Genomic DNA, 115,343 nt, shown 5'->3' with positions numbered 1-115,343 from the left:
GCTGCAGATTGGCGAGGATGCCCTCGAAGCGGTGCGTCTTGGTCACCGAGCGCCCCCGCGTGCCGGGGTAGTGGAAGCGGATGCGCTCCTCGCCGCTTCCGTACAGCAGAAGTTGCTGCTGGGCTTCGGGCAGATCGCCGAAGGGCGTTTCGAGGTCGATGTCGGCGTGCTCGGCCAGGCTCTTGAGCAGCGCCCAGTAGTAGGGGTTGCGCCTATCCCAGCCGCGGATGGCGCCGCCGGCCAGTGACAGATCGGGGTGGGCGACCACGCGTTCCGGGTCAAAGACCTGCTGCTGGCCGAGGCCATCGCACTCCTCGCAGGCGCCGTGCGGGGCGTTGAAGGAGAACAGGCGGGGTTCGAGTTCGGACAGCGCGTAACCGCAGTGCGGACACGCCATGCGCGAGGAGAAGGTCTGCTCCTCGCCCTCGTGCTTGTAGGGCACCACATGGGCCAGCCCGTCGGATACCTTCAAGGCGGTTTCGAAAGATTCGGCCAGGCGCTGACGCAGGTCTTCGCGCACCTTGAAGCGGTCGACCACGATATCGATATCGTGCTTGATCTTGCGGTTGAGCGGCGGGATTTCGTCCAGCTCGTAGATGGTGCCGTCGACGCGGGCACGGACAAAGCCCTGCGCGCGCATGCCGTTGAAGACATCCAGATGCTCGCCCTTGCGGCCGCGGATCACCGGCGCGCAGAGCAGCCAGGCCGAGCCTTCTTCCATGTTCAGCACGCTGTCGACCATCTGCGAGACTTCCATGGCCTCCAGCGCGACATCGTGGTCGGGGCAGCGCGGTGTGCCCACCCGCGCGAACAGCAGGCGCAGATAATCCTGCACCTCGGTCACCGTGCCGACGGTCGACCGCGGATTGTGCGAGGTCGATTTCTGTTCAATGGAGATCGCCGGCGACAGGCCTTCGATCGAGTCCACATCCGGCTTCTGCATCATGGACAGGAACTGGCGCGCGTAGGCCGACAGCGACTCGACATAGCGCCGCTGCCCCTCGGCATAGAGCGTGTCGAAGGCCAGACTGGACTTGCCGGAGCCCGACAGGCCGGTTATCACCGTCAGCTTGTCGCGCGGAATATCGACGGCGATATTCTTGAGATTGTGCGTACGTGCGCCTCGGATGCGGATGACGTCCATGGCTTGATCGGTCGATGCAGGGCAATCCACTAATATAAGCCCCAGCGCAAGTCACAGCTGAGTCGTAGACCCTGCGCTTCAATTTCCATCAAGCGTTTCGCCCATGACCCCAACCGAGTGGCGCGCCACCCTCGGGCTTTCCGCTGTATACGCCCTCCGCATGTTCGGCCTGTTCATGGTGCTGCCCGCCTTTGCGCCTTACGCCGCCGAACTGGATGGAGGGCAATTTGCGCTGCTGGTCGGGCTGGCGCTGGGCATCTACGGCCTGACGCAGGCGGTCTGCCAGATTCCCTTCGGCATGGCGTCCGACCGCTTCGGGCGCAAGCCGGTGATCGTGGTGGGCATGCTGATTTTCGCCGCGGGATCGGTGGTCGCCGGCATGGCCGACAGCATGGCAGGGCTCATCGCCGGTCGCGCGCTGCAGGGGGCCGGCGCCATCTCGGCGGCCGCTGCCGCGCTGGTGGCCGACATCACCCGTCCCCAGGTGCGCACGATGGCGATGGCCATTCTTGGTGCCGGCATGGGGGCGTCCTTCATTCTGGCGCTGGTGGCGGGCCCGCCGGTCTCCGGCCTGATCGGCGTCGACGGCATCCTGGTGGCCGCAGGCTGGTTCAGTCTGGCGGCTATCGCAGTCGTGATCTGGGTGGTTCCGGCCGCACCCAAGGGGCCAGCGGCGTCGGCGGCGCTCGGCCCGGTGCTGCGTGACCGCACGCTGTGGCAGCTCAACGCGGGCATCTTCCTGCTGCATGCGCTGCTGACCTCCAGCTTCGTACTCTTCCCCCGTCTGTTCGAGGCGGCCTTTGATCTTGCGGTGGCGGGGCAGTGGCGGATCTACCTGCCGGTGATGCTCGGCTCGCTGGCCATCGTCCTGCCGCTGATTCGCTGGGCCGATACCCGCGACCGGGTGCGCGAGGTCTTTGTGGCGGCCGTCTTTGCCCTGCTCGCAGCCTGCCTGCTGCTCGCCGGTGGGAGTCACAGCCTGACCCTGCTGATCGTCGGTGTGCTGCTCTACTTCGCCGGCTTCAACTATCTGGAAGGCGCGCTGCCTTCGCTGGTGTCACGGCTGGCGCCGGAGGCCAGCCGTGGCGCGGCGCTGGGGTTGTATGCCACGGCACAGTTCCTTGGTGCCTTCTGTGGCGGCCTGCTCGGCGGCCTCGCCGCCGGTGCCGAGGCGCATGGCGCGGGCTTCTGGCTGCTGGCTGTCATACCATTGCTGTGGTGTACCTTCGCGTACCGGCTGCGTACCGAGCGGCCGGCGGCAACCGTCTAGGGAGTGAGAAATGGCACGCGGCATCAATAAAGTGATTCTGGTCGGCAATCTGGGACAGGATCCCGAGGTGCGCTACACCGCCAACGGCACGGCGGTGGCCAACCTTCGCATTGCCACCACCGAGAGCTGGCGCGACAAGCAAAGCGGCGAGCAGCGCGAGAACACCGAATGGCACACCGTCGTGCTGTTCGGCAAGACCGCGGAGATTGCCAGCCAGTATCTCAAGAAGGGGCGGCAGGTCTTCATCGAAGGCAAGCTCCAGACCCGCAAGTGGCAGGACAAGTCGGGCAACGACCGCTACAGCACCGAGGTCGTTGCCAACGACATGCAGATGCTCGGCGGTGGCGGCCCCGGCGGCGGTAGCGCGGACTTCGACGGTGGCGGTGGGGGTGGCGGCATGAGCCGCGGCGGCGGCCAGTCCCAGCCAGCGCCGCAGCGCGAACCCGCGCCGCAGAGCTTCGAGGACGACGATATTCCCTTCTGAGCGTCCGGCTAGCCTTTGCCGGCTTCTGTCGCGGCGAGCTGCGCGCGTGCGACCGCCACGGCGGTCATATTGACCAGCCCGCGCACACTGACCGACTGCGGCAGGATGTGCGCGGGGCGCGCAGAGCCAATGAGAATGGGGCCGATGGCGATGCCCTTGCCGATGGTTTTGAGCAGCTGATACGAGATATTCGCGGCATCCAGCCCCGGCATGATGAACAGATTCGCATTTCCCTCAAGCGTCGAGAAGGGGAACTCGCGGTGGCGCTTGTCCTCGTTGAGCGCCATGTCGGCGTGCATCTCGCCGTCCATGTTGAGTTCCGGCGCGCGTTTCCGGATCAGGTCGCGCGCGGCACGCATCTTGCGCGGTGAGCCTTCGGCCCTGGTGCCGAAATTGGAGTAGGACAGCAGGGCGACGCGTGGCTCGTGACCGAAGCGGCGCACCTCTTCCGCCGCCAGCAGGGTCATTTCAGCAATGGCTTCGGGGTCCGGTTCCGGGGAGATATGCGTATCGCAGAAGAAGTAGGTGCCCTGCGGCAGGATCAGGGTGGTGAGGGCCGACAGCGCCGATACCCCAGGCGCACGGCCGATGATCTGGCGCACGTGCCGAAGATGGTGGTGGAAGCGACCGACGCGGCCACACAGCATGGCATCGCCCATGTCGCGCTTCAGCGCCAGCGCCGCCAGGGCCGTCTGGCTGCCCTTGACCACGGCGCGCGCCTCGTCGCGCGAAACCCCGTCCCGCGCCATATGGCGATGGTAGTCGTCGGTCAGCAGGTCGAGCACTTCCGGATCGTCCGGATCGATGATTGTGACGTCGGCTTCGGGACGGATGCGTAGCCCGAGTGACTGGATGCCGTCCTCAATGGCCTCGCGCCGGCCGACCAGGACCGGCTGGGCAAGGCCGTCGTCCACCACCTGCTGCACCGCCATGAGCACGCGCGAACGGTGGCCCTCGGCGTAGATTACGCGCTTGGGCGCGGCGCGGGCGGCCTCGAAGACCGGGCGCATGATCATGCCCGAGCGGAAGACGAAGGCGTGCAGGCGGGCGTGGTAGGCGTCGAAATCCTCAATCGGCCGGCTGGCCACGCCGCTGTCCATGGCCGCCTTGGCCACCGCCGGCGCCACTACCGTGATCAGGCGGGTATCGAAGGGCTTGGGGATCAGATAATCCGGGCCGAAGCGCAGGCTCTCACTGCTGTAGGCGTTGCGCACGCGCTCCTCGGCCGAGCGGCGGGCCAATTCGGCGATGGCGTGCACGCAGGCGACCTTCATCTCCTCATTGATGGTGCGGGCGCCGACGTCCAGCGCACCGCGGAACATGAAGGGGAAGCACAGGACGTTGTTGACCTGGTTCGGGTAGTCGGAGCGGCCGGTGGCGAGAATGGCGTCGGGGCGTACGGCGCGCGCCTCATCCGGCAATATCTCCGGCGTGGGGTTGGCCAGCGCCATGATGATCGGGCGCTTGGCCATCTTTTCGACCGTGTGCGGCTTGAGTACGCCGCCGGCGGACAGGCCCAGAAAGACGTCCGCCCCCTTGATGACGTCGTCGAGCGTGCGGTGCTTGCTGGCCTGGGCGAAGGTGGCCTTGAATTCGTCCATCAGAGCCGTGCGGCCCTCATAGACCAGGCCTTCGACGTCGCAGACCCAGATGTTCTCGCGCGGCAGGCCCAGCGAGACCAGCATGTTCAGGCAGGACAGCGCGGCCGCGCCGGCGCCGGCGGTGACCACCTTGATCTTGCGGATGTCCTTGCGCGCGATGGTGAGCCCGTTGACGATGGCGGCGCCGACGACGATGGCGGTGCCGTGCTGGTCGTCATGGAAGACCGGGATGTTCATGCGGCTGCGCAGTTCGCGTTCGACGATGAAACAGTCCGGTGCCTTGATGTCCTCGAGGTTGATGCCGCCGAAGGTGGGTTCCAGCGGAGCGATGATCTCGATCAGCCGCTCCGGATCGGTCTCCTTGATTTCAATGTCGAAGACATCGATGCCGGCAAACTGCTTGAACAGCACCGCCTTGCCTTCCATCACCGGCTTGGAGGCCGCCGGGCCGATGCTGCCCAGTCCGAGTACCGCGGTGCCGTTGGTGATGACGCCCACCAGATTGCCGCGCGCCGTGTAGTCCCAGGTGGCACTTTCGTCGGCTGCGATGGCCTCGCAGGCGTAGGCGACGCCAGGGGAGTAGGCCAGGGCCAGGTCGGCCTGCGTCGCCATGGGCTTGAGCGCCCGGATTTCCAGCTTTCCCGGCTGCGGATTCCGGTGGTATGCCAGGGCCGCAGCCCGCATGTCCTCGCTCATGCACCCATCCCCCCTGTCCTGGTCACGGTGCCCGCATGCCTGTGGCGGGCATTCCGGCCGGCAGAGTAACGGAAGTCGCAGCCGCGGCGGCAGGGGGTGCACAAGGATGGGGCGTGTGCCTGAACGACCACCGCTTGCACCATCAGGGCGGTCCGCTTTCGGGGGTTGGGTCCGCTGCTTCGGCGACGTGCGCGTGGATCATCTCGCGCAGCAGTTGGGTCATGCGCGCCACCGTGGGCGAGGCTTCGTCGCGACGGTGGATGAGCACCATGCGCGCGCGCGGGGCGTCGCCGGCAATGGGGCGGTAGGTCACGCCCTCGGAGTGGATCTGCCGCATCGAGGCCGGCACCAGCGACACGCCCAGGCCCGCCGCCACCAGGTTGACGATGGACGTGACCTGCGAGGTTTCCTGACCAATGCGCGGACTGAAGCCGCAACGCCGGCAGCAGGCGATGATCTCGTCGTAGAGGCCGGCGCCGACGCTGCGCGGAAAGAGCACAAAGCTTTCGCCGGCCAGCGCCCACAGCGACAGGCTTTCGAAGGCGGCCAGCGGATGGCCGTGGGGCAGCGCGATCAGATTCGCTTCGTCGAACAGGGCCGAGGCTTCCAGTGCCTCGTGCTGACCCAGCGGCGGGCGCACAAAGGCGATATCGATCTGCTCGCGCAGTACGGCGTCCACCAGCTCGGGGGTGCTGTGCTCTTCCAGCGACAGGCGTACATCGCTGTAGCGCTGGCCGAAGGCGCGGATAGCCTGGGGCACGAAGGGATGGAAGGGCGCGGAATTGATCATGCCAATGCGCAGTCGCCCGGCATCGCCGCGCGCCACGCGTTGGGCGCGCTCCACCGCGGCTTCGGCGGCGCTGACCACCTGTCGCGCATCCTCATAGAAGCTTTCGCCGACGGCGGTCAGGGCCACGCCCCGCGGCAGCCGTTCGAACAGCGGCGCTCCCAGTTCGCGCTCCAGCGCCTTGATCTGCTGCGACAGGGGCGGCTGACCGATGCCAAGCCGCTCGGCGGCGCGGGTGAAGTGGCGCGCGTCGGCCACCGCGAGGAAGTAGCGCAGGTGTCGTAATTCCATATCTAGAAAGTATGGCAAACGCTGCAATCATATATTGGACATATAGAAAGAGCAGCATCTAGAGTGCGGGTTCGGCACGTCGCAAGGCAGCGGGGAGACAGCGTGGAGCACAACAAAGACATCGATCCCATCGAAACCCAGGAGTGGATCGAATCCCTCAACTCTGTGTTGCAGCAGGAGGGACCGGAACGCGCGCACTATCTGCTCGAAACGCTGATCGAACGCGCGCGACGATCGGGTGCCTTCATTCCCTTCTCGCCCAATACGGCCTACATCAACACCATCCCGCCCGACCGGGAGCAGCGGGCCGAGGCCGACCATGCGCTGGAGTGGAAGATCCGCTCGATCATTCGCTGGAACGCCATCGCCATGGTGGTCAATTCCAACCGCGAGCACGCCGGCGTGGGCGGCCATATCGCCAGCTTTGCCTCGGCGGCGACGCTGTACGACGTCGGCTTCAACCATTTCTTCAAGGGACCGGACCATGACGATGGTGCCGACCTGCTCTACATCCAGGGTCATGTCACCCCGGGCATCTACGCGCGTGCCTATCTCGAGGGGCGACTGAGCGAGGAACAGATCACCAACTTCCGCTACGAGTCGGAAGGCAAGGGTGTGTCGTCCTATCCGCATCCCTGGCTGATGCCGGATTTCTGGCAGTTCGCGACGGTGTCCATGGGTCTGGGGCCGATCACCTCGATCTACCAGGCACGCTTCATGAAGTATCTGGAGAACCGCGGCCTCGCCAAGACCAACGGCCGCAAGGTGTGGTGTTTCTGCGGCGATGGCGAGATGGACGAACCGGAGTCGCTGGGCGCCATCGACATTGCCGCCCGCGAGAAGCTCGACAACCTGATCTTCGTCGTCAACTGCAATCTGCAGCGGCTGGATGGTCCGGTGCGCGGCAACGGCAAGATCATCCAGGAGCTGGAGGGCGTCTTCCGCGGCGCGGGCTGGAACGTCATCAAGGTCATCTGGGGCTCGGCCTGGGATGCGCTGCTGGCGCGCGATGCCAGCGGCAAGCTGCTCGAGCTGATGACCGAAACGGTGGACGGCGAGTATCAGTCCTTCAAGGCGCGTGGCGGCAAGTACACGCGCGATCACTTCTTCGGCAAGTATCCGGAGACGGCGCGTCTGGTCGAGGCCATGTCGGACGAGGACATCGCCCGCCTCAACCGCGGCGGCCACGACCCGCACAAGATCTACGCTGCCTACCACCGCGCGGTCAGCAACCCCGACGGCCGGCCAACGGTGATTCTGGCCAAGACGGTCAAGGGTTATGGCATGGGCGAGGCCGGCGAAGGCCAGAACATCACCCATCAGCAGAAGAAGATGGGCGAGGAGGCGCTCAAGGCCTTCCGCGACCGTTTCCAGATTCCGATCAGCGACGAACAGATCGCGCACACGCCTTTCTACCATCCCGGTGAGGATTCGGAAGAGATCAAGTATCTGAAGGCCCGCCGCGAGGCCCTTGGCGGTTATCTGCCCCAGCGGCGGGTGGAAGCGCCGGCCCTGGAAATTCCGCCGTTGTCGACCTTCCAGCGTCAGCTCGATGGCAGCGGCGAGCGCGAAGTGTCGACCACCATGGCCTTCGTGCAGTTTCTCCAGGCGCTGCTGCGCGACAAGCAGGTGGGCAAGCATGTGGTGCCGATCATCCCCGACGAGGCGCGCACCTTTGGCATGGAAGGCATGTTCCGCAGCCTGGGTATCTATTCCGTGGTCGGCCAGAAGTACCAACCCGAGGATGCCGATTCGCTGGCCTTCTACAAGGAGGACATCAAGGGGCAGATTCTTGAGGAAGGCATCACCGAGGCCGGTGCCATGTCCTCCTTCATCGCCGCCGCGACCAGCTACGCCAATCACGGCGTGCCCATGCTGCCTTTCTACATCTTCTACTCGATGTTCGGCTTCCAGCGTATCGGCGATCTCTGCTGGGCTGCCGGCGACATGCGCGCGCGCGGCTTCCTGCTGGGCGCCACGGCCGGACGCACCACGCTGAACGGCGAAGGGCTGCAGCATGAGGATGGTCACAGCCATGTGCTCTTCGGCGTGGTGCCCAACTGCCGCAGCTACGACCCGGCCTATGCCTACGAGCTGGCCGTCATCCTGCGCCACGGCATGCAGGAGATGTATGGCGAGGGCCGCGACGTGTATTACTACATCACCCTCTACAACGAGAACTACGCGCACCCGCCAATGCCCGAAGGCGTGGAAGAGGGCATCATCCGCGGCATCTACCACCTGCGCGGCGCCAAGAAGGCGAGCAAGAAGCACGTGCAGTTGATGGGCAGCGGCACCATCCTGCGCGAGGTCGAAGCGGCCGCGGAACTGCTCGCCGAGGAATTCGGTGTGACCTCCGATGTGTGGAGCGTGACCAGTTTCACGGAGCTGGCGCGCGACGGCCAGGACGTCGACCGCGACAACGCCCTGCATCCCGAACGCAAGCCCAAGTCCTGCTACGTGCAGCAGGTGCTCGATGGTCACCCCGGGCCGGTGGTGGCGGCCACCGACCACGTGCGCGCCTATGTCGAGCAGATTCGGCCCTTCGTGGACCGCAACCTGTGTGCGCTGGGCACGGACGGCTACGGGCGCTCGGATACGCGCAACCGATTGCGCGATTACTTCGAAATGGACCGGCGCTGGATCACGGTGCGCGCCCTCAAGGCCTTGGCGGACGAAGGCGCCATTCCCAAGACCAAGGTCACCCAGGCGATGCGCATCTTTGGCATCAAGAGTGACAAGTCCAACCCGAGGTTGAACTGATGGCGGGCGCAAAGACGGTTGCCGTACCGGACATCGGCGATTTCAAGGACGTGCCGGTTATCGAGATCCTGGTCGCCGTGGGCGAGCAGGTGGAGGCCGATCAGCCCCTGATCGTGCTCGAATCGGACAAGTCCACCATGGAGGTGCCGGCACCGGAGGCGGGCACCATCGAATCCCTGGCGCTGAAGGTGGGCGATGCCGTCACCGAAGGCGACACCATCTGCACCCTCGCGCCGGCCGAGGCCGCGTCTGAGGCGGCCCAGGCCGAGGCGGCGCCCGAGCCCGAGCCCGAGCCAGAACCGCAACCTGAGCCAGCCCCGGCAGCGGAACCTGCGGCTGCAGTACCCGCGCCGGCACCGGCGGCGGCCGGCGACGAGGGCGCGCAGGCGAGCGAGACCGTTGCCGTCCCTGACATCGGCGATTTCAAGGATGTACCGGTGATCGAGGTCCTGGTGGCCGCAGGGGACACCGTCGAGGCGGATCAGCCGCTGATCGTGCTCGAATCGGACAAATCCACCATGGAAGTGCCGTCGCCGCGCGCCGGTACGGTGGCGTCGCTGGCCGTGAAGGTGGGCGATACCGTGTCCGAAGGGGATGCCATCTGCGTGCTGGAGGGCGCCGGCGGGCTGGCAGCGGTCCCGGCGGCGGCGCCTGCTGCGGACCAAGAAACGGCGGCGCAGCCTGCATCGGCCCCGCCGAAACCCGAACCGGCATCGGAGGAGCGCCCCGCTTCGGATGCGGCGCCCGATAACCAGGGGCAGGGGCCGCGCATGCAGCCGCAAGGCGACAGCGCGCTACTCCCACACGCCAGCCCGGCCGTCCGCCGCTTCGCGCGCGAGCTGGGCGTGGATCTGCAGCAGGTCAGCGGTAGCGGGGCCAAGGGCCGCATCCTGCGCGAGGACGTGCAGCACTTCGTCAAGGGCCGGCTGGCCGAGGCGCCGGCCGCGGCTCCTGCCACGGCGGCCGGTGGGGGCGGTGGTCTGCCCACGCAGCCGGAGGTCGACTTCAGTCGCTTTGGCGCTGTGGAAAGGCGCGATCTGGCGCGCATCCGGCGCATCAGCGCGAACAATTTGCACCGCAACTGGTTGCTGATTCCGCATGTCACGCAGACGGATCAGGCGGACATCACGGATCTGGAAGCCTTCCGCAAGCAGGAAAGCACCGCCGAACAGAAGCTGACCCTGCTGCCCTTCATGATCAAGGCGGTGGCCAGTGCGCTGCGTCAGTTTCCGGAGTTCAACAGCTCCCTGAGCGCCGACGGTCAGCAATTGATCCTCAAGCAGTACTGCCATATCGGCTTCGCCGCCGACACGCCCAATGGCCTGCTGGTGCCAGTGGTGCGCGATGTCTGGGACAAATCCGTGCGCAGCCTGGGTGCGGAGTGCGCCGAACTGGCCGCCAAGGCGCGCGATGGCAAGCTCAAGCCGGACGAGATGCAGGGCGGCTGCTTCTCGATCTCGAGCCTGGGGGGCATTGGCGGCAGTCACTTCACGCCCATCATCAATGCGCCGGAAGTGGCCATCCTGGGCGTATCCAAGGCATCGATGCAGCCCGTGTGGGATGGCGCGCAGTTCCAGGCCCGGCTGATGTGCCCACTGTCGCTGTCCTATGACCATCGCGTCATCGACGGTGCTGCCGCGGCGCGCTTCATCGTGCATCTCAAGGGCTTGTTGGAGGATATGCGCCGCGCGCTGTTATGACGCATGGGTGGCGGTAGTGCGAGCATGGGTCGCTGCCTCGGAGATGCTGCAGCTTGTGCCTGCGCAGCCGGAATCTCGGCTACTCTGAAGCTTGGCACTGCTTCGGAGCGCATCGTCATGGACTGGACGCGGTGGGACTTCCTTCCGGCAGTCGGGCTGCTCGCGGTTGCAAGCCTGGCTCTTGCCGACGACAGCGTGCCGCAGGGCGTGCACGACATCGCCTTGCACGCCAGCGACGGCACGCAGGTGGTGATTGGCCGCGTCGACTTTCAAACGGATGGCGATACGCCCCGCTTTGCACTCCACATCGACCGGTCGGTCTTCACCGACTACTTCCTTTCGATGCGTGAGTTCAAGTGCCTCAAGGGCGAAAACGAACTGCAGTGCCGCGTGCCGTATCCCTATGCCAGTCCGAATCACTTGCTGGACGGCGATCCGGTCTGGCTGGAGCACCAGCTGCTGTTCTTCTACAAGCCGCCCGATGACTTCGGTGCCAATCTGCGCAATGGCTTGATCTATTCGCTGGAACGCACCGCCGACGGCTACGAGGGCACGCCGACCATCGTCGATCTGGATGTGATTGCCGGACCGCCTGACAATCCTGACGACCCCCCCTTTCCCGACGCGCTGCGCTTCGAGGGCAATCCGGACGATCGCTGGTTTTCAAAACTCCGCATCGAGAAGCGCGCCGACTAGCACGTCCCGATCTCGTATTCGGCTGTCGGTCCGGTCCGGCTGACAGCGGCGCCCGCCACGCCCGCAAGCCATTACACTGCCTCCCTCGGAACCGCCAGGGAGTCACAGCCCATGTCCGTCAAGCGTTCGTACGTCGCGTTGATGATGAATGTCGTCAGCCGCGGTCTGATCGCGGCATCGCGCAGCGATGAAGAAACTCGTCGCGAATTCTCCGGTTTCCGGCCGGGCTATCGCTTTGCGATGACGGTCTATCCCTCGGGACCCGGTTTCGTATTGCGGGTCGGCGAGGGGGGGTATGTCGAACCGGACTCTGCCAACGCGGAGGAAGCCGATCTGGTGATCCGTTTCAAGCACATCGAGCACGCCTTTCTGGTGCTCTCCTTCCAGGAAGGCACCGCGCGCGCCTTTGCCAATGACCGCATGGTGGCCGACGGCAATGTCTCGGATGCGATCCGGCTCGTACGCTGTCTCAACCGGATGGAAAAGCTGATCCTGCCCAAGCTGGTGGCGACGCGCGCGGTGAAGGATTACGGAAAGGTGCCGATGGTCAGCAAGCTCTTGCGCGGCAGTCGCATCTACGGCCGCGTCGCAGCCAGTTTCGTCACGGGGAAATAAACGCAATGAGCAAGTCCTATTACGAGTTCTTCTGTCCAGTGAAGACCATCGCCGGTCATCAGGCGCTGGAACATGTGCCCTACGAACTTTCCGCTCTAGGCGCCAAGCGCCCGATGATCATTACCGATGCCGGCGTGCGCAAGGCGGGTCTGCTGGCGCCGGTGGAACAGGCTTTTGCCGAGGCTGGCACCGAGATCCTGGCGGTCTTCGATGATGTGCCGCCGGATTCCAGTCTGGAGACCGTACGCTCGGCTGCTGCGCTCTATCGCGACAACGACTGTGACGCGATCCTCGCCATCGGCGGTGGCTCGGTGATCGATACCAGCAAGGCGGCCAATATTCTGGTCACGCTGGGCGGCGATGAACTGGTGAAGTACTCCGGTGCGCACAATCTGCCGCATGCGCTGAATCCGCTGTTCGTGGTGCCGACCACCTCCGGCACCGGCTCGGAAGTCACCATGGTGGCGGTGGTCTCGGACAACGAGCGCGGCGTCAAGGTGCCCTTCACCTCCTATTTCCTGATGCCGAACGCCGCCGTGCTCGATCCGCGCATGACGCTGACTCTGCCTCCGCACATCACCGCGATGACCGGCATGGACGCGATGACGCACGCGGTCGAGGCCTATACCTGCATGGCAGCCAACCCGCTCAGCGATGCCTATGCCACCGCCGCCATCCGCAAGATCAGCGCCAACCTGCTGAAGGCATTGGAGACGCCGAAGGACCCTACCGTACGCCTGGAACTGGCGCAGGCCTCGACCATGGCCGGCATCGCCTTCTCGAATTCGATGGTGGGGCTGGTGCACGCACTCGGCCATTCTCTGGGCGCGGTCTGCCATCTTCCGCACGGGCTGTGCATGAATCTCTTCCTGCCCTATGCGCTGGAGTACAACCGCGACGTCAATGGCGAGCGCATCGGCGAGCTGTTGTTGCCGCTGGCGGGGGCGGAGGTCTATGCCGCTACCCCGGCCGGCCAGCGCACGGACAAGGTCATCCGGCATATCCGCGATCTACGTGATCAGCTCTACGAGCGTGCCGGTCTGGCCCGCACCTTGCGCGAGACCGGCAAGGTGCAGCGCAGTCAGCTGGAGGAGATCGCCACCCTCGCCATTGACGACGGATCGATCATCTTCAACCCCAAGGAAGCCGATCGCGACCAGCTCATGACCCTTCTCGAGCGCGCCTGGGGCTGAGCGGAGGTAACTACCATTCGGTAGCTTTTCTTGCACGCCGCGACACGGTTGTGTTTCGCTGAAAGCCTTCGCTGACGCGAGGCGTGCGGAATCCGGGCCGCCGGCCGAGCAGCGGCGGCATCCATACGGGCGTCTCGTACGTAGCGCAAAGAAGTGGGTGGAGACAGGCGGCTTCGCTTGCTCCAATCCCGGCTTCGCACACGAGTACAAGGGAGATTCCGGATGGAAAGCAGAAGAACAGGGACGCTGCGGCGGCGCGGTATGCAGTCGGCACTGCTGATGGGCGGTGTGTTGCTCGCCGGCCAGGCAATGGCTACCGACTACGTGGTCACCAATCTCGACGACGACGTCGCAACGGGCGACGGCATTACGCTGCGCGAGGCGGTCGAGGCTGCCCGCACCAACAGTGCCGTGGGTGACGCCCCGGCCGGCGAGGAAGACGGCGACACCATCGGCTTCGATCCGGGACTGCTGGACGTCAACGCGACGGTCACCCTCGATCCAGCGCAGGGGCCGCTGCGCATCAATGATGATCTCCTCATCGATGGTTCCGCCGATCTGCCGCCGATTACGGTCAGCATCGACGCCAACGGCATTCAGGCCTTCGTCATCGACGCAGCCGGTGGAGTCGGCAGCGCGCAGGCCGTATCCATCGCCAATCTCTCCGTGACCAACGGCAGCAGCGCGGACAACGGCGGCGCCATCGTGGTCAGTGCTGGCTCCAGCGTGTCGCTGGACGCGGTCGACATCAACAACAGCGTCGCCAACGGCATGGCGGCCAACCAGGGTGGTGGCGCGATCTACAACGCCGGCAATCTGACCATCAACGGCGGCGAGATCAGCAGCAATAGCGCGCCCATGGGTTCGGGTAGCGGCGGCGCCATCTTCAATGACGAAGGCGGAACGCTGGCGGTCACTGGGACGCTGTTCAACAACAACAGCGCGCAGCGTGCGGGCGGTGCCATCGAGGCGCGGGCCAACTCGACCACAACGCTTGATGACGTCACGCTCAACGCCAACGCCACCGGACCGATGCCCGGCAACGGGGGTGGTCTGCACATCACCGGCGCGGGTGACGCCACCATCACGGGCGGCGAGGTTTCCGACAACACCGCTGCGGCGGAAGGTGGCGGCCTGTGGAACGGCTTCGGAACGATGCAGATTACCGGCACGACCATTTCGGGCAATAGCGCCAGCGGTGACGATGCTGCCAACGGCGGCGGCGGCGTCTTCAATAATGAAGGCACTGTCACGATTACCGGCGCGACCATCAGCGCCAACAGCGCCGACGGCGACGCCGGCAGCGGTGGCGGCATCCTCAACAAGGGTTCCGATGTGCGCACCGGCTCCGTCACCGTCACCGACACTGCCATCACCGGCAACAGCTCCAATCGCGCGGGTGGGGGCATTGAGACCACAGGCGCGACCAGCACCACATTGAGCAATGTCACGCTGTCCGGCAACAGCACTGGCGATGCACCCGGAAACGGCGGCGGTCTGCATATTTCCGGCAGCGGCAACGTGAGCATCACGGGCGGCACCATCGATGGCAATACGGCTGCGCGCGAAGGTGGCGGCCTGTGGAATGGCGCAGGCCTGATGAGCGTGGACGGCACCGTCATCACCAACAACGAGGCGGCTGGTGCGGCCGCCGACGATGGCGGTGGCGGAATCTTCAACAACACCGGCCGGGTTGAGCTGAACGCGGTCACGATCTCGGGCAACAGCGCTACGGGCGCCGCCGGGAGCGGTGGCGGCATCTTCAACCTGGGGCCGGATTCGGCCATGCCCGATCGCGGCGTCGTGGTGGTCAGCGGCGGCGAAATCTCCGGCAACAGCGCGATTCGCGCCGGCGGCGGCATCGAGGCCACGCCTAACACCACCACCGACCTCTCCGGCGGGCTTGTGCTGAGCAACAATACCGCCGGGGCTGCTCCCGGCAACGGCGGCGGCATGCACATTACGGGCGCCGGCGACGCCAGCCTCAGCAATGTGACGGTGTCCGGCAACACGGCCTCCGCCGAGGGCGGCGGTCTGTGGAACGGCGCCGGCACGATGACGGTAGCCAACAGCAGCATTGCCAACAATATTGCCGAGGGCGCGGACGCGGATCAGGGCGGTGGCGGCCTGTTCAACCTGGCCGGTGCACTGCGCGTGACCGACTCGATGGTCACGGGCAACCGCGCTACCGGTGCCGCCGGCAGCGGCGGCGGCATTCTGAACACGGGCAGTGAGCTCACGGTGACCGGCGGTACGGTGAGCGACAACACTGCAGTGCGTGCCGGTGGCGGCATCGAGGACAACAACAGCGGTGGCGCCAGCAGCATCACGCTGACCCGGCTCAGCATGCAGGGCAACAGTGTCGGGCCAAGCCCGGGCAATGGCGGCGCCTTCCACGTCACTGGCGGGGACGCGACCATCCTCATCGACCGCTCCACCGCCTCGGGCAATACCGCGGCCAACGAGGGCGGTGGTCTGTGGAACTTCAGCGAAGCCGAGATGATCGTGGTCAACAGCACGATTTCGGGCAATGCTGCCAGCGGCAACGGTGGCGGTGGCCTGTTCAATCAGCCCACCGGCGACCTGACCCTGATCAACACCACGGTGGCGAACAATGACACCACCGGAGATGGTGGCGGTGTGCTCAATGCAGACACCGGTGTCGTCAGCCTTAGCAACAGCCTCATCGGCAGCAATACCGCCACTGGCGCCGGACCGGATATCAGCGGTGCGGTGAGTGCCAGCTTCACGCTCGTTGCCGACAGCAGCGGTGCCAGCATCAGCGGCAGCAACAACCAGAGCGACATCGATCCGATGATCGGCATGCTCGCCGCCAACGGCGGCAGCACCCAGACGCACGCACTCAACGATGGCAGCCCGGCCATTGACGCGGCCGACGATGCCGTGTGCGCCGGTATGCGCGTCAACGGGGTGGACCAGCGCGAGGTACCGCGCGAGGACGCCGCCGATGGCGGCTGCGATATCGGCGCCTTTGAGCGTGTGCCTGGTCCGGTTGCTGTGGCCACCAACAACCGCAGTGTCGATGAACTGACGGTCACGGCGGGTGATGTCGATGTGCCACTGCTGGCCTTCTCGCTCAGCAACCCTGTTGGCAGCGACGAAAACCTGCGCGTCGATGGCTTCAGCGGCGCGCTGGATAGCGTGGGCGACGTGCAGGGTCGGCTGAACAATCCCCGGCTCGTGCTCGATACCAACAGCAACGGGGTGGTCGACGGTGGTGAAAGCGTCGTTGCCGATGCCACGGTGAACCTGGACTTGGCCGCGGGCCGCTTCACGGTGACCTTCGACCCGCCGCGCGTCATCCCCGCGGGCGCTTCCGAGAGCTACCTGATCGCCGTCGACGTTGCCGCAGGCAACGTATCGAGCGCCGGCGCAATCAGCGAAAGCGGCAGCAGTCAGCTTGCCCTGCTCGCCGGCGGTGCGGGCGCACCCCTGCTTGCGCTCGGCATGATCGGCGCACCGCGCCGTCGGGGCTGGGTCGCCGCCGCCGCGGTGTTTGCCGCAGCTTGCCTGAGTGCCTGCGACGGGACTTCTCCGCGGTTGGGGGCCGACGACGGCAATCCGACGTCGGTGCGCGCCGCGCTCGATACCGTCGATGCCGAAGGGACCCAGACCGGGCTGCCACCGCAGGGCCTCGAACTACCGCAGGAAGGGCTGCGAATCATCTTTGACGACGGCTCCAGCGAGTAGGCTCTCTCCAAGAGATGTCGCATTGAGGCCACCAGCTCCGGCTGGTGGCCTTTTTTGTGCGCGCTGCAGGTCAGGCGGCGTGCAGTACCTCGCGCAGCCATTCGCAACTGGCGTCGACCTCGCTGCGGCCGCTGGCAAGTAGCGTGAAGAAGGTCACGAAGCCGTGGATCGTATCCGCGTGATGCGCGCGCTTGACCGCTACGCCGGCCTTTTCCAGTACATCGGCATAGGCCTGGCCTTCATCGCGTAGTGGGTCGTATTCCGCGGTCACCACACGGGCAGGCGGCAGTTGGTCGAAACGGGTGGCCAACAGCGGGGATGCGTGCGGGTGATCGCCCGCGGCATCGCCCAGGTAGTGCGCGGCGAAGTTCTCGACATCCGCTCGGGTCAGCAGATAGCCCTCGGCGTTGTCCTGCATCGAGGCGGTGGGGGTGTCGCCAACCGCCGTGGCGGGATAGATCAGCAACTGCCCGCGCACGGCTGGACCGCCTTCGTCGCGCAGTCGTTGCGCCGTGACCGCCGCCAGGTTGCCTCCGGCGCTGTCACCGCCCAGAGCGATGCGTGCACCATCCAGTCCCAGCTGTTCGGCCTGCTGAGCAATCCAGCGGGTCGCATCCAGGCAGTCCTCGCTGGCGGCTGGGAAGCGGTGCTCCGGGGCGAGACGGTACTCCACCGATACCACGGCGCAGTCGCTCCCCGCACATAGAGCGCGGCATAGGCTGTCGTAGGTATCGATATCGCCGACGACGAAACCGCCGCCATGGAAATAGATGAGCACGGGCGGTGGACCCTCCGGTTCGGCCGGCAGGTAGAGCCGGGCCGCAATGCGTGCCCGCGGCGTGGTGATCTCGAGCTCGCGGGTGCCACCAATCTCGGCGTCGTCCGCGGGTAGCAGGGCAAAGAGCTGACGATAGGCAGCCCGAGCGTCCTCTGGCGCGAGGGTATGAAAGGGAGGTGCGCCGCCGGCCTCCAGTTGGTCAAGAAAGGCGCGAACGTCCGGGGCAAGGGCCAATGGCGATCTCCTAGGCCGTTTATGGGTTGGCCAGCCAGCGTACCTCAGCCGACCCTACCCTTTGTTGTAGTACGTCCCGGCAGCCGAATTGTTTAGACTGCCGGCTTCGAATCATCGGCCCGTCCGGCACCACGCACGGTTGCGGGCCGCCGCAGGGAGAACTCCATGAAGCAATCCGCAGGCGCCCGGTTTCGTGCTGCGCTCCAGCAAGAATCACCCTTGCAGGTCATCGGCGCGATCAACGCCAATCACGCGCTGCTCGCCACCCGGGCCGGCTTTCGCGCTATCTACCTCTCCGGGGGCGGGGTGGCGGCGGGTAGCCTGGGCCTGCCGGATCTGGGCATCACCGGTCTGGAGGACGTGCTGGTCGACGTGCGCCGCATCACCGACGTCTGCGATACCCCCTTGCTGGTGGATGTGGACACGGGCTTCGGCGCCAGCTTCTTCAATGTGGCGCGGACCACGCGTGCAATGATCAAGGCCGGCGCGGCGGCGATGCACATCGAGGATCAGGTCGGCGCCAAGCGCTGCGGACACCGTCCGGGCAAGGAGATCGTCTCCAAGCAGGAAATGGTGGATCGGGTGAAGGCCGCCGCTGACGCACGTACGGATCCGGACTTCGTGATCATGGCGCGCACCGACGCGCTGGCGGTGGAAGGGCTGGATGCGGCCATCGATCGCGCCGCGGCCTGTGTCGAGGCCGGCGCCGACATGATCTTCCCGGAAGCGATGACCGAACTCGACATGTACAAGCGCTTCAGCGACGCGGTCGGGGTGCCTGTGCTGGCCAACATCACCGAGTTCGGCAGCACGCCCTTGTTCACCGTCGACGAGCTGGAATCGGCCAATGTCAGCCTGGTGCTGTATCCGTTGTCGGCCTTCCGCGCGATGAACAAGGCGGCGCAGACGGTCTACGAAGCCGTCCGGCGGGATGGCACGCAGAAGCAGGTCGTCGACCAGATGCAAACCCGCGCAGAGCTGTACGACTCGATCGGCTATCACGCCTACGAGGACAAGCTCGACGCCCTCTTTTCCAAGCAGTGAGGCGGCAAGCGCCGTCCCCTCAGCCATTGCAGGAGATGCACTCATGAGCGATACCGAGAAGAAATCCGGCCCCAAGCCGAAGAAGTCCGTCGCGCTATCCGGCGTCACCGCGGGCAACACCGCACTGTGTACGGTGGGTCGCAGCGGTAACGATCTGCACTATCGCGGCTACGACATCCTGGATCTTGCCGAGTACTGCGAATTCGAAGAAATCGCCTACCTGCTGATTCACGGCAAGCTGCCGACCGACGCCGAACTCTCCGCCTATAAGGTCAAGCTGCGCCGTATGCGCGGCCTGCCGGTGGCGGTGACCGACGTGCTGGAGGCGCTGCCGGCCTCTTCGCACCCAATGGACGTGATGCGCACCGGCGTCTCCGCCCTTGGCTGCGCCCTGCCCGAGAAGGACGATCACAATACCGCCGGCGCGCGCGACATCGCCGACCGCCTGCTCGCCAGCCTCGGTTCGATGCTGCTGTACTGGTATCACTTCAGCCATAACAGCAAGCGCATCGATACCGAGACCGACGACGATTCCATCGGCGGGCACTTTCTGCATCTGTTGCACGGCGAACCGCCGAGCGAGGCCTGGGAGCGTGCCATGCACACCAGCCTCATCCTCTACGCCGAGCACGAGTTCAACGCTTCCACGTTCACCGCGCGCGTGGTGACCGGGACCGCCGCCGATTTCCACTCCGCCATCTGTGGTGGTATTGGCGCGCTGCGCGGTCCCAAGCACGGCGGCGCCAATGAAGTGGCCTTCGATATCCAGCAGCGCTATGACAACGCGGACGAGGCCGAAGCCGATATCCGCAAGCGCGTGGAGAACAAGGAAGTCATCATCGGCTTCGGTCATCCGGTCTATACGGTGGCCGACCCGCGCAACAAGGTGATCAAGGAGATTGCGCGCAAGCTGTCCGAGGAACAGGGCAACAAGAAGATGTATGACATCGCCGAGCGCATCGAGTCGGTGATGTGGGACATCAAGAAGATGTTCCCCAATCTCGACTGGTTCAGCGCGGTGAGCTACTACATGATGGGTGTGCCCACCGCCATGTTCACCCCGCTCTTCGTCATCGCGCGTACTGCGGGCTGGAGCGCCCACATCATCGAACAGCGCCTCGACGGCAAGATCATCCGTCCTTCGGCCAACTACACCGGCCCGGAAGATCGCAAGTTCGTTCCGATCAAGAAGCGTAAGTAGTCTGCGCCACCTTGCCGGCCCGCCGCTTGCTGCGGCGGGCCGCCTCGGAACCTCATGGAAGCCTTCGCACTCTCCGCAGTGCTGATTGCGCTTGCCGAAATCGGAGACAAGTCACAGCTGATCGCGCTGGCCCTGGCTGCGCGCTTTCGGCGCCGGGTGGCGGTGGCCGGCGGCATTGCGCTGGCAGCACTCGCCAGTCATGCGCTCGCGGGCGTCGTCGGCGTGTGGCTTGCCAGCCATGTGGCCGACGGCATGCTGCGCATCATCATCGCCGTGGGCTTCTTCGGCATGGCCTTGTGGATGCTGTGGCCAGAGGCGGACGATGCGGACACCCCCCCCGAGACGCCCGGCCTCGCGCGCAGCGCGCTACTCGCTACCCTGGTGCTGTTCTTCGTGGCGGAACTCGGGGACAAGACGCAGCTCGCCACGGTGGGCTTGGCGGCACGTTTCGAGGACGCTTCGCTGGCTGTCATTGGCGGCAGTGCCCTGGGTATGACACTGGTGAACGTGCCAGTGATCTGGCTCGGGCATCGCTACGCGACGCGCCTGCCGGTACAAATGCTGCATCGTGTGAGCGCGGCCCTGCTTGCCGTGCTGGGACTGCTGACGCTCTGGCTGGGCTGACAGCCCGCCGACCCACACACGGGGGAGCTGCATTCGGTACATTGCGCCTTCATTTCCTAGGCGGGTTCCATGACGGCACTCTCCGACTGGCAGGCGGCCGGCACGGTCATCGACTTTCGCGGCCACCGCATCTTCTACCGCCAGCACGGCCGCGTGGGGTCTGGCGCGCGTGCCCTGGTGTGCATCCACGGCTTTCCCACCGCCTCGTGGGACTGGCATCGGCTCTGGCCGCAGCTGATCGAGGCCTTCGATGTCGTGATCGCGCCGGATATGCTCGGTTTCGGCTTTAGTGACAAACCACGCGGGCATCGTTACCGCATCCACGAGCAATGCGATCTGCACGAGCATCTGCTGGCTTCATTGGGGATCGAAGAAGCCACCGTGCTCGCGCACGACTACGGGGACACCGTGGCGCAGGAGTGGCTGGCGCGCCTGATTGACGGCCGTGCCACCGTCCGCCCGGTTGCCATGGCGCTGCTCAACGGCGGCCTCTTTCCGGAGACCCATCACGCCCGTCTGGTGCAGAAGCTGCTGGCCTCGCCCGTTGGGCCGTGGCTGGCTGTGGCCATGGGCAAAGCCAGTTTTGCGCGCAGTCTGTGTGCGGTCTTCGGCGGCAGCACGCAGCCCAGTCCGGAGGAGTTGGATGTCTTCTGGACGCTGGCCTCGCGCGACGGCGGCAAGGCTGCCATGGCGCGCCTGATCTATTACATGGCCGAACGGCGCGACCAGCGTGCGCGCTGGGTGGGTGCGCTACAGCATTCGCCGATTCCGCTGCGCGTCATCGACGGTCTCGACGATCCGGTCTCGGGCGCGCACATGGTCGAGCGGTATCGCGCACTGGTGGCGCAGCCGGATGTCGTGGAACTGCCCGGCATCGGGCACTACCCGCAGGTGGAAGCGCCGGCGCAGGTGCTTGAGGCGCTCCGCAACTGGCCGCCGTTCCTGGCAGGCGAGGCGCGCGCATGATCAGCCTGCGCAGCATCCTCGTCTTTCATGCGCTGTTCGCACTGCTCGCCTTTGGCGCGGTCCTGCTGGCGCCCGCCGCGGTTTATGGCTGGGTGCTGCTGGCAGCGGTGCTCGGCTATCACGTGGCCAGCCTGGCCTGGGCGGCCGGGCGCGGCGATCGCGAGTGGCTTCGCCTCTGGTTCTATCTGCTGCCGTTGTCGATGGCGCAGGTGGTGCCGGACTGGATCCTGTCGGAGTGGGTGGGCAGCCTGGTCTTCCATGACCACGGCATCCCGCGCATCGGTGCGGTGCCGGTGTATATGGCCGGCATGTGGTCGATCCCGCTGTTCCTGACCGTGGCGCTTGCCCGTCAGGCGAGACTGCCCGCGCTGCGGGCCGTCCTCGCCGTGGTGCTCGCGTTGCTGCTCTTTGCCTCCTCGGAGTGGTATGCGCATCCGCTCGCGCTCTGGCATGCCGTTGGCGTGGAGCACAGCGTCTGGGGCGTGGCGCTCTATGTACTGCCCCCGGAAGCGGCGTTGGGACTGGCTGCCTGGTGGGGCTTCGAGACCACCCGAGGGCGCGGCATCGTGCCGCAGCTGTTGGTGGCGCTCGCCACCAGTGTCCTCTACACCGGCATGCTCATCACCAGCTACTTCCTGATCGAATATGGCGCGACCCTCTGATTCTTCTGCCGGCGCCGCGGCGGCCACCGATTCGCCCTGGTTGCGTAGCAGCGCAATGCAAATGGCCGAGGGATTGCGTCAGGGGCGCATCACCGCGCGCCAGCTGGTGGATCTCCATATCGCGCGCATCGAGGCGGTGAACCCACGTCTGAATGCGGTCGTCGTGGCGCGCTTCGAGGCCGCGCGGGCGGAGGCCGATGCGGCCGACGCGCAGCGCGCTTCTGCCGGTTCCGATATGGCGCTACCGCCCTTGCTGGGCGTGCCCTGCACGCTCAAGGAAAACTTCGCCTTTGCCGGCCTGCCGCAGACCAGTGGTCTGGTGCAGCGTGCCCGGCGCATTGCCGTCCAGGATGCGCCGACGGTGGCCCGGCTGCGCGCGGCCGGTGCCATTCCGCTGTGCACGACCAATGTGCCCGAGCTGTGCATGTGGATGGAGACGCACAACCGTCTCTACGGCCGCACCAACAATCCCTACGACCCGCGCCGCATCGTGGGTGGCAGTTCGGGGGGCGAGGGCGCCATTGTCGGCGCTGGCGGGGCGCCTTTCGGCCTGGGTGCGGATGTCGGCGGCTCGATCCGCTTTCCCGCCTTCTTCAACGGAGTCTTCGGGCACAAGCCGACGCCCGGCATCGTCCCGAACAGCGGACAGATGCCGGAGCCGCAGGGGGCCATGAATCGCAACTGCGTCACCGGCCCGATCAGCCGCCGCGCCGGCGACCTCTGGCCGCTGATGCGTGTTCTGGCCGGCGCCGACGGCAGGGACCCGGAGTGTCATGGCCGTCTGACCGGCGATCCCGCCGCGGTGGATCTGAGTGCGCTGCCGGTGGTCAGCATTGTCGATGACGGTCGCCACCGTGTACGGCGCGACCTGCGCCAGGCGCAGGCAGGTGCGGCGCAGTGGCTCGGCCAGCAGGGCAGCGGCCTGCGCCAGATCCAACCCACTTCACTGCGCTATGCCTTCGAGATCTGGTCCACCCTCATGCAAGAGGCGGGGCCGGAGGCCTTTGCCGCCCAGTTGGGCGAGGGCACGCCCATCTCCGTGGGCCGGGAGCTGCTGAAGTGGAGCCTTCGACGGAGCCGGCACACACTGCCTGCGCTGGCGCTGGCCGGCGCCGAGAAGTTGCCCATGCCGCGGCGCCGCTTCCTGCGCATGGCCGCATCCCTGCGCCAGGAATTGCTCGATGCCATCGGCGATGGCGTCCTGCTGTATCCGCCCTACAGCAGCCCGGCACCGCGCCACAACGTGCCCATGCTGCGTGTCTTTCACTTTGCCTACTGCGGTCTGTTCAACGTGCTCGGCTTCCCTTCCACGGCGGTACCCCTGGGACTGAATGCGCGCGACCTTCCTTTGGGAACCCAGGTCATTGCCGCACCGGGTCGCGACCATGTCTGTGTCGCGGTTGCTGAAGCATTGGAGCGTGGCTTCGGTGGCTGGGTGCCACCGTGGACTGTCCACAACGGGAGAGCGCTATGAGTCCGCGCGGCCAGGAGCGATTGGAACTGGTACGTACGCTGCCGCTGCATCAGCAGCTCGGCATGACCGAGATCAACAGTGATGCGGGCTGCGGCGATCTGCGCTTCGCGGTCGGGCAGAACCAGCTCAATCCGGCAGGGATGCTGCATGGTGGTGTGCTTTATACCTTGTGCGACGTCTGCGCCTATGCCGGCTTGCTCAGTGTGCTGGACGATCAGAGCGAGGCCGTCACCCATGATCTGCACATCTCGGTCATGGGGGCGATGGCTGCCGGTGCCACCGGCCGCATCCGTTCGCGCGTGGTTCGCATGGGCCGGCGTGTGGTCTTCATCGATGCGGAAGTGATGAGTGAGGATCGCATCATTGCCACCGCGCGCATCACCAAGAGTCTGGTGGCCAGCTAAGAAGCGAGTCTTCGCCTAGAAGCGGCGTACCAGCGAGAGCCCGCCCTGGATGGCGGCGTAGTCATCGCTGTTGCGCGAGACACCGTAGCTGCCTGCCAGACGGAATTGCAGCATGGTGTCTGCCCAGATGCCCAGGGTGGTCACGGTGGACAGGCTGGCGGCGGGAGTGTAGCGGTCAGCGAGGCCGTGATCGCGTTGCATGCCGAGCGAAGCGCTGAGTGCGAGGCCGGTATCGAGGTTGATTCCGAAGTAGAGATTGGTCGCCAGCGCGATGTTGTCGAAGCGCTCTGGGTCGTAGTAGCCGTTGTCCAGATCCTTGTCGAAGCGCGTCATGCTCACGAAGGGGCCGAGGCTCAGATTCCATTGCTGACCGTAGATGAGATCGCGTTGGGCGCCCACACTCCATTGCTGGCGGCGGTTGTCGTCGCTGCAGACGGCGCAATCAGCGTTGGCGAAGAAGTCCGCGGTGGCGATGCGCGCGTCAACGGTCCAGCGCATATCGGGGCGCCAGTTGGCTGACAGGGCGACCTCGTTGCGACCAATGCCACGATCCACCGCCCGCGGTGACACGCCATGCAGCGCGCGGTCTGCGGAGAGGCGCAGCTGCAGCGCATCGCTCGCACGATAGCCAATGCCCAGTTGGCCGATCAGCAGTCCCTGGCTCTGCGGCTGGTCGATATCAACATGGCCTGCCAGGATGCTCCACTGCCAGCGCGGGCCGGCGAAGCCATCGATTCCGGCCGAGAGCGTCAAGGCTTCGGGGCGCGCGGCCGGGGATCTGGCTTCCAGCCCGTTCGCGGTGTCGACTTCATGGCGATCCCAGTCCAGCGCGGCCTGGGTGCGCAGATGCGCTGTCGGCCACCACACCCCGCGCAGGCGGTTTCTCCAGATGCCGATATCGTCCGTGTCGCGCGAGGCCACAGCGTGCGCCTCGAGTTGATCGCGAAGGTCAGTGGTCAGGTAGGTGGCCAGACCCTCCGCATCCAGCACGCCATCCTGCCGTGCACTCTGCAGGGCGTCGATGCGCGCCATGGCCGCGGCGTTACGATGGCTGCGGCGGAGCGCAATGGCTTCTGCCACCATGCGTTGGGGTGCGGGCTCGGCCGTTGTGGTGCCCTGCGCGAGCAGCGCCAGGGCCGCAAAGGGGCGATCCGCCCAGCCGAGCATGGCGGCCTTTTCATTGCGGTACACCGTGGTATCGCCGCCGGCGGCGTGATAGCGGTCCAATGCGGCCGTTGCATCGTGATAGTTTCCACGCCAGGATTCGAGCCGCGCCAGTAGCAGTAATGCTTCGGCATCATTCGGCTGCTGACGCAGATGCGTCTGCAGTACCCTGCGGGCCTGTTCCGTCTCGCCGGCACGCGCAAGCTGGGCGCCATACTGCCCGCCCAGTCGCGGGTCGCGGTCGCCTGCCAGCCATAGTTGTTCGAGCCGGGCGGTGGCGATGTCGGGCTGTCCCGCCCAGTTGGCCAGCTGTACCTCGCGCCAGAGCAGGCTGCGGTCGTCGGGTGCCAGCGCCCGGGCGCGCTGGATCTGCTCAAGGGCGGCTTCCGGCTGGTCCGCGCTTGCCAGGGCGGCCGAGGCCTGGGCATGCAAGTGTGCCTCTGGAGGGCCGGCTTCCGCCGCCTGCACCATCGCCTGTGCCGAAGCGATGGACTGACCATCGGCGGCCAGGACCTGCGCCAGTCGCAGCCACCAATCGCGCCGCTCCGGCTGGACAAGCAAAGCCTCCTGCAGCCTCGCTGCCGCGCGCTGCCAATCCTGCGCCATTTCGGCCGCCAGCACTCCCTCGGGCAGAGCCTGCGGCTGGGCGTGCGCCAGCAGTGCAGCGCCTGCCAGCAGGCCACCGAGCAACGCACGCAGCGAGCGCTTCATCACTTCTTCCAGTGGCTCTGCAGCCCGGTGGCACCGTCGAAGGCAAAGCGACTCATCGTCACCAGGTCCAGCACGATGGAGAAATAGCGGATGGGCGCGGCCACGATGCCCTTCCAGATGTAATTCCAGCGCTGATCCTTGCCGAAGAGGGCGACCAGGGCCACGTAGAGCGCCAGTTCGCACAGCACGGTGAGCACCAGCACTTCCCACCACTGCAGGTAGATCAGCACGACCAGCGTGATGGGGAAGGCCACCTTCTCGAAGATGGTCATGAAGATCGACCATCCGATGGGGCGCCCGTAGCGTCGCGAGTAGGCCTCGCCCCAAGGCCAGCGATACGGGTCCTCGACCTTGCGCAGATTGCGGACGTCACGCGCCTTGCGGTTGTTGCGCTGCATGAAGCGGCGCGTCGCCAGGAAAGGACTGAGCAGCAACTTGGGCAGGTACCAGAGTGACTGGAACCAGGCCGAGGACCACAGCAGAAGCTGCCTGGGGAGCCGATTCAGCGGCGGCTCCATCGACCGACACTGCACGTCATAGACCTGCACATTGCGGTAGCCGCGGTAGACGAAGGCAAGTCCGAAGAAGATGTCTTCCGAGGTCGTCAGGTTGTCGCCGTAGCGCATCGCCAGCTCGGTAATGGTCTGCTTCAGATAAGCGCGGCGATAGGCGACAGCGCAGCCCACCGGGTTGTTGATGGAGCCAAAAAGGTTCTGCTCGCCACGATAGATGACGTTCTGAATGAAGTAGTACAGCGCCTCGCGGTAGATGTTGGTCACGCCGCGCAGCAGGCGTCCGAACCAGCCGTGACGGTGGCCGACCGTATCCGGAGCAGCGGCTGCCAGACTCTGCAACTGGGCGCTTTGCTCGGCCTTGCGGATGTCGCGCTCGCGCAGCGGAACCACGAGGCCGCAGGCCGAGGCCAGTCCCGGTACGCGATAGAGTTCCTCCACGCAGCGCGCCAGGTAATCTGGGCTTTCCAGCACGGTGTCCGCGTCGAGCACGAACTCCACGTCCACTCGTTCATCCTCGGACTCGCGCCGGACGCCGGCGGTCTTGCCCAGGGAGCGTCCGCGCCGCACGATGCGAATGACCACCCCGTTGGCCTCGCAGTACTTGTGCGCGATTTCCACCGTGCGATCGCTGCTGCCATCGTCGATCAGCAGTACATCCATCGGCTGCAGTGTCTGCTGGAACAGTGAATCCAGGCACAGCGCGATGGTCGATTCCTCGTTGAAGGCGGGAATGATCACGCGCACGCGCAGCTGCTGCTGCCAGTCGCTCTGGACGGGCGGGGGAGTGGGCTTGGGCCCACGGAACAAGCCGATCACGCTGAGCAGGGTGCTCGGGCTGATGACGAAGAAGGTCGGAGCGGCCATGGCGTTCTCAGGCGGCGCGCCGCGCGCGCTGGGTGCGCTCGGCCTTGATCAGATCATCCAGCGTCCGGTCCAGGCTCCATTCGTGGCAGAAGCCGGTGATGGCATAGAGCAGCGTCAAATCGGGAGAGCGGTGGTCGATGTCGCGGAAGTCCATGCCGTAGGCCTCGGCATAGCTCTTGTGGCAGATCGGCGAGCGGCTGGACGCACGTTCCACCACCCGTTCTGCCAGTGCCTGGATGGTGATTTCCTGGTCATGGCCGACATTGACGATGCGCCCGAAGGCCTCCGGGTTGCCATTCAGCTGGCTCAGTGCGCGTGCGGTGTCGCGCACGTCGCAGAAGGCGCGGGTCTGTTGTCCGTTGCCGAAGATGGTGACCGGATCGCCGGCCACCGCCTGACGCACGAAATTGGGGACCACCATGCCGTAGGCGCCAACCTGGCGCGGGCCGACCGTGTTGAACAGGCGCACGGTCACCACTGGCAGACCCTGGCGCTTGGCAAAGATCACGGCCTGCGTCTCGTCCATCATCTTCGCGATGGCATAGCTCCAGCGCTCGTAGTCCGCGGACTTCAGGACGAGGCTGCCGTGCTCATAGAAGGAAGCGTTGCGATTGAATCCGTAGACCTCCGAACTGGAGGCGATCAGCGTTGCCGTGCCGGCGCGGGCGGCGGCTTCGAGGACCCGCCGCGTGCCTTGTACGTTGACATCCAGGCAGCGCAGCGGATCGGCCAGCACGCGGTGGACCCCGACCACGGCGGCAAGGTGATAGATGCGATCGGCCCAGGCGGCCGCTTCGTCCAGGCCATCCCAGTCGAGCAGGTCGGCCACGGTCAGCGTGACGGCATGGTCCTGCTGGTAGGCGCGCAGATTCTCGCGGTAGCCGGTACTCAGGTCGTCGACGACCTGGACTTGATCGCCCTGGGCGCGATGCCAGTCGACGAGATGGGATCCGATGAAGCCGGCGCCACCAGTAATGAGAATATTCATGCCTACCCTTGTTCCTTTGGTAGCTTCGAAGCCAGGCCGGAGTAGGCGAGTGCGAGACCCGTTTCCGACCATGTCGTACGACGCGGGGATGTCGCCCTTTGCCCGCCGCTCAGGCAGGTTGCTGCGCCTTGACGTCCCCATCCAGATCGCGCGACGGCAAGACACAACGCCAGCAGAATTGTCCAGCGCGGGTCCAAGGAAGTCATGGCCTTCTGTCCGGCCTGACGCGCCGGTGGTCCGATACCCCGCAGAACGTCCTTTCCGAAGCCGACAATCGTGGTCAGGCACGTCATCCATCGCAGGCAAGGCGCACGCCACGGACGGCACCGTCGAGCGGCTCCCGCTCGTGCGCACGCGGCTTGCAGTAGGGTGCGCAGTGCCTTCCTTCCCAATGAGAGATTCGCGCATGGCCCGTTCGCACATCGAAGCCTTCATCGCCCGCGCCCAGGAGCGCAGCCTGCGTGTCGGCGTGGTCGGTCTTGGCTATGTCGGACTGCCGTTGGCGCTGCGCTGCGTGCAGGCGGGCTACTCGGTCACCGGCTTCGATATCGACCCGGACAAGGTGCAGGCGCTGAGCGAAGGCCGCAGTTACATCCTGCACATCGGCTCAGAGCGCGTGGCGCAGGCGCGCAATGCCGGGATGCAGGCGACCATCGACTTCTCGTTGGTTGCGGGCATGGATGCCTTGCTGATCTGCGTGCCAACGCCGCTGACGCGCCACCGCGAGCCGGACATGACCTTCATCTTCAATACGATGGAGCAGTTGCGGCCCCATTTGCAGGCGGGTCAGCTGGTCGTGCTGGAGAGCACCACCTATCCCGGTACCACCGAGGAGGATCTGAAGCCACGCCTGGAGGCGGCAGGCTTCGAAATCGGCAGCACGCTCTTCCTGGGCTTTTCCCCCGAGCGCGAGGACCCCGGCAACCCCAGCTTCTCGACGCAGACCATCCCGAAGATCGTCAGTGGGGTCACGCCGGATTGCCTGCGCGCGGTCACCGCCCTCTACGAAGCCGTCGTCGACCAGGTGGTGCCCGTGAGCAGTCCGCGCGTCGCGGAAATGACCAAATTGATGGAGAACATCCATCGCGCCGTGAATATCGGCCTGGTCAACGAAATGAAGATTGCCGCTGATCGCATGGGGGTGGATATCCATGAAGTGATCGCCGCGGCGGCCACCAAGCCCTTCGGCTTTGTGCCCTATCGCCCGGGTCCGGGGCTGGGCGGTCACTGCATTCCCATCGACCCCTTCTATCTCACCTGGAAGGCACGCGAATACGGTGTGCATACACGCTTCATCGAACTCGCGGGCGAGATCAATTCGGCCATGCCGGACTGGGTCATGACCAAGATCAGCGATGCGCTCAACGCGCGCAGCCTGCCGCTGCGCGGCAGCCGCATCCTCGTGCTCGGCCTCGCCTACAAGAAGAACATCGACGATCTGCGTCTCTCGCCTTCGGTCCAGCTCCTCGAACGATTGCGCGATCACGGCGCCGACTATGCGTATCACGACCCGCATGTCCCGGTCTTTCCCAAGCTGCGCGAGCACCGCTTCGATCTGCGCTCGGTGGCATTGGATGCAGCAACGCTGAGTGCTTACGACTGCGTGATCCTGGCGACCGACCATGACTGCTTCGACTATCCCTGGCTCCAGCAGCACGCGCGCCTGATCGTCGATACCCGTGGGCGCTTCGTGCAGCCCTTCGATAACGTTGTCCGCGCCTGAGGCGACTCGTCCGACTTAGCAAACGTCTGTTGGCAGCAAACGCTTGCGCGGGGCGCGGCTCAGATCGCCAGCCGTTCGGACGCGCGCTCGAAGGCCTCGCTTAATTCATTGCGCTCGAGGAAATTGACCCCGGGCACCAGGCCCAGGCGGTCGAGCGCGGACAGGGTGGGCTCGGCCTCGGCGTCACGGTCGATGGACCAGCCGTATTTGGCCGCAACCACCACATCGGGAAGATCGGCGGCGCCGGCGTGGAAACGCTGCGCGTGCGATGCCGCCACCGGGATGTCGTGGAACAGGGGCGGGAACTGCCAACGCTTGAGCAGCATCTGACCGAGACTGGGGTGCAGCTGCTCGACCGCCGCGGTGAAGGCCGCCTCGTCTTCGACCAGGTGCAGGTTCTCATCGGCGATCCGGATCAGCGGAAGCGAGCCGATGCGGTGCAGCAGGCCGGCGAGCATCGCGGTGTCGGCCGGGAGATCCGTGCGTTCGCGCGCGATGGCTTCACTCAACGCCGCCACCCCCAGGCTGCGCGTCCAGGTGTCGCGCGCGATGCGCTGCAGCAGTGGGCTGCTGGCGAGGAACATCTGCTCCAGAGAGATGCGGTTGACCAGGCTGCGCGTGTATTGCAGTCCCAGGCGCGTGACTGCGGCCTGGACGCTTTGCGCGCGATTGCGGCTGGCGCTGTAGGCGCTGTTCGCGGACTGGATGATGCGCGCCGCAATGGCCGGGTCGCGGGCAATGGCCGCGCTGACATTGGCCGCCGTAGCCTTGTCGCTCTGGGTCAGATCGTTGATCTGAAGCGCCAGGTCGGGGAGGGTGGGCAGAACCACATTGCCGGCAGCTACATGCCCGCGCAGGGCCTCTGCGATGGCAGCCGGTTCGTTATCGAGCTTGTGTGCTGCGGCGGTTGCGTCCATGGCCGGAGTGTGTCGCGGCATGGCTGCGGAACCCGGCATGGGGCGATGATCGGTATCGGTGCCGCGACGGATGCCGCCGACGACGGAAGGCCGCGATCAAGCCGTAGCAAAGTGCGGAGAATGGGGCGCGCGGCGGCCATGGCCTCGACCGCCGCGCGCGACCCGGAGCGTGCTACTTCGGCGCCATGCGCAGGGCGCCGTCGAGCCGGATCGTTTCGCCGTTGAGCATGGCGTTCTCCACGATGTGGGCGGCCAGGTCGGCGTACTCGGCGGGCTTGCCCAGGCGCGAAGGGAAGGGCACCGAGGCCCCCAGCGATTGCTGCGCTTCCTCCGGCAGTGCCAGCAGCATCGGGGTCTCGAACAGACCCGGCGCAATGGTCATCACGCGGATGCCACTGCGCGACAGATCTCTTGCCGCGGGCAGGGTCATGCCGGCGACGCCGGCCTTGGAGGCCGAGTAGGCGCACTGGCCGATCTGTCCATCGAAGGCCGCTACGGAGGCCGTGTTGATGATGACGCCGCGCTCGCCCCCCTCGTTCGGGGTCTGCTCCGACATCACCGCCGCGGCCAGCCGCAGCACATTGAAGGTGCCGATCAGATTGATCTGGATGACCTTGGTAAAGCGGTCCAGATCGTGCGGCCCTTCCTTGTGTACCGCCTTCTCGGCGTAGCCGATCCCGGCGCACTGCACAACGCCGTGCAGACCGCCGAAGGCCTTGCCGGCCAGATCGATGGCGCTCTGTACCTCCCCGGCGTCGGTGACGTTGCAGCGTACGAAGCGGGCGCGCTCGCCCAGCTCGCTGGCCAGCGCTTCGCCGGCTTCCTCGTTCAGATCGGCAATGATGACGTGGCCCCCTGCGCTGGCGAGACGACGCACGCTGGCCGCGCCGAGGCCCGAGGCCCCGCCGGTAACGAGAAAGCTGTGATTGGCAATCTGCATCCCTGTGTTACTCCTCTACGACGGTGATGGTGATGGTTTCGCTGGCGACGACCGGATCGTGCGGCTGGTGTTTCCAGTCGCCCATGACCAGCTTGAGCGTGTGATCACCGGGCGCCAGTTCCAGCGTGGTCTGGGTCTGGCCACCACCGAAATGGATGTACTGCTCGCTGCTCGGCAGCGGGCGGTCGACCGGGAAATCGGTGACGTTGACCAGCAGATGGTGATGACCGGTGTGCTTCTTGTGCATGCCCGCAGGGGCTACGCCCATGCCATCCAGGCCGAACTGAATCGTGACCGGGCTGGTGACGGTGGCGCCGTCGGCGGGGGAGATGATGTAGACGCGCGCATCGGCAGGCGCTGGCTGTCGGCCGGCGGGCAGCGTGTCCTCGGCGGCCGGCTTGGCGGCCGCATGCTGGCTGTGCTCGGTCGGCGCAGCGGCTGGGGTGTTGCCCTCGGCGCTGTCCTGCTCCGGGCTGCACGCGCTGAGCCAGAGCGCAACGGCGGTGAGCGTGACGGGAATCAAGACTTTGTTGGTCATGGCACTTCCTCCTTTGGGGAACGCGTCGCGCGTTCGCGGGCTGTCAGGATGCGGCTTGGCGGGTTTCGACGCCGGAGGCACTGCCCACGATGAGCAGATCGGCGCCGCGCCGGGCAAAAAGACCGACGCAGACCACGCCGGGCCATTGATTGATCTCCTGCTCGACCGCTACCGGATCGGTCAACCGCAGGCCGGTCACGTCGAGAATGACGTTGCCGTTGTCGGTGGTGCAGTCTTCACGCAGCTTGGGCTGCCCACCCATGCCGACGAGCTTGCGCGCGATCATCGAGCGCGCCATCGGAATGACTTCGACCGGCAGCGGGAAGTCGCCCAGCACGCGCACACACTTGCTTGCGTCAACAATGCAGACAAAGCGTCGGCTGGCCTCGGCGACGATCTTCTCCCGGGTGAGTGCCCCGCCGCCGCCCTTGATCAGGCGCAGATGCGGGTCGGCTTCGTCGGCGCCGTCGACGTAGAGATCGAGTGCGCCGGCCTGGTTGAGGTCGCGGACCTTGATGCCGCAGGCGCGCAGGCGCTTGGTGGAGGCTTCCGAGGACGACACGGCGGCCTCGATGCGCGGTCCCTTCTGATCCAGCAGGTCGATGAAATGGTTGACCGTCGAGCCGGTGCCGACACCGATGGTGTCACCCTCGTGCACATAGGCCAGTGCGGCTTCCGCGGCTCTGCGCTTGGCGTCGTCCTGCGACATGGTTCACCTGGATTGCGGGAGAGCGTGGAGGATAGCGAATGTCACCCCTGCGGGCGTGGACCGAACAGGGCGCTGCCCACGCGCACCATGGTGGCGCCGGCTCCGATGGCAGCTTCGAAGTCGTCGCTCATGCCCATCGACAGCGTATCCAGGGGGAGGCCGCGGTCGCGCAGGCGTTCGTAGAGCGCGCGCAAGGCCGCGAAGTCGCGCTCCGGATCACCACCGGCCGTGCGCGGCGCGGGGATGGCCATCAGTCCGCGCAACTGCAGGCCTGACTGGTCGAGCACGGCTGCGCACAGCCCTTCCACGGCCTCCGGCGCGGCGCCGGATTTGCTGGCCTCGCCCGAGATATTGACCTGGATGCAGACCGAGAGCGGGGTGTCCTGCTCCTGGCGCGCGGCACCCAGCCGCTGAATGATGCGTTCGCGGTCCACGCCCTGGGCCCAATCGAAGGCGCTGGCGATGTCGCGGCACTTGTTTGATTGAATGGGGCCGATGTGATGCCAGCAGAGATCGGCGTCGGCGATCTGGGCGCGCTTCTCCATCCCTTCCTGTACGTAGTTCTCGCCGAAGCTGCGCTGCCCCGCCGCTGCAGCGGCGCGAATTGCTTCCACCGGTTGGCGCTTGGACACCGCAATCAGGGTCACGGCTTGCAGGGTTCCGGCGCGCAGGCGGGCCGATTCGATCCGTTCGTGCAGCGCCTGCAACCGTTCGGGAATCACGGAGGTGTGGTCAGTCATGGCGGAGGACTATAGTCTGGCGATCACATTACAGAGAACAAGGGACCCAGGAACGGCATGGATATCACGCAGTTGCTGACCTTCGCCGTCAAGCAGAAGGCGTCCGACCTGCACCTCTCGGCAGGTGTCGAGCCGATGATCCGGGTCGACGGAGACGTCAAGCGCATCAACCTGCCGCCGCTGGAGCACGACCAGGTGCACGGCATGATCTACGACATCATGACCGACAAGCAGCGCAAGGATTACGACGAGCATTTCGAGACCGATTTCTCCTTCGAGGTGCAGGGGCTTGCCCGCTTCCGTGTCAATGCCTTCAATCAGGCACGCGGCGCCGGCGCCGTGTTCCGCACGATTCCGTCGACCATCCTGACCCTGGAGGACCTCAACGCGCCCGAAGTGTTCAAGAAGATCATTGACGTGCCGCGCGGGATTGTGTTGGTGACCGGGCCCACCGGTTCCGGTAAGTCGACCACACTGGCTGCGATGATCGACTACATCAACAAGACCGAATACGGGCACATTCTCACCATCGAAGACCCCATCGAGTTCGTACACCAGTCCAACAAGTGCCTGATCAATCAGCGTGAGGTGCACCGCGATACGCTGGGTTTCAACGAGGCGCTGCGCTCGGCGCTGCGCGAGGATCCGGACGTGGTGCTCGTCGGCGAGTTGCGCGACCTGGAGACCATCCGTCTGGCACTGACGGCGGCCGAGACCGGGCACCTCGTCTTCGGCACCTTGCACACCAGTTCCGCGGCCAAGACCATTGACCGTATCGTCGACGTCTTTCCGGCGGCGGAGAAGGATATGGTGCGCGCCATGCTGTCCGAGTCGCTGCGTGCGGTGATTTCACAGTCGCTGCTCAAGAAGAAGGGCGGGGGTCGTGTGGCTGCGCACGAAATCATGATTGGCAATGCCGCCATCCGGAACCTGATCCGCGAGAACAAGATCGCGCAGATGTATTCCTCGATTCAGACCGGCGGCAAGGAGGGCATGCAGACCCTCGACCAGAACCTCAAGAAGCTGGTGGATCGTGGCATCGTGAGCAACAGCGAGGCGCGCGCCTACGCCAATTCCAAAGCCGATTTCGCGGGCGGATAGAGACCACCATGGATCGAGAAGCCGCTGTTCGACTGGTCACCCAGCTGCTGCGCATGGTCAAGGAGCGCGGTGCCTCGGATCTGTTCTTCACGGCCGGCTTCCCGCCCGCGATGAAAATCGACGGGGAGCTGCGGCCGGTGATGGACAGGCCGCTGAATGCCCAGCAGGCGGCCCTCGTGGTGCGCAGCATCATGAACGACCGCCAGCTGCGCGACTTCGAAGCCACCAACGAGTGCAACTTCGCCATCTCACCCCAGGACATCGGACGATTCCGCGTCAATGCCTTTGTTCAGCAGAACAATACTGGCGCGGTGCTGCGGCCGATCACCACCGAGATTCCGACCTTCGAACAGCTGGAGCTGCCCGACACACTGCGCTCGGTGTGCATGGCCAAGCACGGCATGGTGTTGATGGTGGGGGCCACGGGCTCCGGCAAGTCGACCTCACTGGCGGCCATGCTGGGTCACCGCAATGGCAACTCCTTCGGTCATATCGTCACGATCGAGGACCCCATCGAGTTCGTGCATCCGCACCGGCAGTGCGTGATCACGCAACGCGAGGTCGGCGTGGATACGCAGACGTGGGATAACGCCCTCAAGAACACCCTGCGTCAGGCGCCGGATGTGATTCTGATCGGTGAGATCCGCACCCGCGAAACCATGGAATACGCCATCAACTTTGCGGAAACCGGCCACCTGGTGCTGTCCACGCTGCACGCCAATTCCTCGAACCAGGCGCTGGACCGCATCATCAATTTCTTTCCCGAGGACAAGCGGGAACAGGTGCTGATGGACCTGTCGCTGAACCTGCGCGCCATCGTCGCGCAGCGTCTGGTGCGGCGCGAGAATGGCGGCCGCAAGGCAGCGGTGGAGATCATGCTGAATTCACCGCTGGTCTCGGATCTGATCTTCAAGGGCGAGGTCGCCGGCATCAAGGAGACCATGACGCGCTCGCGCGAGCAGGGCATGCAGACCTTTGACCAGCATCTCTTCGAACTCTTCGAGGCGGGCGACATCAGCTACGAGGAGGCGCTGCGCAATGCCGATTCGCAGAATGAATTGCGCCTGCGCATCAAGCTCGAATCCAAGCGCGCCAGCCGTGATCTGTACAACGACCCGGATGTGCAGAAGATGTCGATGCACGAGGACACCGAGCAGAGGCGCTGGTGAGCGCCACACCGGAAGCGCTACGCGGTTTCCAGCAGCTGCTGCCCTACCTGCGGCTGGCAACGCAGAAACGCGCCTCCGATCTGTATTTCACGGCTGGTTCCCCGGCCATGTTGCGTATCGAAGGACAGATGCACGCTGTCGGTGGAGAGACCCTCAAGGCCGAAGCCGTGGAGGCCATGGCGGATTCCATCCTGAGCGAGCATCAGCGCGAGGAGCTCACCCGCCGCCGCTCAGTCGACCTCGCCACCCACGCCGGTGGGCACGGGCGTTTCCGCGCCAATGTCTTCTTCCAGCGCGGCGAAATCGCGATGGTGATGCGCTTTGTCGGCGCGGATGTGCCCACCCTCGAAGGCCTGCGTCTGCCCGAGGTACTCAGCGATCTGTCGATGCTGCGGCGCGGTCTTCTGTTGGTTGTGGGGGCCACTGGATCGGGCAAGTCCACCACGCTGGCGGCGATGCTCAACCACCGCAACGCCACCGCGCAGGGACACATCCTGACCATTGAGGACCCGATCGAGTTCGTGCACCCGCATCGGCGCTGCGTGATCAATCAGCGCGAGGTCGGTATTGATGTTCCCGACTACGACACCGGCCTGGTCTCGGCGATGCGAGAGGCGCCCGACGTCGTACTCATCGGCGAAGTGCGCCAGTATTCGACCATGCGCGCCTGTCTGCACATGGCCAATACCGGGCATTTTGCGCTCTCCACATTGCACGCCAACAACGCCTATCAGGCACTGCAGCGCATTGCGGCCATGTATCCCTCGGACCAGCGCGAGCAGCTCTACATGGACCTGGGCATGACCCTGCGCGCCGTGGTGTCGCAGCGACTCGTTGTGGGCAAGGACGGCCGCCGTCTGGCTGCCTGCGAAGTGCTGCTCAATACCCCCTATGTCAGCGAACTGATCACCGCCGGCCGCATCCACGAAATCCGCGACGCCATCGAGAGCTCACGCGATCGCGGCATGCAGAGCTTTGATCATGCCTTGGCTACCCTCTACCGTGAGGGGCAGATCACGGAGAAGGAAGCCCTCGAACACGCGGATTCACGTGCCAACCTGGAGGCGAAACTGCACTTCGGCGGTCGTTGACGTCGATCGCGTCAACTACTCGGAAAACTGCTTCGCCGCCTTCAGAAAGGCAGCACCCTGGCTGCGCACGGTTTCCTCGTCGACGCGCTCGGAGGCCAGATGCACCGCTTCGAGGGCGTCGGCGGTGGCGGCCAACTCATCTCGCATCTTGCCAAGCGCATTTTCCAGGGTGTAGCTCATCTCGTGGATGCGCGTCATGTCCGCATGGGTCAGCGCTTCCTTTTCCAGTAATTCCTCGAGCGCTTCGCTATAGACGGAGAAATAGGTCAGCGCTTCCTGCAGGCTTTTGGGTTCGATCGCGTCGAAATGCTGGGGGCGATCCTCGTCGGCCAAGGTGGGCGTGGTGAACAGCGCGGCACTTAACGCCAAGGCGAGCAGGGGACGCGGCATGGTCGGCTTCCATTGCGGAGGTTGAAGTTGAGAATATATCGCATTCATGGCGTTTCCCGGCGGCGAGGCGTCGGCTAGTGCGTCTCTCGCGGCGGGTCGTCCGCCTGCCGCGCCGCTTGCCCATCAGCGAGCACCGTCTGACTGAAGCAGGCGATGAAGGGATCGATTCCGCGCTTTCATGGTCCTACATGTTGCACTGCACCATTTGCCGTGCCCAGGAGCGTGAAATCATGACCGCGATCAACCGTGAACGAGATACCGTGCAGACACCGAGCCCGGTGCTGCGCTTGCTCTGGTGGTTCGAGTGGGAGGCGCTCGAGACCCACTTGCTCCGCCTCAATGAAGAGGACCGTTATCGCCGTTTCGGTGCACATGTCAGCGACGCGGGCATCCGTAGCCGCGCGCGGCGCATGCAGCGCCCCGGAAGCGTGATGCTTGCGGCACTGGTGGACGGCAAGGTGCGCGGGACCGTGGAGATCGACTTTGCCGCCACGGGTGGAGCGGAGCGCAGCGCCGAGATTGCCTTGACGGTTGAACGCGCCTTCCGTGGTTGGGGCATCGGCAGTCGTTTGTTCGCCGCAGGCCGCCTGCTTGCCGAGAACCGCGGTGCCGATCAGCTGGTACTGACGACGCAGGCAGACAACGGGGCGATGCAGCGCATCGCCCACAACCACGGCATGGAATGGCACCGGGATGGCAGCGAACGGGCGGCGCTGCTGCACCTGCAAGGCGGTACGCTGCGCGGTTGGCTGCGGGAGGCGGCGTTGCACGGTCGCGCGTTACTTGTGGGGGAACCCGGCGCGGCCTGGTGGCGGGGTGCGCTCCGTACTGCGATAGCCGCTCTGCTACGGCGGGTGCGCCCCTTGCAGCATGCAGACCGTCGGTTGCCAGTCTCGTGGCGTGGTCTGAGCCGGACACCCGCCATCGCGGCTTAGCGCGACTCCGTAGATTCTTCGGCGTTGCGCGTTTCTCTGGGATCGTCGCCCGAGACCCGGATCAAGCGACGGCCGGGCGGCAGCAGCGGCAGATACAGTGCCAGGCGGACGGGCCGTCCTTCATCGGCAAAGAGGGCAGCGTAGCGTTGCAGCTGGCCGCGGTAGCGTTCGGTCTCGTTCGCAATGAAGCCTTCGAGATCGCCGCCTTCATGTGTGCCGGTCTTGTAGTCGACGATCCAGCGAACACCAGCGTCATCGACGAAGGTGCGGTCGATCCGCAGACGTCGGAAGACGCCGTCCGCCATGGTGTCCATGGCCAATTCGCAGGCATGGCCGCCGGCATGCGCCTGCAGCAGCCATTGGCCGTCGGGGTCGGAAAGCGTGATCTGTACGGCGGCGAGGACCTGCTCCACGGTGGCATCCGCCTCGGCCGTATCCAGTCCGGAAGCGCGCGCGCGGGCGTTGAGCCATGCCCGCTGCCCCTCCAGTCGCGCGGCATCCCAGTGCGCCAGGCCCTCGTTGGCGATGCCTTCGACGCAGAGGTGGTACAGCGTGCCGGTGACGCGGGCGCGTTCACCGGCCCAGTCGAAGGGCGGAATGGACTCGGGGCTGATGCTGGGGGCGGGTGCCGGCGGAAGTCCCTCGGGTGGGGGTGGTGCCGACCAGTCTGCAGGCAGCCGGTGCAGCATCGGTGGGTTTTCCTGCAAGGGCTCGGCAGCGGTGGTGGACTCGGAGGGTTCCGTATCGGTGGCGTCAAGCTGGCGGATCACCGCTTCGCCGACGGCCGGCCAGAGATGGCTGAGCAATCCGTTTCCCACCTTGACGTTGCCGTCTTCCTTGCGCTGCACATCGGCGAAGCAATGCAGTTGGCGTATCGCGCGTGTCGTCGCTACGTAGAGCAGGCGTTCGGCCTCGGCCCGGTCGCGGGCACCCTCGATCTGCTGATGCAGCAAGCGGTAGAGCGGGTCGTCGTCCGACTCGCGATGCGGGATCGGCGCCAGCAGCGGCGCTTCGTGCTCGTCGAGCAGCACGCTCGACTGGACGAGGGCGGGGCGCTCGCTGCCGCGCGACGCCCGATGCAGTCCCGGCAGGATGACGTGGTCGAACTCAAGGCCCTTGGCCTTGTGCATGGTCATGATCTGCACCGCGTGACCGGGTTCCGCCAAATCGTTGGCGTAGAGCCCGTCCAGAGCGTGCCCCAGCGTGGCGTTATCGATGAAGGCTGCACCTTCGCTGGCGCGGTCGAGGGCGTCGAGCATGGTCCGGGCATGGTCCAGCGCCGAGGCGTCCTGCACGCATGCAGGGCCGCCGAGGGCGCACCAGGTGTGCTCGACCAGCCGCGCCAGCGCTTCGCGGCCTCTGCGCCGCATGGCCTTGCGCAGGGCTGGCATGACGCGTTTAAGTCGTGCAGCCTCGTCGTCGTGCAGGTGGCCGTGTTCGGTTGCCACTTCCAACGCGGGCCACAGCGGGGCGCCCGGCGGCAGGTCGTCACAGAGACGCTGCAGCGTCTGCAGGGAGAGACCACACCAGGGGGCCCGCAGTAGCGCCAGCCAGGCAATGCGATCGCCGGGGGCATTCAAGGCGCGGGTCAGGGCTAGCAGATCCTGCACGACCGGGCGCTCCGCCAGTGGATCGATGTCCACCGCCTGTGTCGCCACGCCGGCTGCCTGCAGGGCCGGCAGAATCTCCCTGAGATGGCTGCGCCCGCGTACGAGGATGGCCACGGATGCCTCCGCTGGCATCCGTGCACAGAGCGCGGCGATCTGCGGTCCTTCCTCGGCGGCATCACAGCAGTACCATCGCGCCGCCTCGCTGTTTTCGGCCGGATGGGTGGCGGCTGCGGCCTCGAAGGCCACCGCCCCGCGTTGCGCATCCTCGCTGCCGAAGACGCGGGCAAAGGTGTGATTGACCCAGTCGACGATGCCGGCTTGCGAGCGGAAATTGCGGGTCAACTGCAGCGGCGTAAGCGGCAGATGGCCAATGCCGTGTTTGCGCGCCTGCAGGAACAGGCCGACGTTGGCGTTGCGAAAGCGATAGATGCTCTGCATCGGATCGCCGACGACGAAGAGGGTGCGGCCGTCCCCCGCCTCCCAGCCCGCGGTCAGGCGTTCCAGCAAGCGCATCTGGACATCGGAGGTGTCCTGGAATTCATCGATCAGGATGTGCTGCAGGCGATGGTCGAGACGTAGCAACAGCGGACTGGGCGCCGACGGATCCCCCAAGGCATCGAGGGCGCGTAGTGCGATCTCGGTGTGATCGGCAGCGCCCCGCTCGCTGAAGCACAGCGACAGTTCAGCAAGGGCGTGGCGGAAGATGGCGAGCAGGTCTTCCAGGGTGCGCCACTGCTGCGGACCGTAGACGGGCGCCACAAGCATGGCCAGATTGCGCAGCGCGGCCTCGGCGCCGGGCGTTGCCGCCAGCCCCTGCAGCAAGGCTTCGTGCTCGGCCTTGGCCTCGCGCACCGTGGTCGGAAAGCCGATAGTCTTGTTGACGCTGTTGCGCAGCGCGCCTTCCTTGGTGAGCAGCAGGCTGCACAGTGCCGGCCAGTGCCCGCATTCCTCGGCACGCTGCGGCAGGTGGCCAATGGCAACGGCCGCCTGTAGTGCGGGATCGTCGGGGAGCTGCTGGGCAGCCGTCTGTGCCGACGCCCACCAGCGCGCACGCTGATCGTCGGATAGCACCTGGGTGGCGCGCTGCAGACTGTCCGCACAGAGGGTGCGAAGATTGGCTTCCAGTGTGGCGCGCATGGCCTCGGTGTCGGCGCTGAGCAAACCGCGCCAGGCGTCGCGCCGTCCGATCAGTGCCGCCAGCATGGCGGCCAACCGCTCCGCGTTGCCGTCGACGTGGTCGAGCAGCCGGCGCAGCGCGGTGCCGAGGGCGTCTTCGCGGTCTCGCTGTGCAATGGTGCGTCGCGCCGCCATCTGGTGATAGGGGCGCGCATCGTCCACCAGGCCGGGCATGCCGCCGGCGCCGGACAGCCAGGGGGCGCGGCGCACCAGGCCGCCGCAGAAACCATCGATGGTGGTAATGCGCAGGCGGTTGCTGGCGGTGGTGAGCTGCCAGCCCATCTGCTGGTCCCGCGCACGGGCCGCCATGGCCAGCGCGCGCGTCCGTCGTTCGTGTTCGGTCGCGCAATCCTCCGGCTGTCGCGGGTCCTGCAGCTCGCCGAGGATGCGACGGCGCATCTCCGCGGCGGCCTTGCGGGTGAAGGTCATGGCCACGATCTGTTCCGGTGCCTCCACCCGCGCCAGCAGTGCAAGCACGCGCTGGGTGAGCAACGCGGTCTTGCCCGAGCCGGCCGGCGCCTGCACGATGAAACTGCGCGCGGTATCCAGCGCCTCGGCGCGGGCGGCGCTGTCGCGCGCGATCAGGTCGGCGTTGGATTCGATCATGGTGTGACTTCGTCGCCGTCGGTTGCGTAGGCGTTGCGTGCGTGGATGCGGCAGAAGGGCTGCAGGTCGCAGCGCGTACAGACGCCGGGCAAGGGGTCTACCCGGGCGTCGCCGGCGCGCAGGCCACTGGCAATGGCGCCGAGCTGCGCATCCCAGAGCCGTTGCACCGCCGGCCAATCGTCACCGTCGAGGGCATCTCGGGCAGCGCCGCGCAGCTTGTGGACGGGCGTCAGCGCAGGCAGCGCGGCAGCGGCGTCATTGTCGATGAGCCCGACATACCCGGTGGCGCCGGCGCGCAGGGTGGCGTAGGCCACGCCGATGCAGTCTTCCAACAGTGCGGCATAGACGGCGAGCTGAGGCGCGTTCAGGGTGTGGGCGACCGGGGTGCTGGTGCGGCCGGTCTTGTAGTCGATCACGATCCGCCCATAGTCGGGAACCCAATCGATGCGATCCGGGCGCACGCGCAGGCTCAAGCCGTGCAGATCCACGGTGTGGTCGATATGTCCCACTTGGTCGATGAGCGCGCCCTCAAGCCATTCCACAACAAAGGGGGCTTCGCGTGCTCGGTCGGCTGTCAGCAGCGCGTCGGCGCGTCTTTGCAGGCGCGCGCCTTCCACGGCGATGACGCCCTCGGTGGCGCGGTGTGGGGCGCGCTGGCGCCAGGCTGCCAGGTGATGAGCCACCGCACCTTCCACCAGGGCGGCTTGTGCGTCCGCATCGAGGGCATGCAGCCGCTCGCTGTTACGCAACTCGCGCCAGAGGGTTGCCATGACTTCGTGCGCGAGGATGCCGCGTTCCATGGCGTCAGGGGCCGTGCCAGGGTCGAGGGGCGCATCAGCCGCCAGCCCGTGGTGCGCCAGGGCGCGGAAAGGGCATTCGGCGTGTTCGCCCAGACGCTGCACGCCTCCGGATAGCGTGCTGTCGCGGGGCGGCGGCTCGGCCTCGTCGTCCCGCCAGGCTTCGATGCGGCGCTGCGCATGATGCTGCTGCCATGCCGGGGCGTGTTCTGCCTGCGCGCTTGGCTGCGTCTCTCGAGCAGGCGGCAGGATGGGGGACAGGCGTGCCGGCTGTTCGTCGACATGGACGGGCCAGCTCAGCGTGATGCTGGGCGCGGCCGCGAGCAGGTCGGCGGTGATGGCGCGGGCGCGATCCAACTGACCCTCGGCGGTGGCCTGCGGAATGGCAGCGCGTCGCTGCAGCCGCTCCGGCAACAGCGGTACGGGCCGGGCTTCCGGTGGCCACTGGGTTTCATCGAGGCCGAGGACGAAGAGTCGATCGAAACGCAGGCCTGCCGCTTCCAGCACGCCCAGTACCTGGATGCGCGCGTTGCCGCCCTGCGGCTGAAAGATCTGCTGCTGGAGCTGCTCGCGCAGGCGGCCGAGCGCGGCGCGCGCCGACAGGCTGCCGGTCAGGGCATCCAGCCGGCCGAAGGCGGAGAGCTGTTCATTCCAGACGCGATGCGCCTGATAGGCCGCGCTGTCGAGGCCGCCCGGCCATCCTATGGCGTGTAGCGTGACGGCGAATCGCTGCGCCCATCGCGAAGGTGGTGCGTGCTCGCGTCCAAGCATGGCTTCGCGCAGGTACTGCGCCAGCTCGGGCGCTGGCTCCGATAGCGCGCGCGCGGCAGCACCCAGCGTGACCGGATCCATGCGTGCGTCGCGCAGGGTGCGGTCGGCACGGGCCACAGCCTGCACGCTACGGCCGCCGCTCCAGAAGGGGGTCAGCAGGGCGCGACTGGCCACGGGCAGTTCGACGCCTTCGGGGCTGGCCGCCCAGCGCAGCCAATCCAGGGCGGCGGCGATCACCGGCTGTGTCGACAGCGGGGTGCCCTGGCTGATGGCGTAGGGTCGTTGCGCGGGATCATCACCGGGGGCCAGCCACGGGCAGAGCACGGCATCGAAGCTGCGCTCGATGGCCGGGCGCTGCTGCGTCAGATCCGGCACCACGACGCCGATGCGTGCCTCGGGCTGGCGCTGTGCGATCGCGCGGATCTGGCGCGCCACGACATCGCATTCCGCAGCACGGTCCGCGCAGGGCAGATAGGTGAGGGCAGGCGCGTCGCCATGGCTCGAGTCCACGCGCACAAGCTCGGTGCCGCAGTCGGCCAGCGCGTCGAGCAGATGGGCCTGCGCCGGCATGGGCCGATCGAGCGCGGCGACAGCCAGCCGGCCGGGAGCCTCGAGACGCCCGCTGCGCAGTGCCGCGATCAGCCGTGCCGGCAGTTCGGCGCAGGTGATGGCGTCGAGCTGCTGCAGGCGGCTGTGAAAGGAGGCGGCCCAGTGGTCGAAGGCGTTGGCGTCCTCGTCGTCCGGGTCTCCCACCGGCAGGGCAAGGTGATGGTCGTGTGCGGTCTGCCACGCGTCGGCGGCCAGTTGCGCCATGCGGGGTGTTTGCAGCAGGGGGTGGTGCTGGCTGGCTTCACTGACGATGCGGTGCCACAGCGCCAGCGCCTCGCTGTCCGTGAGCAGGCGGGGCGTAGCGTTGCCGGCTATCGCCTCCTGCTGCGTGAGGCCTTCGAAGCGATCGATCAGCCAGGCACGCCAGCCCAGACAGTCGGGGGCCGGCCAGGCGATATCTCCGCTTCCGCTGCGTTGCCGCGCATAGTCATGAACCAGATCATCCGCCAGTCGCCGGGTCGCGCACAGCGCCGGCAAGGCATCCCCTTTGATCCAGGCGGCGAACAGCGCATCGCGGGCAAGACTGTGCATGGGACAAGGGTAGGCAAAGTGGATGCTGGACGTCGACGCGCGGGGCATTGCGCATCACACGCCCTGTTGTGCGCGGCACTGTACGCGCGCCGCGACCCGGTCGCGGCCTATCATGCGCGCCATGCACTATCGCCATGCCTATCACGCAGGCAACTTCGCGGACGTCTGGAAGCACGCCATTGTTTTCGGAATCCTTGATGCGCTCAATCGCAAGGCCACACCGTGGTCCTATGTGGAATCCCATGCCGGTGCCGGCCAATACCTGCTCAGTGGCGAGGCCGCCAGCAAGACCGAGGAATGGCGCGATGGCATCGGGCGCCTGTTGGCGGCACAGGGGGCGCCGGAGCAGGCCGCGCGCTTTCTGGAAAGCGTGTCCCGTATCGGCACGGGTCGCTATCCGGGCTCGCCCTGGTTCGCCCTTGAAATGGCGCGCAGCGAGGATCAACTGCTGCTGTGCGAGGCGGTGCCGGACGTCGCGCGGATGCTGATGCAGAGCTGCGGCAGGCGAGCAACGGTGCAGCAAAGGGACGGCTACCGGATGGACGCCCTGCTGCCGCCCCGGCACAAGCGCGGTCTGGTGCTGATCGATCCGCCCTTCGAGCGCGCGGATGAATTTCGTGCGGTGGCGGAACTGCTGGAGCGCTGTGCCGGCAAATTCGGACACGGAGTGCACGCCCTGTGGTATCCGCGCAAGAATGCCCACGACGCGGATCGTGCCCTGCGCCGCATGGCGCGCGCCTTCGGTAAGCCGGTGTGGAATGCGGTGCTCGATCATGGCGACATCGGAGGCGGGCGAATGCATGCCTGCGGGGTCGCCGTCGTCAATCCGCCCTATGGCCTGGACCATCAATGGGCGGATTCGCTGGGCTGGATGGCCAGCCAAATGGGGCGTGGCCCGCGCGCCCACCACCGACTGGAATGGATCAATCCCTGATGGACCAAGCATCGATCGAGACCCTGCACGAAGGCCGCTTCTTGCGGTTGCTGAAGGATGGCCGCTGGGAATACGTCAGTCGCGTGCGCGGTATCGGCGGCGCCGCCATCGTGGCAGTCACACCAGCGCGCGAGATCGTGCTGGTCGAGCAGTATCGCCACCCGGTCCAGGCTCGCACCATCGAGCTGCCCGCTGGCATTGTCGGCGATGACACCGCCGGCGAGAGCCCGGAAGTCGCAGCCGGCCGCGAGCTGGAGGAAGAGACCGGCTTCCGTCCCGCGCGGGTCGAGCGGCTCATGCAGGGGCCATCGGCGCCAGGGCTGACCTCGGAGAGCACCTACCTCGTGTTGGCCACGGGCTTGACCCGGATCCACGCCGGAGGCGGTGTGGCGGGGGAGGACATTGAGCCGCACGTCGTGCCCCTCGATGCGGCGCCGGAATGGCTGGCCGCTCGCATGCAGTCAGGGCTGCTGATCGAGCCCAAGGTCTACGCTGGGCTATTCTTCGCTGCCCGTGTCGCGGCCGATGCCCTGGTCCCGCCGGGCTGAATCCGAATCCTCTGACTTACGGTTGCCCATGTCCCTCCCGAATCTGCTGCAAGGCCGTTTGCGTCTGCCCGTCATCGCGGCGCCCATGTTCATCGTCTCGAATCCGGATCTGGTCATCGCCCAGTGCAAGGCCGGTGTGGTGGGGTCTTTTCCTGCGCTGAATGCGCGTCCGGAGCCGGTGCTGGAGGAATGGCTGGAACGGATCACAACGGAGCTCGAGGCGGCGCGCGCGGCGCAGCCTGACGCCCCGATTGCCCCCTTCGCCGTCAACCAAATCGTGCACGCCTCAAACCAGCGGTTAGCGCACGACGTCGAGATGTGCGCGCGCTACCGCGTGCCCATCCAAATCACTTCGCTGCGCGCACCGGATGCCGTGGTCGAGGCGGCGCACAGCTACGGTGGACTGGTGTTCCACGATGTCACCAATATCAAGCACGCCAAGCGCGCGCTGCAGGCGGGTGTGGATGGGCTGATTCTGGTCTGCCACGGCGCGGGTGGCCATGCCGGACGGCTATCGCCCTTTGCGCTGATCCCGGAAATCCGCGCCTTCTACGATGGGCCGATCATCGCCTCGGGCGCGATCGCCAGCGGAGGTGCGGTACTGGCGGCCCAGGCCGTGGGGGCGGATCTGGCCTACATCGGCACGCGTTTCATCGCCACCGAGGAAGCCAACGCCGCCCCTGAATACAAGGCTGCATTGCTGGCCGCAAGCGGCGAGGACATTGTCTACACCGATCTTTTCACCGGCGTGCACGGCAACTATCTGCGCTCCAGTATCGAGGCGGCCGGGCTCGATCCGGATAATCTGCCGGCCGGCGACAAGAAGACGATGGATTTCGGCTCCGGCGGCGCCAGCTCCGCCAAGGCGTGGCGCGACATCTGGGGGGCGGGCCAGGGCGTAGGCCAGATCGGCGCCGTACACAGCGCCGCGCAGGTCGTCGATGCCCTCGCCGCGGAATACGAGAGCGCGCGTCAGCGCCTGGCCGCCTGAGTCCCGCTAGCGGCGCGGCACGACGCCGTTGTCGTAGACCGCGACGCGTTGGCCGGTGTAGAGATGGCTCGCGTCTTCCATGCGGAAGACGCGGCTACCGCCGCTCTCGAGCTGCACGGTAACCCGGTACGTGGTCTTCGAGCGGAGCTTTTCTTCCGCCTTGTGACCCGCGATGCCGCCGGCGATGGCGCCGACCACGGTGGCAATGTCCTTGCCGCTACCGCCGCCGATCTGGTGGCCGATGACACCGCCCGCAGCGGCACCACCCACAGCCCCTGCACCAGTGCCCTTGCCCTTTTCCTCAACCGCTTCGATGGCGGCGATGGTGCCGCAGTTGTCGCAGGCCGGCGGTCGCGGCGCGGGTTGCGGCCGTGCCTGGGCGGGTGCCGCTGCGGCTGCCGTGGGCGGGGCTTCGCTTGCAGCTTCCTTGTCGCCGTTCTGGGCGTTGGGGTAGGCCTCGCTGCTGTCCCGCTCGGCGGTGTCGACCGGGGTGCTCTCCAGGGCTTCGCCGGTACAGGCGCCAAGCGCGAAGGCCGACAGGACGATGCCCGCGAGGGCCAGGGGGAAACGGTGGGTGCGCATGGCGTACTCCTTCTACGGAAGACATGGGTATCATGCCCGTCTCGGCTGAACAGGCGATGTACCGGGATGCGCCCGCCACCGCTGCCGCGGGCTTGCAAAGCAGGGCCCAAGCCACTATCATCTCGCGCCTTTTCCGGGCTTCCCAAGCCGCTGTATTGCCGGCTTCTACGGATACTTCGAATCATGCAGACGACCTTTGCCAACGCCCAAACCGCCAAGCGCGATTGGGTCATCTTCGACGCCGAGGGCCAGACTCTGGGCCGTCTCGCCAGTGAAATTGCGCGCCGCCTGCGCGGCAAGCACAAGCCGGAGTTCACGCCGCACGCCGATGTGGGGGACTACGTTGTCGTCATCAATGCGGAAAAGGTGCGTGTCACCGGCCGCAAGATGAACGACAAGATCTACTGGCGCCACACCGGCTACCCGGGCGGCATCCGTTCGCGCACGCTCAGCCAGCAGTTGGAGCGTCATCCCGAGCGCGTGCTGCAGAGCGCCGTCCGCGGCATGCTGCCGCGCGGCCCGCTGGGCTACGCGCAGTTCGGCAAGCTGAAGGTCTATGCCGGCAGCGAGCATCCTCATACGGCGCAGCAGCCTGCGCCCGTCACCCTCTGATTGAGTCCTAGCGCATGAGTGTTACGCAAAACTACGGCACGGGCCGACGCAAGACCGCCTCCGCTCGCGTGTTTCTGAAGCCGGGCAGTGGCGAGATCACCGTCAATGGCAAGAGCCTCGAAGAATACTTTGGTGGTCGCGAAAGCTCGCGCATGATCGTGCGTCAGCCGCTCGACACGGTCGAATCCAATGACCGTTTCGATTTCAAGATCACGGTCTCCGGCGGCGGCCCCAGCGGCCAGGCCGGTGCGATCCGCCATGGCATCGCGCGTGCGCTCGCCGATTACGATCCCGAGATGAAGTCGCCGCTGCGCGCAGCTGGCTACATCACGCGCGACCCGCGTGCTGTTGAGCGCAAGAAGGTCGGCAAGCACAAGGCGCGTCGCAGCGTCCAGTTCAGCAAGCGCTGATGTGGTACACCCCGCTGCACGGCAGCGGGGTGTGTTGTACTGTTTCGACTGTCCGCTGGGGGATCGTCTAATGGTAGGACAGCGGATTCTGATTCCGCCAGTCTAGGTTCGAATCCTAGTCCCCCAGCCATCTCTTCAAGGCCCGCGATCAGCGGGCCTTGCTGTTTCCGAGTTTTCCGTTCGTGTATCCGGCGGCGCCGGCAAAGGGCTGTTTCGACATGTGGTTCAAGAACCTGCAACTCTTCGTGACCGACAATCGATGGACCCTGTCCGCCGCTGATCTTGAGGAGAAGCTGCGCGAAACGGTCCTGCAGCCAGTGTCAGGTCTGCAATGGCAGTCCGAAGGCTGGCTGTCACCGCGTGGCGATGCCCAGCTGGTCTTCGGCCAGGACCAGCAACTGTTGTTCGCCTATGGCGAGGAGAAGAAGCTGCTTCCCGCCGGCGTGATCCGGGATGAGGTCGCCTCGCGCGCAAAGACCTTCGAACAGGTCAAAGGCTTTGCGCCGCCCCGCAAGCATCTGCGCGAACTCAAGGAACAGGTGACCAATGAACTGCTGCCGCGTGCCTTTGGCCAGCGCAAGGTCACCCGTGCCTGGATCGATCCGACGCAGGGTCTGCTCGTGGTCGATGCCGCCAGCATGGCGGCGGCCGAATCGCTGGTGGCCCTGCTCGGCCGTACGGTGGAAGGCAATGGATTCACGCCGTTGAGCTGCGAGCCCTCCGTGGGGGCGCAGATGACACAGTGGCTGAGCGCCGGAGAGGCGCCCGCGCCCTTCGATCTGGAAGACGAATGCGAACTGGTCAGTCCGCAGGCCGAGCGTCCAGCCGTGCGCTATGCCCGGCATGCGCTGGACCTGCCGGAAATCCGCGCCCATCTCTCGGCCGGTAAATTTGTGCAACGACTGCGCCTGAGCTGGCGCGAAAGCCTGCGCTTCACGCTGGACGATCAGCTCCAGATCAAGCGGCTGCAGGTCGGTGAGATCAGTTCGGACAGCGATAGCGAGAGCGATCCGGATACGGCTTTCGCGGCCGATTTCATACTGATGTGCAGCACCTTTGGCCCGATGATCGCCGACTTGCGGCGCGTGCTTTCCGCGGATGGAAGCCCGTCCAGCTAGCCGAGATCGATGCTATCGGCGCGCCTCATTGCGTTCGCGCCAATCTGAGGGCCGCTCGAAGACGCCGCGCCACAGGCCACGGTTGGCATCGGCGGCCTCGCGTTCCAGCGCGACATAGGGGGAATCCACGTTGTTGGCCACTGCATAGCCGTTGCGCACCAGCCATTCGTTGAGATTCTCGCCGTAGTGGCGGCAGACCCCAAGGTAGTCGTCACTCTCTTCGACCGTGGCGACGTCGCAGACGACACGGTCGCGCTGCAGCCGCTGTTCCAGCAGCGCCGCCATATCCTCGCCGCAGCGATACGGCAGTCCGGAGGCCCGACGGCAGAGCTGCTCGAGTTCCGGGGCGTCCAGACCGGACAGATGAACCACGGCGCCATCAACGGTGAGCGTGTCCGCATCCAGCACGCGGGCGCGTCCGGCGATGGTTTCGGTGGGTTCCGGCGGTGAGCCGTCAATGGGGAGAAACCAGCGCGTACGCTCGGGTGGACCCGTCTCTCGGGCTGGCTTTATCTCGTTTCCACCGAACACGCTACATCCGGCGGTCGATAGCGATATGGCGGCGGCTGCCACCAGAACAATCCATGGCTGATTTCGCATCACGCGTGGATGATAGCCCGCCCGGCCGAAGCAATGCCGTGCATCGCCTTCGGCACGCCGCTGATCCCGTCTGTCCTTCAAGGTGAACCGCCTGTCGTGTTGGGGGCGCCGCTGTGCGTGCGGGCCGGTACGCTGCATCGCAAGTCTCCCTGTGGCCGGATGTGCGCTTCTCCCGATCCCAAGCTGCCGGCCAGCTGGCCCTGACCTTGCCCCCCAAGGTCGGGGCCTTTTTTATGGACTGCACAACACAGCATAGATAGCGCACCGAAAGCCTGCGTAGGCTCGCTATGATAAAGCGATGCAAGTGACCGTATGCACGTCGACCACAGGTGCGTCATGAGTAGCCGCTCACGCCGGCTGTTCTGGGCGGGCGCGCGCACGGTGGGCCGCTCGCTGACCTCTCGGGTGCGCAGTCTGCGCGACAGTGACGCCCGCCAGCGTTTCTGGCAGACCACTGGCGAGGACTGGTTTGCGCTGCTCTCGGAGATGAAGGGCGCAGCCATGAAGCTGGGGCAGCTGGCATCCCAGTACGAGGATCTGCTGCCCAAAGACCTGTCGGAGGCGCTCAGCAAGCTGCAACGCTCCGCACCGCCAAGGCCGCTTGCGGATTTGGAACCCGTCATGCAGGCGGCGTGGACGGCTGAGCAACGCGCTCGCTTCGTGCGCATTGAAGAACCGGCCGCTGCGGCGGCCTCCATTGGCCAGGTCCATCGCGCGCATCTCGATGACGGCCGGGTGGTCGCACTGAAGCTGCGCTATCCGGAAGTGCGTGAAGCCATTGACGACGACGTTGCGGCGCTGGGCCGACTCTTTCGTATGGCGCGGATCGCACCCGTAGACGGGCGCGCGCTGGATGGTGTGCTGTCCGAGATCCGTACCCGATTCTCGGAAGAAACGGACTACCGCAAGGAGTTGGCCAATCTGCAACGGCTGCGTGCAGCCCGACGGCATGACTATATTGTGATGCCGGAGCCCATCGCGGACTTGTGCACCGAATCCACCCTCGTCACGACCTGGGAAGAAGCGTGCAGCCTGAGCCAAGCCAAGCAATGGTCGCCCGAGCTGCGCGATCGAATCGGCGAAGGCTTTGCCCGCTGGGTGGTGGCTTCGGTGTTCGACAGCGGCTTTGTCCATGCGGATCCGCATCCGGGCAATTTCGGATTTCTCGCCGACGGTCGCATCGTAATCTACGACTTTGGTTGCGCCGTGCCGGTACGGCAGGAAGCGCGCCAGTGGATGGCACAGGCCGTGGCAGGCGGCCTTGACCGCGATTGGCCACGCGTCCACGCTGCATTGCAGAAATTGCGCGCCGTGCCGGAAGACCGCGCGTTGTGTGACGAGGACGCGTCACTCTACGCGGATATCTGTCGTGCGGTGGCGGATCCGTTGCTGGCGGATGCCACCTTCGCCTTCCGCGATGGCCGCATCATCGACGAGGCGCGTGCCGTTGCACGCAGCCATCTGCGCAGTGCCTTCCGTTATCGGCCTGTGCCGGAACTGGTCTTCGTCATGCGGACGCTTTCCGGTGCCTACTGGCTGTTGCGCAACCTGGATGCGCAGGTGCGCATGCGCACCCTGCTGTGGGCGGTGGCACGTAAGGCGCCACCGCCGCCTGTTTCAGCGTTGGACGGGCGCGAGCGCCTCGCAGAAGAAATCCAGCTGTGAACTGCTGGAGGCGGTGAAGCCTTCTCCGCGGTAGATATCAAAGTGCCCCATATCGAGTTCCACGATATGGCTGCGGTCGCCTGCCACGGCAGCTGCCCGCCGTACCGGCGCCGGCGGCGTGATGAGGTCCTGGCTGCAGGCGATGAACAGGCTGGGGCATTTCAGCTTGGGTACGCTGCGAATCGGCCGGTAGGTCGGTACTGACAGCATCACCCGGGCGCAGAAGGCATTGACCCAGTCGGGGGGCGTAATGGCGCGGTAACCCGCCAAGGCATCCTCCGTGGACATGCCCGCGACCTCGCCCTTGGCCCCCACGATCGGCAGTGTCACCGGTGCGGCGCCACTGATTGCAGCGGCCTGGTCGCGCATCGCCGCCAGTGAGGACTGGGCAACCGCAGACCAACCGGCATTGCGCAACAACGCCTGCAGCGTGGCAAGGCCATCGAGCATCGGCGCCTGTGAACTGATCGCTGCCACGGCGTCGTCTTCGGCCGCCACGGTGACCACGTGGCCGCCCGAGAAGGAAGTACCCCACAAGCCGATACGGTTGCCATCCACGCCGCTGAGGGTGCGTGCGTGCGCGATGGCGGCGTGCCAGTCGGTGAGCTGGCGGCGGACATTGATCAGCTGCCGCGGCTCCCCGCCACTGGCGCCGAAATGGCGGTAATCGAAGAGTAATACGTGCAGACCCGCGGTGGCGAAGGTCTGCGCGTAGGGCTCCAGACCCGCGTCGCGCGTGCCGCCGAAGCCATGGGCCATGACGATGCACGGGCTGCCCGCCTCGTTGGCGAGATGATCCACGCGCGGAATGTAGTGCCAGGCCGCGCAGGAGGCGTCGCCGCTCCCAAAGCTGACGTCCTGACGCGCGTACAGCTTGTCGCTATCTCCCATGTTCTTCTCCTCTAATTGTGCGATGGCAACGCTAGCACGACACGGGCTTCAAGCCGATGGCGACGGGCTGCGGAGCAGGCTGCGCCGCCGCCACAGGCCAGCCAGCAGCAGGACGGGGGCCCACCAGCTTCCACTTCCGCTGTCGCTGCCGCCATTTCCGCCTCCGCCGTTACCGCCACCGTTGCCGGGGCCACCGCCGTTGCCACCCCCATTCCCAGTGTCACTCAGCGCACAGTTGGCAAGTGCCGCTTCGTCGTCGGCGTCCATGGATGACGTGGCGTTCTCAGGGTTCAGCCCATTCAGGCGAAGCGTGTCGGTACCGTCGGGGGCAAGGTGGATGCACAACTGCGAATCACGGGTGCGTCCGCCGAGCCAGGCCACCTCGGTGCGTCCGTAGAAATCGGCGGCATCACGGTCATTGCAGCTGGCACCGCCGCCAAATAGCACCCCCACCAAGAGGCCGCTTGGGTTCCAGATGCCGGCACCACTGGAACCCTGTTCAGTGGTGCCCTGGCTCCAGCGCACGATCCAGGCATCCACGGTCTGGCCGTCAATGGTCACGCGGTCCTTGTTCAGGGCCTCGGTAAAGAGGCTGATTTTTTTGACGTCCCCACTAGGGTGGTGGATCGAGGCACCATCGCCGACCGGCTCGCCGGTAGCATCCCAGCCGGTGAAAAAGGCATCCACCGAGGCGGGCGGCTCGTCCTGCAGGCGGACGAGGGTGTGGTCCGAGGCGGAGTGGGTCGCGAGCAAGACGGCCCCGTTATCCGATTCGGTCAGGTCGCGGGCTTCGCCGGCGCCGCAGGCCTCGCGTTCGAAATTCCAGTACGCGACCACGCTGCCCGCGTTGTTTTCGCGGAGCAGGCAGTGGTGTGCCGTGAGGATGAGTGGGGTCCCATCCTGACGCGTGTTGTTGATGAGGTTGCCGGTGCAGAACGCGCCCTCCGAGCCCACGCGAAAGGTGAGGCCGACGACGCTACGAATCTGCTCCTGCCAGTCGTCGCCCTGCGGGCAGGCGACGTCCACGTTGCAGGATTGGGCGCTTCCGAAGTTCTCCTGAATCTTTCGGATATCGCGATGGCCGTGCATCACGCCTTCGATATCGAGCGCGAGGTCGGCGCGTTGACTGGCCGGCAACAGGATTTCGACTACGGCCTGGTCGCCAAAGACCATGGCGGTACTCATCGTGCCGTCGGTGTTGACATCCTCCAGGGTGTAGGGCCCCTGGGTCATGTCGGTCAGCGGATGGCGCAGGTAGAGGTGCGCGTCGGGCGCACCGGAGAAGCGCGCCAGTTCCAGGCTCAGGCTCTTGGCGCCCGGCGACTGCACCAGGAGACGCCAGCGCGCCTGGCCCGGCTGGGGGCTATCCCACCATCCATCCGCCAGCGAGGCCGGAGCCGGCAGCATGCGGGCGAAGAACAGCGGCCCCGGGCCGTGATGCGTGCTGCGCGCGAAGGTCTCCGCTGTCTGCTGGGGCACGAGCGTCGGCAGTGCGGTGCCGGCGTGGGCGTCACCGAGGACGCCGGCAGCCGCTGTACTGCTGATGATGGCAAGGGCCGCGATAACCCGTTGTGGCGCCGTCAATGCTGGCATGCAATCTCCCCCGCAGGATGACAATCGAGTCTTGTAGTCAGTGCCCGGAATGCGATGGCTTCCAAGAAGCGGCGCTCTAGGAACAATTGCGCGGATTGTGCTCTTGGGCGTGCGCACTATTCAACTTCGCGCCGTGGCACCGTGGCGGGCCCAAGGCGCAGCGCCCTTCAGTAGGTGATCGTGACCGTGATGGTGTCGCTGTAGGTTCCGGAAGGCGGCGTGCTTTGTGCAGCCACACGCCCATAGATGGCGCGGGGCTGCGGATTGCCTGTACCGGTGGTCGAAACGGTGTCAGCGCCCAGGGTATTGCCCCAGCGCAGAGAGCGGCCCACGTCCTGATACAGCCCGTAGGTCACGTAGCGCCCTGTCACCGCGTTCTGCATGCGTCGTTGAATGCCCGTTGCATGAAGGCCATCATCGAGGCCGATCTGATAGGGCGTGGTATTCGTGCATTGCGGTGCGACGGTGGCCGTGATGTCTACGGCCGTGTTGAGAAGCCCCTGCGTGCCGAAGTCCATGTCCTGTACGGCGAAGCTGGGATTGCAGGTGGCTTCCACGTTGGCGGTGGCTGAGAAAGGAAAGAAAGACGCACCGGAATCAACGCCACCCGATAGGCAACTGCTTGGAGGGGAGGCCGTACCGAGGAGTACCTCGTTTGCTTGAAACTGCATATAGGCATCCAGCAGATTGAAGTCGTTCTGATAGCTGCCTGGTACCGTCGTGAGCTGGTTGGATGGAATGCGTCCATACACGGTCAGGCTGCCGCTGCCGCTGCCACCCAGCAGCGGAACGCTGTACTGAAGAATGACTTCGACCTGCTGACCGTTGTCCACAGTGCCCCACACGAGGCTGTACGAGGCATCCCGGTAGAGATTGAAGGACAGGCTGTTTCCGCCGGAGGTCATTCGGCGCGGGAAGATGGTGCCCGTCCCGCTCGAACCGTCGTCGATGTTGAAGCACATCCGCACGGCTGCGCTCGCAAGCAGACTCAGGCCGCTGGTCTGGCAGCTGTAGTTGATGGTCGCCGTGACATCAGACCAGCCGGTGAAGGGGTCGCTGCTGCCAAATGTCACGTTGGTCATCGACGTGCTGCAGGTGGTGGCTGCTTGCACTGTGGCAGGCAGCATGCAGCAAGCGAGAACGATCAGGCAGGCCGCGTAGGCGCCGGTACGACGGGCGAAGAGGGTGGGCGTTAGTGACATAGGATCGGTCCAATCGTGGGAAGCACCGCCTTGCTGTCGGGGGTGGGCACGCTGAACCGGCATGCGGTGCCGTCCGGTCGTTCTGCGTTGAACAGCTGACCGGTGTCCAATTGTTCAACATAGGCCTGGCCGTCGTAGCCCACAGCGGTGACGAATGCCCCGTTGCGCATGATCCGGCTTCCGAGTGGCAGCGGCTGCTGATCAAGATCATGAATCACCAGCAGCGCAGCGGTGGTGCGGCGGACGCCAAAATCGGTGACAACGCCTGACCGAAGTCGCGGTGTGACAACGGTGCGGCGCGAGGCGAACTGGAGGTCGGCGGCCAAGCCCAGGGTATCGATGGCGAGCCGATTTTCGCGATAGGGGCCCAAGCCCGTGAGCAGAAAATAGCCGTTGTGATCCGTGGTACCGATGTACCGGTTCTCCAGAAGTACCGGGATGCCGGCTTCGCCACCGGTCGAGACGAGCGCAAAACTTTCCTGAACCTGGCGCGCAGGGAAGATGTGATGCGGTTGTTTCGCCATCCACACGAGGGCGCCGCCCGCATCAGCGAAGCCGCCGAGGCGACCGTCGACGGCGCGGACGCCGCCGCCCACCGAGAAGCGGTCAGCAATATGACGAATCTGCGCTTCGTAGGCGTCGATGTTGGGCGTTTGCTGCGCGTCGAGGCTCCAGCCGGTGCCACCATCGGGAGGCAGCACCCGGCGCAGATTGGCGCCGTAGCGGGCGCCGCCCCGGTCTTGGTAGCCGGCACTGGTTGTTGCGTTGAGGCGTCGGTTGAAAGTCATGCTGAAGCTGACAAAAGCGCGCCAGGTCGTGCCAGGGGCCAGCTCGCGCGCCACGTTGCCGAACACCGTCCATCCGGGTCGCAATCGCAGGCTGGTGCCCAAGCCCACGGTGCGCGAGGCTTCGGATGCCCCGCGCTCGAGGCGCGTATAGCTGAGTGATACGTTGCCGGTATTGCCGATTCCGACGCTGGCACCCAAGCGTTCGGCGTGCTCTGCGGGCGGGCGACCCTCCAGCGCCGCCACATCGGTGAAGCGGTCGAAACTGCGCTCGATCCGGTAATCGAGGCTGAAGCCGCGCCGCATCCAGCTATAGCCCACGCTGCCCCGATGTCCGCGAAATTCGTCCCGGCCCCCGCTACCTACCCACGATCCCGCCAGCACGCCAAGCTGGCCGATCCGCAGCAACGCGCCGGCACCGCCGACCACGAGGTCCTCCGCGCCTTGGGCGTGGCCCTCCAAGGTCAGCCAACGCGACCAGCCATAGCGGCCGCTCGCACTGGCAACCGGGGTATCGCCATAAGAGAAGGAGCGCGTTCCGAAGTCGCGTCGGAGGGCGCCCACCGAGAGGCTGTAGTCGCTCAGACCGGCGTCCAGCAGTTGTGGTGCGCTGTAGTAGCTGAAGTCGAATACGCGGACACGGCCAAGGGCATCCGTCAGCACGACCTGCGCATCACCCGCACCCGTTACCAGTGGAGGAACCTCGATTTCGTAAGGGCCGGGGAGAATGTTGTCAGCGTATTGGCGCAGGCCGTCCACGTACAGTTCCAGGCGTGAGGGCAGTGCAGCCTCACCGAAGAAGGCGGGTACGGGCTCCGTGATCAGCCCGGGTTGGAGCCCGAAATTCCTCCGCAGCTGGATGCCGCCGATGCGCGTGGCACGTGTCCACGAGGGCCCGCTACTGATGAGGTCGCCCAGCTCCAGCGTCTGCAGCCGATGCTGCCAATCCATGCGATAGGTGGTATCCAGCCGCGTGTATTGGTCCTCGTCGCCTTTGCTTCGAAACCGGGAGAGTCCCGTGCTGTCCGCCACCCCCATCGGCCCGAAGAGGCGGATACCCGAGGCGGCTGTGAGTCCGTGATTGCCCCCTTCGTTGAAATCTGCCCGCATGTCGTAGTTGAGCAGCGCGCCGACATCCGATACCGCGGCACTCTCTATTGCGCGCTGTGCGTTGTAGCGCTGCGGCTTGATGTTGAGGCGATAGGGCTCAGCCATGAGCGTGAGCTGCTGGCGCGCGCGGTCGAGGGTGTAGGTCAGCCCGGGAATGTCTTCCAGCGCGATGTAGCGCGCCTCGGGCAAGGTGACGGGTCGGAGACCCAGCGAAGCGAAATGCGGCGGCCAGATGAAGAGGCGGTCCTCCGCTTCAAACACCTGTACGACGTAACGCAGCGGAACCTGATTCAGGAAAACATCCAGATAGAGGGCGGTCGCCGGGGGTGGCAGACCAGGTCCGTCGAGCAGGACTACGTTCACGGGCTGTGACGGATCCGGCAAGGCGATTGGCTGGGCGCCATGCCCAGTGGCCGGCAGGGCACCACATGCGGTCGCGAGGCTAGTCAGCAGGATCGCGCGCTGACAGGCTCTGGCTGCGGCGTTCCCCATTGATGCGCGCATCGATCTCAGCCGGAATTTCTGCGGAAGTAGGCCACGGCAGGGACCAGGTACGTGTCACGCCTGGCAGGACGTATCCGACCAAACCGTCTTGCGTGGCCGCGCTCGCGCCTTCCGCGTTCAATACGCGCAGATCGGCGATCTGCGCTCGGCTGCTGCCCGTATTGGTGGCTGTGACGCGAAGGGTCTCAGTAGCGGGGCCTGTGGTCGACCAACGCACCGTCGCCCTACTGTCGGAGGGTGTGTTGATGAAGACGGGAATCGAGTAGCGGAGCTTGAAGCGCAGGCCTGCCGATGGCGCCTGCGTCACAGTGGATGGCGGCGGTGCCTCCTCGTTGATTGGCAACTCGTCCACCAGAAGGCGAAAAGCTTCTTCCCGCGGTTCTTCGGAATTGCCTGCATGGCGTCGCACGATGCGCACGAACTGCTGTTCGCCCGGCGGTATCGTCACGAAGGGTGGGCTTGCGACCAGCCGATCCGTTGGCTCGAGCCGGTCGTCCCCCTCGGGTTGATCCCAAGCAAAGACGCGCACCTGCGCGCGGAATACCTCTCCGCCGCGGTTGTGCAGAACCAAGCCCTGCGCAATATCGTCCGGGGAAAACGTCAATGAGGTGGGCGATACCGCTAGGCTGGAAGCGGCCCCCAGCAGGGGAAAGACCAGCGTGGCCAGCCCGGCAAGCAGGTAGGCTGCAGCAAATCGGCCCGTGGCCGACGTCCGCATCAGCGCATGCATGGAGCTCAAGGCAGTGCTCAGAAGGTGACCGTCACCGTCACTATATCGCTATAGGCGCCGGCGGGCGGGGTGCTGGCGTTGTCGGCGTTGGCGACCCGCCCGAATACATCCACGGTTTGTTCTACTCCGGTCCCCGTCCCCCCTGTCGTGCTGCCAAAGGTCGTCCCGTCGCCCCAGAGGGTGGTGCGGCCACTGTCGCTGTACAACCGGTAGCTCACAAGGTTGCCACCGTTTTCCATGCGCCGCGAGGTGGCGTCTGGATTGGCGCCATCGTCCAGGCTGAGCGTGAATGCGGCCCCTTCAGTACAGGTGACATAGATCGCCGATGCAGCGTCGTAGTCCTGGTTCAAGAGATTGACCGTGCCGAAGTCGAGATCCGTGGGTGCAGTCGACAGTTCGCACGCGTCCTGCAGCGTGATGGTGACATTGAAGGTATCGGATGTCTGTGCGAGCGCTGCGCTGGACCACGCGACAGCGATGATTCCAGACATGCGGAATAGGAAGTGCGGCGTCTTCTTCATGGGAGCGGCCTAGCCTGTACAAGAGATATCCAGGCTATCGGCGGGGTGAACGCCGTCTTGTGAAGCCGCGGATCAGTGGCTGCCGTGAGCTGACAAGCGATTCATGTCTGCGCGGAAATCCTCCGCGCTTAGGTATGCCTTTGGGATTCGCGGCTACGGAAGGGAGGGCTCGCAGCGCTCACGACTGAACGCATAGGCCTCGTCAAAGCCATCCAGCGGGATCGCCACCTCCGTGATCGGCGTTTCAGCGGCGTCCTTCTGCGTGACGATGAAGGTATTGAACTGCTGCATATGGCGCAGGATGCGCGGCAGACCAGCCGTGAGGTCGAGGGTGCCGTGGTCGGAATCGGCAGTCAGCGTGGCGTCGGCATAGCCCCGTTGCTGGTTCCCTCCGAAGGTGAAGAGGACGTCGAAGCGCTTGTCCTGCGGCATCTCGCGAAAGCCGGGATTGAGCAACAGCAGACTTTCGCGCGCGGCGTCGATGTCGCGCTTGCAGGTGTAGAGCACGGCCACACCGCGCACCGCTTGCTCGCTCTCCACCACGAACAGCGGCGGTTCACTGCCCTCGGCGGGCACCTGGTAGTAGACCCAACTGCCAAAATCCTTGACCTGCGCGGTGGCCGTTGTAGTCATGGCGAACAGGGCGAGGGCAACCAGGCAACGCATAGGGCATCTCGGTAGCGGCACGAAGCGCTACGGTAGCGCAAAGCACTCACCGTAGCGCGCCAGCGTGCCTAGAGGCGCAAGGCCAGCCCACCGTAGATCTGGCGTTCCGGCCCCGGTTCGAAGAAGCCGCGGGCGTCCAGGGGGCGCCCCTGATTGGCATTCACGCGCAGATTGGCGATGTAATCGCGGTCCAGCAGATTGTTCACACCCGCGAAGACCTCCAGCGTGCTCTGCCCGAGCGGAAAGCGCCAGCCGCCGCGCAGGTTGACGAGGGCGAAGCCGGCCACGGACAGTGCGTTGGCGTTCTCGGCATAGCGGCTGTCGGTGATCTGGGTGTCGATGGTGCCAAAGGCGCGCTCGCCTTGCCAGGCGGCCTCGAGGAAGGCGTTCTGGCGGGGGACTCCCGGTAGATCGTTGCCCGAGAGGTCGTTGCCATCGCGGTCGACGAAGCGGTCGAAGCGTAGACGGGCGTAGGTATAGCTGCCGGTGAGCGTTACGCCGTGTCCGGCATTCCATACCACCGCCGCTTCCACGCCCTCCCGGTCGGTGCGCGCGGCATTCTGGAAGAAGGTGCGACCGTCGATCTCGAAAGGCGTGATCTCATCGTCGACGCGTACCGAAAACACGGTCAAGTCATAGTGCAGCGCGCTGTCGAAGCCGTTACGGAAGCCGATCTCGCGGTTCAGACTTTCCTGTGGGTCGATCGCGGGGTTGAAGCCGGCACCACCGTCCGGGCGCGCGAATTCGGTGAAGGTGGGTGATTCGAAAGCGGTGGCAATCTGGGCGTAGAAGCGATGCGGGCCGAAGTACCGCCAGATCAGCCCGCCGCTGTAGCTGGCCTCCGTGAACCGTCGTTCCCCGCTGTCATCGCCATCGTCGAGCAGGCGGTCGTCGATGGACAGCTCGAGGCGGTCGATTCGCGCGCCCAGATTGACCGTGACGGAGGGATGCACGTCCAGATCGGCCTGGGCAAAGGCAGCAATCACCTGCGCTTCCTGCTCCTCGTTCTGTACCAGGTCAGAGGAGGATGCCTGCGGACCGCCACCGCGGCGGCGGCGATCGTCCAACTGGCGCTGCGCATCGATGCCGACCGTATAGCGCAGCGGCAGGCCAGCCAGGGGGGTACTGCTCTTGAAGGCACTGTCCACGCCGTAGAAATCGCGGTCGAAGGCAATGAAGTTGTTGTCAACGCCGGGGAAGGAAAAGGGCAGCAGCTGCTCGAAGTCGCGGCGCGTGTAGAAGGTACGGCTGACAATGGCCGAGCGCTCGCCAATGGCCCATTCGTGGGTCAGACCAACGCGCTGTTGCGCCACATCCTGACCCGCGTCGAGCAGCACGGCCGCATTCGTGGCCTGTCTGCGGTCTTCGGCAAGATCATTGAGATTCAATCCGCCTGGGTCCTGTGCCGTGGGGAGTTCCAATGCGGTGACAACGGCCTCCAGGCGGTGGGCCTCGTTGGGTGTCCAGCCCAGCTTGCTGTTGAACAGCGTTTTCTCGACCGCGCTCTGTTGACGCCATCCCTCGAAATCGAGATGACTGATCCCGGCGTGGTAATCCCATGCGCCGCTGGCGCCCCCGGTATGGGCATTGAACTTGAGGAAGTCGTCGCTACCGCCAAGTGCGCGAACCGTGGTTCCCGCGTGGTCCCGGCCGTTGGCGGTCTCAATGGAGATCACCCCGCCGCTGGCATTGCCGTAGAGCACCGATGCCGGTCCGCGGATGACCTCCGCGCGGGTAGCGGTGTCCAGGTCGATGGAGCCGACCTGCGACTGCCCGTCCGGCAATGTCTCGGGAAAGCCATCGAGCCGGATGCGGATGCCGCGCACGCCAAAAGGCGCCCGGGAACCAAAGCCGCGGAGCGATAGGCGCTGCCCCTGGGCAAAGTTGTAGCGGTTCTGCAGGAAGAGACCCGGTACCCGTGTCAGTGCTTCGTCCAGTTGCAGACCCTGGCGCCCATCGCGGATGGTTGACGCGTCGATGACGGTCACACCGGAGGGCGTATCGGGCAGGGCACGTTCCAGGCGCGTGCCCGTCACGACCACAGCATCCAGGCTGTCTGTGTCCGGGCTCTGCGCGTGAGCACTGCCGGCGAAGCCAGCAAGAACCAGCACTATGGCTCTGCGTTGCGGGCTCAGAGTCCGCTTCTTTGTTCTATCGCTGTAGCCTCTGACGATGGCCTTGGGACCGATGTCCGCATCGAGCTGGCAGTTGTAGTCCTCTGCCGCCATAGGCACTCCTCGTGCACGCTCCGTACGCGCTTTCATGGGTCGTCTCTCCTCGTCGTTGTTGTTGGCTTCCGCGGACGAAGCCTAATGCACTTTGCGGCAGCGCGTAGTCGTGCTACGGGCGTGACAGTGTGTGGCACGGGCGCTCCACGCGCGGGCCGTCATCATTCGCATGGCTTTCCTAAAAAATGCAGCAACATCATTCGATTAGCGTTCATTCGCATCTTGGCCTGGTTATTGCTCATACGGTCCTGACATTCAACATGCGTTTCGACGCAGGACATTACAGTGGAAAAAGAAGAGAGAGACCAGAAGCAGGGGCGACCAGGACAGGGCGAGGAATTCGGTTCGTCCGTTCAGCAGGCATCCCGGCAGGCCTTGGAGGCATCGGAGCGCGTCGTGACGGCAATGATCGATCTGGGCGAATTGACGGCGCAGCAGATACTGTCCATCGCCGCACAGCAGATGAAGATCAACGACGATTTCTCGGAACACTGCGCGGCGCATTTCGACACGCTATGCACCCACGCCGATTCGCAGGAATTGCTGGACAAGCAGCGCGCCTTGATCCATGACCTGCGCCAACGCGTGGACGGGCATGCCGAGGTGATGTATCGCATCTGGTCGGAAGGGCACCGAACCCTGGCCTCGATCTTCGAGCGCATTGACGCCATCGAAGAGGCACTGGGAACAAGCACGGATGAAGCCAACGTCGAGAATGCTGCGCACCGCGATCACTAGGATCGCGATGTGGCCGCAGCGACCAGCCCGTCGTCACGTGTGCTAGCGCGAGTCTCCGCCGCGCAGCGCGTCGGTATCAATGCCGTGCTGGCGCATCTTTCGATAGAGGGTGTTGCGGCTCATGCCCAGTGTGCGCGCCGCGCGGCTCATGTTGTAGCGATGTCGCTCGATGGTCTCTAGCAGGGCAGCCCGTTCCGCAGCTTCCAGCGGATTGCCTCCGGAGGGCGCTGCTTCTGCTTCGATCGGCACAGCGTCGCGATGTGCATCCTGCGCATCGCAGGGGTCGTGGTCATCGTTGGCAGATGCCGGATGACAGAGATCGTCGCCAAGGTCTTCTGGCTGTATGCAATCGTCTTCGCACATGGCAAGCGCGGTGCGAAGCACGTTCCGCAGCTCCCGGATGTTTCCAGGCCAATGGTAGGCGCGCAGCAACTGCATGGCTGCGGCGCTGACACTGACCGACATGCCCGCCTGAGCCGATTCGCTGGCGAGAATGTTGGAGATGATTTCCGGCAGGTCCTGGCGCTTGCGCAGCGGAGGAAGCTTGAGCGTGATGCCGTTGAGGCGGTAATAGAGGTCCTCGCGGAAACGGCCTTCCGCAACCATATCCTTGAGATCGCGCAGTGAAGCGCTGATCAAGCGGATATTGACCGGGGTGGGCGCTTCACTGCCGAGCGGCGTCACCACCCGCTCCTCAAGCACACGCAGCAGGCGGGTCTGCAGTTCCAACGGCATGTCGCCGATTTCGTCGAGGAACAGGGTTCCGCCATCGGCCTGCAAGATGCGGCCACGTGCGCCTTCCTTGCGGGCCCCGGTGAAGGCCCCGGACTTGTAGCCGAACAGCTCGGCCTCGATCAGTGTTTCCGGAATGGCCGCGCAATTCACGGCAATGAAGGGGTGATGCGCGCGCTCGCTGGCATTGTGGACCGCGCGGGCAAAGACATCCTTGCCGGCGCCAGTAGGGCCCTGTAACAGAATGGCCACATCCGAGGTGGCGAGACGCCTCGCGCATCGCGCATTGCGCTGCATGACGGGATCTCGACCGGCCACGGTATCGAGATCGAGAGTGTCGGACTGGGGCTTGACTTTGACGCGTACGACCTGCGCGCCGCTGCCGGCCTCGTGCAGCTTGTTGCCTGTCTGCGATGAACTGTTGGTGCGCTGGCTGGTCATGAAAAAGCGACGTCCATGCTTGAGATCACGAATCGGTGTCAGGGCCGACTGACTCTGACGGTAAAGGGGGTCGGATACGTGGGGAGGTACGTCGAATACCTCCGAGATATTGCGGCTGATGACTTCAGTACGGTGTTCATCGGCCAATAGGGCCAAGGCGACCTGGTCGGCGCCGATGACGGTGCCGTCCTCGGCGAGGGCGATGGCGCCGTCCTGCAGCAGGCCGACGAATTCGGCGCGACTGTGGAAACGCAGCACGCAGTGGTCACGAAAACGCCGCAGGAACAGGCATTTTTCGATCAGGCGCGAGGACATGCTCACCATGGCCTTGGTGTGCATCTGATTGGTACGCGAGTAGTTGGCGTTGACGCAGGAGGCGTCGAGGACGGCCGTGAGTTCGCCGTCGGGGTCCAGAATGGGGGCGCCGGTGCAAGACAGATCGATATGCCGGGCACGGAAATGGTCGTTCCGGTGGACGGTCACTGCCCGTTTTTCAGCGATGCAGGTACCGATACCGTTGGTGCCCTCCATCGACTCGCTCCAGTTGGCTCCGTGCACCAGGCCCGCAGCATGAAAGCCCTTGCTCAGATTGGGGTCGACCTTGTCGCAAAGGATGATGCCGTTGGCGTCGGTCAGCAGGAGGGCGTAACCCGAGCCGGCAATCTGCTCGTAGAGAGAGTCCATTTCCAGCCGGGCGATGTCGATCAGCGTGTCGTACTGATCTTCCAGCTCCGCTATGCGGTTGACGTCTTCCACACGCGGAGCGTAGCGCCGCGACGGATCGAGGCCGTGCGCATTGATGCATCGTGACCACGAAGACGAGATATCACTCTCGGGGCGTTCGATGGATTGTTTGCCTCCTACGACGTCGATAACGCGTTCGGAGTGTTGGTAGGTCGTGTCATGCATGTGTGTGTCTCCTCGGCTACTGCCGGGCCGCCTGTCGTCGTGTAATGGGGCGGATGGAAGAAGACTGCGCGTGCCTTACGCCCCCGTCAAGCACACTTTGGTCGTACTGCAACATGAATGGCACACCCTGTACCAAGGGGTGAACGGGTTTTCAGGTATTGCCCTGTTCGTTAGCGGGTGCGGTGTATTGGTGGCGCTAGCAGTCGGGGTGTTGCTGCAATGAGTCTGTGGCTACAAGTGCAGCGAAAAACCTCCCTTTAGGAAGGCGTAAGCGCGCCGAAGTTGCATTCAAATGGCCGCCAAGGTGGCCAGTCCGGGCGACCTTCCCCGGGATCCGTGGCGGATGCCCAGGGGGCGAATCCCACCGGCATTGAAGCAACGAGGTGCATCATGAACACGACAACGATGGCTGACGGCGCCGCAGGTCCGTCCGAGAATTACCGCGACAAGAAGCGCTATTTCTGGCTTCTGTCCTCCCTCTGGGTGCTGTTTCCGGCGCTGAGCGTCGGAGTGACCTATCTCACAGGTATCGAAATCTTCACGTGGAGTACCTTCGCGCTCTGGTATTTGGTGATCCCGGTGCTGGATATGGCCTTCGGTCAGGACACCAGCAATCCGCCCGAGGCCGCCATCCACCGTCTGGAGAACGACAACTACTATCGCTATCTCGCCTACGCGACGGTGCCACTGCACTACGTGACCCTGATCGTGGGGGCATGGGCGGTGGCGAGCCTGGGCATGAGCTGGGTCGGGTATCTGGGGATCGCCCTGTCCGTCGGCCTGATCAACGGCATTGCCATCAATACCGGTCACGAGCTGGGGCACAAGAAGTCGCGTGTCGCAAAGACGCTGGCCAAGCTATCCCTTGCGACGACGGCCTACGGTCATTTCATGGTCGAGCACAACAAGGGGCATCACAAGGATGTCGCCACACCGGAAGACCCCGCGTCCTCCCGCTTCGGTGAGAGCATCTACCGCTTTGTGTTGCGCGAAATTCCGGGGGCGCTGAAGCGCTCCTGGCAGAACGAAAAAGAGCGACTGGCCCGGCAGGGCAAGGGCCCATGGAGCACCGAGAACGAGATGCTGCAGCCCATGGCAGTCACCATTGCGCTGTACGGGGGCTTGATCCTTGCCTTCGGCCCCGTGGTGATTCCCTTTCTTCTCATCGCCATGGCCTACGGTTACTGGTTCCTGACCATGGCCAATTACGTGGAGCACTACGGATTGTTGCGGCAGAAGCAGGAAGACGGTCGCTATGAGCGCTGTCGGCCCGAGCACTCCTGGAACACGAATCACACCATGTCGAATCTGGTGCTCTTCCATCTCCAGCGCCATTCCGATCACCACGCCCACCCGACGCGGAGCTACCAGTCGCTGCGGCACTTCGAGGACCTGCCGACCCTGCCTTCGGGCTACCCCGGCATGTTCACGCTGGCCATGTTCCCGCCACTATGGCGCGCAGTGATGGATCCCCGCGTCCTTGATCTCTACGACCAGGACATTCATCGCGTCAATCTCGATCCCAAGTACCGCGATGCGATTCTGCGCCGCTATGCCGGTGCCAAGAGCGGGAACTCGAACATCACCACCGCTTAATGGTGTCACCCCTCCCCCGGGGGTTCTTGGTGGCGGCAGGGTGGCGCAGTTGTGCGCCCTGTCGCCATCCCATCTGGAGTGCTGGAGGCTCTGACGCCATCGTGTTGCGTGGTCGGGCGCAGCGCCAGCACCCTCATTACTGGAATTGCATGGCATGACCGTCGCATTGATCGTGTTCCTGATGATGAGCGCCGTGAGCTTCGGTGGCGCGTTGCTCGCCCTGCTGATCACATTTGGTATGGGTGCACCACGCGTCCTTCGTATGATTCACGGCCTGACGGCCGGCGCTGCCCTGGCACTGTTGGCCGTCGGCAACCTGGTCCAGGAGACGTCCTCACTGGCGTGGTGGGCGCTCGGCATATGGACGGCCGGGTTGCTCGGGGGGCTGCTGTTCTTCCGCGTCCTCTTTCCAGGGCGACCGCCGCGGTTGCTCATGTTCGCGCACGGCGTGCTTGGCCTGACCGGCCTGGCGCTGCTGTACCCCGTCGCCTTCAGCGGCGCCTGAGGCGCAGCAGCACCGATCGGGCCAGTAGTCAGGGCGCGTCGAGCAAGCCGAGCTTGTGGGCTTTGGTCACGGCTGCAAGACGGCTCGTCACCGCGAGCTTGCCGTAGATGTTGCGCAAGTGCCACTTCAGCGTGCCCTCCGTGATCAGCAATGAGTCAGCGAGCTTCCGGTTGGGCAACCCAGACTGGAGTTTCAGCAGAATCTGGATCTCGCGGGATGTCAGGGGCTCGATCAGTGGACTCTGGTCCGGCGCATGGGGCCGGGAGGCCACCTCCGCGACTTCATCCTGTTCCGGGTTGTTGAGGGGCACAATCGCGTCGAGCAGCTGCCGCGCATAAGCCACGGTGGGGGCACGCTGATCCTCGCGGGTCTCGTGCAGATAGAGTTCCAGAAGATCGCCGACTTGGCGCCCTTCGTCAGCAAAGAGGCGGATATAGCCTTCCGGGGCACCCAACTGCAGCGCCTCGGTGAAAACCTTGAGTGCCTTGCGTTGCTCGTTGTTGGCTTGCAGAGAGAGCGCCTGCAAGACCAGTGTCTCGATGAGCTTGCGTTTCTGTCCCGTTTGTCGGGTATGCCGCACGATCGGGCCCAGGATCTCGCAGACAGCCTCGAAGTCGCCATGCAGCAAGGCCATGCGGGCATGAATGCGACTGGACTTATCACGTACCGCACTTTCGAAGGCGCTGATGCGTGCGCCCGCCGCGGTCGCCCGCTGAACCTCCTCCCACACAGCGCGGGCCTGATCGAGTTCGCCGTGACGCAGATGCATGACGACACGCTCGGCACCCAGGGAGATGGCCAGTCGGGGCAGGTCGCGGGCATGCCCCAGGGCTTCGCCCTCGGCCAGCGTGTCGAAGGCTTCCAGCGGGTTGCCTTGAAGCGCCTGCAGCCGGGCGAGCGTGACGAAGCCCATGATCATCGGGTCGGCCGAACTTTGCTCCATCAAGGCCGTCATGCCTTGCCCGAGCTCGTCGCTCGCTTCGGAGAGCCGGTTGAACTCATAGAGCAGCCCGGCCTGCATGGCATGCAGCATCATGACGCAGGGTGATCGATTGCCGAGCCTTGGCCCGAGTTCCTCGATGTACTGGCGGCATTCGTGGGTGGCCTGTCGGTACCAGCCCTTCTTGACCAGGTTGCTGATCGCAAGCATGCCGTTCCAGCTGAGGATGTAGTGGCCGTTGACTTCCCGGCCCAGCATCAGGCCCTGGCGCGCATGGCGCAGTCCCTCCTCATAATCGCTGAGCCCCTTGTAGGCGAAGGCAAGCACTGCGTGGACCGCGGCCTGGTCGTAGCGGTTGGCATCGGGCCAGCGTGCCAGCCAGCGCTCACTGCGCGCCACGCTCTCCCGGGCGTGGTCGCGCAGGCCAGCCTGCACGCAGCGCTGCATTTCGATGGTGCACTGCAGATGCGTCGACATCGGATTCTCTGAGTCCAGGTGCTGACCGTGTTCGACCGTGGTCAGCAGGTTTTCGGATTCCTCGTGTCGGCGCAGAAAATCGAGGGACCATGCCTGCTGAATCTGGATCTCCGGCAAGCGATCAAGGGCCGCCTGCGGAAACTTGTTGGTCCAGTACAGGAAGGTCTTGTGCCGACCGTAACGACGGATGGTGGTTTCCGAGTGCTCCATGATCAGTGCAGCCGCACGCTCGAGATTGCCGCCTTCCAGCGAGACCTCGATGGCGCCGTCCACTTCGCCGTGCTGGCTGAACCAATCGCATGCCCGATCCCGTGTGTCACTTAGCTCACGGCCGCCCACGGTCCGAAGCCTGGTGAGCAGGAAGTCGCGTACCAAAGGGTGCAGGGTGTATTTGGGGTCGAGTTCGTCGGTATGCGTGAGTGGGATGCCGCGGGCCTCAAGTTCTTCCAGCCAGAGTCCGGCATCGCGCTCGCCGGTGGCAGCCGCGGCCAGATCAGCCGAGAAGCTTCGCAGCAGCGCGAGCCGGGTCAGAAAGCGCCGCAGATGCTCCGGCAGGCGCGACAGTACCGACTCATTCAGATACTCCGTCAGCGGACGCGGATTCTCTGCAAGGGCGCCGACGAAGTGATCCTGCTGCTGGGTATCGTTCTGCAGGCTGAGCGCGACCAGACGGACGGCGGCGGGCCATCCTTGGGTACGCTCGATGAGTGATGTGACCAGGCCGTCGCGGGCCTCAATGCCATGCTGGCGCAGCAATTGCGCGGCTTCCGCCTTCGATAGCGCCAAATCCGTGGTGTTGAGCCGGGTCAAGCGTCCTTCCAGCATCGCCACGCTGACGACGCCAGCGGGGTAGACGCGACCGGCAAAGACCAGCGTCAGCGTCTCGGATTGGTAGCGCAGGAGCATGCGCAGCACCGCTTCAGCAGGCTGATCGAGCAACTCGTGCACGTCGTCAATGATCAGGGTCGTGCCCTGATTTCCGCTGTCCGCTTCGGCGAGCAGAGCCTTGAGCACTGCAACCTGACCGGCGCTACCGAAGCGATCCAGAAAGCTGGAAGCGCTTTCCGCTTCTGCAGGTTGGAGTTCGGTGGCCATATCCAGGATCAGCTTGTCACCGTCGCGATCTCCGGGCGTTGCCTTGATCAATACGACACGCTGGCCGGCGTTCAGCCACTGCTTCCGCCATTGGCTCAGCAGCGTCGATTTGCCATAGCCCGGCGGTCCGCTGATTGTGATGACCGGTTTCTGCCGATGCCATGCCGCGTCTGGGATCGCCAGTCCCTGGCGTTCGATTTCCCAGTTGACGCGTGCCGGGACCGTCGCTTCCGATAGGTCTGCTGCGGTTGGGGCCACTTCCAATATGCCGCGTGCCAATTCCACCATGCGTCTCTCTTCCCAGCGCAATGCGCTTGTCCTTGTTGTATTCGCTGCGGTGGTGTCTCCTCCACCGGGGCAGTTGCCCAAACCTATTATCGGTCACACGTCATGACTGCAACGCCCTCCTTTCGGAAGGGGAGAGGGGCGCGATTCCAGGGTTCGATCCCTCTCTTTGGGGAGGCGATGCCAGGCTCGCCGCGCGGTGTAATGCCGAGCACGGGCGCGCGACCAGCGGCCCGCGACCCCTCGAGCAATCGGGCTCGCGACGGACAATAGGAGGCCAAAGATGTCGGCAAGAAAATTTCACTGCCCCGGGTGCGGGTATATCTACGACGAAGCCTTGGGTGAGCCGCACGAAGGTTTCGCGCCCGGCACGACCTGGGAGCAGATTCCCGATTCCTGGTTCTGCCCCGATTGCGCGGTACGCGACAAGGCGGACTTTATCCTCGAAGGCAGCGATGTGGATGTCAGCGCTCAGGCAGCCACCTATGAGGAGGCGGCGAAGTGACGGCATCGCTCGCAAAGCAGGCCGCGCCAAGCCGGCGCTGGGAGTGTGTCGTCTGTGGTTTCGTCTACGACGAAGCTGAAGGTCTGCCCGCCGATGGCATTCCACCGGGAACCGCCTGGGAGGATGTGCCGGAAGATTGGATCTGTCCAGACTGCGCTGCGCCCAAGTCGGACTTTGAGATGGCGCTGATTTCAGGCTAGGGGATCGGTGTGGCAGACAGCTCCCGCACGCCAATCCGTCTCACCGCGAGGGAGCGGCCAGTGCCGTCGCAGCAGAGCGATCGTGCCGCGGCCGCGCCGCGGTCGCGCCGGCATTGGTCGGATGCTGAGAAACGCTTCATCGTCGAACAAAGTCTGTTGCCTGGGGTTTCGGCATCCTCGGTCGCACGGCACTACGGCATTCCACCGCACCAGCTGTTTCGGTGGCGCAAGCGCTACCAGCAGCCCCCATCCACCGAGTCAGCAGATTCGGAGACCAGTGTGCCCGCGCGCTATCTGCTTCAGGCGCAGGGAGAAATCCGCGCGCTGCGGCGGCAGTTACAGGAAATCACGCGGGAGACCCAGCGGCTCCGGCAGATGATGGAGCGCCGCGCTCAGGGCTGAGGGCGCGCGGAAGCGGGCCTGACCGCAGCGCTCCGGCACATGCCCTTGAGCGGCCTCCCACGATCTATCCAGTGCAACCGGGTCCACATCCCCGCAGGGGGTATTCCTGAGGGTGGTCCAGCGGACGCGCCATGCCGCCGACACCGCCTTCCTTCTCGAAGGTGAAAGTGCCAGCGATCACTGCATTGCCCGCCACTCGGTACGGGACATGCATTCCCGCCTGTTTGAAGGGGTGGTGCTGTGCCCTGCCGCTGGTCTGCTCACACCCTCCTTTCGTCAGGGGTGCGTGGCCGCACGAAAGACCTTCCTATCGGGAGGTTTCGTGGCGCGCCGTCTTTGCTCTACTGCCAGCACAGAAAAGGAGACAGGCACTCGACCCGCCCGCTGCAGGCGCTCACCCGGCAGCCGGCGGTCAAGCCGCCAGGAGGAGCAAGTACAGACCGCGATCCGTGCACAGCCACCGTCAGTGCGCCGTTGCTGCACTGACGTTGTGCGCTATGCGCCATACGGACGGTCAGTCTTGCGATGACAGCAAACCACAAGAGATGGGAAGGCGATGAATGCATTGAGATTCCGAATTGCGCGGTGGGTCATCGGTCACCGCAACACGGTGGCAGTGCTGTTCGTGGCCATGACGGTGGCCTTTGCCGCCGGACTGCCGCGGGTGGAGATCCGAACCATCTTTTCGGACTTGTTGCCGGCCGACGATCCCTTTGTGCAGACTTTTCTTGAGCACCCGAACTTCGGTGACCCGCTCACCCTGGTGCTGATGGTCAAGCGCACCGACGGTGAGACGCTCTACAACCCGGAAACCCTGCAGAAGGTCTGGGACCTGACCCGCGCGTTCCATCTGCTGCCGGCCGTCAATCCGGACACCATCCTGTCCATCACGACGGAGAAGGCGCGCTATGCCGAGGCGACGCCCTACGGCATCAATATGCGGCCCTTGATGGGGGACTCGGTTCCCACCGACCAGGCCGAGTTGGACGATTTCCACCTCCGTGTCGATCGGTCGCCGGTATCCCGTAACTACCTTGTTTCGCAGGACAGCACGGCAACACTGATCAGTGCGTCCTTCTACGAGCATCAGTTGGATTACGAGGCGTTGTTCGCGCAGGCACAGGCCTTGGCGCAGCAGGGGGGCGACGGCCAACACGAGATCCATGTCATCGGGCAGCCGACGCTGACGGGTTGGGTCTACGCGTTGCAGGAGCAGACCTACCTCATCTTTGCCATCACCATCGGGCTGCTGATTGCCGCGTTGGTGCTCTATGTGCGCAATACCGCGGGTATCACGGTACCCATCGTGGTCAGCGTGGTCTCCGCCATCTGGGGCTTCGGCCTGATCGGCTGGATCGGTGCACCCATCGACCCTCTGCTGATGATCGTGCCGCTGCTGCTGGTGGCACGTTCCTTCTCGCACTGTGTGCAGTTCACGGATCGCTATTACGAAATCCTCTCGGAGATCGGCGACAAGCGCCGTTCTGCCGAGATCACCATGGGTGTGATGCTCGCACCCAGCGTGCTCGGCATCATCACTGACGCTCTGGGCATCCTGTTCATCGGCCTCGCACCGATTCCGGCGATGCAGCGCTTTGCGCTATTTGCCGGCTTCTGGGCGCTCTGTCTGATTCCGACAGGGGTCATTCTGATTGCGATCCTGCTGTCCTACTTGCCGACGCCGCGGAATATCCAGCGCTTGACCTCCCACGATAGCGGCTCAGGTGTGCATGCACTGCAGCGACGCATATTGAGCGGGCTCAGCGGCCTTGTAACGGGCAAGCCGGCGCGCGTCACGGGCATGGCGACGGTGGCGCTGTCGGTGGCAGCCATCGTCATCGCGCTGCAGATCAAGATCGGCAACCCGGTGGAGGGGAGCAACCTGCTGTGGCAGGACTCGGAGTACAACCAGGGGGTCCGTGCCGTGAACGACCACTTCCCGGGCGTGAATTCGCTGGAGATCATCCTGGAGTCCAAGGATGACGACAGTACGCCGAGGACGGCGCGCACTCTGGAGGCCTATCGGCTTTCCAAGGAAATCCAGCGCCTCGCCGAGGAAGGGGCGGGGGAGGGCGGATTACCCGCGCGCGTGACCCGCTCCTTCGCCGATTTCATGGAGGAGGGCAACCGTCTGTACTCGGGAGGGCATCCAAAGTGGCTGCCGCTGGATCACTCAAACCAGGCCGTCGGCGCGGCCGCCATGGCCATCACCTTCGGCCAGAACCCCCTCAATTTCTCGCAGGTGGCGGACTTCAAGTTCCAGAACTCGACCATCTCACTGTTCTACCGGGATAACACCCAGTCGACCATCGATGGCGCTCTGGCGTCCGCCCAGTACGCCATCGATCAGGTCAGCGGCGGGGATGGGGAGTACGAAGGGATTTCGCTACGCCTTGCCGCCGGTCTTGCAACCGGAACCATTGCACTCCAGGAGGCGATGAACTCGGTGGTGGAACGCTACCACTGGTTGATCCTGCTACTGCTGGCTGCCGCCATCTTCGTGATCGCGACCTTTGCCTACCGGTCCACCGTGGCTGCCCTTGTGGTGCTCGTTCCGGTGAGCTTGGCCAACTTCTATCTGACCGCGGCCATGCACATGATGGGCATCGGCCTGGACATCAATTCGGTGATGGTCGCGGTACTCGGTGTGGGCGTGGGTATCGACTACGGCTTCTATCTGCTGTCGCGCATCTGCGAGGAATACTCTGCAAAGGAAGGCGACTGGGCCAAGGCCATCCACAACGCGATGACCACCACCGGTAAGGCAATCATGTTCACCGCCGGAATCATGCTCGTGGGCATCCTGCCCTGGTACTTCCTGTCCGACCTCAAGTTCACCGCCGATATGGGGCTGCTGCTGGCCGCAATCATGCTCATCAACATGGTTCTGGCGCTGGTCGTACTGCCGCTGCTGATGTGGTTCCTCAAGCCCAAGTTTGCTGCCCGCGACGACCTGATCGTCGGGGAAAGCGTGGATCTTTCCAAGTTTCGTGACCCCGGACCGGCTGCCTACCAGCATGCCTAGGACGCGGTCTGCCGCCTGACCCCATGACATTCAAACGCGCAAAGCGTACGGAGGAGACTGTGAGAATTCGCAAATATGACGTCGATTACACGCGTCGCAAGCTGATGCAGAACATGGCCCTAGGCTTGGGCGCCGGCGTCTTGCTGCCGCTCGAAAAGATCTGGGCCAAGGACTCGCTGATGCTCGACCTAACCAAGGCCTACCCTGACGAAGCCTTCTCGATCGAAGCGCAGACCAAGGGCAAGATCTCCGTCGGGGATGTCATCACCAAGGAGAACCTTGAGCATGTGGAACACCTGCTCGACCCCTGCATCATCCAACAGGTCCGCGAGGATGGCCGGCGCTTCACGATCGGTCCGCCCGAGACGGACCTCACCCGGATGTTCACCAATCCCAACCTGGAAAAGACGCAAAAGAATCTGGCGGAGGGCTATTACGCCAAGTTCGACGACGCCGGCAATGTCGTTGGTTCGGACAATGGGAACTGGAAGGGGGGCTTTCCCTTCCCCAGCCCCAAGAACGCCAACGAGATTCAAGCCAATGCGGCCCTGAGTTGGGGGCGCGCGGACGCCAATCTCTATGCGGTGCGTCAGGTGGACTTCGCCGGCGACGGCAGCCAGCAATACGCCTACGACTTCGCCTGGGTGGAACTGCAGATGCAGGCGCGTATCGACGGCAAGGCATTCCGCGGCCATACGGATGAAATCCGTCGTCAGAACGCCTACTTCGAATCCTCCGAGGATGTGAAGGGCACGTCCTTCCTCAGTATCTGGAAGTACGACCAGCGCGAGATTCCCGACCTTTTCGGCTATCTGCCGCAGTTCCGTCGCGTGCGCCAGTTCCCCGCCAATCAGCGCTTCGAGCCACTCATCCCGGGCGCAACCTGGTTCCTCACCGATCCGTGGGCCGCCGGTGACCCGATGCTGACCTGGGGTAACTACAAGATCGTCGAGCGCAAGCCGATGCTGACCGCAACCACCGGCAACTTTGGAATCAAGGACGACAACTGGCAGCTTCCCACCATTCCCGGTAACGAGAAGTACTTCGACGTGGCCCTTGCAATGAGCCCGGATGTGGCCGTCGTCGAATCGACCCCGACCGGCTATCCGCGTGCGCCGGTGAGCAAGCGTCTGGCCTGGTTCGACGTCCGCAATTGCACCTATACCGGGTGCATTCGCTACGACCTGCAAGGCAAGCCATGGGTGAACTTCGAGTCGGCATTCGGCTACTACCAGGATGGAGACCGTGTCGTCATGGGGCATGATGGCAAGACACCGGCGTGGTCCTGGACCTATGTCATGAGCTACAACATGCAGAACAAGCGCATGAGCCGTCTCGACCACGCCTACGAGGCGTCGGGCATTCGCAGTCTGTTCGAAATCGATCAGGACTGGATGTACGACACCTATCTCACGACGTCCGCGCAGCAGGCCCTCGGCCGCGTCTAGCACTGACATGACAGTTCCGGGGCCGGCGCAGCCGCCGGTCCCGGTGGAGGATGTCCATGGCAAAGAATATTCGCTTGGCGAGACCCGCGCGCGTGGCCTTGTGTGCACTGCTGGCACTCGGGCAGGCGCACGCGGTGTCGCAGCACAACGGGTCGACAACCGACTCCGTCGGTTCTCTGGATCAACGTTTTGAGGTGTTGGTCGACGGTGTGGCACAGGACCGCCTCTTCGCGGTTGACATCGTGGGCGAACGCGGCATTGCGGTTGGCGGCATGGGGCGGGTGCTGATCACCGAAGACAGAGGTGAAACCTGGACTTTGGAGTCGCCGCATACCGATCAGGCGCTGCTGGCAGTGGCCATGGCGGGAGAGCACATTCTCGCGGTGGGCCAATCCGGCGTCGCCTTCGTGCGTCGTTGGGGTCAACCCTGGGAAGCAGTGGCGACCGGCACACAGGAGCGACTGCTCAATGTGGCCCTGCACGAAAACGGCACCGCGGTCGCTGTTGGCGGCTTCGGTACGGTACTGCGTTCCTCGGACCACGGTCGCAGTTGGCAATCGGCAGCACCCGACTGGAAGGCTATAGCCGCCGCACGGGGTGGTGGCGACGACCGTACCGGTGCGCTCTCCGAACCGACGATGTTCGCGACACAGATTCTGCCCAACGGGGAAATCCTGATCGCGGGGGAATTGGCCTATATCCTCAAGGCCACTCCGCATCGGGCGGGCTGGACCCTGGTGCATGGCGGAGCCAAGGCATCGGGCGCGATCGCGCCAAGCCTGCACGATGTCGCCATTGGCCGTGACGGGTCCGGCTTTGCGGTCGGGCAGGAGGGGGTGATCCTGAAGACCATCGATGGTGGCAACAGCTGGCAGCAGAAGCCGACGCCGTCCTCGGGCGCCAATCTGCTGGCGGTGGAGCGCAGGGATGCCAAGTGGGTCTTTGCACTGGGCATGCGCACGGCGCTCTACAGCCGCGACGGCGGCGAGAGCTGGCAGCCGCTGCAGGCACTGGATGTCGGGCTGAACTGGTACAGCGATATCGAAGCGGTGTCGGCAGACGGTCCGTTGCTTGCCGTGGGCCACAGTGGCCGCGTCATCCGCATCCAGTAGCGCAGTACTTCCTTTCTTCTTGTGATTGCGAACGCCGCGCCCAGCGCAGGCGTTGGGGGTGACTTATGACTAGAACCATGTTTTCTCGCGCATCGCGCGCTGCATTCTTCACGGTGGCAGCCCTTGGCATGCTGCCCGCCGCGCATGCCATGTACTCGCTGGAACGCATCTGGAACGACGCAACCTTCAGCAGCTTTGTGCGTCTGGATGCGGCGGCGAGTACGACGTCCAAGGAAAACCCGAACAACCAGGGCACCAACCGATTCCAGGACGTTTCCGTCGAGCGGCAGACCTTTGTGCCGCCGACCCTTGCCGGCCTGCCGGTCAATGACAACAACAATTGGAATGTCCCGCTGCCGCTGTTTTCGGACACCCTGCGTCGTGGCGATCTGGTGCCTTCCACCAACGACAACTGGAACTACCTCGCACTGCGCGGCGAATCGGAATTGCAGGTACGCTTCAGCCGCTCATTGCGCTTCGTCGGCCGTCTGCGTGGCATCTATGACCCCACGGTCTACGACGAATTTGACGCGCGCTCTCTTGATGGTCTGCAGGGCACGGGCATCATCGGCGGCGACCCGGCCCTGTACCACGGCCCGCCGAATTATTTCGAGGCACGCGGCCGTAACGGTCGCAGTCTGAATCCGCTGGAATTGGCCGGGCGTGACTACATGATCGATGCGCCCGCGCTGCTGATGGAGTATCGCAGCGGGGGGCTGACACTGCGCGGCGGCAATCAGCAGATTGCCTGGGGGCAGGCGATCTTCTTCCAGACGCTGGATCTTCCCAATGGACTGGATTTCCGTCGCCACCTCATCCTCGATCGTGCCTTCGAGGAATTTTCGGACAAGCGTGTGCCGAAGCTGTCGGTCCGTGCCACCTATCAGAAGGGCACCTTCGTCGCCGACAGTTACGTTGGCAAATTCCAGCCGACCGTGCTGTCCAATCCGAATACCCCTTTCAACATTATTCCGTCGCAGTTCACGGTGTACGAGAACTATTTCTCGGGCGACTACGACAGCAAGATCGATGGCGGTCTGCGCATCAAGTCCGATTATGGAAGCTGGGGCTGGCAGGCGGTGTACGTCAGTCGCTACAACCCGCTGGGAACCTTCAGTTGGGCGCGAAGCGGGGTCAATAGCCCCTTGACGGGAGGACTGGGTTCGACTGCCAACCTGGCCTACGCGGTGAAGCTGCCGGTCTGCGACGGCACCGAGAACCCGACGCTGTGCAGGAATTCCGCGGATCCCGGTGAGGCACTCAGCAAGACCCCCTTCGTCGCCGAGCCGGGGGGTGTCTACACCGGACGGGAATGGTTCGAGTATGCCGCCGATGCCCGCCTCAACGGACTGGAAGGATTCAATCAGGCGGTGCGCGAGTTCCCTGACCTGAAGGACGTCTATGTCACCGAGGTCAATAGTGTCGAGGAGCTGAAGAACCAGCTCGATACACTGATGGTCGCGGCCGAGGGCAGCTATCGCGGTTACATCGAGCGCGACTACCACCGCGAGAACGTCTTCGGCCTGGGCGCGAGTTATGTCACCGAGAGCAGCATCGATGCCCTCAACGCCATCATCTTCAATCTGGAGGTGCAGTACACCCCGAAGCGCAAATTCATCAATCCGACACTGTCGAGCACGCCCTTGCAGTCGGATGAGTGGATTGCCTCTCTGGTCATGGAGAAATGGACGCGTTGGACGGCGGCCTTCCCGGCAGCCTATCTCGTCGGTCAATACCAGTTCCGCAGCGAGAGCGACCTGGTCGGCCGGCATCTGAGCGGCTACGGCGGGTCAGAGGACAAGGTTGCGGACGGCATCGACAATGCGCATTACATCGTGCTGGCCGCCTTGCAGCCCTTTCCCGGCAGAAAGTACGTCTTCGAGTTTGCCACCCTCTACGACGTCAAGGGCGGCATCCTCGTACAGCCCCTGCTGCAGTGGAACATCGGCAGCGGCTTCGGTGCCGAGGTCTTCTACAACTACGTCAACGGCAACCTCTACGGCGAGCGTACCGATAACGTCATCAGCAGCATCAACTGGGCAGACGAAGTCGCCATCCGCTTACGATACGCGTTCTAGGTGAGGCTGTTGCCACGCCGTTGACCATGCCGATACCCAAGCTGACCCGCCGCCGATTTCTGCAGCGCAGTGCGCACTGCCTCGCGGGTGTGGCGGCGGGCAGTGCGCTGTGGCCAGCACTGGCGGACCGCGGCGACATCACCGGACTCTATCCCGACGAGGTGATGTCGGTCGACGACTTTACCCGCGGCCATATCGCCACGGGAGGCATCATCGATGCTGGCAATGTCGAGCATGTGAAAGCGCTGCTGGCACCGGCCACCTACACGCAAGTCCGTGACATGGGGCGACGGCTGACGGTACGGCCCACCACGACCGAGTACATGGCACTGGGACCTTGGGAGTACCAGCAGGCGACGCTGTCGCACCAGGGGCAGGCCCGTTTCGATGCGCGCCAGAACGTGGTTGCGGCCGATGGCCGTCCGTGGATCGGCGGTCACCCTTTCCCCAATGCCACCACCGCGCTGGAGCTTTTTGCCGGCCTGACGCTGAGCTGGGGCCGGCACGATGCCAGTGTCTTCGCGGTCAAGGAGCACAATGTCGCGCGCAGCGGCGAGGTGGACTACGCCTACCAGTGGGTCTGGGCCGAACTGGCGCCCGTGGCCCGCTGCGTGATGGAACCCAAACCGTATTGGGATGCGCACCTCGATAAGCTTCGCTTCAACGCCGTCATCATCACGGCGCCTGCGACGGAGGCAGGGACCTCCTACGTCAACATCTGGCCCTACGACCAGCATCGTTTCCCGGAACTCTACGGCTATATTCCGGACTTCCGGCGGGTACGCCAGTACCCCACCAACCAGCGCTTCGAGCCCTTGGTGCCTGGGTCCACGCTCTATCTTTCGGATGCCTGGGCGGCGGGGGATCCGCTGCACACCTGGGGTAACTACCGCATCGTCGGGCGCCAGCCGATGCTGGCGGGCGTCTCCGGCGGATGGAACGCCAACCACCCCAATTGGGAGCACGGCGTGCACGGCGGTCCCCAAGGCAAGACCTTCTTCGACAGCGTGGTGGAGATGGTGCCGGAAGCCATCGTCGCAGAAGCCGAGCCCGTCGCCTTCGAGCGCGCGCCGGTCTCAAAGAAGCGGGTCTGGTTCGATGCGCGCAATCTCATGCCGATTGCGATGGTGACCTACGACCGCCAGGGCAAGCCCTTCAAGTCCTTCGACGGCTGCTACGGGCTGTACGACGATGGCGAGCAACGCTTTCTCGATGGCGCGCATCCTTACTGGTCCTGGACCTACGTGCACGCTTTCGACTTTCACAGTGGACGCATTACCCGTATGGAACAGGTTCGCGGAATCGATGGCGGGCACCGTACGCGCGTGCACGACCCCAGCATCTATGAGGAATATCTGACGCGTGGGGCCATCATGCGGCTGGGTCGGGTATGAACGCAGCGGCTATGCTGCGCACGGTGAGGAATACAGTGCAGCCAATCGATTTGTACCGGGCTGCTGATAAGGGAGACGCATCATGAAGCAGCTTTTCGCCCTCTTTGCGGCATTGGTCGGTCTGATTGGGCAGGCCGTTCTGGTCCTGTTCCTGCTCGACGCGCCCGTTGTCGGAGTCAATCAAGGCGGGGAGCTCAGTGCACCGGTGGCGGTGGCCATCAATCTGGGGCTGCTGTTCCTTTTTGCGTTGCCGCATAGCGTCATGGCCCGTCCTGCCTTCAAGCAGCGCTGGCGCGCGCTGGTCCCCGATGCCCTAGAACGGTCGGTGTACATTCTGATGAGCGGGGTCCTGCTGACCGCGGTCTGTGTCCACTGGCAGCCGCTGCCGTCGGTGATCTGGTCGGTGGAGGGCGCCGCGCTTCAGGGGGTGATCTATGCGCTCTTCGCCGGTGGTTTGGGTTTCTTGTTCTGGGCGATCCTGAGCATCGATTTCCTGCACTTTCACGGCTTGCGTCAGGCCTTCAGCGCGCATAGCAGCGAGCCCCCTTTTGCGGTGCACGGGCCCTACCGCATCGTGCGCCACCCCATCCAGACCGGATTGATCGTCGCGCTGTGGGCGACACCCCATCTGACGGTCGGCCAGGCGCTGTTCGCCGCCGTGCTGACCGGCTACAGCGTGCTCGCCACGCTGAAGCTGGAAGAACGCGATCTGCGCGCCGGTATCGGGGACGCCTACGAGCGCTATCGCAGCAAGGTGCCTGCACTCATCCCCGGACCACGCATTTGGCGCGACTGACGCCTTCGAAAGATCAGGCGACGCGGGGAGGTTTCCAACCTCTCTTTTGGTAGGCGTCTGCGAACATCGCCCTTGGCATCGTTGCCGTCCCGTTGCTCAAGGTGATTGGAAGCATGCAAACGTCGACCTACCCGGAGGCAGAGCGCAACACGCTCGCCGGCATCATGGCCGATCCGGCCTTTGCCCGCGTCGTGCGCATTCCGACGCTGGCCTGGCAGGAAATTGGATTGATCGCTGGCTGCTATTCCGTGCTTCTGCTCGGCACCGCTCTCGCCATTGGAGGCTGGCTACCCTATCCGTTGGCGATGATGGTCAACGCACTGGCGATCTACGCGATCTTTACACCGTTGCACGATGCCACTCACGGGGCACTGTCGCGCAATCGCACATTCAACGACGCACTGGGGACCCTAGCGGCGCTGCCCTTGTTTCCGGGCTTTACCACCGGCTTGTATCGCTTCCTGCACATGGAGCACCACAAGCACACGGGCGAGGCGGAAGCGGATCCGGACGAAGTCACCGTGGCTTCGCGCATGCCCACCAAGTTGCTGGCCTGGATGTTCCTCGATCTGTACTGGATTGGCTGGTATTTGCGCCGTGTCGGCGAGCGACCGCGTCAGGAGTGGATGGGTGCCATTGCCAGCGTGGTCTTCTTCCTCGGCTGGCATATCGGCTGGCTGCTGTCGCCCTACGCCGTCGAATTCCTGTTGCTCTGGCTCATCCCGCAGCGACTGGGCATCACGTTGCTGGTCTATATGTTCGCTTCCATCCAGCATCCCGAAGGCGTGCATCAGCGCGACCGCCCCATTCAGGGCACGCGCATGATGCGCGGGGGATGGTGGGCGCGCTGGGCCACGTTGTCCCAGGCGCAGCATTTGATGCATCACCTGTTCCCGACGGTGCCGTACTACCGCTACAACGATGCCTGGCGCGTGGCGGCACCGCGGCTGCGTGAGCACGACATTGTCTGGGGGCAGTTGCTGGGACGTCAGCCGCATCCAGGTCTTCCTGCTCAGACCAGTGGTTCGGAGGCTGAGACGATGGAGGCACGCGTGGTCGCGGTGGAAGACGTTGGGGAAGTGGTACGCGCCTATACCCTGGAACCAGCGGCCTCCACCCCATTTCCGGCTTACGCGCCTGGCGCGCATGTCGATGTCCACCTGGCTGATGGCATCGTCCGGCAGTACTCGCTCTGCGAGGCCTTCGATGGCCGCCACTACCGCATCGCGGTCAAGCGTGAAGACCGCGGCCGTGGCGGGTCCCGCCGCCTACACGCGCAATGGGAGACCGGAGCGACGGTCCATATCGGCCGTCCACGTAACCTCTTTGCGCTTGGAGAGCACGCCTCGGTGGTACTGGTGGCAGGCGGCATTGGTATCACTCCGTTGCTGGCCATGGCCGATGCGCTGCATAAGGCGCGCACACCCTTCATGTTTCATGTCTGTGCACGCATGCCAGAAGGCCAGCCTTTCCATCAGTTCTTGCAGACGGCGCCCTATGCGGCCGATGTGCGTTGCCATTACGACCACGCGCCCGAGACCCAGAACAACCCGCTGCGCGATATCGATCTGCCTGAATGGAAGCCGGGTCAGGCCCTCTATCTGTGCGGGCCAAAGGGCTTCATGGCTCATGTACAGGCCATGGCTTCCCGCCGCGGATGGCCGGCGGACTGCATCTTCACCGAAAGCTTCAGCGCAGGCAGCCCGCCCACCGGTGTCAACGAGGCCTTCGAGGCCGTCCTGGCCCGGTCGGGCCGTGTGCTGCAGGTCGGCGTCGCCGAGTCGCTGCTGGATGCGCTGAATGCGGCGCATTGCTCGGTTCCTGCGGCGTGTACGCAGGGCTTGTGCGGGAGCTGCGTCTGTACGGTGTTGAAGGGAGACGTCGAGCATCGAGATGTAGCCTTGACCGATGCCGATCGAGCCGCGGGTCGGATGACGGTCTGCGTGTCGCGCGCCAGGGGGGCGCGTCTGGTACTCGATCTCTGACTGTCAACGCATGGGTCAGTCGCCTTTGAGGCTGCCTCTGCTGTGACCGTGAGGAAGGGCGCTGCCCGCTCCGATATCGGCATATACCGGAAGAGAAGGTGACGCCAGCCGTACACGCGCGGTGTCCTGCTGGTGCGGACGGTGATGCTCCGCGGTCTTTGGGCCGGCAACGACGCGGGAGAAGTATCGCAGGGGCCACCGCCCATTTAAGCTTCCTGTCACTTTGATGAGGAGGCGGTAGGCACCTGCTATACAGTGAAAGACGCGGGTGTCCCCTCGCAAGGGCGGTGTAAGGGGCAACTTGACCCGGCGGTCTACTGCAGTTGTGCCGTCAGACCGAAGAGCACGCTGCGCCGCGCTCCGGGCCGTATGCCGTTTTCCAGGTCGTTGACGTAGAGTCGGTCGGTCAGGTTGCGACCGGCGACCCAGAACTCGACGTCGGTACCCCCGAGTGAGGTCGTGAAGCCACTGCGCGCCGACAGGACGGTGCGCGAGGCCACCCGGCCGAGCACCACGACTTCGCGGATCTCGATCTCGTCGTCCTGGCTGACGGGCTCGCGGTCTTCGTCGGCCAGCACGAAGTCGCGGGTGTTGAGCAGGTCCGAGAAGTAGTCTCCGAGATGCGAGGCGGTCAGCGAGGCGTGCCAGCGTTCGCCAGCGCGCAGGCCCAAGGTCAGGGTGCCCGCATGCTCGGAGACACCCGGTACGCGGTTGCCATCGACGAGGCCATCGGTGAAGCGTGCGCGGGTGTAGCTGGCACCCAGATCCGCAAAGCCGGAGATGCCGCGCCACAGCGGTTGGGTCTCGTAGCCCAGACCGAGGTCGATGCCGTAGCTGTCCGAGTCCGCTGCGTTCACACGCAGATTGTCGTCGTCGATGGTGAAGGGCAGCTGCACGACGGTGTCTTCGATGCGGCTGTAGAAGATGGCACTATCGAAGTAGAGGCCGGAGGGCCGCACGGTGCGGAAGCCCAGCTGTGTGTTGATGCCGATTTCGGGGTCGAGCGGAAAGCTGTCCGCGGTGCGGGCAAAGGCCGGCGTGTAGCCACGCGCCACATTGGCAAAGAGCTGCGTGTTCTCGATACCGCGGTAGAGCAGGGCCAGGCTGGGCAGGACGATGGTTTGCTCGTCGCGTTCCAGCCCGCTGCCCGGATCATTGCCGCGGAAGCGCTCGTCCTTCTTCACTTCATAGCGCTCGGCGCGCAGTCCGGGGGTGATCGACCAGTCGCCCAGATCGATGCGGTCAAGTACGTAGGCGCTGACGGCGCTGGACTGATACTTGGTCAGGCGCGCGGCGGCGAGCTCGTTCTCGCCGCGGAAGTTGCCGCGATTGTTGGCGTCGAGTACCTCGCCGGGCGCACCGAAGGAGCGCTTGTCGTCGAAGATGCTGCGATGCAGCTGTACGCCCCACGACAGCCGCTGCATCCCCAGGTCCAGGACGAAGCGGCTTTCCGCGCCAAGGTTGCGGTAGTCGCGGGTGCGGCTGACCATCACGCCGGATTCGCCGGGGACGAAGCGGTAGTCCGGATCGGTCAGGACAATCTCCGGCAGCGCGCTGACTTCGGCCTCATCCGGGTCCACCGTGAAGCGCGGCCGGAACAGGCGGCTGGCGAAGACGCGGGAGCTGATCTGCCAGGCTTCGGACTGCCATTGATGCGTCAGATCGAGCTTGTAGTAGTCAGGCGCGATGGTGTTGTTTTCCTGCGCGAAGCGGTTCTTCTTTCGGTAGGGCGCCACCGCGAATTCCTGCGGCGTCAGGTTGGACTCGTCGTAGTTGGAGCGTTCGCGCGCGAAGGTGGCGGAGAGGCCGAGGCTTTGTTGCTCAGTCACGGCCCAGTCGACGCTGCCGAAGTAATCGTCGTAGCGCGTGCGCTCGATGTCGAAGATCCCATCGCCGGCGAAGCTGGTGTACGACAGCACAGTGCCCACCGCGCCGTCAGTGCGTTGGTGCATGACGTGGCGCGAGCTGGTGTTGAGATTGCCGGAGCCGAGCTCCACCGTTGTGACGGGTGTCTCGGTGGGCTGCTTGTTGCGGAAGTTGACGATGCCGTAGTTGTTGATTGGGCCGTAGATCACATGCCCGGCTCCCTTGAGGGCATCGACCCGCTCCAGACGCTGTGTGGGTGGCGTGTAATGCCCTGACGAATCCAGGTAGGGCGCGGCATTGATCGGTACGCCATCCTCGAGCAGCAGGACCTTGCGCGAGCGTCGTGGCGGCGCACCGCGAACGCCAATGCCGGAACGCCGCCCCATGGCGTCATCGTCCAAGGTGCGCAAGCCGGGAATCTGTTCCAGCGCGTCGTGCAGACTGTAGGGGCGGCGCTCGACCAGAATCTCCTCGTCGATGCTGCGGGCAGCACCCGGTGTCCGATTGGCGCTCCCTTCGAAGGTGCTTTCGACAATGATGGGGTCGAAGGTGGCCGTCTCGGCACTGGCTGCTGTGGCAATGAGAATGAGCGTCGGCGCAAGGGCAAAGCGCTTCATGGATGGTCCTTGTTGTACTCCCTGAGAACGCCAACCCTATGGCCACCCGGGTTCAATAGGAATGGGAAAACTTCCCGACTTGGCCTCAGTGCCCGCCCAGGCCATGATGCAACGCAAAACGGATGAGGCCTTCGCGCTCGTGGATACCGAGCTTGCTGCGCAGTGCAGTGAGCAGGTTGGAGACCGTCTTGGGGCTGAGATGCAGCGTTTCGGCCACGGCGGTTACGCTGGCGCCGGCGGCGATGAGGCGCAGGATCTCGAACTCCCTCGTGCTGAGCTGAGCGAGCAGCTGTGCCGATTCTTGGCGGTCGGAGGCAGCAGTGAAGGCGGAGGCCCCTTGTGCCACCGCGGTCATCGCGGTCAGCAGGGCCTCGGCGGGTGCCGATTTGGAGACGAATCCGCGTGCGCCGGCGCGCTGTGCGCGCTGTTGCAGCAGGGGGCTGTCATGCACGGTCACCAGTAGCAGCCCCAGCTGGGGCTGCTGGCGGTGGAGCCGCTCGCAGGTCTCCAGGCCGCTGATGCCGGGCAGCTCCAGATCGAGGACCGCCAGGTCCAGCGGCGTCCCGGCGGCCAGGCGCAAGGCCTGCTCACCATCCTCGGCTTCTGCGATCACCGCGAAGTCGGCCGTGGCTTCGAGCAATGCGCGATGGCCCGCCCGTACTACGGCATGGTCATCGACGAGCAGGACGCGATAGGGAGAGTCGGGCATGCCCGCATGCTAGGGCCAAAGTCCCGCGCTGTGTACGTCGATGCGTGTCGCGCCTGTGTCACATCGCGCCACGAATGTCACAGCCGAGTGCGCCCGGATTGGCTGCCGTTAAAAAAAGTCATATAAAACAGTTGCATGGAAAGATCTTGCAATTGGCGCGCTGCTTGCTTGCAGTGGGGGCAGGCAGCGCGGATCCGCCCCGCGCGCCGCAACAAGACGACAACGACGGCGGGACGAGGAGAGACGACCATGACGGCCAAAGTCATGCTGGTGGACGACCATCCCATTGTGCGGCGGGGCTATCGCGCCCTGCTTGAAGCCTGCGGAGGCATTGCCGTGGTTGCCGAAGCGGGAGCGCCGCTGGCCGCGATGCAGGCGGGGCGCCATGGCTCCATCGATGTCGCGGTGCTTGACCTGCGGCTCCCCGGCGCAGGCGGGCTCCGTCTGTGCCGGCGGCTGCGTCGCTACCATCCTCAGCTGCGCGTGCTGATCTTCAGCGCGCAAAGCGATTTCGTAACGGTGCGGGCGGCCCGCGCGGCCGGGGCGCACGCCTTTCTCGATAAGCGCGCCCCGGCAGAAGCCTTGGCAGACGCCGTCCTTGCGGTAGTGCGAGGCGATGCATCGATGGCACATGACGCCATTACCGCACTGCACGTCGGGCAGCAACCACTGACCGAGCGCGAGCGTCTCATCGTGCGCCGTCTGGCCGCAGGCGAAGGCACGAAGGAGATCGCCATTGCCCTGGCCATCAGTCCGAAGACTGTGTCGAATCACCTCTGTGCGGCGCGCGAGAAGCTGCAGGTGGGGTCGCTGGCTGAGGTCATCCGCTACGGCGTCGACCATGCGGCTTCACCTGCCGGAGGATGGGCATGAGCGCGCGCGGAAGTCTTCAGCGGCATTTGATGCTGGGCGTCAGTGCGATCGCCCTGCTCACGCTGGTGTTGTCGATGCTGTTGGTCATGCAGCACGCGCGCCGCTCCGTTGTGGCGGAAACGCAGGCCAGTACCGCCTTGGTGGCAGAGCTCATCGCGGCGTGGCCGATCATGACCAGTGCCACACAGACGCAGCAGGCGATCACGCAATTGCGGGCGGCGATGCGGAGCTCCCGCCATCTGTGTGCTGTGACATTGCACGACAGCGGCCCCGTTGATTGTCATTCTTCTGCCGTCGCCACCGCACCGCATTGGTTCGTGCAAGGGCTGGCCTTGCCGTCGGACATCGATCGCGTCCAGCTCACCCTGAATAGTGTGGATGGTCCGATCCCGCTGACGGTCATTGCCGATACCCGCTACGAAATTGACGAAGCCTGGCGTGAGTCACGCGGCATCATGGTCTTCATTGCATTGTTCGCTCTTGGCGTCGTGGCCATGGTTGCCCTCGTGTTCCGGAAGGTGACGGTCCTGCTGCATGGCATGACGGCGCAAGTTCAGCGGATGGCACTGGGCGACTACCGATCCGAGGATCGAATGACGGCGATGCCGCGCGAGCTGCTGCCGCTGTTCCGTGCCGTCAGTGGTCTCCGGCATTCCCTGGATACGGCCACGGCCGAGAATCGACAGCTGGCAAGGCAGTGCCTGGAAGCCCAGGAACGCGAGCGCCATGACGTGGCGCGTGAACTGCACGACGAGGTCGGACAGCATCTGTCCGCAGCCGAAGCGCAATTGGCCGTTGCGGCGCGTTGCACGGATGCGGGCGGTCGTATGCACGCCACGGAGCAAGTGCGCGACAGCCTGCGCGCCATTTTCGGCAGCGTGCACGGCCTCCTGGCCCGGCTGCGACCGGCAGCCATCGACAGTGTGGGCTTGCTGGCGGCACTGGAGCAGCTCGCCGTGGATTGGCGCGCCGAGGATCGTGGCATCGCCTTGACCGTGTCCTTGTCAGGGGAGGACCGCCGGCTCGATCCGCGTATCGGTATCCATGTCTATCGCGTGGCGCAGGAAGCACTCACCAATATTGCGCGCCACGCCGGCGGTGCGCGTCATGCCGTGCTGCACTGCTGCTGCACCAGTGCCGGGGCGGTGGATCTGGTCGTCTGTGACGACGGCCCGGGGCTCGGAGCGCAGCCATGTCCGGGCGGCGGCTTTGGGCTGCGCGGCATGCGCGAGCGCGCTGCCAGCATCGATGCCGATTTCGCGGTAGAGACCGGACGTGCCTGGTCGACCGTCATCCGACTGCGTCGTGTGGAAAGCGCAGCAATTGGCACGGCGCCCTCCGGTCTCAAGGGCGCTGTCACGCAGGGCTAACAGCTTGTGCCGCCGACTGCGACTTTGACGATGCGATAGGCCAACGCGCACAACGACTGGAGTGCACGTATGCCCGCCACAGAATACGTAACCCTATGAAAATTATCACTATGGTGCAGGCAACTTGCCCGTCAAAGGCTTTGGCATATGGATTGCTCCCTGTGCTGGTGTTGCCGCAACAGCAGGGTTGCACAAGGGCTGGGGCAGCAATGCTGGCGTGCCTTCCGGTACGTAGAACGACATCACAATCTGAGGAGATGACACCATGAAGCATCAACGAATCCTGGCCGCAGGCGCCGGGGCTGTGGGACTGCTGTATGCATTGGGGGCACAGGCCGTTGAGCTGCAGGCGGGGGACTGGACTTTCTCCGCCAACGGCAACATCAACGTGCACTACATCTATTCCACCTGCGAGGACGCACCTGAGGCCATCGCCACGGTCGGTAGCGCCTGCGCCGCCGATGCGGACGGCAATGACACCAACTCCAGCGTGAGCAATGGCCTGCTACCTGCCGCCCTCGTGTTGGGCGCCGGTACCGAGCAGGATGGCTATGACCTGAGTGTCACCTTCGGCTTTTACCCCGGCATCAGCAGCAACGACGGCGGTAGCCCGAACCTCCAGCAGGGTGCTGTAGGCGGCGTAGGAACCAATGTGGCGCTGGCGACCACCGGTCTGGATGTACGTCAGGTCTTCATCAGCATCGGCACTGACAACTACGGCAGCTTCAAGCTGGGTCGGGATTTCGGTCTCTTTGGCTTCGACGCCATCATCAACGACATGACCATCCCCGGCGTGGGTGTTCCTGGGGCGATGGCCACCGGCGCGCCGGCCAACACCTCGCTGGGCAGCATCGGCTTTGGCTACATCTATACCGACACCCTCGGCCAGATGAACTACACCACGCCGGCCTTCGGTGGTGCCACCTTCACGGCGGGCATCTTTGATCCGATTGATCCGCTGATCGGCGGCCAGGGTGGAGCGGCCAATAACAGCGCCCCCGGTTTCCACGGCAAGCTGGCCTGGGCCGGTGACTTGGGTGGCATGGGTGCCTACCTGTCGGCGGCCTTCATCAGCCAGGAGCAGATATCGGTGGGTGGGGTCGGCAATGACTACACGAGCACCGGCTTCGATGTGTACGGCCGCATTGAACTGGCCGGCTTCAAGGCATCCGCCTACTACTACACCGGCAGCGGCATGGGGACCACCGGTCTCTTCGTGCTTTCCGATGATGGTGCGGGCAACGAGCGCGATTCCGATGGCTACCTGCTGCAGCTGACCTATCCGGTCGGCAAGACGACCTTCGGCGTCAACTACGGCGTCAGCAATCTCGATCACGCCAACAGTGCCGACGCGACGGCGGTGCCCAATCTGCTGGAAACCAACAGCAAGATCACGGGCGGCATCTACCACGCGCTGACCAGCAATCTGACGCTGCTCTTCGAGATCAATGACGTGGAAACCGAAGCGCACAACGGCGCGAGCAACAGTGCCCAGAGCGCCAACATCGGGGCCTTCATGTCCTTCTGATCAGGCGCGCAATGCGCGCATAACAGGTGTGTGTCTCGACCATGGTGGCTTCTCCCGTGGTCAACTTGGCCGGGGCCTCGCCCCGGCTTTTTTTGTGCTGCTAGTCTCTCTCCATGCGTCGCCTTGTCCCTCATTTTCTGCGGTTGCGATGGCTCTTCGGGCTGGGTCTGCCGGTGGGTGTGCTCTGGCTTTGTACGGCACACGCCGATGTCGCGGTGCAGACCGGTGGCGCTGGTTTCTGCACGACGTGCCATGGGGTCGACCGCGAAGTCGATCAGGGTGCACCTGGCCTCTGTGGCGCAGAGGCGGCCTGGATCGCGGCCCGGCTACAGGCTTATCAGCGAGAGGGCGCCTCGGTCATGACGCGTCTCGGGCATGGTCTGACCATCTCGGATATTGAGGCGCTGAGCTGGGATGCCGCCAGGCTGTACGCCGACGACGGTCCCTTCTGCCAGGCCTTGCGCGATGACTGAGCCGACACTGCGTTCCATGCGCCGCCGGCGCGTCCTGCTTGGACTCGCGGCTGCCGCGGCCCCGGGGTGGTTGGGTGCGTCGACACCTTCCCTCGGCAAGGCGCGCGTCGTCATCGTCGGAGGTGGCATTGCGGGTGCGGCCTGTGCGCGTTGGCTGCGCTGGCTCGCGCCGGATCTTCGGATCGTTCTGGTCGAAACCAACGCGACGGTCTACAGCGGTTTCTTCTGTAATACCGTGATTGCGGGCCTGAATCCATTGACCCATGTGGCACGGCAGCCTGCGGTGCTCTCGGATCACCGCATTGAGGTGGTGGCGACCGCGGCAACCGGTCTGGATGCTGGGCGTCGTTGCGTGCATCTGTCCGATGGTCGGCGGCTTGGCGCGGATGCCATTGTGTTGGCACCCGGTATCGCCATGCGCGATGACAGTGTGGCTGGCTTTGACGCCACGGCCATGCGCGACAACCCGCCGGCCTGGCCCGGCGGGAAAAGCGCTTTGGCGATGGTCCGTCGGCGGCTGCTTACGCTACCCCCGGGTGGCGTGATCGCGGTGGCGCCCCCCGCGGCCCCCTATCGTTGCCCGCCCGGGCCCTATGAGCGCGTCAGCCTCTTTGCGCACGTGCTGTCTCGGGTGAATCCGCGCGCCAAGATTCTGATTGCGGATGCCAAGGACAGCTTCTCCAAGCAGACGCTGTTTCTGGAGGCTTGGGCGCGCCACTATCCGGGCATGATCGAGTGGATCGGTCGTCAGGATGGCGGCAGTGTCGAACACTACGCGCACGCCAGCCAGACACTGTACCTGGCCAGTGGCGATCGCATCGCCGCGGATTGGGCGCATGTCATACCGCAGCAAACGGCCGGACGGCTGGCGGGCATCGCGGGCCTGGTCGATCGATCTGGCTGGGTGCCGGTCGACGCCAGCGACTTCAGCGTCGTCGGCGCGCAGGGCATCTACGCGGTGGGTGATGCGACGCAGGCACAACCCATGCCGAAATCGGCCTTCAGCGCCTACAACCAGGCGCGCGCCTGTGCCCACGCCATCGTGGCATCGCTGCAGGGTCGCGAGGCCACGCCCGGCCTGCTGGCCAACACCTGCTACAGCATGGTGACGCCGGATGCGGCCTTCAGTGTCAGCAGTCTGTACGCGGTGCAGGGGGGGCAACTGCGCATCCGCAATCCGGACAGCCAACTCTCCCCCCTGATCGCATCGGCGCGCGAACGCCGGCGCGAGGCGGAGGAGGCAAAGGCGCTCTATGGGCACCTGATGCATCTCTGCTATGGCCGCTGATGCATACTGAACAGACTGTCACGAGGCCGGGACAGTAGCGGAAGCGTGCCGATTCCGGCTTCGCTCCGCATCGTGGAACGTACGCCTCTTCCTCGTGCAGGACGTTGTAAATATTAGAAATATTGCGCAATGCGTGCGCCCGGATTTTTTCTCCGGGAGTGGCATAGACATTGCTGACAATAAAAAGCGGTGCAGAAAAGCATCGAATTACGCCTAAGACACGAGGAGATTCACAAATGAAAAGCCATTCGCTGAGAGGGGGCTTCGGGCGCCGCCTTGCTGCGCCGGTCACTGCGCTGCTGGTATCCGCAGCGTACATGTCCACCGCATCCGCGGCGGGGGTGACCCAGAAGATGATCGACAACGATCTCAACACGGTTGATGACGTCGTCGCTTACCACATGGACCCCAAAGGCACGCGGTACAGCAAGCTGGACACCATCAATCGCGACAACGTCCAGTACATGACGCCGGCCTGGGCGTTTTCCTTCGGTGACGAGTTGCAGCGCGGCCAGGAAAGTCAGCCGCTGGTGCACGATGGTGTCATCTACGTCACTGGTTCCTACTCCCGCCTGTGGGCGCTCGACGCCCGCACCGGTCAGCTCAAGTGGTCCTACAAGCACCGTCTGCCCAAGGGCATCAGCCCCTGCTGCGATGTCGTCAATCGTGGCGCTGCGCTGTACAAGGATCTCGTGATCTTCGGTACGCTCGATGCGCAGCTCGTGGCGCTCGACAAGGAGAGTGGCCGTCCCGTGTGGCGCGAGAAGATCGCCGACTACAAGGGCGGCTATTCCTACACCGCCGCCCCGATGATCGCCGGCGACAAGCTCATCACTGGCGTATCCGGTGGTGAATTTGGTGTCGTGGGTCGGATCACGGCCCGCAACCCCGAAACCGGCGAGCTGATCTGGGATCGTCCGGTCATCGCCAATCACGAAGGCACGCTGCCCGGCGGCAAGAAGGACGTCACCAAGGACCGCAAGGGCGGTTCCTGGGAAGGCGAGACCTGGAAGACCGGCGGCGGCGCGACCTGGCTCGGTGGCACCTACGATCCTGAACTCGGTCTGCTCTACATGGGCACCGGCAACCCCGCGCCATGGAACGCCTACGCGCGCCCCGGCGACAACCTCTACACCACCTCGCGTCTGGCCATCGATATTGAAACTGGCAAGATCAAGTGGCACTACCAGACCACGCCGAACGACCACTGGGACTTCGATGGCGTGAACGAAGTGGTGCTCTTCGACATGGAGCACAAGGGCAAGAAGGTCAAGGCGGCCGGTACGGCAGACCGCAATGGCTTCTTCTACGTGCTGAACCGCGAGAACGGCGAACTGCTCAATGCCTTCACCTTTGTCGACGAGGTCAGCTGGGCTTCGGGCATCGACATGAAGACCGGCCGTCCGATCGAAACCGGCAACCGCCCGGGTAACCCGGCCGAAATGGAAGGTGACAAGGGTGAGTCCGTGGTGGCGCGTCCCTCCTTCCTCGGCGGCAAGAACTGGAATCACGTTTCCTACAGCCACAGCACGGGCCTGTTCTATATCCCGTCGAACGAGTGGGAGATGGATATCTGGAACGAGCCGATCACCTACCGTCGTGGTTCAGCCTTCCTGGGTGCCGGCTTCACTATCCGCCCGGTCAACGAGGATTACGTCGGCGTGCTGCGCGCCGTTGATCCGAAGACCGGCAAGGAAGTGTGGCGGGCTGAGAACCGGACGCCCCTGTGGAGCAGCGTCATGACGACGGCCGGCGGACTCGTCTTCTACGGCACGCCGGAAGGCTTCGTGAAGGCGGTGGACGACAAGACCGGCAAGGAGCTGTGGAGCTTCAACACCGGCTCCGGCGTGGTCGGCCAGCCCGTGACCTGGAAGATGGACGGTGAGCAGTATGTGTCCATCGTCTCCGGTTGGGGGGGGGCGGTTCCGCTGTGGGGTGGTGATATCGGCCCGCTGGTTCGCGACGTGTCCCAGGGCGGCATGCTCTGGACCTTCAAGCTGAGCAAGATCGCTGCGGAGATCGCTGCAAAGCGCAACAAGACGGAGCTCGCCGCCCAATAAGGGTCGAGCGCTCCAGGCTGCCGCGCCGGCGCACCGCTGCGTCGGCGCGGCATGCCCCTTATTCCTGGGATTACCCCTATTCGGATCGAGATCTACACACCATGTTTCGCACAATCACATCAAGTTTCCTTCTCGCCATCTTTGCCGGTGCCGTCTACGCGCACGGCAATGTGGTGCCCTCCGCCGTGGATGTGGAAGGCTTGCCGCCATTGGAAGAATGGGGCGAAGAGAATCCCTACCGCGACGCCGAGGGCGAAACGCGCGAGAAGATCATCGAGACCGGCCAGCGTGGCTACGGTCAGAACTGCGTCAATTGTCACGGGCTGGAGGCTGTTTCCGGCGGCATCGCACCGGATCTGCGCATGCTGGAGCCTGGTTTCGACGATCAGTACTTCATCACCATGGTGCGCGAAGGCGGCAAGGGCATGCCGTCCTTCGAGGAAATGATGGAACCGGAATCGGTCTGGGCCATCAAAACCTGGCTGGAGACCAAGTATGAAGATGCCATGGCAGAGAAATATGGCAATTGATGCCAATCGCTGGATGCAACGGCTGCTGATCATCTCGGCTGCCTGCTTCAGCGCCTCCGCCGCGGCGGAAGCCGACGAAGGGGTGCTGCGCGTGGCGGTCTACGAGAACTTCGAGCCCTACAGCTGCACGGCGGAGTCTGCCGAAGGGCTGTTCGGCGTCGATGTCGAGATTGCGCAGGCACTGGCCAAGCGGCTCGATCGGCGGGCGGAGGTCTACACCTATGCCGCCGACGACACGATGGACGAGGATCTCGAGCAGCTCGACCCGCCGGGGCTGGACGCCTGGGGGCAACCCATCGAGCGCGCGGTGCCGCATCTGCTGATGCATGTGCCGCAGGATCCGCGTTTCGCCGAGCGCAATTCGGACTACCGTTTCACGGCACCCTACTATTTCGAATCCATGGCGGTGCTCTACGACCGCGAAGGCATGGGCAGTCTGCCGGATCAGGTCGATACGGCCACGCCGTTCCGGGATGCACGTATTGGCGTGGAGCTCTACACCCTGAGCTACACCTTCGCCACCAACGGCTTTTCCGGCCAGCTGCGTGACAACACGCGCAGCTACGACAAGCTTTCCGAAGCCATACAGGGCCTGATTGCGGGTGAGGTGGAGGCGGTATTTGCGCCACGGACCGAGCTGCAGAGCCTGCTCGCCAAGCAGGGCGCGGACGCCAGCCGCTTTGCGATGGCGGAAGTGGTCAATCTGTTTCGTACAGACCGGGTCCGCAGCAGCTGGGATGTCGGCATGAGTCTGCGTGCGGATAACGAAGCTCTGGCCGAGGAGGTGGAAAAGGCCATCCAGGCGATGCGGGACGACGGCACCATCAAGGCCATTTTCGCCAAGTACGGGATCCCCGACGTCGCCCCCATCGGAACCATGCAGGGCGCCGATGGCGAGACCGCTGGAACACCGAGCAAAGGGCGCCTCATGGTCATGAAGCCCAGCGAAGCGGCGACGGCATTGCCGGTCTGTCCCGGCGGCGCAACCGCAGGTCTGTTGTAGTTCAACGATCAGGGCACGGGGCGACAGCGCCTCAGGAGACGGCCCACCATGACAACAAGAAGGCAGTACCGCATGGCAACCGCCCGGGCAATGCTCGCGGCGGTTGCCATGCTTGTCGCGCCATCGCTGCAAGCGGCGCCCGATGATCCGCTGAAGTCGCCGAGCTGGAGCGTGATGGAATCGCGCATCCTGGAAGGGCGGGACTATGTCTTCGACGACCGTGTGTCGGTGACGGTGCCGGCAGTGGCCGAGGATTCCACCCGCGTACCGGTCTTTGCCTCCGCCGAAGGCTTTGAAGCCATTCAGCGCATGGTGATCTTTGTTGATCTGAACCCGATCACCAGCGCGGCGGTGCTGACGCCCGCCACGCCCATGGGGCACATGGCCCTTGGCCTGGAGGTCAAGGTGCAGCAGGCAACGCCGGTGCGTGCCGCGGTGCTGGACAAGGATGGGATCTGGCACATCGGCGGGGGCTGGGTATCAGCGGCCGGTGGCGGTTGCACGGCGCCGAGTATCGCCAGCGCGCGCCCGGATTGGCGCGAACGTCTTGGCCAGGCCGGTGGACGTCTATGGACCGGCGAAAAAGGCGAAGCACGTCGCCTGAGCTTCACGGTAAGGCACCCGATGGATGCCGGCTTTGTCGCGGGGTTGCCGGAGTTGTATCTGGACGAGACCGTGATATCGGAGGCAAGCGGCGCCACTCTGTTCACGCTGCGTACCCTTGCATCGGTGTCCGAGGATCCCAACTTCACGCTACGCTTGCCGCCCGGCACGGGCGACATTCTCATCCGCGGGCGCGACAACAATGCCAACCGCATAGCCTTGCGGGTGCCCTCCGATGTGTAGCCGCTTGTATGCCTGGTTGGCACTGAGCTGCGCGACCGTGCTGATGCTCGCCTGGGGTTTCTCTGGGCCGTCCCATGCCGGGGAAATGACGCTCGACTATCAGCTCTCGCCGCGTCAGATTGCCCCAGGCGTGTGGATCTTCGAAGGCAGCGATGGCGACTTCAACCGGAGCAACGGCGGCAACATCCTGAATACCGGATTCATCGAGACCGATGAAGGCGCTGTCGTCATCGATCCCGGCCCCACTCGGGCGTACGGTACGCAGATGCGGGCGGCCATTGCCCAAGTCAGCGACAAGGGCATTGCGCGGGTCTACATCACGCACCGCCATCCGGATCATGTGGTGGGGGCGCAGTCCTTTGGAGCCGCGCCCGTCTATGCGCTGCCGCAGACCCGGGCCGCTTTGGCCGCTGACGGGGAGGCGCTGCTGGACGGGTTGTTCCGACTGCTCGGCGACTGGATGCGCGACAGCCAGGCGGTCGTACCCCAGCACGATGCCGTCCCGGGCGACGTGCGCATCGGGGGACGGAGGCTACGTCTCATCGCCTGGGGTGGGCACAGCGGCGAGGTTGCCAGCGATCTCGCCATTCTCGATGAGCAGACGGGCGTCCTGTTTGCCGGCGATCTGGTCTTCAATGGACGCGCGCCCACCACGCCGCACGCGGATCTTGCCGTCTGGCGGGACGCCCTTGACGCTATCCTCGCGTTGGGGCCCGATCAGATCGTCCCGGGGCACGGCAGTGCCCCCACAAGCTTGCAGGCAGTGGAAGAGACGCGGGAATGGCTGATATGGCTGGAGACGCATCTTCGCGACGCTGCCCAGCGTGGCGTCAGTATCGGTGAGGCACTTCGGCTGCCGATTGATGACCGTTTTTCGGACTGGTCACTTGCGCGGCATGAATATGTGCGCTCAGTGAACCACCTGTACCCGGCTTACCGGGACGCCGTCCTGCACTGGAATACGGAGACCGCCTCGCAGCCCTGACCCGCCGCCTGGATTCGGGTCTGGCTGGGCTGCGCATTGTCCTTGCGTTGTATTCGCGCTGCCTAAGGGCTTTGCGGGCTTCATCGTCGGGCGGCGCCGTAGATGGCCGGATACTGCCCCGAGGTGCGGTCGATGCAGGGGCGATGCAGGCGCGATGTAGAGGCAATGCAGGGTGCAGCGCGCCCCATCCTGCCAGCGGCGCGGCGGCCATGCGGTCCGCACACGGGGCTGGAGGTGGAAGACGAAGGCGCTCAGGCGCCCTGCGAGAACAGGACCTCGGCTTCTTCGTCAGAGAACAGGCGCGAACGCACCAGAAAGCGCTTGCCGGTGCCATTGTCGAGCGAAAACATACCGCCCTGGCCCTGGACAATATCGATGATCAGCTGCGTATGCTTCCAGTACTCGAACTGCGGCTTGCTGATGTAGAAGGGTACCCCGGCAATGGTTCCCAGGAAGACATCCTGATCGCCCACGATGAAGTCGTTCTGCATGTAGCACATTGGCGAGGAGCCATCGCAGCAGCCGCCGGATTGGTGAAACAGGATGTCGCCATACTGTCGCCGCAATTGCTCGATGAAGGCAGCAGCCTCGTCGGTGACCGTCACGCGCGCGGGCAAAGTGGCTGTCGTTGTCATTGGTTGTCTCCTATTTGCAGCAGCAGAAAAAGCCCGCGCGGTGTCCCGCGCGGGCCAAGCTTCAAGCATACCGCCAGGATTGACGGTACGTTGGGGGGTGCTCCGTTGATTAGAAGAAGCCCAGCTTGCTCTCGTCATAGCTGACAAGCATGTTCTTCGTCTGCTGGTAGTGCTCGAGCATCATCTTGTGATTCTCGCGGCCGATGCCGGACTGCTTGTAGCCACCGAAGGCGGCGTGCGCCGGATAGGCGTGGTAGCAGTTGGTCCAGACGCGGCCGGCCTGGATGCCGCGCCCCATGCGGTAGCAGATGTTGGCGTCACGCGACCAGACACCGGCACCAAGGCCGTAGAGCGTGTCGTTGGCGATTTCGAGGGCCTCGGCTTCGTCCTTGAAGGTGGTGACCGAAACGACCGGACCAAAGATTTCTTCCTGGAAGATGCGCATCTTGTTGTGGCCGCGGAAGACGGTCGGCTTGACGTAGTAGCCGTTGGCGTAGTCGCCGCTGAGCTCGGCCCGCTCACCACCGATGAGGCACTCGGCGCCTTCCTGCTTGCCGATATCGATGTAGCTCAGGATCTTCTCCATCTGCTCACTGGAGGCCTGGGCACCCATCATCGTATCCATGGAGAGCGGGTTCTCCATCTTGATGGCTTCGACGCGCTTGAGGGCACGCTCCATGAAGCGGTCGTAGATGGACTCCTGGATCAGGGCACGGCTCGGGCAGGTGCAGACTTCACCTTGGTTGAGGGCGAACAGCACGAAGCCTTCGATGGCCTTGTCGAAGAAGGCGTCGTCTTCGCGCATGACGTCGGCGAAGAACACGTTCGGCGACTTGCCGCCCAGCTCCAGCGTCACCGGAATCAGGTTCTGCGCGGCGTACTGCATGATCAGACGGCCCGTGGTGGTCTCACCGGTGAAGGCGGCCTTGGCGATACGCGGGCTGGACGCCAGCGGCTTGCCGGCCTCGAGGCCGAAGCCATTGACGATATTGATCACGCCCGGCGGGACCAGATCACCGATCAAGTCCATGAAGTGCATGATGCTGGCCGGGGTCTGTTCGGCCGGCTTCATCACCACGCAGTTGCCGGCAGCCAGGGCCGGGGCCAGCTTCCACACCGCCATCAGCAGCGGGAAGTTCCAGGGGATGATCTGACCGACAACGCCCAGCGGCTCATGAAAATGGTAGGCGATGGTCTTTTCGTCGATAACGCTGATCGAGCCTTCCTGCGCGCGTACGGCGCCGGCGAAGTAACGGAAGTGGTCGATGGCCAGCGGCACGTCGGCGGCCGTGGACTCACGGATGGCCTTGCCGTTGTCCCAGGTTTCGGCCTGCGCCAGCGCTTCCAGATTCTCTTCCATGCGCTGGGCAACGGCGTTGAGAATGTTGGCGCGCTCGGCCGGGCTGGTGTTGGCCCAGCCGGCCTTGGCGGCGTGGGCGGCATCCAGGGCCTTTTCCACGTCATCGGCGTTGGAGCGCGCGATTTCGCAAATCTTGCCGCCGGTCAGCGGCGAGTGATTGTCAAAGTACTGGCCCGAAGCGGGCGGGACCCATTGGCCGCCGATGAAGTTGTCATAGCGGTCGCGAAAGGGCGTCTTGGCGGGTGTCGTTACTGCTTGCGGCTGGTTCATGCATGTCTCCTCTGCATTTGGTACGGGGAATCGCCCCCTCTTCAAAGCATCGGACGTGCCAGCCCTGACGCATGTCGCACAACAAGGCTCAGATCGTTGAATCTACGCGGGAAATGGCCCCGTGATCCCTTGCACCTCATCGGGGCGTTGCGTGCCGTTGATCGGCGGGCGGGCTGATGGACGTGACAGTGCGTTCGAGTGGCGTGACACTGCCATCGCTGCGCGCCCGCTAATCGCCGCGCTTGCCCCCACCCAGGGAGCCCTCGGCGATGGCGAGTACATCGATGGTCGCAGCCTTGGCAAGTTTCGGGTCTTCAAGCCGCCGGTTGACCTGACGCACGATATTGTCCGTCACCGCGAGCACCAGCGGGTTGACCTTGTCCAGGATCTTGGTCGGCAGCCGGCGCAATTCCCTGGGTAGACGGGTTTCCACGGTGACATTGCGGCTGCGGAGTTTGCGCGGTTCCAGCTTGATCGTCAGTGGCGCGAAGGTGCGCACATCGATTTCGATCCGGATCTCGACTTCCATCGGCAGCGCCACGGTCATGCTCATCACGCGCAGCTTCAGCGTCAGCAGCCCACCGACCAGCAGGGTGAAACCGACTTCGGCTTCGTCGCTGACCCGGCGCTCGATGTCCATTTCATTGGGTGCGAAGCGATAGGACGCCACCAGCAGGTCATTGGGCAGGGCATCGGCCGAACCCTCGATGGTGGCTTGCAGCGCTTCCTCCAGCTCGCCCTTGAGGCGGGGCACCGTCACCAGATAACGGATGAAGTGCTCGCCGAAGGTCTGGTAAGAGATTTCCTCTCCGGCGGCCGGCTCGTCGATCGATTCGATATCCAGGTGATCTTGGGGATCGTCGGTGCTCATGCCTGTTTCCGTGTTGTCTTTCTACTTGGTTGTACACCACCGGCGATGGCCTCGCTGCGCTCCCAGAGCCATTCACCCAGTGCCTCGTCCCGTGACGCCGGCGAGGAAAGCGCTTGCTTCCGCCGCACGAAGTAGCCGCCGCGCTGTTCCGCCTTGTCGTCTCCCAGTATCAACCAGCTTCCGGTATCGGCGCCACGCGCCGGAGAGATCAGGGCACGTCCGACGAAGGCGCGCGCCACCGCCGGTAGCTCACGCCAGATACCGGTCGCCACTGCACCGGGATGGAAGGCGTTCACGATCACTGGCTTGTCCTGCATGCGACGCGCCAGCGTGCGCGCATAGAGCAGGTTGGCGAGCTTGGCCTGACCGTAGGCCGTGGCCGCGCTGAAGTGACCGTCGGCATCGAAGAAGCGTGCCTCGTTCAGTCGGCCCAGCCAATGCGCCACCGAACTGGTGACCACCACGCGGGCTTCCGGCTGCTGCTCGATGCCGGGCAGCAGATGCTGCATCAGCCGGAAGTGACCAAAGTGCATGGTACCGATCATCGCCTCCAGTCCATTGTCCAGTGTGCGCAGCTTGGGCGTGAAGCTGCCGGCATTGAGGATGACGCGGGAGAGTGCGGGTAGCGTATCGCCTACGGTGTGCGCGAACGCGTCGATGGCTGCGAAGTTCCCGAGATCGAGCGTGAGCGCATGAACCTGGGCGCCGGGCACGCTGGCCCGCAGTTCCTCCGCGGCCCCCTCTGTCTTCAGGGGATCACGGCCGGTGATGGCCACTTCGTGGCCGCGGCGCAGACATTGCCGGGCCATCTCAAGCCCGATGCCACTGCTGCCGCCAGTGATGAGTATCTGAGCCATGCTTTTTACGGCCTTGCAATCGATGAAGGCAGCACGGTAGCAAAATCGAGCGGCACTCCGGGTCGGATGCCTCCATGTTGCAGCCTGCGTGCAGTCCTGGCAGCCGCGGCCGTAGGCTGCAGTTCCATCGATGTCTGGAGCGCAGGATGCATACGATTCATCGGAACGGGTGGCGCTGTCTGCTTGCAGCCGGTTGTCTCTGGGTCGGTGTTGCCCATGCCGGTGTGGACACCCAGGCCTATAGCGCCTACGCGGCCTACAAGTCCGGCAATTATGAGGAGGCGCGGCGCCTGTGGAGCGCCGCTGCCGAGCGCGGCAGTACCGATGCCATGATCAATCTCGCCAATCTGTACGTTCAAGGGCAGGGTGTTGCGCGCGATCTGGTGGCGGCCGCTGCCTGGTATCGGCGTGCCGCGGAAGCGGGCGACCCGGTCGCGCAGGTCCATCTCGGCGAAGCCTACGAGGCGGGGTCTGGAGTGGCGCGCGACAACCAAGCGGCTGCGCGCTGGTTCCGCGAGGCGGCCGCGCAGGGCGATGCCCAGGGGGCCTTCAACCTTGGCGTGATGCTGGCAACCGACTTTGGCGCCGGTCTGGAGCACAGCAGCCATGCGCAGCGCGTGGCCGCCCTGGAGTGGCTCGCGCAGGCGGCCGAAGCCGGCCACCGTGAGGCGCGGACGCTGCATCGCAGTTTGCAAAGCCTGATGGATGCGGACTCGCGCTAGGCGCCTTCCCTTGCGGTATTGACGCTTTCCTGGCCGGCAGCCGGCCAGGGACGGGGCGTGCACAGAGGACGGCGAGCGTGCGAGCGAGTTGCCGCGATTCCGGCTACATTGCGCGCTCGCAGGGATAAGCGGGTGCCGCATGCTTGAGACAGCTTGGGCGGAATTCCAGGCCAACCTTTGGTTCTACCTCTCGATGCCCTTCGTGGCGGGAGCCATCGGCTACGTCACCAACGTCATCGCCATCAAGATGATGTTCAACCCGATCGAGTTCATCGGTATCAAGGAACCGTGGCTCGGCTGGCAAGGCATCGTGCCGCGCAAGTGCGCCAAGATGGCGCGAATCGCCTGCGACACCATGGTGCCGCGACTGATCACTGAGAAGGAGATCTTCCAGCGACTGAATCCGACGGAAGTCGCCAAGATCATGGGGCCGCCCGATCCCGAACGTCTCCGCGCTCTGGTCGACGACATCATGAACGAGCACGACCCGGAGCTGTGGGCGGTGCTGCCGGAGCGGGTCAAGCGGATGGCCATCAACCGGGTGCGGGTGGACAACGAGGCCGTGGTGACCCGCATCCTGGACGGCATGGTCGAGGAAATCGACAAGGTCTTCGACCTCAAGGAGATGGTCGTCGAGGCCCTGATGCGGGACAAGGCACTGATCAACCGCATCTTTCTCGAAACAGGGCGTGCGGAGTTCCGCTTCATCGGGCATTCCGGCTTCTACTTCGGTTTCCTGTTCGGCCTCTTTCAGATGGTGGGCTGGGTCTTCTTCAAGACCGACTGGCAGTTGCCGGCCTTTGGTCTGATCGTGGGCTATCTGACGAATTTCCTCGCGCTGAAGATGATCTTCCGGCCTCAGCAACCCAAGAAGTTCGGCCCCTTGACCATCCAGGGTTTGTTCCACAAGCGGCAGAACGAGGTGGCGCGCGATTACTCCCGCCTGATCGCGGACGAGGTGGTGAATCCCTCCAACATCGCGGAAGCCGTACTGAAGGGGCCACGACGCGACTACGCCGCCAATATCGTGGCGCGTTTCATTCGCGACGAGGTCGATGGCCAGCTCGGCGTAGCCAAGCCCGCGGTGCGCGCCGCCATGGGACGTGGGCGCTTCGAAGCGGCGCAGGCGGCCGCCGCCAATTACACCATCCAGCGGCTGCCGGAGCTGATTGAGCCCATCGATGCCTACGCCAAGGAAGCGATGAACCTGGGCGAAACGCTGAGCAGCCGCCTGGCCTCGCTGCCGTCGGATGAGTTCGAGGGCATGCTGCGGCCGGCGTTCCAGGAGGACGAGTGGATTCTGATTGCCGTCGGGGCTGCGCTGGGCTTCCTGGTGGGTCTCGGCCAGCTCGTTGTCTTCAAGCTGGTCGCGGTCTGAGCATGTCGGCTAGGAAGACGAGGGTGGCTTCTCGTCGCGGCGGTGCTGTTCGTGCCGTCGGCGTGCCGTGGCTTCCTCGCTGTCGTCCTGCCGGCGCTGCGCGCCACTGCGCCCGTACCGCAGGCGGTTGGCTTCCGCGCGGCGCTCCTTTTCGGCGCGTGCCTTGCGCTTTCTCGCCTTGTTGAGGTTGATCGTCTCTGCCATGCCTGCTCGTCTCTGTCTGTGCTGCCCGCGGTATGCACGGAGCTTCGCATCACCCCCATTGCATCCTGCCGCTACTGTATGTCCATGACCATCTTCGAATCCATCATCCGCGGCGACATGCCCGCCAGCTTCGTGCACGACGACGCCCAGTGCGTGGCCTTCATGGATATCCGACCGATCACGCGCGGTCATGTGCTGGTGGTGCCCCGACAGGCCGAGCAGACCTTGGCAGGACTCAGCACAGCCACGCGGCAACATCTGTGGGAACTGGCACACGCCATCGGATTGGCGCAGCAGCAGGCACTCGGCAGTCGGGCGCAGCATCTGCTGATCAATGACGGGCGCGCTGCCAGCCAGACCGTGCCGCATGTGCATATCCACGTCATTCCGCGCTATGGGCGCGACAATCTCTACACGCTGGGTCGCATCGGCTGGCACATCACCACGCTGGCGCTGCCGTACCGCGAGCGCGCGTCGCAGCGGCGCAAGCTGGATGCGCTGGCCGCGGAGATTGCCGGCGCACTGGACGCGCCACAGCCGGTGCCCGAGTCCGCCTAGGGGTCGGGCACGTAGATCGTGCCTTCTAGAAAGGTGACCGCGGTCCCGCCGAGCTGCACGCGCGTGTCACCGACCCGGCACTGCACCCGCCCGCCGCGCTGCGAGCGTTGCTCGCCCAGCAGCTTGTCCTTGCCGAGGCGTTCCCGCCAGTATGGTCCCAGGGTGCAATGCGCCGATCCGGTCACCGGGTCCTCGGCGATGCCGTAGCGCGGGGCAAAGAAACGACTGACGAAATCGACCGGCGCCTCGCCGGGTGCGGTAACGATCACGCCGCGCAGATCGAGTTGCTGCAGCAGGCTGAGATCCGGCGACAGGGCATCGACTGCCGCAGCGTTGTCGAGCACCACCATCCAGTCACTGGCCGCCAGCACGGCGTGGGGCTCCTGTCCGATGGCCTGCAGCAACGCCACCGGGGCGACAGCGGGCGTGGCGGGCTGCGCCGGAAAATCCATCCATAGCCGTTCTTGCTCGCGTTGCACGTGCAGCACGCCGCTGCGCGTTCGAAAGCGCAGTCGCTGCGATGTGCAACCCAGATGCGTGAACAGCACGTGTGCCGTGGCCAGGGTGGCGTGGCCGCAGAGGTCGACCTCGTGCGTCGGCGTGAACCAGCGCAGACCGTAGTCGTCACCCTCGGGTACGAAGAAGGCGGTCTCGGAAAGCTGGTTCTCGTGGGCAATGGCCTGCAGCAGGGCATCGTTGGGCCAGTCGGGCATCGGCACCACGGCTGCCGGGTTGCCTGCAAAGACCCGCTCGGCAAAGGCGTCGACCTGGAATTGCGTGTATTGCATGGCATGGGCCGCCTTCGACAGGCGACAGCGTCACTTGAGATGACGACAGCCTAGAGGCAGCCTTGAGGAACGTCTACATGAGGAACTGCGTATGCGACGCGTCTCTGGCATAGCGGCGGTGGCCTTCGCCGCCGGCGTCATTCTTGCCGCCTGCGGTGGTGGTCAAGAGTCGTGGCAGAGCACCACGGTCACGGCGACGGCCTACAACACCACCGAGGCACAGACCAAAAAGGGCAATGTCGGACTGGCTGCCTGGGGCGACCAGCTTGTCCCCGGCATGCGGGCCATTGCCGTTTCGCGCGATTTGATTGAGAAAGGTCTGCGTCACAACACCGAAGTGAAGATCGAAGGCCTGCCCGGCACCTGGATCGTGCGCGACAAGATGAACAAGCGCTGGCAGAACAAGATCGACATCTTCATGGGCCTCGACGAAGCAGCCGCCCGTGAATGGGGCAAGCGGCAGGTCACCATTCGCTGGAAACCAGTGGAGTAACCGCAGGCGCTGCTTGCCCGATGCCACGCTGACTGCGACACGTTGCTGCAAGTCAGCGTGGCAGTGGCCTCATGGCGTGCGAATGACCAGATTGCGAATCTCGGTCATGTCCTCCATCGCAAAACGCACCCCTTCGCGTCCAATGCCGCTGTCCTTGATGCCGCCGTAGGGCATGTTGTCGGCGCGCCAGGAGGGCACGTCGCCGATGACCACGCCGCCCACCTCCAGGCGATCCCAGGCTTCAAGCATGCAGTAGAGGTCGCGCGTGAAGATGCCGGCCTGCAGCCCGAAGACGCTGTCGTTGACTTCCTCCAACGCCGCACTGAAGTCGTCGAAACGGCTCAGCACCGCGACCGGGCCAAAGGCTTCCTCGACGCAGATCGGCTGATCGCGTGGCACGTCCTCCAGCAGGGTGGCGGAAAGCATGGCGCCATCGCGCACGCCGCCACACAGCTTGCGTCCGCCGGCATCCACGGCCTGGGTGATCCAGTCTTCCAGGCGCTCGGCCTCCTTCGCGGAGATCAAGGGGCCGACGAAGGTGTTTTCGTCGCTGGGGTCTCCCGCCACCAGTTGTTCGGTGGCTGCCACCAGCTTGTCGCGGAAGCGAACGTAGACGTCGCTGTGCACGATAATGCGCTGTACGCCAATGCAACTCTGGCCGGATTGATAGAAGGCGCCGAAGACGATGCGCGCCACGGCGTCGTCGAGATCGGCATCCCGGTGCACCACCACGGCGGCATTGCCGCCCAGCTCGAGCACCACCTTCTTCTTGCCGGCGCGGGCCTTGAGGTCCCAGCCCACTTCGGGGGAGCCGGTAAAGGACAGCAGCTTCAGGCGCTCGTCGGTGGTGAACAGCTCGGCGCCGTCGCGCCGACAGGGCAGCACCGAGAATGCTCCGGCAGGCAGGTCGGTTTCCGCCAGGGTCTCGGCGATGATCAGGGCGCCGATGGGCGTCAGGCTGGCCGGCTTGAGCACGAAGGGACAGCCGGCGGCAATCGCCGGGGCCACCTTGTGCGCCGCCAGGTTGAGGGGGAAATTGAAGGGCGAGATGAAGGAGCAGGCGCCGATCGGAACGCGCTTGTACTGGCCGCGATAGCCCTTGCTGCGCGGGCCCGTCTCCAGATTCATCACGGTGCCTTCCATGCGCACGGCTTCTTCGGCTGCCATACGGAAGGTGTCGATCAGGCGCGTCACCTCGCCGCGGCTGTCCTTGATCGGCTTGCCGGCTTCGACGCACAGCGCCTGGGCCAGCTCCTCGGCGCGTTCGGTGAAGCGTTGCACGCAATGCTGCAACACTTTCTGTCGCTCGAAAGGCGGCAGGGTGCGCATATCGTCCGTGGCGGCGTCGGCGGCGGCGATGGCGCGGTCAATGGTGGAAGCATCGGCCAGCGCGACACGGGTGGCCACCGTGCCATGGTACTTGTCGAAGACCTCGAGATCGGCGTTCGGTTGTTCGGGACGGTTGGCGACGTAGAAGGGGTACTGCTTTGCCAGCATGGGGGTCTCCTTGGTCCGAAAAGAAGGGCGCGGATCAGCCTTGCGCGGCTTGCAAAGCGCGACTGCGTTCGGGAATCTCCCGATTCAGTACGCGGTCGTTGTCACTGTAATCAACGGGTACGTCCACCAGATGGACGCCGCCGCTGGCCAGGCACTGCTTGAGCAGCGGTACCAGTTGTTCGGTGGCAGAGAGACGGTGGCCATGGGCGCCGTAGCTCTGGGCGTAGGCCACGAAGTCGGGATTGCCGAAATCCAGGCCGAAGTCGGTTAGCCCCATGTGCTGCTGCTTCCACTTGATCATGCCGTAGGCCGAATCGTTGAGGATGACGACGACAAGGTCGAGGCCGAGGCGCACCGCCGTCTCCAGCTCCTGCGAGTTCATCATAAAACCGCCGTCGCCACAGATCGCCATGACGGGCTTGTCCGGGTGCACCAGCTTCGCGGCCATGGCCGAGGGCAGGCCCGCACCCATGCTGGCCAGGGCATTGTCGAGCAGCACGCTGTTGGGCACAGCCGCGTTGTAGTTGCGCGCGAACCAGATCTTGTAGACGCCGTTGTCGAGGGCGATGACGCTGTCGCTGGGCATGACCCTTCGGATGTCTGCCACCAGGCGCGCCGGTGTGACCGGGAAGCGGGCGTCGAAAATGCCTTCTTCCTGATGCGCGTGCATGGCGGCGCAGACGCTGTGCATGAAGTCGAAGTCCCAATTTGGCTGGCGGGACAGCGCCTCGTTCATCTGCCACATGGCGTTGGCGATGTCGCCCACCACTTCCACCTGCGGGAAATAGACCGGGTCCACCTCGGCCGAGGCGTAATTGATGTGGATGACCTTGCGCGCGCCGGTCTTCATCACGAAGGGCGGTTTCTCGACCACGTCATGGCCAACATTGACGATGCAGTCCGACTGCTCGATGGCGCGATGCGGAAAATCGCCATCGGAGACCGCCGCATTGCCCAGGCACAGAGGGTGATTCTCATCGACCACGCCCTTGCCCATCTGGGTGGTGATGAAGGGGATGCCCTGGCGGTCGACGAAGGCGCGCAGCATGCGTGCGCAGCGCTTGCGGTTGGCGCCGGCGCCAATGACCAGCAGCGGATGCCGGGCGGCGCTGAGCAGGGCGACTGCACGGCTGATGGCCTTGTGCTCGGCCACGGGGCGGCGTACTTCGCTGGCCGGAATCGGTTGCTCGTCGACATCCTCGGCGGCGATGTCCTCGGGCAGCTCCAGATGGGTGGCGCCAGGACGTTCCTCGTCCGCCTGCCGGAAGGCTTCACGTACCCGGGCTGGAATGCTCGGGCCGCTCACGATCTGACAGGTGGACTTGGTGATGGGGGTCATCATGTCCACCACGTCGATGATCTGGAACTGCCCCTGCTTGCTGCGCTTGATCGGTTTCTGGCCGGTGATCATCACCATGGGCATGGCGCCGAGCTGGGCGTAGGCAGCCGCGGTGACCAGATTGGTGGCGCCCGGGCCAAGGGTGGACAAGCAGACCCCGGCCTTGCCCGTCAGCCGGCCATAGGTGGCGGCCATGAAGCCGGCAGCCTGTTCGTGGCGGGTGAGGATCAACTTGATACGCGAATGCGCCAGTGATTCCAGCAGATCGAGGTTCTCCTCGCCCGGAATCCCGAAGACGAATTCGACCCCCTCCGTTTCCAGGCACCGCACCATCAGATCGGATGCTTTCACGTGACCCCCCCCTTGCTCGTCGACCCAGGCCATCATGCCCCAGTTTGTGCGCGCGGGGGGCGGTGATCCGTGCCGCGTTGGTGCGGGCACAGAGGATGGGGCGGTTTGCCAGCGGCTGTCGCCCCTACAATGCGGGTCATGCGCTATCGCCTGGGCATCGTGGGGCATCTTCTGCGGGGAGCCATCGCACTCCTGCTTCTGGTGCTCTGCGTGCACGACTGGCCCGCGGCGCGCGCGCACTGGAGCCTGCCGCAACTGCCGCCGCTGGACTACGTGACAGAGGCGCGTCACTTGCATGCTGCCGGCCAGGAGCAGGCGGCGCTGCTCGTCATCGAAGAAGGCCTACGCCAGCATGCAGCCGCCGATGCGGAGCGCGCCCGTCTGCTCGCACTGCGTGCCGCATTCCATCAGCAGGCGCGCGAAGCGTGGTACGCCCCGCTGCGCTCGGCCGCCATGGGGGCACTGACTGGCCGTGCCGATGACGCGCCTGGTCTGGTGGCAGCCATCGCTTCGGATCTCTTCGTCTTCGGCGATGTGCGCGACCTGGCCATTCAATCCGGACGCGGGCTGCGCGGCGAGGCGGTTGATCCCTTCATCGTCGGGCTATCCATGGCGGGGCTGGCGCTGACGGCACTGCCCGCGGCCGACGGCGGCACCGCCGTACTCAAGGCTGCACGCCGCAATCACGCGCTCAGTCCGGCGTTGTCCACCCATGTCGTGCGCCAGGCGAAGCAAGCGGTGCGTACGGGTGACAGTCGGGCCTTGCGCCGACTCATGAACGACGCCTCCACGCTGAGCGATGCGATGGGGGTCGCCCCGTCCCAACGCGTGCTGCGCCATGTGGTGCACCCGAAGCAACTGCACCACGCCGCGCAGTTTGCGCGCCAACCCGGGGGTGCCTATGCGCTGCATGCCGGCGGGGCGCCGCTGCTGCGCTGGCTACCAACGGCGGACGGCGCGGCCCGCGCCGCCGCATTGCGGGCTGCGCGCATGGGATCCGCGGGCCTGGATCATTTCCTGCGCCATGCCCGTGTGCTCAGTCGTGCACACCCGGCGCTTGGCTTCACTAAAGGCCTCTACAAGGGGCATGTTGCGGCACTGCTGCAGCAGTTCCTGCGCCAGTACGCCGCCTTCTTCGTCGCGCTGGCGGCTGCCTGGTTGTTGCTGGAGCTGGCCGGTCTCGGCCTGCGCCTGCGCGCGCGACACGCCGGTTGAGCCGCCCCGCCCGCAGCCGAGTGGCCGGCCGTGTGCAGGCATGGCAGAGCACGTTGCAGGGATGCGCAGTGCATGGCCGATGGATTGCTAGACTGCGGGCCGACGATCCACAGCCGGGGCCCACATGCATCTCTTGATTCGCCGACGTGATCTGGATTTCCTGCTCTATGAATGGCTCGACGTGGCCGCGCTCTGCAACCACGCGCGTTTTGCCCAGCACGACCGCACCACCTTCGATGCGGTCATCGACGCGGCCGAAACCCTGGCCGAAGAGGAATTTGCCAGCCACGCCGCCGAGCTGGATGCCAACGAACCCACCTTCGACGGGGAGCGCGTCCACCTCATCCCCGCCGTGAAGAAGGCGCTGGACGCCTACATCGAAGGCGGCTTTCTGGGGGCCCCCTTTGACGAGGCCGATGGAGGTCTGCAACTGCCCTATAGCGTCAGCCAGACGGTCAACGCGCTGTTCTCCGCAGCCAACATCGGCACGGCCGGCTACCCCTTCCTGACCGGTGCTGCCGCCAATCTGCTCAAGGTGGTCGGTTCCGAGGCGCAGCAGGCGCGCTACATGCGCCCGATGATCGCCGGCCGCTTCTTCGGCACCATGTGTCTGTCGGAGCCGCAGGCCGGCTCGTCGCTGGGTGATATCCGCACCCGCGCCATCCCGCAGGCCGATGGCAGCTACCGCATCAAGGGCAGCAAGATGTGGATCTCCGGCGGCGAGCACGACCTCGCCGAGAACATCGTGCACATGGTGCTGGCACGCATCGACGGCGCGCCGGCGGGAACGAAGGGCATCTCGCTCTTTGTCGTGCCGCGATCGCACGTCGGCGACGACGGCAGCGTGGGCGCGCGCAACGACGTGCGCTTGGTAGGCCTCAATCACAAGATGGGCTACCGCGGTACCGTGAATACGGTGCTGAGCTTTGGCGACAACGACGCCTGCGTCGGTCATCTGGTCGGCGAAGCCGGGCAGGGACTGGCCGGCATGTTCCACATGATGAATGAGGCGCGCATCGGGGTCGGCATGGGCGCGGCGGTCCTCGGTTATACCGGCTATCTGCACGCGCTGGACTATGCCCGCGGCCGACCACAGGGGCGCAAGGTGGGAAGTCCGCCCAGCGATCCGCCGGTGCCGATCATCGAACACACGGATGTGCGGCGCATGCTGCTCGCGCAGAAGGCCTATTGCGAAGGGGCCCTCGCGTTATGTCTCTACTGCGCCCGGCTGGTCGACCGGCAGGCCACCACCGACGATGCCGAGGACCGTGAGCAGCTCGGCCTGCTGCTCGACATTCTGACCCCCATCGCCAAGGCATGGCCCTCCGAATACGGGCTGGAGGCGAACAAGCTCGCCATCCAGGTGCTGGGCGGCTACGGCTATACCCGCGAATACCCGGTCGAACGCTTCTACCGCGACAACCGCCTGAATCCGATTCACGAAGGCACCAACGGCATCCAGGCCATCGATCTGCTGGGCCGCAAGGTGACCATGCGGCAGGGCGCCGCGCTCAAGCTGCTGTTACGCACCATAGGCGAGACCGCTGAGCGCGCCAGCACGCACCCGGTGCTGCAGGCCTATGCCAAGCAGCTCGCGGAGGCGATCGATACGGTCGCCGGCACCACGCGCAGCGTGATGGAACGCGTGGCCACGCCGGACGTCTATCTCGCCAATGCCAGCGCCTATCTCGACATGCTCGGTCACGTCGTGATCGCTTGGATCTGGCTGGAGCAGGTGCTGGTCGCTGACGAAGCCACCGCGGACGGCGACAGCGATCGCGCTTTCTATGCGGGCAAGCGTCAGGCGACGCAGTACTTTTTCCAGCGGGAGCTGCCCCAAATCGCGCACTGGGCACGCCTCGTCGCCGACGGCGAGGCCAGTGCGCTCGATATGCAGGACGCTTGGTTCTGATTCAGCGGCGTGGCACCGGCGCCACTACCACGGCAGCACGCTGCCGTCGGAGTGCCAGAACGTGCCCGTGTGCTCGAGCGTGAGTCCGTCCATCCGCTGGATGAGTCGTTCGGCGGCTTCCGGTGGATCAATATGACCGTTGCCGTTGGTCATCTCCGTGCGCACGAAGCCCGGGTGCAGGATAGCGACGGCAATGCCGCGCGGTGCGAGATCCACAGCCAGGGACTTGCCCGCTGCATTGAGGCCGGCCTTGCTGATTCGGTAGCCGTACTTCGCGCCCGAATCGTTGTCGGCGATCGAACCCATGCGGGAGGTCATGAGGCCGATCTTGCCGCCTTCGCGCATGCGTGGCAGTAGCGCGCAGACCACGCGAAGAGGGCCCAGGGTATTGATCTCGAACTGATCGCGGATGCGGTCGAAGTCCATGTCATCCAGGCTCTCGGACCGCATCACCCCCGCGTTCAGGTAGAGCGTGTCGATGGCCGTATCCACCAGCGCCGCGCGCAGGGCGGGCATGTGGTCGTCGCGCGAGACATCAATGCCTTCGATGACCGTCAGGTCCAGCGCCTTCAGCGCATCCGAGGCCGCGCGCACTACGGCGATCACGCGCTCGCCGCGTTGCTGCCACTGACGGGCCAGTTCCAATCCGATGCCGCGGTTGGCGCCGGTGATCACGATGGTCTGCTGCATGAAGGACTCCGCGGAAAAAAGGAAGCGGCACGCTAGTTGCCGTGACCGCTCATGTGCAAGTGCGCTGTCCAAGGTGTCCGCTTGGCGTGCTTGACCGGTCGCAGCATAGGGTGTCGCGAGGCGCTTAGCGGCACACCCGGTCAGGCACGCTGGGGCATGCACGCTGGTAAAGCCAGCCCTGGGCGAGTGCCTCGATGCCGAGCGATTCGCTGGGAAATGCGGCGCGCAGGTGGTCGACGAGATCTTGCATGCGCGCCTCCGTCCCGAAGCGTTCCCGATAGAAGCGGGCCAGGGCGTCATCGACGGCATTGGCGCCGACCCGCTCGGCGACCTGCCTGAGAAACTGGGCCCCCTTCATGTAGGGCACGTCGGACCACAGGGGGTGGTCACGCAACCGGATAGCGTTGCAATCGCTTGGGCGCGCCACCGTGTTGACGCGCTCGTCGGTACAGACTCGCTGCAGGCGGCACTCATATTCTGGCCACAGATCAATGCCTTGCTGGTCGAGCGCGCGGGCTGCCAGATAACTGGCGGTGCCTTCGGACAGCGCGAAATCCTCCCAGCACGCCATGCGTACACCATTGCCGAACCAGCCATGCGCCGCCTCGTGCGCGTGGATCTCGGGGCTTCCCATTGCCTCGGAGGCCACATGCCAGAAAGGGTGATGCTCCATTCCGCCAAAGCGCCCCGGCCCCCAGCGGACCGACACCGAGCCGACAACATCGCCAAAAGCGTAGGGCCCGTAGGTCTGTTCGAAGAAATCCATGGACTGCGCGAGGTATTGGGTACCGTCGACGGCGTGCTCGGCCTCACCGGGCAGGTGCCAGAGCTTCACCTCGGTACCGTCGCGGGTCGTGCCCAATGAGAGCACGCGGTAGTCCCCGAGGGCCACGGCTGGCATGTAGGCGGGGGCTGCGGCGGGAATGCGCTGCGGGTAGACGGCGGTGTTTCCCTCAGGCACACCCGACACCGTCAGGCGATAGCGCTGGCCTGCGGCCGGCTCGTCCCGGCACGGGAAGAGATTGCCGCAGAAGTCCGGCCACAGGAAGGAGACACCGGGCTCGGGCATCCAGCCATTGAAGTCGTCCTGCGCTGCGAAGCGATAGTCGATGACGATATCGAGCGGTCCGTCGCTGGATGGCAGGCCAATGTCGAGCTGGCCGTCCTGCTGGCGAAAGCGCAGCGTTCCGAGCGCGCTGGTCACCGAATGAATCTCCAATGCGCCGACGTCAAAGCTGACGCCCGGCTGTTGCGATGCCGCGATCGACACCACGGCCTCGCCGCGCTGCGCTGCCAGGTCGAGACGCAGTGATGTCTCCACCAGCGCGCGCGCACGGTTTTCGACCGGTGCCGGTGGCTCCAAGGGCGCGGAAGGCGCGTCGGGTGATGGTGACGCGGAGCGGCCATCGCCAACGCCGTCACAGGCCACCAGCAGCATCGGTATTGCAGCGACGGCTGCGCGGAGGGTCCTGCTCGGCCACCGCGGCCCCTCCGCCATCCATGCCTGCATCGTCATTGTCCCTGCCTGCCATCGCTGATTGGCCCGGTATAGGTCATGCACCGAGGTGCGCGCAAGCAGGCACACAGCGCACAAGCGAGACCAGGTCGAGATTGCCCGCCCCTGGTGCGGGGAAGTCTGACCGTGCGCGCAGGATGTGGTTGGAGGAGCTACTTCACCATCCGCGATCGCAGCATGCGGGCGGCGAGCGGGAACAGCAGGCCGGTGAAGGCGACGAGATAGAGCGCACTCAGCGCATGGCTGACATCCAGGCTGCTTTCGGCGATGCCGCGGGCGAGATGCACCCCGGGCGTCAAGGGTGCGATCCAGGCGAGTGGTTCAATCCAGTCAGGCAGCACCGCGATCGGAAAGAAGGAGCCGCTGAAGAAGAACAGCGGTGTGGCCAGAACGGTGAACACCAGGGTCAGCGCGGACATGCTGGGCGAGGCCGAGGCCGAGCACAGTCCGACCACACCGAATTGCACCCCGACCAGGAACGAGACCAGCAGGGTGACGGGCAGGGCCGCCAGCGGGAACCACCCCAGCAGGATCGCGAGTGCGCCGATGGCCAGGGTCGAAATCACGCCGCGTATCCCGCCCCACAAGGCCTCACCGGCGGCCAGCTCGGCGACGGTGACCGGGGCGGTGAGCTGTGTCTCCAGTGCGCCTTGCTGGATGCGGTTGAACACGCCCCACGCGGAATCGAAGAGGGCATGAAACATCACCATGCCGATGATGATGCCGGGGGTGACGAAGTGCGAGTAGGGACCATGTCCCGGAATCTCCACGACCAGCTGGCCGACGCCGGAACCCATCGCCACCAGCACGAAGGCAGGTTCGATCAGAAACCAGGTCAGCCCCACTTTCCAGGTGCGCAGCTGGGCGACGCGGTGGCGCTCCACCACGCCGGCGACGCTGCGCAGTCGAAAGTCAGTCATCGACCAGCTCCTTGCCGGTGAGCGTCAGAAACACGTCTTCCAGATTGGCGGGCCGGTGGTGTACCTGCACGCCTGCCAGTGCTGCCACCCGACTGAGATCCGCGCCCTCGTCAGGCAGGCTGAAGACCGCGCCCATCTCGCGCCATGGCACTGCGGCGGCGCTCAGCGCCGCACGCACGGCGCCGCGCTGGGCGTCGTCGCAGCGAATCTCGACGGCACCCCGGCCGGCGTGCGCGGCGATCAGTTCTCGCGGCGGCCCCAGCGCCAGGATGCGGCCCTTGTCCATGATGGCCACGCGGTCACACAGCACGGAGGCTTCCTCCATGTAGTGCG

The 115,343-nt window shown here is 64.9% G+C and carries 97 protein-coding genes and 1 tRNA gene (2 of these 98 only partly in view); 57 read left to right on the top strand and 41 right to left on the bottom strand.

The window, feature by feature from the left end; genetic code table 11:
• Positions 1–1,144, bottom strand: partial view of an excinuclease ABC subunit UvrA gene (gene uvrA, locus ACOOFO_RS15000; protein ID WP_420427557.1) — the 5' end (the start) only. Its footprint begins 1,691 nt before the window's first position; 1,144 of the gene's 2,835 nt are visible here — the first part of the coding sequence; it begins with the start codon at positions 1,142–1,144; the stop codon falls past the left edge of the window.
• A gap of 103 nt (positions 1,145–1,247) precedes the next feature.
• On the opposite strand from uvrA, the gene ACOOFO_RS14995 reads away from it, so the two are divergent.
• Positions 1,248–2,414 carry an MFS transporter gene (locus ACOOFO_RS14995; RefSeq protein ID WP_420427556.1) on the top strand — a complete coding sequence of 389 codons (1,167 nt, stop codon included), beginning with the start codon at positions 1,248–1,250 and terminating at the stop codon, positions 2,412–2,414.
• Between the two features lie 10 nt (positions 2,415–2,424).
• On the top strand, positions 2,425–2,898 hold the full coding sequence (gene ssb, locus ACOOFO_RS14990; RefSeq protein ID WP_420427555.1) for a single-stranded DNA-binding protein: 474 nt from the start codon (positions 2,425–2,427) through the stop codon (positions 2,896–2,898).
• 8 nt (positions 2,899–2,906) lie between these two features.
• Here ssb and ACOOFO_RS14985 read toward each other — a convergent pair whose 3' ends face one another.
• Both ACOOFO_RS14985 and ACOOFO_RS14980 read right to left on the bottom strand, forming a co-directional pair.
• On the bottom strand, positions 2,907–5,195 hold the full coding sequence (locus tag ACOOFO_RS14985; RefSeq protein ID WP_420427554.1) for an NADP-dependent malic enzyme: 2,289 nt from the start codon (positions 5,193–5,195) through the stop codon (positions 2,907–2,909).
• Between the two features lie 142 nt (positions 5,196–5,337).
• Complete coding sequence (locus ACOOFO_RS14980; protein ID WP_420427553.1) at positions 5,338–6,273, bottom strand: LysR family transcriptional regulator; 936 nt, start codon at positions 6,271–6,273, stop codon at positions 5,338–5,340.
• A gap of 102 nt (positions 6,274–6,375) precedes the next feature.
• Between ACOOFO_RS14980 and aceE the strand changes: the two genes are divergently transcribed.
• The 6 genes from aceE to ACOOFO_RS14950 all read left to right on the top strand — a co-directional run bounded on the left by aceE (position 6,376) and on the right by ACOOFO_RS14950 (position 16,951).
• On the top strand, positions 6,376–9,036 hold the full coding sequence (gene aceE / locus ACOOFO_RS14975; protein WP_420427552.1) for a pyruvate dehydrogenase (acetyl-transferring), homodimeric type: 2,661 nt from the start codon (positions 6,376–6,378) through the stop codon (positions 9,034–9,036).
• A complete protein-coding gene (aceF, locus tag ACOOFO_RS14970) occupies positions 9,036–10,736 on the top strand; it encodes a dihydrolipoyllysine-residue acetyltransferase (RefSeq protein ID WP_420427551.1) in 1,701 nt (566 codons plus the stop codon). The genes aceE and aceF overlap by 1 nt, the downstream gene beginning before the upstream one ends.
• Before the next feature lie 117 nt (positions 10,737–10,853).
• The gene (locus ACOOFO_RS14965) at positions 10,854–11,432 is read left to right on the top strand and encodes a hypothetical protein (RefSeq protein ID WP_420427550.1); all 579 of its coding nucleotides are present in this window, start codon (positions 10,854–10,856) and stop codon (positions 11,430–11,432) included.
• 111 nt (positions 11,433–11,543) lie between these two features.
• On the top strand, positions 11,544–12,047 hold the full coding sequence (locus ACOOFO_RS14960; protein WP_420427549.1) for a hypothetical protein: 504 nt from the start codon (positions 11,544–11,546) through the stop codon (positions 12,045–12,047).
• 5 nt (positions 12,048–12,052) lie between these two features.
• A complete protein-coding gene (locus tag ACOOFO_RS14955) occupies positions 12,053–13,240 on the top strand; it encodes an iron-containing alcohol dehydrogenase (RefSeq protein WP_420427548.1) in 1,188 nt (395 codons plus the stop codon).
• Positions 13,241–13,462: 222 nt separating this feature from the next.
• Positions 13,463–16,951: a beta strand repeat-containing protein gene (locus ACOOFO_RS14950; RefSeq protein ID WP_420427547.1), complete on the top strand. Its 3,489-nt coding sequence runs from the start codon at positions 13,463–13,465 to the stop codon at positions 16,949–16,951.
• 70 nt (positions 16,952–17,021) lie between these two features.
• On the opposite strand, the gene ACOOFO_RS14945 is transcribed toward ACOOFO_RS14950, so the two are convergent.
• Positions 17,022–17,963, bottom strand: coding sequence for an alpha/beta hydrolase (locus tag ACOOFO_RS14945; RefSeq protein WP_420427546.1), 942 nt, complete (start codon positions 17,961–17,963; stop codon positions 17,022–17,024).
• Between the two features lie 165 nt (positions 17,964–18,128).
• Between ACOOFO_RS14945 and prpB the strand changes: the two genes are divergently transcribed.
• The 7 genes from prpB (at position 18,129) to ACOOFO_RS14910 (ending at position 24,338) form a co-directional block, all read left to right on the top strand.
• Positions 18,129–19,007 carry a methylisocitrate lyase gene (gene prpB, locus ACOOFO_RS14940; RefSeq protein ID WP_420427545.1) on the top strand — a complete coding sequence of 293 codons (879 nt, stop codon included), beginning with the start codon at positions 18,129–18,131 and terminating at the stop codon, positions 19,005–19,007.
• A gap of 43 nt (positions 19,008–19,050) precedes the next feature.
• Entirely contained in the window at positions 19,051–20,208 is a 1,158-nt protein-coding gene (gene prpC, locus ACOOFO_RS14935) for a bifunctional 2-methylcitrate synthase/citrate synthase (RefSeq protein ID WP_420427544.1), read from the top strand.
• 54 nt (positions 20,209–20,262) lie between these two features.
• Positions 20,263–20,832, top strand: coding sequence for a TMEM165/GDT1 family protein (locus ACOOFO_RS14930; RefSeq protein ID WP_420427543.1), 570 nt, complete (start codon positions 20,263–20,265; stop codon positions 20,830–20,832).
• 69 nt (positions 20,833–20,901) lie between these two features.
• Entirely contained in the window at positions 20,902–21,798 is an 897-nt protein-coding gene (locus tag ACOOFO_RS14925) for an alpha/beta fold hydrolase (RefSeq protein ID WP_420427542.1), read from the top strand.
• On the top strand, positions 21,795–22,460 hold the full coding sequence (locus ACOOFO_RS14920; protein ID WP_420427541.1) for a DUF6989 domain-containing protein: 666 nt from the start codon (positions 21,795–21,797) through the stop codon (positions 22,458–22,460). Before ACOOFO_RS14925 ends, ACOOFO_RS14920 begins: the two co-directional genes overlap by 4 nt.
• A gap of 61 nt (positions 22,461–22,521) precedes the next feature.
• Positions 22,522–23,934 carry an amidase gene (locus tag ACOOFO_RS14915; RefSeq protein WP_420427540.1) on the top strand — a complete coding sequence of 471 codons (1,413 nt, stop codon included), beginning with the start codon at positions 22,522–22,524 and terminating at the stop codon, positions 23,932–23,934.
• Positions 23,931–24,338, top strand: a complete 408-nt coding sequence (locus ACOOFO_RS14910) for a PaaI family thioesterase (protein WP_420427539.1) — start codon at positions 23,931–23,933, stop codon at positions 24,336–24,338. Before ACOOFO_RS14915 ends, ACOOFO_RS14910 begins: the two co-directional genes overlap by 4 nt.
• A 15-nt stretch (positions 24,339–24,353) precedes the next feature.
• On the opposite strand, the gene ACOOFO_RS14905 is transcribed toward ACOOFO_RS14910, so the two are convergent.
• Genes ACOOFO_RS14905 through ACOOFO_RS14895 form a run of 3 tightly spaced genes read right to left on the bottom strand, consistent with a single transcriptional unit; the run spans position 24,354 to position 28,580 of the window.
• Entirely contained in the window at positions 24,354–26,213 is a 1,860-nt protein-coding gene (locus ACOOFO_RS14905; protein ID WP_420427538.1) for a tetratricopeptide repeat protein, read from the bottom strand.
• Positions 26,213–27,592 (bottom strand): glycosyltransferase family 2 protein, encoded by a 1,380-nt coding sequence (locus ACOOFO_RS14900; RefSeq protein WP_420427537.1) that lies wholly within the window; start codon positions 27,590–27,592, stop codon positions 26,213–26,215. The genes ACOOFO_RS14905 and ACOOFO_RS14900 overlap by 1 nt, the downstream gene beginning before the upstream one ends.
• A gap of 7 nt (positions 27,593–27,599) precedes the next feature.
• Entirely contained in the window at positions 27,600–28,580 is a 981-nt protein-coding gene (locus tag ACOOFO_RS14895; protein WP_420427536.1) for an NAD-dependent epimerase/dehydratase family protein, read from the bottom strand.
• Between the two features lie 406 nt (positions 28,581–28,986).
• Here ACOOFO_RS14895 and ACOOFO_RS14890 point away from each other — a divergent pair, with 406 nt between their 5' ends.
• Positions 28,987–30,303, top strand: coding sequence for a nucleotide sugar dehydrogenase (locus tag ACOOFO_RS14890; protein WP_420427535.1), 1,317 nt, complete (start codon positions 28,987–28,989; stop codon positions 30,301–30,303).
• Between the two features lie 59 nt (positions 30,304–30,362).
• Here the strand turns inward: ACOOFO_RS14890 and ACOOFO_RS14885 are convergent, their stop codons facing one another.
• The 5 genes from ACOOFO_RS14885 to ACOOFO_RS14865 all read right to left on the bottom strand — a co-directional run bounded on the left by ACOOFO_RS14885 (position 30,363) and on the right by ACOOFO_RS14865 (position 34,147).
• Entirely contained in the window at positions 30,363–31,259 is an 897-nt protein-coding gene (locus tag ACOOFO_RS14885) for an HDOD domain-containing protein (RefSeq protein WP_420427534.1), read from the bottom strand.
• Between the two features lie 133 nt (positions 31,260–31,392).
• Entirely contained in the window at positions 31,393–32,160 is a 768-nt protein-coding gene (locus ACOOFO_RS14880) for a 3-hydroxyacyl-CoA dehydrogenase (protein ID WP_420427533.1), read from the bottom strand.
• A 7-nt stretch (positions 32,161–32,167) separates the two neighbouring features.
• Positions 32,168–32,698, bottom strand: coding sequence for a DUF4399 domain-containing protein (locus ACOOFO_RS14875; protein ID WP_420427532.1), 531 nt, complete (start codon positions 32,696–32,698; stop codon positions 32,168–32,170).
• Positions 32,699–32,741: 43 nt separating this feature from the next.
• Positions 32,742–33,407, bottom strand: coding sequence for a ribose-5-phosphate isomerase RpiA (gene rpiA / locus ACOOFO_RS14870; RefSeq protein WP_420427531.1), 666 nt, complete (start codon positions 33,405–33,407; stop codon positions 32,742–32,744).
• 41 nt (positions 33,408–33,448) lie between these two features.
• Complete coding sequence (locus ACOOFO_RS14865) at positions 33,449–34,147, bottom strand: YggS family pyridoxal phosphate-dependent enzyme (protein ID WP_420427530.1); 699 nt, start codon at positions 34,145–34,147, stop codon at positions 33,449–33,451.
• A 57-nt stretch (positions 34,148–34,204) separates the two neighbouring features.
• Here ACOOFO_RS14865 and ACOOFO_RS14860 point away from each other — a divergent pair, with 57 nt between their 5' ends.
• Genes ACOOFO_RS14860 through ACOOFO_RS14850 form a run of 3 tightly spaced genes read left to right on the top strand, consistent with a single transcriptional unit; the run spans position 34,205 to position 37,508 of the window.
• The gene (locus tag ACOOFO_RS14860) at positions 34,205–35,248 is read left to right on the top strand and encodes a type IV pilus twitching motility protein PilT (RefSeq protein ID WP_420427529.1); all 1,044 of its coding nucleotides are present in this window, start codon (positions 34,205–34,207) and stop codon (positions 35,246–35,248) included.
• 8 nt (positions 35,249–35,256) lie between these two features.
• Complete coding sequence (locus tag ACOOFO_RS14855; protein WP_420427528.1) at positions 35,257–36,417, top strand: PilT/PilU family type 4a pilus ATPase; 1,161 nt, start codon at positions 35,257–35,259, stop codon at positions 36,415–36,417.
• Complete coding sequence (locus ACOOFO_RS14850; RefSeq protein ID WP_420427527.1) at positions 36,414–37,508, top strand: PilT/PilU family type 4a pilus ATPase; 1,095 nt, start codon at positions 36,414–36,416, stop codon at positions 37,506–37,508. Before ACOOFO_RS14855 ends, ACOOFO_RS14850 begins: the two co-directional genes overlap by 4 nt.
• Before the next feature lie 15 nt (positions 37,509–37,523).
• On the opposite strand, the gene ACOOFO_RS14845 is transcribed toward ACOOFO_RS14850, so the two are convergent.
• On the bottom strand, positions 37,524–37,898 hold the full coding sequence (locus ACOOFO_RS14845; RefSeq protein ID WP_420427526.1) for a DUF6746 family protein: 375 nt from the start codon (positions 37,896–37,898) through the stop codon (positions 37,524–37,526).
• A 230-nt stretch (positions 37,899–38,128) separates the two neighbouring features.
• Between ACOOFO_RS14845 and ACOOFO_RS14840 the strand changes: the two genes are divergently transcribed.
• Positions 38,129–38,833: a GNAT family N-acetyltransferase gene (locus ACOOFO_RS14840; protein ID WP_420427525.1), complete on the top strand. Its 705-nt coding sequence runs from the start codon at positions 38,129–38,131 to the stop codon at positions 38,831–38,833.
• Here the strand turns inward: ACOOFO_RS14840 and ACOOFO_RS14835 are convergent.
• Complete coding sequence (locus tag ACOOFO_RS14835) at positions 38,830–42,225, bottom strand: UvrD-helicase domain-containing protein (protein WP_420427524.1); 3,396 nt, start codon at positions 42,223–42,225, stop codon at positions 38,830–38,832. The two genes, ACOOFO_RS14840 and ACOOFO_RS14835, sit on opposite strands and share 4 nt — an antisense overlap.
• Positions 42,222–44,933: a PD-(D/E)XK nuclease family protein gene (locus ACOOFO_RS14830; RefSeq protein ID WP_420427523.1), complete on the bottom strand. Its 2,712-nt coding sequence runs from the start codon at positions 44,931–44,933 to the stop codon at positions 42,222–42,224. The genes ACOOFO_RS14835 and ACOOFO_RS14830 overlap by 4 nt, the downstream gene beginning before the upstream one ends.
• 121 nt (positions 44,934–45,054) lie before the next feature.
• Here ACOOFO_RS14830 and ACOOFO_RS14825 point away from each other — a divergent pair, with 121 nt between their 5' ends.
• The 3 genes from ACOOFO_RS14825 to ACOOFO_RS14815 are packed head-to-tail and all read left to right on the top strand — an operon-like array spanning position 45,055 to position 47,406.
• On the top strand, positions 45,055–45,867 hold the full coding sequence (locus ACOOFO_RS14825) for a 23S rRNA (adenine(2030)-N(6))-methyltransferase RlmJ (protein WP_420427522.1): 813 nt from the start codon (positions 45,055–45,057) through the stop codon (positions 45,865–45,867).
• Positions 45,867–46,415: an NUDIX hydrolase gene (locus tag ACOOFO_RS14820; protein WP_420427521.1), complete on the top strand. Its 549-nt coding sequence runs from the start codon at positions 45,867–45,869 to the stop codon at positions 46,413–46,415. The genes ACOOFO_RS14825 and ACOOFO_RS14820 overlap by 1 nt, the downstream gene beginning before the upstream one ends.
• A 28-nt stretch (positions 46,416–46,443) precedes the next feature.
• Positions 46,444–47,406 (top strand): NAD(P)H-dependent flavin oxidoreductase, encoded by a 963-nt coding sequence (locus ACOOFO_RS14815; protein ID WP_420427520.1) that lies wholly within the window; start codon positions 46,444–46,446, stop codon positions 47,404–47,406.
• A gap of 6 nt (positions 47,407–47,412) precedes the next feature.
• Here the strand turns inward: ACOOFO_RS14815 and ACOOFO_RS14810 are convergent, their stop codons facing one another.
• Entirely contained in the window at positions 47,413–47,988 is a 576-nt protein-coding gene (locus tag ACOOFO_RS14810) for a glycine zipper 2TM domain-containing protein (RefSeq protein ID WP_420427519.1), read from the bottom strand.
• Between the two features lie 183 nt (positions 47,989–48,171).
• Here ACOOFO_RS14810 and rplM point away from each other — a divergent pair, with 183 nt between their 5' ends.
• From rplM to ACOOFO_RS14790, 4 genes are all read left to right on the top strand, one after another.
• Positions 48,172–48,600, top strand: a complete 429-nt coding sequence (gene rplM, locus ACOOFO_RS14805) for a 50S ribosomal protein L13 (RefSeq protein ID WP_420427518.1) — start codon at positions 48,172–48,174, stop codon at positions 48,598–48,600.
• Between the two features lie 14 nt (positions 48,601–48,614).
• Positions 48,615–49,010, top strand: coding sequence for a 30S ribosomal protein S9 (gene rpsI, locus ACOOFO_RS14800; RefSeq protein ID WP_420427517.1), 396 nt, complete (start codon positions 48,615–48,617; stop codon positions 49,008–49,010).
• A gap of 56 nt (positions 49,011–49,066) precedes the next feature.
• A tRNA-Gln gene (locus ACOOFO_RS14795) sits at positions 49,067–49,140 on the top strand.
• 88 nt (positions 49,141–49,228) lie between these two features.
• On the top strand, positions 49,229–50,128 hold the full coding sequence (locus ACOOFO_RS14790) for a recombination-associated protein RdgC (protein WP_420427516.1): 900 nt from the start codon (positions 49,229–49,231) through the stop codon (positions 50,126–50,128).
• A 12-nt stretch (positions 50,129–50,140) separates the two neighbouring features.
• On the opposite strand, the gene ACOOFO_RS14785 is transcribed toward ACOOFO_RS14790, so the two are convergent.
• Positions 50,141–50,809, bottom strand: a complete 669-nt coding sequence (locus tag ACOOFO_RS14785) for a thermonuclease family protein (RefSeq protein ID WP_420427515.1) — start codon at positions 50,807–50,809, stop codon at positions 50,141–50,143.
• Between the two features lie 255 nt (positions 50,810–51,064).
• On the opposite strand from ACOOFO_RS14785, the gene ACOOFO_RS14780 reads away from it, so the two are divergent.
• Positions 51,065–52,393, top strand: a complete 1,329-nt coding sequence (locus tag ACOOFO_RS14780; protein ID WP_420427514.1) for an ABC1 kinase family protein — start codon at positions 51,065–51,067, stop codon at positions 52,391–52,393.
• On the opposite strand, the gene ACOOFO_RS14775 is transcribed toward ACOOFO_RS14780, so the two are convergent.
• From ACOOFO_RS14775 to ACOOFO_RS14740, 8 genes are all read right to left on the bottom strand, one after another.
• A complete protein-coding gene (locus ACOOFO_RS14775) occupies positions 52,346–53,284 on the bottom strand; it encodes an alpha/beta hydrolase (protein ID WP_420427513.1) in 939 nt (312 codons plus the stop codon). The two genes, ACOOFO_RS14780 and ACOOFO_RS14775, sit on opposite strands and share 48 nt — an antisense overlap.
• Positions 53,285–53,332: 48 nt before the next feature.
• Positions 53,333–54,877 carry a trypsin-like serine peptidase gene (locus tag ACOOFO_RS14770; protein ID WP_420427512.1) on the bottom strand — a complete coding sequence of 515 codons (1,545 nt, stop codon included), beginning with the start codon at positions 54,875–54,877 and terminating at the stop codon, positions 53,333–53,335.
• Between the two features lie 167 nt (positions 54,878–55,044).
• Positions 55,045–56,004 (bottom strand): spore coat U domain-containing protein, encoded by a 960-nt coding sequence (locus ACOOFO_RS14765; protein ID WP_420429800.1) that lies wholly within the window; start codon positions 56,002–56,004, stop codon positions 55,045–55,047.
• Positions 56,005–56,069: 65 nt separating this feature from the next.
• Entirely contained in the window at positions 56,070–58,337 is a 2,268-nt protein-coding gene (locus ACOOFO_RS14760; RefSeq protein WP_420427511.1) for a fimbria/pilus outer membrane usher protein, read from the bottom strand.
• A gap of 79 nt (positions 58,338–58,416) precedes the next feature.
• The gene (locus ACOOFO_RS14755; RefSeq protein ID WP_420429798.1) at positions 58,417–59,208 is read right to left on the bottom strand and encodes a molecular chaperone; all 792 of its coding nucleotides are present in this window, start codon (positions 59,206–59,208) and stop codon (positions 58,417–58,419) included.
• A gap of 17 nt (positions 59,209–59,225) precedes the next feature.
• Positions 59,226–59,729, bottom strand: a complete 504-nt coding sequence (locus ACOOFO_RS14750; RefSeq protein ID WP_420427510.1) for a spore coat U domain-containing protein — start codon at positions 59,727–59,729, stop codon at positions 59,226–59,228.
• Between the two features lie 153 nt (positions 59,730–59,882).
• Complete coding sequence (locus ACOOFO_RS14745; RefSeq protein WP_420427509.1) at positions 59,883–60,395, bottom strand: hypothetical protein; 513 nt, start codon at positions 60,393–60,395, stop codon at positions 59,883–59,885.
• Between the two features lie 68 nt (positions 60,396–60,463).
• Positions 60,464–62,659 (bottom strand): TonB-dependent receptor family protein, encoded by a 2,196-nt coding sequence (locus ACOOFO_RS14740; RefSeq protein ID WP_420427508.1) that lies wholly within the window; start codon positions 62,657–62,659, stop codon positions 60,464–60,466.
• A 249-nt stretch (positions 62,660–62,908) separates the two neighbouring features.
• On the opposite strand from ACOOFO_RS14740, the gene ACOOFO_RS14735 reads away from it, so the two are divergent.
• Positions 62,909–63,361, top strand: coding sequence for a hypothetical protein (locus ACOOFO_RS14735; RefSeq protein ID WP_420427507.1), 453 nt, complete (start codon positions 62,909–62,911; stop codon positions 63,359–63,361).
• 42 nt (positions 63,362–63,403) lie between these two features.
• Here the strand turns inward: ACOOFO_RS14735 and ACOOFO_RS14730 are convergent, their stop codons facing one another.
• Entirely contained in the window at positions 63,404–65,443 is a 2,040-nt protein-coding gene (locus tag ACOOFO_RS14730) for a sigma-54-dependent Fis family transcriptional regulator (protein WP_420427506.1), read from the bottom strand.
• A gap of 390 nt (positions 65,444–65,833) precedes the next feature.
• On the opposite strand from ACOOFO_RS14730, the gene ACOOFO_RS14725 reads away from it, so the two are divergent.
• Entirely contained in the window at positions 65,834–67,039 is a 1,206-nt protein-coding gene (locus tag ACOOFO_RS14725; protein WP_420427505.1) for an alkane 1-monooxygenase, read from the top strand.
• A 154-nt stretch (positions 67,040–67,193) separates the two neighbouring features.
• A complete protein-coding gene (locus tag ACOOFO_RS14720; RefSeq protein WP_420427504.1) occupies positions 67,194–67,544 on the top strand; it encodes a hypothetical protein in 351 nt (116 codons plus the stop codon).
• Between the two features lie 28 nt (positions 67,545–67,572).
• Here ACOOFO_RS14720 and ACOOFO_RS14715 read toward each other — a convergent pair whose 3' ends face one another.
• Positions 67,573–70,344: a LuxR C-terminal-related transcriptional regulator gene (locus ACOOFO_RS14715; protein WP_420427503.1), complete on the bottom strand. Its 2,772-nt coding sequence runs from the start codon at positions 70,342–70,344 to the stop codon at positions 67,573–67,575.
• Positions 70,345–70,624: 280 nt separating this feature from the next.
• Here ACOOFO_RS14715 and ACOOFO_RS14710 point away from each other — a divergent pair, with 280 nt between their 5' ends.
• The 10 genes from ACOOFO_RS14710 (at position 70,625) to ACOOFO_RS14665 (ending at position 83,286) form a co-directional block, all read left to right on the top strand.
• Positions 70,625–70,846 (top strand): rubredoxin, encoded by a 222-nt coding sequence (locus ACOOFO_RS14710; protein WP_420427502.1) that lies wholly within the window; start codon positions 70,625–70,627, stop codon positions 70,844–70,846.
• Positions 70,843–71,046 carry a rubredoxin gene (locus tag ACOOFO_RS14705; RefSeq protein WP_420427501.1) on the top strand — a complete coding sequence of 68 codons (204 nt, stop codon included), beginning with the start codon at positions 70,843–70,845 and terminating at the stop codon, positions 71,044–71,046. The genes ACOOFO_RS14710 and ACOOFO_RS14705 overlap by 4 nt, the downstream gene beginning before the upstream one ends.
• 60 nt (positions 71,047–71,106) lie before the next feature.
• Positions 71,107–71,448: a transposase gene (locus ACOOFO_RS14700; protein ID WP_420427500.1), complete on the top strand. Its 342-nt coding sequence runs from the start codon at positions 71,107–71,109 to the stop codon at positions 71,446–71,448.
• A gap of 556 nt (positions 71,449–72,004) precedes the next feature.
• Entirely contained in the window at positions 72,005–74,473 is a 2,469-nt protein-coding gene (locus ACOOFO_RS14695; protein ID WP_420427499.1) for an efflux RND transporter permease subunit, read from the top strand.
• A 59-nt stretch (positions 74,474–74,532) separates the two neighbouring features.
• The gene (locus tag ACOOFO_RS14690; RefSeq protein ID WP_420427498.1) at positions 74,533–75,921 is read left to right on the top strand and encodes a DUF1329 domain-containing protein; all 1,389 of its coding nucleotides are present in this window, start codon (positions 74,533–74,535) and stop codon (positions 75,919–75,921) included.
• 56 nt (positions 75,922–75,977) lie between these two features.
• Positions 75,978–77,033 (top strand): WD40/YVTN/BNR-like repeat-containing protein, encoded by a 1,056-nt coding sequence (locus ACOOFO_RS14685; protein ID WP_420427497.1) that lies wholly within the window; start codon positions 75,978–75,980, stop codon positions 77,031–77,033.
• A gap of 77 nt (positions 77,034–77,110) precedes the next feature.
• Positions 77,111–79,111 (top strand): DUF1302 family protein, encoded by a 2,001-nt coding sequence (locus ACOOFO_RS14680; RefSeq protein WP_420427496.1) that lies wholly within the window; start codon positions 77,111–77,113, stop codon positions 79,109–79,111.
• A gap of 26 nt (positions 79,112–79,137) precedes the next feature.
• Positions 79,138–80,505: a DUF1329 domain-containing protein gene (locus tag ACOOFO_RS14675; RefSeq protein ID WP_420427495.1), complete on the top strand. Its 1,368-nt coding sequence runs from the start codon at positions 79,138–79,140 to the stop codon at positions 80,503–80,505.
• 82 nt (positions 80,506–80,587) lie between these two features.
• Positions 80,588–81,301, top strand: coding sequence for a methyltransferase family protein (locus ACOOFO_RS14670; protein WP_420427494.1), 714 nt, complete (start codon positions 80,588–80,590; stop codon positions 81,299–81,301).
• A gap of 113 nt (positions 81,302–81,414) precedes the next feature.
• Positions 81,415–83,286 (top strand): fatty acid desaturase, encoded by a 1,872-nt coding sequence (locus ACOOFO_RS14665; protein ID WP_420427493.1) that lies wholly within the window; start codon positions 81,415–81,417, stop codon positions 83,284–83,286.
• A gap of 314 nt (positions 83,287–83,600) precedes the next feature.
• On the opposite strand, the gene ACOOFO_RS14660 is transcribed toward ACOOFO_RS14665, so the two are convergent.
• On the bottom strand, positions 83,601–85,769 hold the full coding sequence (locus ACOOFO_RS14660; protein WP_420427492.1) for a TonB-dependent receptor family protein: 2,169 nt from the start codon (positions 85,767–85,769) through the stop codon (positions 83,601–83,603).
• A gap of 85 nt (positions 85,770–85,854) precedes the next feature.
• Complete coding sequence (locus ACOOFO_RS14655) at positions 85,855–86,478, bottom strand: response regulator (protein WP_420427491.1); 624 nt, start codon at positions 86,476–86,478, stop codon at positions 85,855–85,857.
• A gap of 249 nt (positions 86,479–86,727) precedes the next feature.
• Here ACOOFO_RS14655 and ACOOFO_RS14650 point away from each other — a divergent pair, with 249 nt between their 5' ends.
• From ACOOFO_RS14650 to ACOOFO_RS14605, 10 genes are all read left to right on the top strand, one after another.
• Positions 86,728–87,351, top strand: coding sequence for a response regulator transcription factor (locus tag ACOOFO_RS14650; protein ID WP_420427490.1), 624 nt, complete (start codon positions 86,728–86,730; stop codon positions 87,349–87,351).
• A complete protein-coding gene (locus tag ACOOFO_RS14645) occupies positions 87,348–88,721 on the top strand; it encodes a histidine kinase (RefSeq protein ID WP_420427489.1) in 1,374 nt (457 codons plus the stop codon). Before ACOOFO_RS14650 ends, ACOOFO_RS14645 begins: the two co-directional genes overlap by 4 nt.
• A gap of 265 nt (positions 88,722–88,986) precedes the next feature.
• The gene (locus ACOOFO_RS14640; RefSeq protein WP_420427488.1) at positions 88,987–90,249 is read left to right on the top strand and encodes a porin; all 1,263 of its coding nucleotides are present in this window, start codon (positions 88,987–88,989) and stop codon (positions 90,247–90,249) included.
• A 113-nt stretch (positions 90,250–90,362) separates the two neighbouring features.
• Positions 90,363–90,722: a c-type cytochrome gene (locus tag ACOOFO_RS14635; protein ID WP_420427487.1), complete on the top strand. Its 360-nt coding sequence runs from the start codon at positions 90,363–90,365 to the stop codon at positions 90,720–90,722.
• Positions 90,715–92,010 (top strand): FAD-dependent oxidoreductase, encoded by a 1,296-nt coding sequence (locus tag ACOOFO_RS14630; protein WP_420427486.1) that lies wholly within the window; start codon positions 90,715–90,717, stop codon positions 92,008–92,010. The genes ACOOFO_RS14635 and ACOOFO_RS14630 overlap by 8 nt, the downstream gene beginning before the upstream one ends.
• A gap of 236 nt (positions 92,011–92,246) precedes the next feature.
• On the top strand, positions 92,247–94,070 hold the full coding sequence (locus ACOOFO_RS14625; protein WP_420427485.1) for a PQQ-dependent methanol/ethanol family dehydrogenase: 1,824 nt from the start codon (positions 92,247–92,249) through the stop codon (positions 94,068–94,070).
• A gap of 101 nt (positions 94,071–94,171) precedes the next feature.
• Entirely contained in the window at positions 94,172–94,600 is a 429-nt protein-coding gene (gene pedF / locus ACOOFO_RS14620; protein WP_420427484.1) for a cytochrome c-550 PedF, read from the top strand.
• On the top strand, positions 94,590–95,603 hold the full coding sequence (locus ACOOFO_RS14615; protein ID WP_420427483.1) for a substrate-binding periplasmic protein: 1,014 nt from the start codon (positions 94,590–94,592) through the stop codon (positions 95,601–95,603). The genes pedF and ACOOFO_RS14615 overlap by 11 nt, the downstream gene beginning before the upstream one ends.
• 72 nt (positions 95,604–95,675) lie before the next feature.
• Positions 95,676–96,449 carry a quinoprotein dehydrogenase-associated SoxYZ-like carrier gene (locus ACOOFO_RS14610; RefSeq protein ID WP_420427482.1) on the top strand — a complete coding sequence of 258 codons (774 nt, stop codon included), beginning with the start codon at positions 95,676–95,678 and terminating at the stop codon, positions 96,447–96,449.
• The gene (locus ACOOFO_RS14605) at positions 96,442–97,434 is read left to right on the top strand and encodes a quinoprotein relay system zinc metallohydrolase 1 (protein ID WP_420427481.1); all 993 of its coding nucleotides are present in this window, start codon (positions 96,442–96,444) and stop codon (positions 97,432–97,434) included. The genes ACOOFO_RS14610 and ACOOFO_RS14605 overlap by 8 nt, the downstream gene beginning before the upstream one ends.
• Positions 97,435–97,685: 251 nt before the next feature.
• Here the strand turns inward: ACOOFO_RS14605 and ACOOFO_RS14600 are convergent, their stop codons facing one another.
• The 4 genes from ACOOFO_RS14600 to ACOOFO_RS14585 form a co-directional block, all read right to left on the bottom strand.
• Positions 97,686–98,069, bottom strand: coding sequence for a DUF779 domain-containing protein (locus tag ACOOFO_RS14600; protein ID WP_420427480.1), 384 nt, complete (start codon positions 98,067–98,069; stop codon positions 97,686–97,688).
• A gap of 109 nt (positions 98,070–98,178) precedes the next feature.
• Positions 98,179–99,699: an aldehyde dehydrogenase gene (gene adh / locus ACOOFO_RS14595; RefSeq protein ID WP_420427479.1), complete on the bottom strand. Its 1,521-nt coding sequence runs from the start codon at positions 99,697–99,699 to the stop codon at positions 98,179–98,181.
• 229 nt (positions 99,700–99,928) lie between these two features.
• Positions 99,929–100,570, bottom strand: coding sequence for a hypothetical protein (locus tag ACOOFO_RS14590; RefSeq protein ID WP_420427478.1), 642 nt, complete (start codon positions 100,568–100,570; stop codon positions 99,929–99,931).
• Entirely contained in the window at positions 100,567–101,427 is an 861-nt protein-coding gene (locus ACOOFO_RS14585; protein WP_420427477.1) for an SDR family NAD(P)-dependent oxidoreductase, read from the bottom strand. Before ACOOFO_RS14585 ends, ACOOFO_RS14590 begins: the two co-directional genes overlap by 4 nt.
• 146 nt (positions 101,428–101,573) lie before the next feature.
• Between ACOOFO_RS14585 and ACOOFO_RS14580 the strand changes: the two genes are divergently transcribed.
• Together ACOOFO_RS14580 and ACOOFO_RS14575 are read left to right on the top strand one after the other, a co-directional pair.
• Positions 101,574–102,149 (top strand): tetratricopeptide repeat protein, encoded by a 576-nt coding sequence (locus ACOOFO_RS14580; protein WP_420427476.1) that lies wholly within the window; start codon positions 101,574–101,576, stop codon positions 102,147–102,149.
• Between the two features lie 139 nt (positions 102,150–102,288).
• On the top strand, positions 102,289–103,527 hold the full coding sequence (locus tag ACOOFO_RS14575; RefSeq protein WP_420427475.1) for a DUF445 domain-containing protein: 1,239 nt from the start codon (positions 102,289–102,291) through the stop codon (positions 103,525–103,527).
• A gap of 9 nt (positions 103,528–103,536) precedes the next feature.
• On the opposite strand, the gene ACOOFO_RS14570 is transcribed toward ACOOFO_RS14575, so the two are convergent.
• A complete protein-coding gene (locus tag ACOOFO_RS14570; protein ID WP_420427474.1) occupies positions 103,537–103,731 on the bottom strand; it encodes a DUF4169 family protein in 195 nt (64 codons plus the stop codon).
• Between the two features lie 78 nt (positions 103,732–103,809).
• On the opposite strand from ACOOFO_RS14570, the gene ACOOFO_RS14565 reads away from it, so the two are divergent.
• Positions 103,810–104,289: an HIT family protein gene (locus ACOOFO_RS14565; protein ID WP_420427473.1), complete on the top strand. Its 480-nt coding sequence runs from the start codon at positions 103,810–103,812 to the stop codon at positions 104,287–104,289.
• Here ACOOFO_RS14565 and ACOOFO_RS14560 read toward each other — a convergent pair.
• On the bottom strand, positions 104,286–105,077 hold the full coding sequence (locus ACOOFO_RS14560) for a PhzF family phenazine biosynthesis protein (RefSeq protein WP_420427472.1): 792 nt from the start codon (positions 105,075–105,077) through the stop codon (positions 104,286–104,288). The two genes, ACOOFO_RS14565 and ACOOFO_RS14560, sit on opposite strands and share 4 nt — an antisense overlap.
• Positions 105,078–105,168: 91 nt before the next feature.
• On the opposite strand from ACOOFO_RS14560, the gene ACOOFO_RS14555 reads away from it, so the two are divergent.
• Positions 105,169–105,570 carry a 3D domain-containing protein gene (locus tag ACOOFO_RS14555; RefSeq protein WP_420427471.1) on the top strand — a complete coding sequence of 134 codons (402 nt, stop codon included), beginning with the start codon at positions 105,169–105,171 and terminating at the stop codon, positions 105,568–105,570.
• Positions 105,571–105,639: 69 nt separating this feature from the next.
• Here the strand turns inward: ACOOFO_RS14555 and ACOOFO_RS14550 are convergent, their stop codons facing one another.
• Together ACOOFO_RS14550 and ACOOFO_RS14545 are read right to left on the bottom strand one after the other, a co-directional pair.
• A complete protein-coding gene (locus ACOOFO_RS14550; RefSeq protein WP_420427470.1) occupies positions 105,640–107,067 on the bottom strand; it encodes an aldehyde dehydrogenase family protein in 1,428 nt (475 codons plus the stop codon).
• Between the two features lie 34 nt (positions 107,068–107,101).
• Positions 107,102–108,757 carry an acetolactate synthase large subunit gene (locus ACOOFO_RS14545; protein ID WP_420427469.1) on the bottom strand — a complete coding sequence of 552 codons (1,656 nt, stop codon included), beginning with the start codon at positions 108,755–108,757 and terminating at the stop codon, positions 107,102–107,104.
• 138 nt (positions 108,758–108,895) lie between these two features.
• Between ACOOFO_RS14545 and ACOOFO_RS14540 the strand changes: the two genes are divergently transcribed.
• Together ACOOFO_RS14540 and ACOOFO_RS14535 are read left to right on the top strand one after the other, a co-directional pair.
• Complete coding sequence (locus ACOOFO_RS14540) at positions 108,896–109,972, top strand: hypothetical protein (protein ID WP_420427468.1); 1,077 nt, start codon at positions 108,896–108,898, stop codon at positions 109,970–109,972.
• A gap of 124 nt (positions 109,973–110,096) precedes the next feature.
• Positions 110,097–111,884, top strand: a complete 1,788-nt coding sequence (locus ACOOFO_RS14535; RefSeq protein WP_420427467.1) for an acyl-CoA dehydrogenase — start codon at positions 110,097–110,099, stop codon at positions 111,882–111,884.
• 24 nt (positions 111,885–111,908) lie between these two features.
• Here ACOOFO_RS14535 and ACOOFO_RS14530 read toward each other — a convergent pair whose 3' ends face one another.
• The 4 genes from ACOOFO_RS14530 to ACOOFO_RS14515 form a co-directional block, all read right to left on the bottom strand.
• Complete coding sequence (locus tag ACOOFO_RS14530) at positions 111,909–112,574, bottom strand: SDR family oxidoreductase (RefSeq protein WP_420427466.1); 666 nt, start codon at positions 112,572–112,574, stop codon at positions 111,909–111,911.
• Positions 112,575–112,698: 124 nt separating this feature from the next.
• Positions 112,699–114,090: a M1 family metallopeptidase gene (locus ACOOFO_RS14525; protein ID WP_420427465.1), complete on the bottom strand. Its 1,392-nt coding sequence runs from the start codon at positions 114,088–114,090 to the stop codon at positions 112,699–112,701.
• Between the two features lie 152 nt (positions 114,091–114,242).
• Positions 114,243–115,010 carry an ABC transporter permease gene (locus ACOOFO_RS14520; protein WP_420427464.1) on the bottom strand — a complete coding sequence of 256 codons (768 nt, stop codon included), beginning with the start codon at positions 115,008–115,010 and terminating at the stop codon, positions 114,243–114,245.
• On the bottom strand, positions 115,003–115,343 hold the 3' end of the coding sequence (locus tag ACOOFO_RS14515; protein ID WP_420427463.1) for an ABC transporter ATP-binding protein. The gene runs 610 nt beyond the window's last position; 341 of the gene's 951 nt are visible here — the last part of the coding sequence; its start codon lies beyond the right edge, outside the window — the gene reads right to left on this strand; the stop codon is at positions 115,003–115,005. Before ACOOFO_RS14515 ends, ACOOFO_RS14520 begins: the two co-directional genes overlap by 8 nt.

The organism is Algiphilus sp., assembly GCF_965216485.1.
In the GTDB taxonomy this organism is placed as follows: domain Bacteria; phylum Pseudomonadota; class Gammaproteobacteria; order Nevskiales; family Nevskiaceae; genus Algiphilus.
This window is presented reverse-complemented; position numbering and strand designations above follow the sequence as displayed.

Bases quoted from the DNA above. Each gene is read 5' to 3' on its own strand.
- ACOOFO_RS14725 (WP_420427505.1), top strand. From the start codon at position 65,834: ATGAACACGACAACGATGGCTGACGGCGCCGCAGGTCCGTCCGAGAAT.
- ACOOFO_RS14865 (WP_420427530.1), bottom strand. From the start codon at position 34,147: ATGACTGACCACACCTCCGTGATTCCCGAACGGTTGCAGGCGCTGCAC.
- ACOOFO_RS14525 (WP_420427465.1), bottom strand. From the start codon at position 114,090: ATGACGATGCAGGCATGGATGGCGGAGGGGCCGCGGTGGCCGAGCAGG.
- ACOOFO_RS14745 (WP_420427509.1), bottom strand. From the start codon at position 60,395: ATGCGTTGCCTGGTTGCCCTCGCCCTGTTCGCCATGACTACAACGGCC.
- ACOOFO_RS14715 (WP_420427503.1), bottom strand. From the start codon at position 70,344: ATGGTGGAATTGGCACGCGGCATATTGGAAGTGGCCCCAACCGCAGCA.
- ACOOFO_RS14770 (WP_420427512.1), bottom strand. From the start codon at position 54,877: ATGCCAGCATTGACGGCGCCACAACGGGTTATCGCGGCCCTTGCCATC.
- ACOOFO_RS14830 (WP_420427523.1), bottom strand. From the start codon at position 44,933: ATGCACAGTCTTGCCCGCGATGCGCTGTTCGCCGCCTGGATCAAAGGG.
- ACOOFO_RS14955 (WP_420427548.1), top strand. From the start codon at position 12,053: ATGAGCAAGTCCTATTACGAGTTCTTCTGTCCAGTGAAGACCATCGCC.
- rpsI (WP_420427517.1), top strand. From the start codon at position 48,615: ATGAGTGTTACGCAAAACTACGGCACGGGCCGACGCAAGACCGCCTCC.
- ACOOFO_RS14900 (WP_420427537.1), bottom strand. From the start codon at position 27,592: ATGGCCGCTCCGACCTTCTTCGTCATCAGCCCGAGCACCCTGCTCAGC.
- ACOOFO_RS14915 (WP_420427540.1), top strand. From the start codon at position 22,522: ATGGCCGAGGGATTGCGTCAGGGGCGCATCACCGCGCGCCAGCTGGTG.
- ACOOFO_RS14825 (WP_420427522.1), top strand. From the start codon at position 45,055: ATGCACTATCGCCATGCCTATCACGCAGGCAACTTCGCGGACGTCTGG.
- ACOOFO_RS14815 (WP_420427520.1), top strand. From the start codon at position 46,444: ATGTCCCTCCCGAATCTGCTGCAAGGCCGTTTGCGTCTGCCCGTCATC.
- ACOOFO_RS14590 (WP_420427478.1), bottom strand. From the start codon at position 100,570: ATGAGCACCGACGATCCCCAAGATCACCTGGATATCGAATCGATCGAC.
- ACOOFO_RS14585 (WP_420427477.1), bottom strand. From the start codon at position 101,427: ATGGCTCAGATACTCATCACTGGCGGCAGCAGTGGCATCGGGCTTGAG.
- ACOOFO_RS14655 (WP_420427491.1), bottom strand. From the start codon at position 86,478: ATGCCCGACTCTCCCTATCGCGTCCTGCTCGTCGATGACCATGCCGTA.
- ACOOFO_RS14750 (WP_420427510.1), bottom strand. From the start codon at position 59,729: ATGAAGAAGACGCCGCACTTCCTATTCCGCATGTCTGGAATCATCGCT.
- ACOOFO_RS14580 (WP_420427476.1), top strand. From the start codon at position 101,574: ATGCATACGATTCATCGGAACGGGTGGCGCTGTCTGCTTGCAGCCGGT.
- ACOOFO_RS14895 (WP_420427536.1), bottom strand. From the start codon at position 28,580: ATGAATATTCTCATTACTGGTGGCGCCGGCTTCATCGGATCCCATCTC.
- ACOOFO_RS14710 (WP_420427502.1), top strand. From the start codon at position 70,625: ATGTCGGCAAGAAAATTTCACTGCCCCGGGTGCGGGTATATCTACGAC.
- rplM (WP_420427518.1), top strand. From the start codon at position 48,172: ATGCAGACGACCTTTGCCAACGCCCAAACCGCCAAGCGCGATTGGGTC.
- ACOOFO_RS14720 (WP_420427504.1), top strand. From the start codon at position 67,194: ATGACCGTCGCATTGATCGTGTTCCTGATGATGAGCGCCGTGAGCTTC.
- ACOOFO_RS14610 (WP_420427482.1), top strand. From the start codon at position 95,676: ATGGCAACCGCCCGGGCAATGCTCGCGGCGGTTGCCATGCTTGTCGCG.
- ACOOFO_RS14810 (WP_420427519.1), bottom strand. From the start codon at position 47,988: ATGCGCACCCACCGTTTCCCCCTGGCCCTCGCGGGCATCGTCCTGTCG.
- ACOOFO_RS14640 (WP_420427488.1), top strand. From the start codon at position 88,987: ATGAAGCATCAACGAATCCTGGCCGCAGGCGCCGGGGCTGTGGGACTG.
- ACOOFO_RS14575 (WP_420427475.1), top strand. From the start codon at position 102,289: ATGCTTGAGACAGCTTGGGCGGAATTCCAGGCCAACCTTTGGTTCTAC.
- ACOOFO_RS14670 (WP_420427494.1), top strand. From the start codon at position 80,588: ATGAAGCAGCTTTTCGCCCTCTTTGCGGCATTGGTCGGTCTGATTGGG.
- ACOOFO_RS14520 (WP_420427464.1), bottom strand. From the start codon at position 115,010: ATGACTGACTTTCGACTGCGCAGCGTCGCCGGCGTGGTGGAGCGCCAC.
- ACOOFO_RS14755 (WP_420429798.1), bottom strand. From the start codon at position 59,208: ATGCATGCGCTGATGCGGACGTCGGCCACGGGCCGATTTGCTGCAGCC.
- ACOOFO_RS14665 (WP_420427493.1), top strand. From the start codon at position 81,415: ATGCAAACGTCGACCTACCCGGAGGCAGAGCGCAACACGCTCGCCGGC.
- ACOOFO_RS14860 (WP_420427529.1), top strand. From the start codon at position 34,205: ATGGATATCACGCAGTTGCTGACCTTCGCCGTCAAGCAGAAGGCGTCC.
- ACOOFO_RS14820 (WP_420427521.1), top strand. From the start codon at position 45,867: ATGGACCAAGCATCGATCGAGACCCTGCACGAAGGCCGCTTCTTGCGG.
- ACOOFO_RS14980 (WP_420427553.1), bottom strand. From the start codon at position 6,273: ATGGAATTACGACACCTGCGCTACTTCCTCGCGGTGGCCGACGCGCGC.
- ACOOFO_RS14960 (WP_420427549.1), top strand. From the start codon at position 11,544: ATGTCCGTCAAGCGTTCGTACGTCGCGTTGATGATGAATGTCGTCAGC.
- ACOOFO_RS14685 (WP_420427497.1), top strand. From the start codon at position 75,978: ATGGCAAAGAATATTCGCTTGGCGAGACCCGCGCGCGTGGCCTTGTGT.
- ACOOFO_RS14905 (WP_420427538.1), bottom strand. From the start codon at position 26,213: ATGAAGCGCTCGCTGCGTGCGTTGCTCGGTGGCCTGCTGGCAGGCGCT.
- ACOOFO_RS14570 (WP_420427474.1), bottom strand. From the start codon at position 103,731: ATGGCAGAGACGATCAACCTCAACAAGGCGAGAAAGCGCAAGGCACGC.
- ACOOFO_RS14835 (WP_420427524.1), bottom strand. From the start codon at position 42,225: ATGATCGAATCCAACGCCGACCTGATCGCGCGCGACAGCGCCGCCCGC.
- ACOOFO_RS14555 (WP_420427471.1), top strand. From the start codon at position 105,169: ATGCGACGCGTCTCTGGCATAGCGGCGGTGGCCTTCGCCGCCGGCGTC.
- pedF (WP_420427484.1), top strand. From the start codon at position 94,172: ATGTTTCGCACAATCACATCAAGTTTCCTTCTCGCCATCTTTGCCGGT.
- ACOOFO_RS14765 (WP_420429800.1), bottom strand. From the start codon at position 56,004: ATGCTGCCTGCCACAGTGCAAGCAGCCACCACCTGCAGCACGTCGATG.
- ACOOFO_RS14875 (WP_420427532.1), bottom strand. From the start codon at position 32,698: ATGACCAACAAAGTCTTGATTCCCGTCACGCTCACCGCCGTTGCGCTC.
- ACOOFO_RS14695 (WP_420427499.1), top strand. From the start codon at position 72,005: ATGAATGCATTGAGATTCCGAATTGCGCGGTGGGTCATCGGTCACCGC.
- ACOOFO_RS14910 (WP_420427539.1), top strand. From the start codon at position 23,931: ATGAGTCCGCGCGGCCAGGAGCGATTGGAACTGGTACGTACGCTGCCG.
- ACOOFO_RS14650 (WP_420427490.1), top strand. From the start codon at position 86,728: ATGACGGCCAAAGTCATGCTGGTGGACGACCATCCCATTGTGCGGCGG.
- ACOOFO_RS14730 (WP_420427506.1), bottom strand. From the start codon at position 65,443: ATGCATGACACGACCTACCAACACTCCGAACGCGTTATCGACGTCGTA.
- ACOOFO_RS14775 (WP_420427513.1), bottom strand. From the start codon at position 53,284: ATGGGAGATAGCGACAAGCTGTACGCGCGTCAGGACGTCAGCTTTGGG.
- ACOOFO_RS14840 (WP_420427525.1), top strand. From the start codon at position 38,129: ATGACCGCGATCAACCGTGAACGAGATACCGTGCAGACACCGAGCCCG.
- ACOOFO_RS14645 (WP_420427489.1), top strand. From the start codon at position 87,348: ATGAGCGCGCGCGGAAGTCTTCAGCGGCATTTGATGCTGGGCGTCAGT.
- ssb (WP_420427555.1), top strand. From the start codon at position 2,425: ATGGCACGCGGCATCAATAAAGTGATTCTGGTCGGCAATCTGGGACAG.
- aceF (WP_420427551.1), top strand. From the start codon at position 9,036: ATGGCGGGCGCAAAGACGGTTGCCGTACCGGACATCGGCGATTTCAAG.
- ACOOFO_RS14920 (WP_420427541.1), top strand. From the start codon at position 21,795: ATGATCAGCCTGCGCAGCATCCTCGTCTTTCATGCGCTGTTCGCACTG.
- ACOOFO_RS14855 (WP_420427528.1), top strand. From the start codon at position 35,257: ATGGATCGAGAAGCCGCTGTTCGACTGGTCACCCAGCTGCTGCGCATG.
- ACOOFO_RS14965 (WP_420427550.1), top strand. From the start codon at position 10,854: ATGGACTGGACGCGGTGGGACTTCCTTCCGGCAGTCGGGCTGCTCGCG.
- ACOOFO_RS14740 (WP_420427508.1), bottom strand. From the start codon at position 62,659: ATGAAAGCGCGTACGGAGCGTGCACGAGGAGTGCCTATGGCGGCAGAG.
- ACOOFO_RS14680 (WP_420427496.1), top strand. From the start codon at position 77,111: ATGTTTTCTCGCGCATCGCGCGCTGCATTCTTCACGGTGGCAGCCCTT.
- ACOOFO_RS14615 (WP_420427483.1), top strand. From the start codon at position 94,590: ATGGCAATTGATGCCAATCGCTGGATGCAACGGCTGCTGATCATCTCG.
- ACOOFO_RS14985 (WP_420427554.1), bottom strand. From the start codon at position 5,195: ATGAGCGAGGACATGCGGGCTGCGGCCCTGGCATACCACCGGAATCCG.
- ACOOFO_RS14930 (WP_420427543.1), top strand. From the start codon at position 20,263: ATGGAAGCCTTCGCACTCTCCGCAGTGCTGATTGCGCTTGCCGAAATC.
- prpB (WP_420427545.1), top strand. From the start codon at position 18,129: ATGAAGCAATCCGCAGGCGCCCGGTTTCGTGCTGCGCTCCAGCAAGAA.
- ACOOFO_RS14630 (WP_420427486.1), top strand. From the start codon at position 90,715: ATGACTGAGCCGACACTGCGTTCCATGCGCCGCCGGCGCGTCCTGCTT.
- ACOOFO_RS14605 (WP_420427481.1), top strand. From the start codon at position 96,442: ATGTGTAGCCGCTTGTATGCCTGGTTGGCACTGAGCTGCGCGACCGTG.
- ACOOFO_RS14540 (WP_420427468.1), top strand. From the start codon at position 108,896: ATGCGCTATCGCCTGGGCATCGTGGGGCATCTTCTGCGGGGAGCCATC.
- ACOOFO_RS14660 (WP_420427492.1), bottom strand. From the start codon at position 85,769: ATGAAGCGCTTTGCCCTTGCGCCGACGCTCATTCTCATTGCCACAGCA.
- ACOOFO_RS14780 (WP_420427514.1), top strand. From the start codon at position 51,065: ATGAGTAGCCGCTCACGCCGGCTGTTCTGGGCGGGCGCGCGCACGGTG.
- ACOOFO_RS14550 (WP_420427470.1), bottom strand. From the start codon at position 107,067: ATGCTGGCAAAGCAGTACCCCTTCTACGTCGCCAACCGTCCCGAACAA.
- ACOOFO_RS14565 (WP_420427473.1), top strand. From the start codon at position 103,810: ATGTCCATGACCATCTTCGAATCCATCATCCGCGGCGACATGCCCGCC.
- ACOOFO_RS14790 (WP_420427516.1), top strand. From the start codon at position 49,229: ATGTGGTTCAAGAACCTGCAACTCTTCGTGACCGACAATCGATGGACC.
- ACOOFO_RS14600 (WP_420427480.1), bottom strand. From the start codon at position 98,069: ATGACAACGACAGCCACTTTGCCCGCGCGCGTGACGGTCACCGACGAG.
- prpC (WP_420427544.1), top strand. From the start codon at position 19,051: ATGAGCGATACCGAGAAGAAATCCGGCCCCAAGCCGAAGAAGTCCGTC.
- ACOOFO_RS14845 (WP_420427526.1), bottom strand. From the start codon at position 37,898: ATGCCGCGTCCCCTGCTCGCCTTGGCGTTAAGTGCCGCGCTGTTCACC.
- ACOOFO_RS14950 (WP_420427547.1), top strand. From the start codon at position 13,463: ATGGAAAGCAGAAGAACAGGGACGCTGCGGCGGCGCGGTATGCAGTCG.
- ACOOFO_RS14885 (WP_420427534.1), bottom strand. From the start codon at position 31,259: ATGCCGGGTTCCGCAGCCATGCCGCGACACACTCCGGCCATGGACGCA.
- ACOOFO_RS14880 (WP_420427533.1), bottom strand. From the start codon at position 32,160: ATGCAGATTGCCAATCACAGCTTTCTCGTTACCGGCGGGGCCTCGGGC.
- ACOOFO_RS14995 (WP_420427556.1), top strand. From the start codon at position 1,248: ATGACCCCAACCGAGTGGCGCGCCACCCTCGGGCTTTCCGCTGTATAC.
- ACOOFO_RS14675 (WP_420427495.1), top strand. From the start codon at position 79,138: ATGCCGATACCCAAGCTGACCCGCCGCCGATTTCTGCAGCGCAGTGCG.
- ACOOFO_RS14925 (WP_420427542.1), top strand. From the start codon at position 20,902: ATGACGGCACTCTCCGACTGGCAGGCGGCCGGCACGGTCATCGACTTT.
- adh (WP_420427479.1), bottom strand. From the start codon at position 99,699: ATGAACCAGCCGCAAGCAGTAACGACACCCGCCAAGACGCCCTTTCGC.
- ACOOFO_RS14535 (WP_420427467.1), top strand. From the start codon at position 110,097: ATGCATCTCTTGATTCGCCGACGTGATCTGGATTTCCTGCTCTATGAA.
- rpiA (WP_420427531.1), bottom strand. From the start codon at position 33,407: ATGTCGCAGGACGACGCCAAGCGCAGAGCCGCGGAAGCCGCACTGGCC.
- ACOOFO_RS14560 (WP_420427472.1), bottom strand. From the start codon at position 105,077: ATGCAATACACGCAATTCCAGGTCGACGCCTTTGCCGAGCGGGTCTTT.
- ACOOFO_RS14890 (WP_420427535.1), top strand. From the start codon at position 28,987: ATGGCCCGTTCGCACATCGAAGCCTTCATCGCCCGCGCCCAGGAGCGC.
- ACOOFO_RS14635 (WP_420427487.1), top strand. From the start codon at position 90,363: ATGCGTCGCCTTGTCCCTCATTTTCTGCGGTTGCGATGGCTCTTCGGG.
- ACOOFO_RS14625 (WP_420427485.1), top strand. From the start codon at position 92,247: ATGAAAAGCCATTCGCTGAGAGGGGGCTTCGGGCGCCGCCTTGCTGCG.
- ACOOFO_RS14530 (WP_420427466.1), bottom strand. From the start codon at position 112,574: ATGCAGCAGACCATCGTGATCACCGGCGCCAACCGCGGCATCGGATTG.